Origin of the sequence: Rhodococcus sp. OAS809 (genome assembly GCF_040546695.1) — a bacterium.
Classification (GTDB): Bacteria; Actinomycetota; Actinomycetes; order Mycobacteriales; family Mycobacteriaceae; genus Rhodococcus_F; species Rhodococcus_F qingshengii.
On record NZ_JBEPOI010000002.1, the window covers coordinates 687,501 to 802,843 of the forward strand.

The window sequence follows — 115,343 nt, forward strand, 5'->3', positions numbered from 1 at the left end:
CAGAGCCTTCGAGCAGTTTACTGCTGGGGGTGATGGCGTGCCTTTTGAAGAATGAGCCTGCGAGTTAGTGGCATGTCGCGAGGTTAACCCGTGTGGGGTAGCCGTAGCGAAAGCGAGTCCGAATAGGGCGATCGTAGTGGCATGCTCTAGACCCGAAGCGGAGTGATCTACCCATGGCCAGGTTGAAGCGACGGTAAGACGTCGTGGAGGACCGAACCCACTTAGGTTGAAAACTGAGGGGATGAGTTGTGGGTAGGGGTGAAAGGCCAATCAAACTCCGTGATAGCTGGTTCTCCCCGAAATGCATTTAGGTGCAGCGTCGCGTGTTTCTCACCGGAGGTAGAGCTACTGGATGGTCTAGGGGGCCCACAAGCTTACCGAAATCAGCCAAACTCCGAATGCCGGTGAGTGAGAGCGCGGCAGTGAGACTGCGGGCGATAAGGTTCGTAGTCGAGAGGGAAACAGCCCAGATCGCCAGCTAAGGTCCCTAAGCGTGTACTAAGTGGAAAAGGATGTGGGGTCGCGAAGACAACCAGGAGGTTGGCTTAGAAGCAGCCACCCTTGAAAGAGTGCGTAATAGCTCACTGGTCAAGTGATCCTGCGCCGACAATGTAGCGGGGCTCAAGTACACCACCGAAGCTGCGGCATTCACGCAATAGCCCCCCTTCACTCTGCGGAGTGTTGGGCAGGTGTGTGGATGGGTAGGGGAGCGTCGTGTGGCCATGGAAGCGGCAGGGTGACCTAGCCGTGGAGGCCACACGAGTGAGAATGCAGGCATGAGTAGCGAAAGACGAGTGAGAAACTCGTCCGCCGAATGACCAAGGGTTCCTGGGCCAGGTTAATCCGCCCAGGGTGAGTCGGGACCTAAGACGAGGCCGACAGGCGTAGCCGATGGACAACGGGTTGATATTCCCGTACCCGTGTGAACGCGCCCATGGTGAATCAGTGATACTAACCATCCTGAAGCCACGAGAAGACCTTCGGGTCTCGAGTTGGTGGATGCATGGGACCTGATCTGGTAGTAGCCAAGCGATGGGGTGACGCAGGAAGGTAGCTGAGCCAGTCAGTGGTAATACTGGTGTAAGCGTGTAGGGCGTGACCTAGGCAAATCCGGGTCGCACATAGCCTGAGACGTGATGCGTAGCCGATTGAGGCGAATTCAGTGATCCTATGCTGCCGAGAAAAGCCTCTAGCGAGCTTTCACACGGCCCGTACCCCAAACCGACACAGGTGGTCAGGTAGAGAATACTAAGGCGATCGAGATAACTATGGTTAAGGAACTCGGCAAAATGCCCCCGTAACTTCGGGAGAAGGGGGGCCCTGTCTGGTGACGACATTTACTGTCTGAGCTGGGTGGGGCCGCAGAGACCAGTGAGAAGCGACTGTTTACTAAAAACACAGGTCCGTGCGAAGTCGTAAGACGATGTATACGGACTGACGCCTGCCCGGTGCTGGAAGGTTAAGAGGACCGGTTAGTTCCTTCGGGAGCGAAGCTGAGAATTTAAGCCCCAGTAAACGGCGGTGGTAACTATAACCATCCTAAGGTAGCGAAATTCCTTGTCGGGTAAGTTCCGACCTGCACGAATGGCGTAACGACTTCTCAGCTGTCTCAACCGTAGACTCGGCGAAATTGCATTACGAGTAAAGATGCTCGTTACGCGCGGCAGGACGAAAAGACCCCGGGACCTTCACTACAGCTTGGTATTGGTGTTCGGTTCGGTTTGTGTAGGATAGGTGGGAGACTGTGAAACGGTGACGCCAGTTATCGTGGAGTCGTTGTTGAAATACCACTCTGATCGAATTGGACCTCTAACCTCGGACCATGATCTGGTTCAGGGACAGTGCCTGGTGGGTAGTTTAACTGGGGCGGTTGCCTCCCAAAATGTAACGGAGGCGCCCAAAGGTTCCCTCAGCCTGGTTGGCAATCAGGTGTCGAGTGCAAGTGCACAAGGGAGCTTGACTGTGAGACTGACAGGTCGAGCAGGGACGAAAGTCGGGACTAGTGATCCGGCACCGGCAAGTGGAAGCGGTGTCGCTCAACGGATAAAAGGTACCCCGGGGATAACAGGCTGATCTTCCCCAAGAGTCCATATCGACGGGATGGTTTGGCACCTCGATGTCGGCTCGTCGCATCCTGGGGCTGGAGTAGGTCCCAAGGGTTGGGCTGTTCGCCCATTAAAGCGGCACGCGAGCTGGGTTTAGAACGTCGTGAGACAGTTCGGTCTCTATCCGCCGCGCGCGTTAGAAACTTGAGGAAGGCTGTCCCTAGTACGAGAGGACCGGGACGGACGAACCTCTGGTGTGCCAGTTGTTCCGCCAGGAGCACCGCTGGTTAGCTACGTTCGGAAGGGATAACCGCTGAAAGCATCTAAGCGGGAAGCCTGTTCCAAGATGAGGTTTCTCACCCCCTCGAGGGGGTAAGGCCCCCGGCAGACCACCGGGTTGATAGGCCAGAACTGGAAGTGCAGTAATGCATGCAGGTGACTGGTACTAATAGGCCGAGGACTTACCACAAAGAAGCTACGCGTCCACTGTGCGGTATCTGAAACAACACACAGATACTGATGAGAAACCCTGTTTTCTCCATCCCCCAACACCAGAAACTGGTGTTGACGGGTGGTGAAACCAGGTGATCAGAAGAAGGTTACTGTGACAGTTTCATAGAGTTACGGCGGTCATAGCGAAGGGGAAACGCCCGGTCCCATTCCGAACCCGGAAGCTAAGCCCTTCAGCGCCGATGGTACTGCACTCGACAGGGTGTGGGAGAGTAGGACACCGCCGAACACCCGTTAACCGAAAGGGGACCCAACATATTGGGTCCCCTTTCGTGCGTTGTATGAGAGGAATGACTGTGTCGGAGAATGGCGACGAGCGTCGGTCCTTCCGTGGGGGAGGAGCGCCTCGATCAGGTGGCCCCCGTCGTGACAACGACGGGCGTGGATCACGCGGCGCTGCAGGCGGAGACCGCCGCGGTGGTGCCGGAGACAACAACCGTGGCGGTGCTGGAAACAGTAACCGCGGCGGCGGATTCAACGGCGGACAGCGTCGCGGCGGCGAGGGTGGGTTCACCCCTCGTGGACGCGATGGCGACCGCAACCGTCAGCAAGCACGACCTGACGAACCGGATTTGCCCGACAACGTAGAGCCCACGGAGTTGGACCCAGCCGTTCGTCGGGATCTGCTCAGCCTCGACAAGGACAACGCCAACACAGTTGCGCGTCACCTCGTCATGGCGGGCAAGCTCGTCGACGAAGATCCGGAACTCGCACTGCTCCACGCTCGCGCTGCCCGTCAGCGCGCCGGCCGAATTGCGGTCGTTCGTGAAGCTGCCGGAATCACCGCGTACCACGCCGGTGAATGGGCTGAAGCTCTCTCCGAGCTTCGTGCTGCCCGTCGAATGGCTGGCGGACCGGGTCTGATCGCTGTCATGGCCGACTGCGAACGCGGTTTGGGTCGACCAGAACGCGCGATCGAGCTCGGCCGTAGCGACGAGGCTGCCCTGCTTTCGGGCGACGAGGCGTCTGAGTTGAGGATCGTCGTCGCAGGCGCCCGCATGGATCTCGGTCAGTTCGATCAGGCAGTTGTCACACTGCAGACCAAGGATCTGGACGCAGCGCGTACCGGTGAAGCTGCGGCTCGGCTGTTCTACGCCTACGCCGATGCCCTCGTTGCAGCTGGTCGTGTCGAAGACGGACTGAAGTGGTTCCTCAACGCTGCAGCTGCTGACCTCGAGGGTGACACGGATGCTGAAGAACGGGTGGCCGAGTTGACCGGAGAAGATCAGTGACCGTGCTTCGTACTCAGTACGACGTACTTTTGCTCGATCTCGACGGCACGCTGTACGCCGGAGCTCATGCGATTCCCGGCACCCAGGCTGCTCTCGGTCAGGGCACGCAGGCTTTGTACTACGTGACCAACAATGCGAGTCGCTCACCTTCGGCAGTGTCGGCGCATCTGACCGAACTCGGTTTCGATTCCGAAGACGATCGTGTCGTCACCAGTTCTCAGACGGCGGTGCGTCTGTTGGCGGAGCGTCTCGAACCCGGTGCCGCTGTGCTCGTCGTCGGTACCGACGCATTGGCCGACGAGGTGACGCGCGTCGGGTTGCTTCCGGTGCGCGAATTCGCGGATTCTCCGGTTGCTGTCGTTCAAGGACATTCGACGGAGACCAACTGGTCGATCCTTGCCGAGGCGTGCTTGGCGATCCGGGCCGGTGCGCTGTGGGTAGCGGCAAACCTGGACACAACGCTGCCGTCGGAGCGGGGTTTGGTGCTGGGCAACGGCTCGATGGTGGCAGCTCTACGCGCTGCGACCAAGCGGGAACCGTTGGTGGCAGGTAAGCCTGCTGCACCGCTGATGGAGGACGCGCTCGCTCGCAGTGGGTGCTCACGTCCGCTGGTGGTCGGTGATCGTTTGGACACCGATATCGAAGGCGCACACGCTGTTTCGATCGACTCATTGTTGGTTCTCACCGGTGTGAGCACGCCGGGCGACGTACTACGGGCTCCGATTGAGCAGCGCCCCACCTACATTGCAGCAACTCTGGATTCGCTCAATCAGCCGGCCGTCGAATCGCTGGTCGGTGCGGACTCCAAGTGGTCTGTTTCAGTGAACGGGTCGGCGCTGGTTGTCGACGGCCCGGTTGTCGGGGACGAGATGTCGCTTCTACGCGCGGTTGCGCCTGTCGCATGGGCTAATCCGTCGTTCCGGACCCTGGAAGCGTCGGATGCCGGCGTGGCGGATCTGTTTGCATCCTGGCTCGTCTGATCTCTCGCAAATGTGTTCGACTCGCGGGGGTGTGGGTGTATGCGTAACCGAGAGTCATGCACTAACGTTGTGCCCGATGAGCACGCCGACACCGCACCCCGGAAACACGAGTAACGGATCTCCGTTGCCCGGGCCACGCCCTTCCGTCGATCCGGAACGCATACGTTCTGACGTCGACGGTTTGCTGGCGCGCCTCGGCGGCATCGAACAGGATCCGAACGATCAGCACGGAGCAGGTGTGATTCCGCAGAAGGCACATATTTTGGAACAGGCACACGAGGTGCTCGTCCAGGCACTCGCCTCTGTGGACAGGGCTTGACGTGGCACGTAGAGCACGGGTGGACGCCGAACTTGTCCGTCGCGGACTCGCACGGTCACGAGATCATGCGCAAGAACTGATTTCCGCCGGGCGAGTTCTCATCTCGGGAGCCGTTGCGACCAAGCCTGCGACGGCGATCGAAGCCGGTACTCCGCTTCGGGTCGTCGAGGTGGAACAGGAAGTCTCATGGGCCTCGCGAGGGGCGCATAAATTGATCGGCGCCCTAGACGCTTTCGGGTCCGAAGGATTGACGGTCGAAGGCCGACGCTGCCTCGACGCCGGCGCATCCACCGGTGGGTTCACCGATGTTCTGCTGACGCGTGGTGCGAAAGAAGTTGTCGCAGTCGACGTCGGTTACGGACAACTGGTGTGGCGGCTGCAGTCCGACGACCGGGTGCACGTCATCGACCGAACCAATGTTCGTGCGATTGATGCGGAGGCCATCGGCGGAACCGTCGATCTGGTTGTGGCGGATCTGTCGTTCATATCTCTCAAGCTCGTACTCGGTGCGTTTGTCGCCTGTACTGCTGACGGCGCGGACCTGGTTCCGATGGTGAAGCCTCAGTTCGAGGTGGGCAAGGACCGCGTCGGTGCTGGTGGCGTCGTACGAGATCCGGAATTGCGAATCTCGGCGGTGCTCGACGTGTCGGAGGCTGCTGCAAAGGTAGGTCTGCGGACGTTAGGTGTCGTGGCCAGCCCATTGCCCGGTCCGTCGGGAAATGTCGAGTATTTCCTGTGGCTTCGAAAGACAGGTTCGCCCGTTGATCACGAGCCGGACACCGAGGGAATTCCTTCGGTGGAGGACATGATTCGCAAGGCTGTAGAGGAAGGGCCCCAGTGAACGCGGTCACGAACGGCGAGTCGCGCGAGATCCTTCTTGTCGCACACCCTGGTCGACGTGACATCACGGAAACCGCCAAGCGAGTCGGGAAGATTTTCGAACGGGCGGGAATCGGGCTGCGAGTCCTCGTCGACGAAGCAGACAGCTCGCGCATCGAAGCAATGACGGAACCCGCGGGCTTCTCTGCGCCGGGTCTCGACGTCACGGTTGTTCATCCCGGCCCTGATGCTGCCGTCGGATGCGAGTTAGTTCTGGTTCTCGGTGGTGACGGCACATTTCTGCGCGCCGCCGAACTCGCTCAAGAAGCGTCCATTCCGGTACTGGGCATCAACCTCGGACGGATCGGATTTCTGGCAGAGACCGAGGCCGAGCATCTCGACGAGGCGCTCGCACAGGTAGTTCGCAAGGAATATCGCGTCGAGTCCCGTATGACACTCGACGTTGTGATTCGGGTGGACGACGAGATCATCGATCGCGGGTGGGCGCTCAACGAGGCCAGCATCGAGAACCGTTCGCGTTTGGGAGTTCTCGAAGTTGTCCTCGAGGTCGACGGCAGACCGGTATCTGCCTTCGGTTGCGATGGTGTTCTCGTGTCCACTCCCACCGGCTCGACCGCTTATGCATTTTCCGCAGGCGGCCCCGTCGTGTGGCCCGAACTCGAAGCATTGCTCGTCGTACCCAGCAACGCGCATGCGCTGTTCGCGCGGCCGTTGGTCACCAGCCCGAATTCGATCATCGCGGTGGAGACCGTCGCCGGTAGCCACGACGGCCTGGTCTTCTGCGACGGTCGTCGTACGTTGGAACTGCCTGCCGGCGCTCGCGTCGAGATCGTTCGCGGCGCCACTCCCGTCAAGTGGGTCCGGTTGGACTCTGCGCCCTTCGCTGATCGGATGGTTCGCAAGTTCGAGCTTCCGGTTACCGGATGGCGAGGAAGGAAGCCTTAATCGTGCTCGCAGAGATCCGTATCGACAGTCTTGGTGTGATCTCCGAGGCCAGCGCCCAGTTCCACGAGGGCCTGACCGTCCTGACCGGTGAAACCGGCGCAGGTAAAACGATGGTCGTCACCAGCTTGCACCTCCTCAGCGGAGCGCGAGCCGATGCCGGGCGGGTGCGGTTGGGCGCGTCGCGAGCCGTCGTCGAAGGACGATTCATCGCCGACGACGTCTCACCGGCCACCGAGCGTGAGATCGTCCGAATCCTGGAATCGTCCGGCGCCGAGCGCGACGAGGACGGGACCATCATCGCCGTCCGGACAGTCGGCAGCGACGGCCGCTCACGGGCTCATCTCGGCGGACGAAGCGTGCCGGCGGGAGTTCTCTCCGAATTCACGGATCCACTTCTGACTGTCCACGGACAGAACGATCAGCTGCGATTGCTTCGTCCGGACCAGCAACGCAATGCGCTGGACCGCTTCGGGGACAAGGCAATCGGAACGCTGCTGACGAGGTACCGCAAACACCGTCGTGAATGGCTAGATGCTCGTTCGGAGTTGATCGAACGCACGTCGAAGGCTCGTGAACTGGCGCAAGAAGCAGATCAGTTGACCTTCGCGCTCAACGAAATCGACGGCGTGGCACCCGAGCCAGGCGAGGACACGGCAATCGTTGCCGAAGTTCGTCGACTCAGTGAACTCGATTCGCTCCGCTCGGCTGCGGAAGAGGCGCACGCTGCGCTCGCCGGTAGTGACGACATGGCCAACGGCGACGTCGGGGTCATGCCGGCGCTAGACCTGATGTCCGAAGCGCGGGCGCGTATCGAGTCGGTCACCGACGCAGATCTGGACGGCCTCGGTTCCCGGTTGGCCGACGCTATTGCCGTCGTCACCGATGTTGCCGGTGACCTGAACACCTATCTGTCCGGGCTGCCCGCAGACCCGGGTGCTCTGGACTCGCTGCTGTCGCGGCAATCGGAACTGAAGACTCTGACTCGCAAGTACGCCGCCGATGTCGACGGTGTTCTCGAATGGGCAGATACCGCTCGCGCTCGTCTGTCCAAACTCGACGTGTCGTCGGATGCGTTGTCGCTGTTGGCCAAGCAGGTCGAGGAGACGGCTGGCCTCACCGCGGAAGCCGCCACAAAGCTGAGCGCCGCGCGAGTCAAGGCAGCGGCAAAGCTCGCCAAAGCCGTCAGCGCGGAACTCGCCGGTCTGGCGATGGGACGTGCGGGTCTCGAGGTGACCGTCCGTTCTCAGCCTGCCGGCCCGCAGGACTCGGCGCCGCTCAGCGTCGGGGGAGTAGACCTTCATGCCGGGTCTGCCGGCGTCGACGAGGTGGAATTTCGTCTGTCTGCGCACAGCGGGGCACCGTCACTTCCGATCAGCAAGAGCGCTTCCGGTGGCGAGTTGTCACGCGTCATGCTGGCGCTCGAGGTTGTTCTCGCTGGTAGCGACACCGGCGCGACGATGGTTTTCGACGAAGTGGACGCGGGGGTCGGTGGCCGCGCTGCTGTCGAGATCGGCCGCCGATTGGCGAAACTTGCTCGTACGCATCAGGTTATCGTCGTCACCCACCTTCCGCAGGTTGCTGCGTTTGCCGACACCCACCTCGTGGTGGACAAGGTCGACGACAAAGGCGGAGTGGTGAGCAGTGGCGTGCGGACCTTGTCGGATTCGGATCGGGTGGTCGAATTGGCCCGTATGTTGGCAGGGCTGGACGACACCGAGACCGGTCGTGCGCACGCCGAAGAACTGCTCGAGATCGCGAATGCGGCCCGCGTCACAGATTGAAGGTTCTGTGGTGTTGGTGTGACTGATGTGGTAGTTGTCGGCGCGCCTCCACCGGTCAACACGGTTTCAGGTTCATCATCGAAGCCATGAAGATGCCCGGATTGCTCTCACGTAACACCGAATCCTTGCCTGGGATCAGTGGCATCGCCAGGGCCGATCGGAACACGGCGAAGCTTCTACGCCGCGTCGGTCCTGGAGACATCGTGATCCTCGACGAAGTCGACATCGATCGCCGGACCGCCGATGCTCTGGTGAAAGCCGGAGTCATGGCCGTGGTCAACGCGTCGCCGTCGATTTCGGGGCGGTACCCCAACCTCGGACCGGAAGTGATCGTCGCCAACGACATCGTTCTGATCGATGCCGTAGACGGTGACGTCTTCAAGAATGTCAAGGACGGCAGCAAGATCCGCCTGCACGAGGGCGAGATCTTCAACGGCGAGAAGAGCCTCGTCAAGGGCGAAGAGCAGACCGAGGCCGAGATCTCCGATCGGATGATCGAGGCCAAGACCGGCCTGGTCGATCACCTGGAAGCGTTCTCGGGTAACACCATCGAGTTCATCCGCACCGAAAGTCCTTTGCTGATCGACGGAATCGGTGTTCCGGACATCGACATCGACTTGAAGGATCGCCACGTCGTGGTCGTCTCCGACGGACCCGAACACGAGGCCGATCTGAAGAACCTCAAGCCCTTCATCAAGGAGTATTCGCCGATCCTGATCGGTGTCGGCGCAGGTGCGGACGTGTTGAGCAAGGCCGGATACCGCCCCGATCTGATCGTGGGCGACCCGGAAGAGATCACCAGTTCCACCCTCAAGTCCGGCGCGGAAGTTGTTCTGCCGGCAGACCAGGACGGTCATGCGGCGGGGCTTTCCCGAATCCAGGATCTCGGTATCGGGGCGATGACGTTCCCGGCGACCTGCTCACCGACCGACCTTGCGTTGCTGCTCGCCGATCACCACGGAGCTTCACTGATCGTGACGGTCGGCAACGTGGTGTCATTGGACGAGTTCTTCGACCGTGGGCGTCGTGAAAGCAATCCGTCGGCGTTCATGACACGGCTCAAGGTGGGACCGAAACTGGTCGACGCCAAGGCTGTGGCAACGCTGTATCGAAGTCGAGTGTCCGGCGGCGCGATCGCGCTCCTGGTGCTCGCCGCCCTGGTGGCAGTGATCGTCGCCCTGGTCGTGTCCAATGCCGGTAGTGAAGTTCTCGACTGGGCAATCGCAACGTGGAACAGCTTCGCGCTGTGGGTTCAGGGGCTCTTCAAGTGATTTCGATGCGTCAACATGCAATTTCCATAGCGGCAATCTTCCTGGCACTCGCGATCGGCGTGGTGCTCGGTTCCGGAATGCTGTCCAGTGGATTGCTTTCGGGTCTGCGCGACGACAAGGCGGACCTGCAGAACGAGATCGAAGACCTCAATCAACAGTCCAATCAGCTTCAGCAGCAACTCAATTCCGCGGACGGCTTCGATGCCGCTGTCGGCGGTCGCGTCGTGCGTGACAGTCTCGCTGGTCGCACCGTCGTCGTCATCACGGCACCGGACGCCGATCCCGGTGATCTCGACGGTGTCAACCGACTCGTCACTGCCGCCGGCGGTGCCGTGACCGGACGCGTCTCGCTCACCGATTCGTTTGTCGACGCCACCGGTGGTGACCGCTTGCGGACCGTCGTCACCAATGTCATCCCTGCGGGGATCACCCTCAAGACCGGTGCGGTCGATCAGGGCAGTCTCGCGGGTGATCTGCTCGGTTCGGTTCTGCTTCTCAACGGGCAGAACAGCGAGCCGCAGAGCACTCCGGACGAGATGAATCTCGCGCTCGACTCGCTGCGTAGCGCCGGTTTCATCAGCTACGACGACGGAGCGGTCAAGCCGGCTCAACTCGCCGTGGTTCTCACCGGCGACAACAAGAGTGAATCCGACGCAGCCACGGGTAACCGCGGCGCCGTCATCGCCCGGTTCGCCGGTGCTCTCGACGGACGCGGCGCAGGAACGATTCTCGCGGGCCGGCCTGGCTCGGCCGAGGGCAGTGGTCCGGTTGCCGTCGCTCGTGCGGACGCGGCGCTCTCAGCGGGCTTGACGACCATCGACAACATCGATCGGGAGTCGGGCAAGATCACCACGCCGTTGGCGCTGCAGGAACAGTTGAACGGCGGCGCCGGCCGCTACGGCACGGGACCGGGAGCGGCGGCGGTCACCGTCGGCGCACCCACCAACTGAACACCCCGGTATTGATACGCCGGTCACATCGGGGGCGGAAAGTCGGCGCGTTGTAGGCACCGACCCCCGATAGGTGTTACCGTGAAATCCCGTGGGTCGGCAGGCCCCAGCATGCTTCATCAGACCAAGCCCTGCACAGTCGTCACGGGAGCCCCTTTGCCACAGTCACGCACTAACACGCGTACCGCCACCAAGCACATCTTCGTCAGCGGAGGTGTAGCTTCCTCGCTCGGCAAAGGTTTGACCGCCTCGAGCCTGGGACAGTTGTTGACCGCGCGGGGAATGCGCGTGACCATGCAGAAGCTCGATCCCTATCTCAATGTGGATCCGGGCACCATGAACCCCTTCCAGCACGGCGAGGTCTTCGTCACCGAAGACGGTGCCGAGACCGACCTCGACGTCGGACACTACGAGCGGTTCCTCGACCGTGACCTCTCCGGCCAGGCGAACGTCACCACCGGCCAGGTCTACTCGACGGTCATCGCCAAGGAACGCCGCGGCGAGTACCTCGGCGACACCGTTCAGGTCATCCCGCACATCACCGACGAGATCAAGCGTCGCATCCTCGAGATGAGCGGTCCGGATCTGCAGGGACACCGCCCGGACGTCGTGATCACCGAAATCGGTGGCACCGTCGGCGACATCGAATCGCAGCCCTTCCTCGAAGCCGCTCGCCAGGTCCGCCACGACGTCGGCCGCGACAACGTCTTCTTCCTGCACGTCTCCCTCGTGCCGTACCTCGGCCCCTCCGGAGAACTCAAGACCAAGCCCACGCAGCACTCGGTTGCGTCGTTGCGCAGCATCGGCATTCAGCCCGACGCGCTGATCCTTCGTTGCGATCGTGACGTTCCGCAGGGCCTCAAGAACAAGATCGCCCTGATGTGCGACGTGGACGTCGACGCCTGCATCTCGACGCCCGACGCTCCCTCGATCTACGACATCCCGAAGGTTCTGCACCGTGAGGGCCTCGACGCTTACGTCGTTCGCCAGCTCGGTCTCCCGTTCCGCGACGTCGACTGGACCGTGTGGGGCAACCTCCTCGATCGTGTTCACCAGCCGCGTGAGACCGTGCGGGTCGCGTTGGTCGGCAAGTACGTCGACCTGCCCGACGCATACCTATCCGTCACCGAGGCACTGCGCGCCGGTGGATTCGCGAACCGGTCCAAGGTCGAGATCTCCTGGGTCCCGTCGGATGCCTGTGAGACCGAAGCCGGAGCGCAGGCCGCTCTCGGTGACGTCGACGGTGTTCTGATCCCCGGCGGCTTCGGCATCCGCGGCATCGAAGGCAAGCTCGGCGCGATCCGTTTCGCACGTTCGCGCAAGCTGCCGCTGCTGGGTCTGTGCCTGGGTCTGCAGTGTGTCGTCATCGAAGCTGCTCGTAGCGTCGGCCTCGACGATGCCAACTCGGCCGAGTTCGAGCCGGACACCAAGCATCCGGTCATCTCGACGATGGCTGATCAGGAAGACGTCATCGCCGGTGACGCCGACCTCGGTGGCACCATGCGTCTGGGTGCTTACCCGGCCGTGCTGACCAAGGGTTCCGTCGTCGCTCAGGCCTACGGAACCGAGGACGTCTCCGAGCGTCACCGTCACCGCTACGAGGTCAACAACACCTACCGCGATCGGATTGCCAAGTCCGGCTTGCAGTTCAGCGGAACCTCGCCGGACGGCCACCTGGTCGAGTTCGTCGAGTACCCGCGTGAGCAGCATCCGTTCTTCGTTGCCACCCAGGCACACCCGGAGCTCAAGAGCCGTCCGACGCGCCCGCACCCGCTGTTCGCGGCCTTAGTCGAAGCAGCGTTGACGTACAAGCTCGAAGAGCGCCTGCCCGTCGACGTCCACGGTGACGAGAAGATCGACACCGCTGCCACCGAGACAGCGCTCGACGCTGCAGTCGAGAACGTGGAAAAGGTCTAGCCACACATGAGCGATCCCGGTCGGCACGAATTCGACACCCTCGGCTCCAAGACGGTCTACACCGGCGCGATCATCGCGTTGCGCGTCGACACCGTTGCGATGCCTGGTGGTCAGCGTGCCGATCGGGAAGTCGTCGAGCATCACGGCGCCGTTGCCGTCGTGGCACTGGACGAGCACGACAACCTGGTGCTGATTCACCAGTACCGTCACCCGCTCGGGCACCGGTTGTGGGAAATTCCTGCCGGTCTGCTCGACGCTCCGGGGGAGAGCCCGGTCGAGGCTGCAGCGCGCGAGCTGGGCGAAGAAACCGGACTCGGCGCCGATCGATGGTCGGTGCTGGTCGATGTCGCTCTCTCACCCGGGTTCACGGACGAGGCGGTTCGCGTCTTCCTCGCCGAGGGGTTGCACGAGGTGGAGCGCGACGATCCCGAACACGAAGAAGCCGATCTCGAGATTTCGCGGGTTCCGCTCGCCGACGCCGTCGACATGGCGCTACGCGGCGACATCGTCAATGCCACAGCGGTATCAGGCATTCTCGCGATCGCCACCGCACGCGCGACGGGAAAGCCGCTACGCCCCGCCGACGCACCGTGGCCCGATCGTCCTCGCGCATTCGGAGAACGCAAGTCGCGAGCCTGAAGTGCTTGCCCGACAGGTGGACTCGTATCTCGACCATCTAGCGGTCGAGCGAGGATCTGCGCGCAATACTCTACTTTCCTATCGCCGCGACCTGAATCGGTACGCGGAGTACCTGCACGGACGCGGCATCGACGACGTCGCGGGCGTGACGGAGAACGACGTCACCGAATTCGTGACACATCTGCGCCTGGGTGACAAAGATTCCGGCGTCGTACCATTGGCGGCCAGTTCGGCAGCACGCACCCTGATCGCGGTTCGCGGATTCCACAAGTTTTCCGCCGCCGAAGGTCTGGTCAGCGTCGACGTGGCCCGAACGGTCAAGCCGCCGACGCCCGGACGCAAGCTGCCCAAGGCCCTGCCTCTCGACGACGTGATCGCCCTGCTCGACGCTTCGGGTGGCGGTGCGGCCGGTGACGGGCCCCGCGACCTGCGGGATCGCGCTCTGCTCGAGCTCCTGTACTCGACCGGAGCGCGAATCACCGAGGCGATCGATCTGGACGTCGACGACATCGATACCGAAACTCGTTCCGTGCTGCTCAAGGGCAAGGGCGGCAAGCAGCGGATCGTCCCCGTCGGCAGGCCGGCGATCGCCGCCGTCGACGCGTATCTCGTCCGCGGGCGCCCCAGCCTGGCGACGCGCGGTGTTCCTGCCCTCTTTCTCAACGCGCGCGGTGGACGCCTCTCGCGTCAGAGTGCATGGCAGATTCTTCAGGACGCGGCCGCGTCGGCCGGGATCAAGGCGGACGTCTCACCCCATACGCTCAGGCACTCGTTTGCCACACACCTGCTCGACGGCGGCGCGGACGTACGCGTCGTGCAGGAACTTCTCGGTCACGCTTCGGTAACCACGACGCAGATCTACACGCTGGTCACCGTCACCGCGCTGCGCGAAGTGTGGGCTCAGGCACACCCGCGTGCCCGTTAGGGGTTGGTTGGCTCATGCGTGTCTGCGAGACCATTCGGTGATGTAAGCGGTAGCGTTCAAGGAGCGCGAGCGGCCTCCACCGCAGTTTCGGGGGTTTGCCGGCGCCGAGAGCAACCGCCGAAAGAGTAGGGGAGCATCGGACCGTGTCGACATCGCAGCCACCAGCGGCGGAGTCCGCGCCGCCGCATGTCAATGCCCAACTCTTCGAGCGCGTGAACGAATCAGCACCAGCTGTACCCTCCGAACCAGAGGCGATGTTCGAAATAGATACGACGCCAGTAGCCTCTCCACCTGCGGAAACCCTCACCGTTTCCGCGGAAGAACTCGGCCCGACAGGTCGACCGGTCCGCGAGGTACCCCAACCGACACCGTTGGCGCACCACGGACCCGCGATGATCATCGCGATGTGCAACCAGAAGGGCGGCGTCGGCAAGACGACGTCGACCATCAACCTGGGTGCGTCGTTGGCCGAATACGGTCGCCGAGTGCTCCTGGTGGATCTCGATCCCCAAGGCGCGTTGTCTGCTGGACTGGGCGTCCAGCATCACGACCTGGAACTGACCGTCCATAACCTTCTGGTCGAACCGCGTGTGTCCATCGACGATGTGTTGATGCGAACTCGGGTCGACGGCCTCGACCTGCTGCCCAGCAACATCGACCTTTCGGCCGCCGAGATCCAATTGGTCACCGAGGTCGGACGTGAGCAGACCTTGGGACGCGTGTTGCACCCTGTTCTCGATCGGTACGACTACGTGCTCATCGACTGCCAGCCGTCGCTTGGCCTCCTCACGGTGAATGCACTGGCCTGCGCCGATTCGGTCATCATTCCGATGGAATGCGAGTACTTCAGCCTGCGCGGCCTGGCACTCCTCAACGACACCGTCGAAAAGGTGCACGATCGTCTCAATCCCAAGCTCGAGTTGGCCGGTATCGTCGTCACGATGTTCGACGCCCGGACTCTGCACGCTCGTGAGGTGATGGCGCGAGTCGTCGAGGTGTTCGGCGACGTCGTCTACGACACGGTGATCAACCGCACCGTCCGATTCCCCGAAACCAGCGTCGCCGGTGAGCCGATCACGACGTGGGCGCCGAAATCGGCTGGGGCCGAGGCATATCGAGCATTGGCCCGCGAGGTCATTCACCGGTCTGGTCGTTAGTGGAACTGATTGCATCGCAAGAAGATTCGGTCGAAGTCGAGCCGGATTCGATCGACCCGAACGTGCCGACCGACGCTCAGACCGCAGCCAAGGCTGCCGGTTTCCGAGTCACTCTCCGGAACTTCGAAGGCCCGTTCGATCTGCTGTTGAACCTGATCAATCAACGACAGCTCGATGTCACCGAAGTCGCCCTGCACACCGTCACTGACGATTTCATCGCATACACCAAGGAACTCGGCAGTGCGATGGGCCTCGATCAGACAACAGAGTTTCTGGTCGTCGCAGCTACGCTTCTGGACCTGAAAGCGGCCAGGCTGTTGCCCGCCGGGCAGGTCGAGGACGCCGAGGATCTAGCGCTACTCGAAGCCCGCGACCTTCTCTTCGCGCGACTGCTGCAGTACCGGGCGTACAAACAAGTTGCGGCGCTGTTCGGTGAGTTGGAGGAAGCAGCGCTGCGGCGCTATCCGCGCTCGGTCGCCGTCGAGGATCAGTTCACCGAACTCCTGCCCGAGGTGTTGTTGGGCGTCGATCCTCAGCGTTTTGCGGAGATCGCGGCGACGGTGTTCACACCGCGTCCGGTGCCGACAGTGGGCCTCGATCACCTCCATGTGTCCAATATCTCGATACCCGAACAAGCCGAGCGAATTCTCGAGTTGCTGCGCGAGCGAGGCATAGGGGAGTGGACACCCTTCGGGGACCTCGTTGCCGAGTGTGAGATCACCGTCGAGATAGTCGCAAGATTTCTCGCGTTGCTCGAGTTGTATCGCCGGCAGGTCATTGTGTTCGAGCAACCCGAAGCACTCGGACCGCTGATGGTGAGTTGGACCGGAGACGACCCGGCCGCGCCGGTCACAGAGGAGGACTACGGATGAATGCCGAGCCGACGGAATCAGAGTCTTCGCAGCTAGACGAGATGATCGAGCCTACCGAACACGCCTCGGAGTCCGAAGATTCCGCCCCCGATTTCGAACTCGACGACGATCAACTCGACGCAGTGCTGGAGTCGCTTCTGCTTGTCGTGGATTCGCCGGCCGAAGTGAACCAACTCGCATCTGTCACCGGAACCGCGCCGGAACGAGTCGAAGAACGCCTGACGTCGATGTCGGCCGCATTGACCGCTCGCGGCAGCGGAATGGACCTTCGCTACGCGGGCGACGGATGGCGTCTGTACACGCGACAAGAGTTTGCCCCGTACGTGGAAAAGCTGCTATTGGACGGCGCACGCACCAAATTGACCAGGGCGGCATTGGAAACTTTGGCCGTAGTCGCATACCGTCAACCGTTGACTCGTGCGCGGATCAGTGCGGTACGAGGCGTCAACGTGGACGGGGTGGTACGCACCCTCCTTGCCCGCGGACTGATCGCGGAAGCCGGGCCTGACCCGGACACCAACGCGACACGGTACTCCACGACCGAACTGTTCCTCGAACGGCTCGGCCTGGCCTCGCTCAGCGAGCTCCCGGAGTTGGCCCCGCTCTTGCCTGATGTCGATCTCATCGACGACATCAGCGAAAGCCTGGAATCCGATCCGCGATTTGCGAGAATGAACAAGGCAGACGTGCCCGCTGACGTAGTGGACACCGAAGTCGACGACTGACCGGAATTCCGGCGCTCGTCAGCACCGAGAAAGACCCGACCACGCTCGGGAAACAGTAGAAAACTGACAGGAAAAAAGTGAACAATCCCGCTCGCCGAGATGGCACACCGGACCGTAACAACTCCCGCGACAGCCGCGGCGCACGCAGCGATGCCCCCCGTGGTGGTCGCAGCGACGCCCCCCGCGGCGCACGTAGCGAAGCGCCCCGTGGTGGACGCAGCAACACTTCCCGCAGTACCTCGGGATACGACCGCAACGCCGGATCCGACCGTCCCCGCACGGACGACCGCCGCGGTGGATTCAATGATGACCGTCGCCCGCCGCGCAGTGATGACCGTCGCCCGCCGCGCAGCGACGACCGTCGCCCCGCACGCACCGACGACCGCCGTGGCGGTTACAACGACGATCGGCGCGGCCCGCGCACGGACGATCGCCGCGGACCCCGCAGCGATGACCGCCGTACCCCCCACGTCGACGCCCGTCGCGCACCGCGTGGCGGCGCTGACCGTCGTAGTGACGATCAGCGCGGCGCACGCCCCGACGCTCCTCGCGGCGGCGCATGGTCGAACGCACCTCGTGGGTCCAAGTTCGACGGACCTCCGCGCAAGCGCCCGGCAGCTCCGACACCGCCGGCGACCAACAAGCGTGGCAAGCCGAAGACCGAGAAGCCGCAGCGCGTCGTCTCTCAGAACCCGTTGGTCTCCAACGCCAAGCCGGCGCGTCATCAGCATGCCGAGATCACCAAGCACGACGGCCCGCCGAAGGGCGACGGCGTCCGCTTGCAGAAGGTGCTGGCTCAGGCCGGCGTCGCATCACGCCGCGCTGCTGAAGAGCTGATCGATCAGGGTCGCGTCGAGGTCGACGGCCGCATCGTGGTCGAACAGGGTCTGCGTGTCGACCCCGAGAACGCAGTGGTTCGTGTCGACGGCGTCCGCGTCGTCGTGCAGAAGGACCTCGTCTACCTCGCGATGAACAAGCCGCGTGGCTGGCAGTGCACCATGTCCGACGATCTCGGTCGTCCGTGCGTCGGTGACATCGTCTCCGAGCGCGTTCAGTCGGGTCAGCGGCTCTTCCACGTCGGCCGTCTCGACGCCGACACCGAAGGCTTGCTTCTCTTCACCAACGACGGCGACCTGGCTCACCGCCTGATGCACCCGTCGTTCGAGGTTCCGAAGACGTACCTCGCCACGGTTCACGGCGTTGTCGAGCGCAGCACCGGCAAGCAGTTGCGTGACGGCGTCACCCTCGACGACGGTCCGGCCAAGGTGGACGCGTTCACCGTGCTCGAGATCAACGAGGGCAAGACGCTCGTCAAGCTGGTTCTGCACGAGGGCCGTAAGCACATCGTGCGTCGCCTCCTCGATGCCGTCGGTCACCCCGTTGTCCGCCTGGTACGCACCAACGTCGGAGTTGTCGCTCTCGGCGATCAGCGTCCGGGAACGCAGCGCGTCCTCGGACGTAGCGAGGTCGGTGGACTGTACGAGGCGGTCGGCCTGTGACCGATTCGTCCATGCCGCTGGTAGTCGCTATGGACGGACCGTCCGGAACCGGCAAGTCCAGCGTCTCTCGCGCGTTGGCGCAGCGTTTGGGCGCTCGCTACCTCGACACCGGAGCCATCTACCGGATCGCGACCCTGCACGTGCTGCGTCAGGGAATCGATCTGGCGGATTCCGCCGCGATCACGGCCGCCGTTGCGGCGTTGCCATGGTCCATCGGTACCGATCCGAGCAGCGAGCAGGTGCATCTCGACGGCGCGGACGTCAGCGAGGAGATCCGCGGCGACGCGGTAACCAAGGCTGTCTCCGCGGTGTCGGCTGTACCCGAGGTTCGTGACCTGCTGGTCGCCACTCAGCGTGAGTTGGCGGCCGGTGCGGAGCGGATCGTCGTGGAAGGTCGCGACATCGGAACCGTCGTACTCCCCGATGCAGACGTCAAGATCTTCTTGACCGCATCGGCGGAAACCCGTGCGGCACGGCGCAATACGCAGAATATCGGCCAAGGCCGTGAAGACAATTATGAAGCGGTGCTGGCTGATGTGCAGCGCCGTGACCATCTCGATTCGACTCGGGCAGTGTCGCCGTTGCGCCCTGCCGAGGATTCCATTCTGGTGGATACGAGCGAATTGGGAATTGAAGATGTGATCGCCAAGTTGCTGTTGGTGGTCAGCGACAGAACTGGAGCAGTGCAGTGAGCGACGATCTGGTAACCGAATATGCCGGTGACGGAACTTGGTCCGAGGAATCGGAGTGGGATTACGCCGATCTCGAAGCGGACGGCGAAGGCGAAGCGCACATTGCCGTCCCGACCTTGGCTGTTGTCGGTCGACCGAACGTCGGCAAGTCGACACTCGTCAACCGCATCATCGGCCGTCGTGAAGCGGTAGTCGAGGACATCCCCGGCGTTACCCGTGACCGTGTCTCGTACGAGGCGAACTGGGCCGGACGACGCTTCCTCGTCCAGGACACCGGCGGATGGGAGCCCGACGCAAAGGGTCTTCAGCAGGCCGTTGCCCGGCAGGCCGAGTTGGCCATGGGAACGGCTGACGCCATTCTCCTGGTCGTCGACGCCGTTGTCGGCGCTACCGCGACGGACGAAGCTGTGGCTCGCGTGCTTCGCCGCTCGAAGACTCCGGTCATCCTCGTTGCCAACAAGGTGGACGACGGACGCACCGAGTCCGAGGTTGCAGCACTGTGGTCCTTGGGCCTCGGTCAGCCGTACTCCGTGAGTGCGACGCACGGACGCGGTACCGGCGACCTGCTCGACGAGGTTCTCGAGAAGCTGCCGGAAACCCCGCGTGAAGGTATCCCCGGCGGCGGTCCGCGTCGTGTTGCTCTCGTCGGAAAGCCGAACGTCGGAAAGTCCAGCTTGCTCAACAAGCTGTCCGGTGACGAGCGGTCCGTCGTGCACAATGTTGCCGGCACCACCGTCGACCCGGTCGACTCCATCGTCGAACTCGGCGGGCGCCCTTGGCGTTTCGTCGACACGGCTGGTCTGCGCAAGCGCGTCAGCCATGCCAGCGGCGCGGAGTTCTATGCGTCGCTGCGTACGAAGAGCGCGATCGAGGCCGCTGAGGTTGCGATCCTGCTGATCGACGCGCACGAGCCGATCACCGAGCAGGATCTGCGTGTTCTGAGCATGGTGGCCGACACGGGTCGTGCATTGGTGATCGCATTCAACAAGTGGGACCTCGTGGACGAGGACCGTCGACTCATGCTGGACAAGGAAGTGGACCGCGATCTGGTCCGCGTTCCGTGGGCTCAGCGAGTCAACATCTCCGCCCACACCGGTCGCGCCGTGGCGAAGCTCGTGCCGGCTCTCGACACGGCTCTGGAGTCCTGGGACAAGCGCATCCCCACGGGTCGCCTGAACACCTGGCTCAAGGAAGTTGTGGCAGCAACGCCGCCTCCGATGCGTGGTGGTCGCCTTCCTCGCATCATGTTCGCGACGCAGGCAAGCACACGCCCGCCGACATTCGTTCTCTTCACCACGGGCTTCCTCGAGGCCGGCTACCGCCGCTTCATCGAGCGGCGTCTGCGTGAAGAGTTCAACTTCGACGGCAGCCCGATCCGCGTATCCGTCCGAGTGCGCGAGAAGCGTGACCGTAAGGGCCGCTGATTCTGCGTCCAATGCGGTACTGAAATGGCTCTGACCAGCCGATTGGTACTTCGGCCCGTGCCTGATGTAATCTTTCCAAGCGCCCGAAACAAGGGCGTGGGACGGGCTGTGGCGCAGCTTGGTAGCGCACTTGACTGGGGGTCAAGTGGTCGCAGGTTCAAATCCTGTCAGCCCGACAGCAGAAAACCCTCTCTGACCTTGGTTGGAGAGGGTTTTCCTGTAGGCCCACCACGCGAAGGGCGGGACCAGGACGGGACCGAAGGTGGTGGGAGAGCTTGTCGCCCGCCTCGGTGACCTCCCGCCGGTCCGGGTGTAGGTACCGCTCATTTGTTCGACTGTCGGTGTGGCCTGCGATCTTCTGGAGTAGGTGAAGGCTCACGCCGGCGTCGGTCATCCAGGTGAGTCCGGTGTGGCGGAGGTCGTGGCGTCGCAGGTGTGCGTATCCGAGTTTGGTGACCACCTCGTCCCAATGCGTGGCATCGCGAAGAACGCCGGTAGCGATCCGTCCACCATGCGGGCTGACAAACAGGCGGGCGTCGGCGTTGTCTTCGCCGTCTACGGCAGCGCGATCGAGGACGAGTTGGCGGACTTCGTTGATCAACGGGACGTACCGGCGGCGGCGGCCCTTGGTTCCCTTGTCGTCGAGTCCGCCGGGTCCGGGTGTGGTTTGTCGGCGGACTGTCCATGTCCACGTCGCGGTGTCGATATCACCGACTCGGCACCCTGAGATTTCACCGATCCGTGAAGCCGTGCACGCGGCGAAGGTGGCCACATCACCCCAGCTTTGGTACTCGTCGGCGGATCGAGCTACCAACGCATTTGACGAGGTGACCAGAGTCGGCCAGTCCGGAAGTGCCACCGACCGCGGGTCATGAGCTCGTCTTCGATTTGGGCGTAGAGCTTCTGCCATCCGCGAACCTGTGCGGGGTTGTCGATCCGCAGCCCGTCGCGCTTTGCCTGTTCTATGACCCGAACTAGAACCGCCAGAGTGTTTTTGACGCTCGACTTGCCCGCGCCATCATTGATCCAGTCGACCACCGCACGGTCGATCGCGCCATTGGTGATCATCCCGATCGGGATGTGTCCCAACGACGGCACAACGCGCATTCGCAATCCACTGCCGTGGGTCGGTGGTCTTCTTCTCCAAGCCGCGAAGCACCAGCTCCATGTTGGCCTTGCCGTAGTCGGCCAGAGACATTGTCGTGGTCTTCGGATCGATGCCCTGCATAGCCAGACGCCGCATCCGGTCGATCCACGCCTGGGTTTCGAATGGCTCGGTGAGGTTCGGCCGCTTCTTCTTCGCCAGTTCAGTCCACCTCACGCGAGCGCGGAACGGTCTCTTCCCATAGTCGCTTTGTTCGTCGATATTCTCTGAAAGCTTTACGCCTACAGCGATATTTACGCGTTGCGCCACTGCGCTGCCGCCTGGGTCGGATCCGTGCGCAGGCTCAGGAGCCACGATCCACGTCCGCGTCGCTGTACTTCACCACGCGGGGTGATGCCCGGATGTATGCCGGTCCGCAGGGTGGATTCGCGGTACGCCAGCGCCGCAGGCTCGAACTGTCGATCCCGAGAACGGCAGCGAGTTGGGCGGTGTGTACCACCGGCCGTCTACTCGTCGACGGCACCTAACCCGCCCGAAGGGGGCTTCGGCCCTTCTCGCCCTTCCGGGCACCGACAGCGACGTCGGGGAGCGGATCGCCAACGAAGCCGATCCCAGCCCGGACCCCCTGCCGCCCGCGTGGCGACGCCTTCCCCCGCGCGGGACGGCAGGGCACCAATCCGCCGGCTTCTGTTCCTCGGCGGTTTGGACCTCGCCCACGGCGGCTAGATACCGTTGCCATACAGTCGAGGGAGCCCCCGTCGGCCTTGACTCCAGCGCCGGTTCGTACTGCGGCACTGGCCGAACTACTACGTGCCGAGTCTTTGTCATGCCTGGTTAGACGTTGCCGAACAGTAAACGGTTTCATTGAGTTTCATAGCGACCTGTCGGTCGCTCGGCCCTGGTTTGGATCGGCCTGCATTGTGGTCCCGGCCCCCTCACACCTCAAGGGCGCCGATGGCGTCAGCTGCGCTGATGGATACTCGTCCACCGTTGACCTGTGAGCCTCTGCACGTGACCGGCAGGCCCTATGGGGCAGGCGGTTAGCCCGCCCACCTCATGCGCAACCCGACCCAAGCCAAGGTCGATCCGTGGCGGACTTACGGCTGAGGCATCGAAGTCATAGTGGTCTTGTAGTCGAACTGCACGCCCATTTCACTGCGCCAGGCATCTACGAACGCGGTGCTGGTGTCGCAAGCCCATTTGGCACAACCCGAAGCGAGACAAACCTGGGGGAACCATGGAGCGCCCGTGTACAGCCGACTGTCTGGGAAGAGATTCTTGAGGCTTTTCTCGACCTCGTGCGGGACGTCATTCCGCTGCCACTCAGACTTGAAGTGCGCCAAGGTATTACGAAGCTTGATTAGCCGTTTCATGTTCTGGTATGGGTTCGCTCCTGTATTCATCCTCGGCTTACCTGCCACAGCCAAAGCGAACTGATACTTGTCCAGGATCGTCCAATTCACTGCCGCTACGTCTGTGCCCTTCCAGACCAGCCCCAGCAGGTCAACGGCTCGGCTGTCGATTCCGTCTAGTTGGGTTCGAAGCGTCCGGTTGTCGTCGGCAGCGATGGCATAGATGTCGTTGATGTAGGCCTCAACGAAGTACACGGCCGACATTGCTGCGGTCGTAGCCAACGACTGGTGTTCGATGTCCGGGGCTAGCTTCCCGAGCCGATGAAGGTCATTTTCGCGAGCGTTGCACAGGTTCGCCATATGTAACGCAGTCCATAAGTGCTGGACGGCGAAAGGCTGCCAGATGCTGACCGTCGCCGACACTGTGGCCGCCCCCCCGAAGTTGGCGGTCGTTACTGAAACTTGCTTGCTCTCCGACATGGAGTGGACGCTACAGCGACGTTTTCCTTGACGAACACTGAACGACTACATGTCTGGCCCCGGATTGCAGCCTCGGAGTAGGTGGGGTGATAATCGAAGGTATCTGCGAATTGATCCGGCCCTACGTGTGAAATGGGCGCTGGACAGATCCGGCTCCCCGCTACTGTCCGAACGGTCACAGGCTGGGGCCGGTTCAGGTGCTCGTGGGGGCGATACCTTGCTTTCGGATATGTGGTCACCGTCGCACGAATACCTGCCGAGCCTGCACTGCAACGAGCGGCACACCGACTGTGATCACTACACATAGATCGGCATGGTAGGGATGCTCCAGGCCGTCGGACGTCGAAATGTGCCCAGAACGACGAGAACCCCCGAGATGCAAACCAGCAGCTCGGGGGCATTTTTTGGACTGTTCGCCACGGTGGGCCAGTTCCGGCTGAGAGATCACCCAGGTCTACGACAGGAAGGACGGCCGTGGTGCCGTCAACGGCCGCCAGAGCCCATGCTCACGGCTTCCGGTGTTCACTCCAGTGCATCTCGAACCACTTTCGCTGTTCGGGGGTGACGTCGATGGTGAGCGCCTTGCCATGAAGTTTCTGGTACACCGGGAACCCATGGTAGGGCTCCCACACATCGATGGCGTCGTTGTTGGTGACGGCGATGATTCCGCGGTCGAAGAGGGTGTGGAGGTCGCGGCGTAGCAAGATCCCACCGTGCTCGTGGTGCTTGCCCACCTTCGCGTAGCTGTAGAGGTGGCAGGCATCGAGCACCTCGCCGGGAAGGCTTCCAGTGAAGGCGCATCGAGCGTCGTACTTCGCGAGGAGCTTCTGCCGAAACTCTCTTTGCCCCAGACGCACTCGGGTAGGTCGTGTGGTGTGACCGTCTTGCATCTGACGTGTCGTCGCGTCCAGGGGGTCGAAGACCTGAGCGCTGATCGCGTCTGATGCCGCGGCACGTACGGAATCCCAGCGTAGTCGCCGGAAGCTGTTCTGGGAGCGAGCCTTAACGCACAAAGCACGGAGTTCCGCGGCGCTGAACGAGCCGTGCAGGTCGACCCAAGCCTGTGCATGTGTGGATCGGTAGGTGATGACGTCCACGTCCTCGAACACGGGGTCGTCGAACTCTTCACCGCATGCGTAGCAGCGAAACGTCGGCCGCATCGTCTTCCGCGGCTCGTAGTTCGTTGTCCGGCACTTGGTATTGACACACCGTCCGCGCCGTTTGACCGCGTTGCCCTTGGTGATTCGTTCGATGACCGACGCACCGAGAGATTCGACTTCGTTCCACAGGAGGATGACGTCGCCGGCGCGGACCTTCAGGTGGTTCGGGACGGTGCTGTCCCAGCTGTAGTGGCTCGCTGGGTCGTCGTCGTACTTGCTCCCTCCACCGAGTCGGCGGTAGTCCGACTTGGTCATCACCAGCCAGGCTTGACGGTCTGTAATGTCGGGCAATGACGACAGCTTGCTCTTGGCCAATGGTCCTCACCAGTTTGTCGGTCGCACTGCTCATGTGCGCGGTTCATGATCGCTTCCAGTATGCAGAGATAGGGTGACATACCTGGTGCGTCCGCACTCAGCGTTAGGTCACGTGGGGTCGCGCGTAGGTTCGATTGCGGCGTGATCTTCGACATTGATCGCGGAGGTCGCGATGCTGGTTCTTGTCACGCCGTTGTCGCATCTCGCGTACAACCCAGGACGCGACGGAACCCCCACGAGAGCATTTCGGCACTGAGCGAAGGGGGTGCGGACGTCAGCAGATCACCAGCAGACACAAGCTTTTCGACTCGTAATGACCACGCCGGACGCCGAGCCGCCCGCGTCGCGACGCCTTCCCTACGCGGGACGGCAGGGCGTCAATTCGCCGGCTGCTGCTCCTAGACGTCTTCAACCTCATTGCGAGCGGCTAGGTGCTCCCGAATCGCAGCGACAGTTGGACACATGGCCCGGCCAGAACGCGCCGACCGGGTCGTTCGGCCTCGTGAATCCCTGGCTACGCCATCCAATTCCGCGTGTCCCACGATTCGAGATAGGGTTGAGCGCGCCGCATCACACAGGAGGGAGAGGCTGTGCCTAAGCCAGTACTCGATGGAGAAGATACGCAAAACGAAGATTTTGTGGAAGAACTGCCAGACGAGATCACGGAAGATCCTGAAGCTGACGCCAAGCTGACCGCAGAGGATGTTCAAGACGTACTGCTATACACACTTGATTGGAGTGTGCAGAGCCTCCTTGAGAAGATCGGACAATCGTTCGATATCAATCCGGCCTTTCAGCGACGTGACGCATGGTCGCGCGACCGTAAAAGTCGGTACATCGAATCTCTGATGCTCGGGCTTCCTGTTCCGCAGGTAGTCTTGGCGGAAGACAAGAATTCCAAGCGTTTCATCGTTCTGGACGGCAAACAACGCCTCATGACCATGAAGCAGTTCGGTGCGCCGGAAGGTCAATTTTCCGCTTTCAAGTTGACCAAACTCGAATTTTTGGAACAATTGAATGGCAAGGGTCTCGATCAGATCAAAAAATCTGGCGAAACTGCCGAATGGGTCGAGAGCTTCTTGAGTCAGCCGGTTCGAACCATTGTGGTCAGAAATTGGGGCAAAACTGAGGTTCTTTACGAGATTTTTAGGCGTCTGAACCAAGGAAGTCTACCCCTTTCTCCGCAGGAGCTTCGTCAGGCTCTCTACCCGGGAGAGTTTTCGACCTGGATTAATGAAACTTCCGCGAATAGCTCCGCGATCCGACGGGCACGTCGCCTCAAGCGTGAAGATTTCAGAATGCGCGACGCCGAACTTCTGCTCCGCAGCGTGTCCTTTCAAGACGATATCGAAAACTATGATGGCGACTTGCGCGAATTTCTCGACAATATGTGCAAGCGAGGCAATGCGGGTTGGAAGGACGAGCAGGAGCGGTACGAAGGTTATGCTGCTGCTATCGAGAAAGCCATCGAGCGGACCGAGCTGGTATTCCAGGATGGAAACACCTTCATGCGTTACGTAGGCGGTGACGAACCCGCCTATGTGCGCCGGTTCAACGTAGCGGTCTTCGACACGATGAGTATGGTCTTTTCGGCGGCCGAGTTATCTGACTCGTCAATCCGTGCAAACGCGGATGGGCTGAGAACTCGATTTGAGGACCTGTGCATCGAAGACTCTGAATTCGAGGCCGCACTGAAGTCGACTACGAAGACTGCCCGCGCGACGGCCAAGCGGGTTATCGCATACGGGGGAGCGGTAGAAGAGGAATTGGGCATCAAGCTAGGCGTCGTGGAGAGGGCAAAGCGTCTCATGGCAAGCGTGCACAAATAGTACGGGCCGCTGGAGCATGCCATCAACGCTTTTTGTATCGTTCGAGCAAGAAATCAAGGTGCTGAAGCAGAGTCTCATTGCTGATAGCCGGGAAGATTTTCGGTACACACCCGAAGAGCATAAGCGTGCATTGGGTTTCCGCGTGCTTGCCAGTGCTCATTTAGAGCATTTTCTGGAGGAGCGATGCCTACAGATTGCCTCCAAGGCTGCGGCTGATCACAAAAGTGGAACGCTGACGAGAGCTTCGAAATGCTTGGTTGTCTGGTACGCGGTGACTGCCGACTTGGTGATCCCGATTGACAACGGCGAGCTCGCTAATCGAGACCATATCGATAAAGCTTTTGAAAAGTACAGGAAGGTAGTCACAAAGAGTCATGGAATAAACGGCGCGAAGCTTAAGGGATTGTTAATACCCATTGGTTTCCGCGATGCCGAGATGTCTGCCCATTCTTCCTTGTTCAACCAGCTCGACTCTGTAGCGGATAACCGCAACCCGGCTGCACATACGGTGGTGAAACGCGCGATGTCTTTGGTCGCGCCCGAGCAGGAATGGACTACGATCGACAACCTAATGCGCCTTCTGGTTCCGTTTGACGCCGACGTCGGCAAGCTGATTTAGCCGTGAAGTGATTGAGAAGCCGCGTACAACGGCATTGGTTCTGCGACGAAAGATGCTGGTATCGGTAGGTTCTATGAGGACATCAGCGGACGGTCACGGACCGCAGAGCCGGCAGGTTTAGGTTCGAGTCATGAGGACAGGCGGGACCAGAACGGGACCACACGCTACGAACGATGCCGAACAACCTCCATGTCAGCGCCGATCGTTGCACCAGTGAAAGATGCTTCTGACCAGGTGATTTCGCCCACCGGCTGAACTGGGGGTCAAGTGGTCGCAGGTTCAAATCCTGTCAGCCCGACCGAATATAGATCAAAAAGGCAGTTTCTCAAAAATGAGAAACTGCCTTTTTGTATGTGCCTCAAAGGTTCGGCAACGGATCTCGCGGGAAGTCCTGCGGTGACGTTATCTCCGCGTCGGCAGCGTTCACGACTGCGACATATTCTTCGTCGATCTCGTACGTAATGCCCGCCGCTGCGAAGTGCGGCGCGGACGCAGTACCGACCGGGCCGAGAACGGCCATTCTCGGAAACTGGGTGAGGATCGACCTCGGCAGTTTTCTGGAACGAAAGCTCGTCGAAAACACCGTGATCGCCTTTCGGCTCACCACGACAAACACACTCGGTTTCGCGCTCATCAGAACGTCTGCTGGAAATACGTACCGGATCTCGTCATCTGGATCCAGGTAAGACCGAAGGCGCTCGCGAACATCCGCAGAAACCGGCATGCGCGGAAGGCTAGCTCAGTTTCGCTGACTGAGGCGAATATTGTGAACGGCAACGGTTACTTCGAAGAGCGCGATCAGAATGGCGGTAAAGATTGCTGCCAACCACCACGGCGCCGAACCTGCTGTATTCAGCCAGATGGTCAGTGCACCGAAAATTGTAGTCGGAATGCCGACAGCACGAGACAGGTCGACGTTCCTCGGATTGACCGGCGGTGTTCTCCACCAATGAAGGCGATGTCCTCGATTCTCACGCAGCATTCGCAGGATGGACCAGACAGTAAGCGGCAGACCAATCGCGAGGATGACCATCCCGCCAATGATCGCCAAAGTGCACCCGTCTCGGAAGTACGTCACGGCAGCGCCCACAACACCTGCAAAACCGATGGCCGTGAATACTTTCCACGCCGGGGTTATGGACTGGCCATGCGGTTGTGTTGCCATGCAAGCACCCTTCCACAAAACAGAATCGAAAACTTCAACCCTGTTGCGGCCGTCGATTGTGCATCAGGGTGACAATCAAACTCGGTAGGCCGTTAACTACTCCGAGTACAGCGACTGCGATACCCGCACTCAAGAGAGGTGCTGTCTCCCAATAGTTGTCGACGATGGCAGATGCTCCGATCAAGCTCGATACCCAGCCCGTGAGTTGAGCACGTCGGACATGTTGTGCCGCTCGCGAGGAGGTCGGTCCTACCGAGAGAGGTAATCTCCGCCCGTAGTCGCCGTGAGTTGCGAGGCGAGCGCCATAGATATGGGCACCAGTGGCAAGCGCCAGTGCTCCCCATGCGATCAACATAGTTTGATCCATTCTTTGATTAGCGTTGACGGTATCGACCTTCCACGCAGTTCGAGTCGTAATTGCTTTCTTCTCCGGAGCGCAATTTCGCCTACTGGCATGATCTCTTCGTATGATTGGGATTCGGATCGCGTGGGTTGTATTGGCGGTCGCCACCGGGATTCTGGGATCCGCGACGGCACAGTGGCCGCTGTACGAGATCACCGATTGCGAAATAGGCCTCGGCCCGCTCAGTTCTGCCGATTGTTACCGCTCGATTCACGACTATTTCGGGCGGGAGCTCTTCTTGGTGCTGGCGTTGCCGGTGGCTCTGTGCGTTATTCCAGCCGTGATCCCACGACCATTAGTTTCCTGGATCGTCTCGGCGACAATGCTTTGCGCTGCAGTACTGGGTTTCTTTACCGCTTTCAGCTCTGGTATGCCTTCTCTGCTGTCGATGGTGGGGTGCCTCCCTGCTGCAGTGCTGGCATTGGTACTTGCTGCGGTGCATCAGGGGATCGCATTGCGCAACAAGGGCGCCATTGCGCGTGCGCGCAGTGGGGTTCGCGATACGCAGCCGAGTGAGTGATCAGTCGGGGCTGAAGAACAGTTCCATCGAGATCCAGAACCACGCCACCATTGCTGCCACAGAAAGGAACGCGAGCACCAATGGCAACGCGAATTGCCTGCCGGTGCGGCTGGGAATAGTCATGAGTCCGAGAATGACGAACACGGCGGCAGGCGCCGCCCAACTTATCCAGTAGGTGAGCGGTGGCGGGTTGGGGCCGAACGACGTGAACGAACGGTTCGGATAAAGCTGCGGCTGCGCGACATCTGCGAAATGTTGCCACAGGAGTACCAACGGCAGATAGCCGAACAGCCCGAGCAGAAGGCCGACGACGAGTCCCGCGAAGATTCGCTCGCCCCTCATCTCGATGCGCCCGTCGGAATCAATCGTTCCACCGCCTATGCCACTTCTGGAAAGTCACGAGCCTGCATCCGTAGTGCCCACGCCCGGGCCGCAACGAACGTCACGGCCAATACGAGCACCACCAGCAGTACGACTGCAATCCAGGTGGGAGCGGCGGTGGAAAAGCCCAGCTTCCACGCAGTACCGACACCCGCAGCAGTCGCCGCCAACGCCCCTACCGGAAGCATCGCCGCGACCGCTCGCGTCGTGCGAACAGTAAGTCGATCCCCGGCAGCGCGAAGAACTCCGAACACGGCGGCGACCGAAAGGCCATAGGCCAGAAGACCGCTGACGGCATAAACCAGGAGCGGGGACCATCCGATGTCAACCGACCTGGTGAATGCCATGCTGATCAAGACCAACAGGGGCGTCAACCCAAGCGTGACTCCCACGAGGCCTGCCACCACAGTTCGAAGCATTCGATTGTCCTGACCTCCGGAGATTCGCACACCCGCGAGGTGGAGTACGAGCCCGGTCAGCACGCCCAGAACGGCGCCGATCACCGCAGCCTCGATGGGCCAGGCCCATTGCGATTTACCCGCGAAGCCCGAGATTGTCGTGCCACCAGAAAAGAGGGTGATCGTGGCGGACGCCTGTGCCGATCCCTGTGTCAGCGCCGCCGTGACGATGGCAACGGTCGCACCGAACAAAGCAAACCCGAGTGCCTGTTTCCACATCTGGCCATCTTGACCCATCCCGCGGGAGAATTCGGCACAACGGCAGTCTCATCCGGATGCCTTCTCCCTGTGCAGATTGGGGGCGCAGCCGACTTCGGCGATAATTGTGTGAAGGGGCTGGTGGTGACACCCTCGTCGTATCACCACCAGCCACATTCGACACTCACGACCTGCTGTCACGCACGCAATCGGCGACGTGCTGCCAGTGCTGCCGGAAATCCGAGATCTGCATCGATCACTTCACCGGAGAGACGTTCCGAGATTTCGATCAGTCGACCGCATCCGGTCTCTCCGATCGCTTCGTACGGGTACGACCCCAGCACATCGGTCTGATGCTCAACCCGCTTCCGGCGATCACGACCCACCTCGTTCAGGTGAAGCTCGGGGCCGTCTTCGAGCCATCCACGCGCCCGCACACTTTCGACGCCTTCCGCCCACTGATCGTTGTCCCATGCCCGGCTCATTTGCAGAGCAGCAGCAGGAACATCACCGGTTGCGGCGTGGACTACCAACGCTTCGACACCGTTGAGTCCCTCGGCGTGAAGAAGTGCGACATGAGAATCTCCGCGAAACTCCCGGAGCAAGGATTGGGCATGCCACAACACGAGATGAGGCTCCTCAGGCCACGGCAATGATGCGTGCCCACCGAACAGGGGTCGCCCTTGTGGTCTGTTGCAGGCGCGTTCCGCGGCTCGACGTGCGAGTTCGGCAGCTTCGCGAACTTCGGTGCCGTCGACATTTTCTCCCCAGGCCTTGCGCAGCGAACGGTCGACAGCGTCGAGTCGAGCGGTGAGGATCTGTTCGGGGGTGGCGATTGTCCAGGCTTCCGGCAGCACCGCGTGTACCAGTTCGGGGTTGAAGTTGAAGAACGTAGCGATGGTGACTTCAGCCGCTACTGCGCCCATGGGCGCAGACCGCGAAGCGAAGTAGCCCATTCGAGGGTGTGTAAAGCCCAGTGCGGCATATGCGTCCGCGCCGAAAGGGGTGAAGTAGATCATGCCGTGTATCGGTTCGGCTCCACGGAAGACGCGGCGCGCGGTTTCTGGTGCGATCGAGGTCATCGATAGTCCTTCATGCTGGTGGTGTGGTCTTCGAACAGTCGAGTCGGATGGTTGTTCTACGCCGGCTATCTCCCTCTGACATACATGCGGTCCCGGACGGCATCACCCACTCGGTAGACGGCCAGGACGACCAATGAAATCAGAATGCCGGAGGGGAGAATCTGTTGTGGTGCACTCAAGATGTGCAGGTACGCATCGGATAGGTCACCGCCCCAACTCGGAGTGGGGGGCTGTATTCCCAACCCCAGGAATGAGAGTGCCGCCTGCGCGAGAAAAGTCAGGCCGGTGAGCACGGTCACCTGAACGACAACCGGCCCGATTGCGTGCGGAAGAAGATGACGCAGGAGCACTACGTGCGGCGGGCATCCTGAGAGTCGCGCGCTCAGAACGAAGTCTCGGTTCCTCGTTTCGCTGACCCCGGCAGCCAGAATTCTTGCAATTGTGGGTGCATAGACGACTCCGAGCGCTGACATCGACGTGATCAGGCTCGGCCCCAGAACACCGGTAATAGCCACTGCGAGAACCAAACCTGGGAATGCCAGCAATGCGTCCGCCACCCGGAGGAGTGACGCGCCGATCCAGCGTGGCCAATATCCGGCGATCAACCCCCACGGAATTCCCAACAGCAGACTGACGGCGACAGCGATCGCGACGCCGAAGAAGGCGGAGCGTCCTCCCCAGATCAATCGACTGAGCACGTCACGACCGAAGCCGTCAGTGCCAAGCAGGTGCTGTGCACTCGGACCGGCGAACGTGTTGGTCAGGTTCTGATCGGTCGGACTGTGCGGAGCCACGAACGAGGCCAAGACGGACGCCGCTATCAGCGTTCCGAGAAAGCAGTAGCTGAGCCATAATCCGGGGTGCAGTCGAGGGAGAGCCCACTTGGAGCGGGTCTCGCCTGCGGTGGTCAGCGCGAGTTGGCTCACGAGATCGTTCCCTTCCTCAATTGTGGGCTGATCATGTTGTTGACGACGTCGACCAGGATGTTCACGAGAAGCACGATCACGACGAAAAGCAACACAATGCCTTGAAGCATCGGATAATCTCGCGTGTCGATCGCAATGACGAGAGCGCTCCCGAGGCCCGGCAGCACGAAGATCTGCTCGAGAATGACCGTCGCACCCAGCATCGCCACGGCGAGCAATCCATAGACAGTGACAATCGTGGGAACGATGTTTCGTAGCGCGTAGCGCCACACGATCTTCCGCTCGTCGATACCCATCGCACGCGCAGTTCGTACGTAGTCACTTGACAGTGTCTCGATCATCGCAGCCCTGGTCTGCCGAACCGCAATCGATGCTGCGCCGGCAGCGAGCGCCGTTGCTGGTAGGACCAAATGGCTCAGGTTGTCGATCACACTGTTCTCGAGAGGAACCCAGCCGAGCACCGGTAGAACTCCCAAACCGAGGGCGAAGACATCGACCAGCACGATAGCGAGGAAGAAGTCCGGTACCGCGAGTCCGATCCCCGAAACCGTGCGGGTCAGACCATCGCTGCGTCGTCCCTGCCGCGTCGCGGTCCACACACCGAGCGGTATGGCGACGACGGCGGACAGTAACAGTGCGAGTACAACGAGCTCGGCGCTCGCCGGCAGGCGCGCAAGGATCTGTGGGCCGACGGGGGCGCTGTTCTGTAGCGACGTTCCCAGATCTCCGTGCAGAGCCGACACCACCCAGTTCCAGTACTGGACCAGCAGAGGTTGATTCAATCCGAGGCGCTCGTTGAGTGCCGCGATGGCTTCATCGCTGCCGTTCGGACCGAGAAGTGCCTCGGCTGGTCCACCGGGGATTATCCGGATAAGGGCAAAGGTTATGAAACTAGCGATGATCGCGGTAGGAATTATCTGTGCGAACCGGACGCCGATCATCCGTATGTAAGGATTCACCGGCGATCGGTGAGGGTTTCGGGTCGGAACGCTCTCAGGCTCGGGGGCCAACGAATTCTCTTGCGATACAACGGTCGTCGTCATGACTTCGAGAGGTACGTCAGATTGGGGGAGCCGTTCAGTGCGGGAACGGCCCCGTGGACGTTCTTGGTGTAGGCGACCACGTCGGGAGTGAAGTACAACGGTACGTACTCAGCGGACTTGATCACGACTTGATTGATCTGTTTGACGATGTCGAGCTGAGCGGTTTCGTCATACGTGTTGTTCAGCAGTGCGATCAGCTTCTCCAACTCCTCGTTGGGGACGGAATTCTGCCGGAAGTACGATCGCGAACCCAGAGAGGCTTCGAAATTGAGCGGTGCGGATGCTCGCGTGGGCCATCCCACGCTGAAGACGTCCGCGCTGTTGTGTGCGACGAACTCCGTAATCGCCTGAGGTCCACTCATTTCGACGAAGTCGACCTTGATGCCGACTTTCTCCCATTGTTCTCCGACAAGGACCGCGTTGGTCGAGTACGGCGGTAGGTTGCCTGCTAGTCCGCGCACGGTGACCCCATTCGGATACCCCGCCTCCGCTAGCAGCGATTTGGCCTTCTCCGGGTCGTACGGCCATGCATCTTCGGTTTCCTCGTCGTAGAACTGCGAACCGGGAGGATATTGACCGAACGCCGCAGTTCCTTCCGAGCTGTCCAGCGCGGCTCGCGCAATTGCCTTGCGGTCGAGCGCATACTGCATCGCCAGACGAACCCGGACGTCGTTAACCACAGGGTTCTTGTTGTTGATCACGACGAGCGCAACTCCGAGTCTCGGGTCGTGACTGACGTTCAGGTTGGGATTCCGTTCGAGGATCGGAGCACTCGACGGTGTGAGCCCGTATGCAAAATCCGCAGCGTTCGATGTCAGGGCATTTGTCAGCGCTGTGGGATTGGAGATCACCTGGATCTGGATCTTGGCGAGCTGGGGGCTGGGTGGACCTGCCGGTTTGTAATCGTCGAATCGACTGAATGTGTATGAACTGTTCGGGACTGCGCTGGTGAATGTGTACGGCCCTGCGCCTACAGGCTTGTTGGCGAAGTCTGCCCCTGCTGCTGCCAGCGCAGTGGGGGAGACCACCATTCCCAATCTGCCGTTGAGCCAGCCTGGTAAACCGGAGGTAGGTGAACTCAACGAGATCGTGACGTGATCTGGGGACGTTGCTTCGATGCTCTTGATCGTCGGGACGGAAACGATTCCGAGACTCAAGCAGTGTTCCATGCTTGCCTTGACGGCTGCTGCATCGACAGCTGTACCGTCGTGGAAGGTCAAGCCGTTCTGCAACGTCATCTCGAACGTCAGGTTGTCCGGTCCGGAGAAGCCCCACTCGCTGGCGATTCCGGGCCGCAACTTCTGGGTGGCAGGTTCCGCATCGATCAGTGGTGCATACATCAACTGTAAGTAGTCGATGTCGTATCCGATGTTTCCCGCACACGGGTCGAGCGAGGCGGGCACGTGCGATGTCGCGACCTTGAGTTCGGCGTTCGGATCGGCAGGTCCGGTATCGCCGGCGGTACCGGTGGCGCTGCTCGAACAGCCGCTGAGCACAAGAGCAGAAAGTGCAAACGCAGCTACCAGCACACGTGGGCCACTTTTCCCATGATTCTGGAAGCGTGTGATCGGATATCGGGATCGCAAAGACAGACGCGGATTCATATGGTGGACTTTCGCTTTGGTCTTCTCGGAAGGGGGAGACTGACGCGGCACGCATTTACTGCGGCGGGTTGGAGATTCCGATCGATGTGGCCGGGGACGATAGATGGCAGGCGGAGCTGTGTGCGGAATTCGAGGCCGCGCGAAGTGACGGCGCTTCCGACGCACAGCGATCCATCGCAAACGGGCAGCGGTTGCGGAATCGACAGCCCGAGGGTGGATTCCGTGGGTCGGGTAACTCGCCCCGCACCAATGCTTTCCGACGACTGCGCCGCTCGAGTTCGATGTGCGGGGCCGCGGCGAGAAGCGCCTGCGTGTAGGGGTGCGATGGAGTCCTCAGGACCGTGGCAACCGGTCCGATCTCGACGATTCGGCCGAGGTACATCACCGCGACGCGATCGGCGATCCGTGCCACCGAACCCAAATCGTGCGAAATGAAGATGTACGTGAGGTCATGTTCTTCTCGGAGATCGGCAAGAAGTTGCAACACCTCTTCCTGAAGCGAAACATCCAGGGAGGCAACAGGTTCGTCGCAGAGAATCAGTGGCGCCTTGGAGGCAAGTGCACGAGCGATGGTCACGCGTTGGCGTTGGCCACCGGAGAGCTGGGTCGGGAGGCGGTCGGCAAGCTCAGCGCCGAGACCGACCCGACGCAACAGCTCGACGGCTTTCGGCCGCAAGGACTGTGGGATGCGCAGACGCCCTGGCGCCATCGGCTCGGCTACGCAAGCCCATGAGGCCATCCGATTGTTCAAGGCCGACGTAGGGTTTTGAAAAATGAGATGGGAAGATCCACCCTTGCCGAACGCCGGGTCGTCGAGATTCATAGTGATGGAGCCTGCGGCCGTAGCCACCAGACCCGCGAGAGCGTGAGCCGTCGAGGATTTTCCCGATCCTGATTCACCGATTATCGCAAGGGTTTCGCCCCTCTGTACGGAGAAGCTGACGTCGTCGACCGCGCGAAGAGCTTTGCGTCCGCGTCCGTACTCGACTGCCAGATTCCGAACGTCGACGATGACGTCGGTGTTGCTCATCAGCTCACCAGTCCGAGCAACTCGAGTTCGTCGCTGCGGTGACATCTTGTTGCCGATTCCGGTGATCCGATCAGAAGTGGATGATCGGATATGCAGAGCTCCTCGGAGTAGTTGCACCGGGCGACGTATCGGCAACCCACGCCGTCAGCAGGGGCTTTGCTGGTGAAATCGCCTCGCGCCTTGGGTGATTGGGAGGAGACTTCTTCGAATGTCGAGCGTGCCGCCTCGAGAAGGCTGAACGTGTAGGGATGCGCGGGCCGCCGAAGCAGCACGTCTCGTGGCGCGACGTCGACGATCTCGCCGCGAAACATGGTGATGACTCGATCCGCGACCTCGGCGACAACCGCGAGGTCGTGACTGATCAACAACACGGCAAGATCGCGCTGTTCGGCCAGTTCTCGAAGGAGATCGACAATCTGAGCTTGGATGGTGACGTCGAGCGCTGTTGTCGGTTCGTCCGCGATCAGCAACTTCGGACCGCATGCCAGGGCCATCGCGATCATCACCCGCTGACACATCCCGCCGGAAAGCTCGTACCCGTACGACTTCAAGGTTCTGCTCGGGTCGGCCAGACCGACCTGGTGGAGAAGATCTGTAGCCACGTCCTCCGCATCGACTTTCGTGATGTCGCGGTGGGCCTTCAACACATCGACGATCTGGCGACCGATGCTGACGGAGGGGTTGAGAGCCGAACTCGGGTCCTGGAAGACCATACTGACGTCGCGACCGCGTATTTTCCTCAACTCGGCGGCGGGCAGACCCACAAGTTCCTGTCCTTCCAAACGGATGCTTCCGCTGGTTGTTGCCGTACGGGGCAAGAGACCGAGCAGAGCGAGTCCGGTCAGTGTCTTTCCGCTCCCGCTCTCTCCTACGAGGCCGGTGATTTCGCCCGACCCCAACTCGAAGCTCACTCGGTCGAGGAGTCTGTTCGAAATCGATTCTGTCCCAATGTCAACCGTGAGGTCTCGTACTTGCAGAAGTGGGCTCATCGTCGGGTCGTCCACGTGTGATCGTTCATCGCATTCCTCCGTAAACAACTGAACTGTTGTGACTGGAATCACGTACCGGGGAACCATAAACACTCACCTGCAACAAAGTCAATGAATGTTGCAACGATTGCCGTCGATGGCGCCGTCTGATCGCCTCCGGCTACCGACCAGCACGTCGTCAGCGATACATTCACTCCATGGCCGAGACACGTGACATCCGCGCGGAAGCGTTGAGTGCCGCCCGACGACAGTTCGCAGCCGGAAAACCGCTCGATGTGAACGCTTTGGCCACCGAGTTGGGGGTGGATCGGACGACCTTGTTCCGGCGTGCAGGGAATCGCGACACAATTACCGGTGACGTGCTCGATTCGCTGGCGCGCCGGACGTGGCGAATGGGCCTCGAGGAGTGCGGTGGAAGCGGAGCGTCAAGGGTTGTCGACGTCCTCACTTACCATGCACGGGCGACAATCGAGACCGAATTCTTCCGGACGTATTTGACTCGGGAACCGCAAAAGGCGTTGTGCATACTCACAACTGGACTGGGGCCGATTCAGGGCACGATGGTCGAATCCGTGCGAAGGCTGATCGAAGCTGAAATACCGGAGCAGATTCGGCCAGACCTGCCCGTCGAGGACATGGCATATCTGCTGGTTCGCGTGGGTGAGTCGTTCATCTACAACGATTTGCTCACTGGTGGCACTCCGGATACGGAGAAGGCTCGCTTGGCGTTCCGGCTCATCCTCTCGCGTGACTAGTGTGCCGAGTTTCCGTTTTCTCAGTTTTCGTGAAAGCGCTTCGAATGCAAGCTATTTCATAGCTATGCCTGGTTGTATGACCCACTCAGGCTGGTGGAATCGGCGCGAAGTTCCGCATCTCGTCCCGTCCGGGCCGGATGACGCCTGCGGCGGATTCGGGAACCTCGTTCCAGGCGCCGGGAAGGTCACGTAGAGGCTCGGAGACGACGATTCGGGTCTCCTCACTCAGATGGTGCAGGGCATCCACCTCAGGATGGAGCTTGCGCAACATGGAAATCTCGGTGGAGAAGAACAACGACCTCGACTGGTGCTCGCTGGAATAGCGAAAGATCCAGGTGGAGATGCCATCCGACGTGGCGACGGTCATCTGAACCGGATTGTCGATTCCCTGCGAGCGGGCCGTGTGCTCGACGAATCCGACGGCCCTCGCGACACCTTCGAACGGATCGTCGGTCAGGCCGAACGTCAGCGCGAGGAAGAACAAGGTTTCCGAGTCCGTCGATCCTTCGAGATCCGGAAAGAGCGACGGATCAATGGCAGTCACCAATTCCCGTTTCATGTCGTGGAATCCGTGTAGTGAACCGTTGTGCATCCACAACCATTGCCGGTGCCGGAACGGGTGACAGTTGCTGCGCTGCACTGCAGTTCCCGTCGAGGCGCGGATGTGAGCGAACAGCAGAGGGGTGCGCAATTGGGAGGTGACTTCGCGCAGGTTCGAGTCGTTCCACGCGGGTTCGATGCTCTTGAAAACTGCCGGTTGGGGGCCTTCCCCGTACCAGCCGATTCCGAAGCCGTCGCCATTTGTCGTCGTGGCCCCGAGTTGAGAATGCAGGCTCTGGTCGATCAGCGAGTGCTGTGGCCTGAACAGCAAGTCATGGGCCAGTATCGGCTCTCCGGAATACGCCATCCACCTACACATACTTTCAACTCAAGCAGATCGAGTCGGCGTTGACGGTGCATGCGCAGCGGCGTGCGTCGTCTGGGTGGGCTTCCATGTCGACACAGCCCAGATCACGACGATGTTCAGCGCGATGATGAGAGTCGACCACCAGGGGTAGTACGGCAGCCACAAGAAGTTCGCGATGATCGAGATCGCGCAGATCACCACTGCCGACACCCGCGCCCAGGCCGCTCCGGTGAACAGTGCGAGCCCGACGAGAGCGACGAGCGCGCCCAGCACGAGATGGATCCAACCCCACGTCGTCAGGTCGAACTGATAGACGTAGTCGATCCCGACTACGAACACTTCGTTTTCGGCGACGGCAGCGAGTCCTTGGAAGAACTGCACGATGCCGACCGTCACCAAGATGACGGCTGCCCCGATCGATGTTCCTACCGCGAAACCCTGCTTGACTGATGTTGTATCCGACATGACGGTTTCCCTTGATTCGGTGGGGGGCGACCGGACACGTGCCCGGCACGCTCGTTGTAGTGATCGTTGTTCCACCGGCTGACCGCTATGAAACGGAAATACCTGTCCAATGCGGTGAGAAATCAGTGCGATCTGCTCCGATGTGCGGGCGAAATGTAACTTCTGACCCCTGTTGATCCGATGTACCCCTTGCCGGAACGCGTGTGCGGAGAAATTGCTCGTAACCGAAGTTCACAGAAAACAAGAGGAATTCGGCACGGAATTCGACCTATTTGTCCAGCTGTACTGGTATTTTGACTGAATTGACCGGAAGCTACGGTCCGCGGAAAAAGGTAGCGAGAGAATGACGATCTTCGGCAGGCGTACCGCGGGCATCACCGCGACGGCCTTCGTCTTGGCGACCGTTGTGTCGACAGCACTCCCCGCAGTGGGATCGGCTGCCCCCGTTTCGCTCACCCGCGCGTGCAACTCGGAAATCAACGAAAATTCGATGTCACTCGATCCGGCCGTGATCGACGGTTGGTACGACATCTCGACTGGATCGCCTGGAACGAAAATCAACTCGATCGAGGCGTGGCGGACAGTGCCGGGAGACATCCTCGAGTTTCGCGCATCGGTGACGATCAGAGCCCACGGAAGTCCCGTCCGAGGGACCCTTCGGATCGACGGCGCCGGCTTGACCGGAGATCAGGATTTGATCTCCAGAATGACGTTGACCCAAGATCTCGGCCGGTCAGGGTCAACGGTCACCGACGCTGACGACGGTTCGGTCATCCCCGTACGTGCCAAGCTCGCATTCGACGTCACAACTCCTGGACAAGTGGCACAGAACCAGACGGTCAACCTCTCGGCAGTCAAGATTGTCTTGGCAGGAGACACCACCGATCCGGGAGGTGAATGCCCCGGCCCCGGCCCGGGCCCCGGCGGCGGCGGGAATGGAAGCGGTGGCGGGAACGGCGGTGGTGACGGTTCCGGTGGGAACGGTGGGGATTCCGGTGACGCACTTCCCGGTCGAAACGTAGGAAACCGAGTACCAATTGCCCAGATTCCGTCCGGCCCGACTTCTCGTCCGTGACAGCGGCACCTGGATCCACGGCCAGCCGAACGTGGGCCGCTGCAGTAGTGGCGACAATGCTCTTGATCGGCGGATGTTCCGACGACGGTGACTCGCCGACCCGCGTCCTCGCGACCGGCCAACAAGATTTGCCGCCAGAGATTCGCGCGGTGGTCGACGGTCCGGATGTCCCGACCACGCTGCGCACAGGCAACAGCACCGCTGACATCCTGCCGATCAAGACGACGACGGACGGCTCGCTCATTCCGCCCGAGGATGTCAGTGAGATCGGATGGTGGGCAGATTCGGCATTTCCCGGCTCCGGCGCGGGCACCGTGGTGATCACCGGACACATCAACGACATCTATCAGGGTGACGGTTTCGGAAAGAAGTTCTCGACACTGGAAATCGGCTCGGTCGTGACCGTGGCGGGCGCCGGGGGACAGACCTGGAACTACCGTATCGATGCGGTCGATCACTACAGCAAGGACGGCGAGCTGCCGGTCGAGCGATTGAACAGCCTCGACGGACCCGAAACCCTCGCGCTGATCACCTGCGGCGGCGAGTTCGTCGGTCCGCCGTTCGGATACGAGGACAACGACGTCGCGTGGGGAAGTCCGGTGCCCGCATAGCCGAAAACCAGACGTCGGAACGGTTGATAAACTGGGTCCCGCGTTCGTGGCCATCCACGCACGTTTCGAAAGTCCGAAGAAGGAGATTGTGCTGTGGTTGACCTCGCCTATGTCATCGCTGGGTCCGAAGCGACTGGCGGTGCCGGCCTGCAGGTCGACCTGAAGACGTTCCAGGCATTGGACGTCTACGGCGTAGCGACCACCACATGTATCGTCTCGTTCGATCCCAAGAACAACTGGGGTCATCGCTTCGTACCGATCGCTCCTGACGTGATCGCTGATCAGATCGAGGCTGCGACTGCGGCTCACGATCTGGACGTCGTCAAGATCGGCATGTTGGGCACGCCCGCCACCATCGAGGTTGTGGCAGAGGGCCTGCGTCGGCAGTCCTGGCGCCACGTCGTCCTCGACCCGGTCCTGATCTGCAAGGGCCAGGAGCCCGGCGCGGCTCTCGATACCGATACAGCACTTCGTGATTCGATCCTCCCGCTCGCCACAGTCGTCACACCCAACCTGTTCGAGGCACGCACCCTCGCCGGAATGGACAGCATCGAAAGCGTCGACGACCTCATCGAGGCCGCACGTCGTATCCACGACCTCGGACCCAAGTACGTGCTCGCAAAGGGCGGTGTCGAACTCGCCGGTGGCGACGCCGTCGACGTGTTGTTCGACGGGACCGACGTGACTGTTCTCTCCGCCCCCAAGGTCGGCGAAGAGCGCGTCTCGGGTGCCGGTTGCACGCTGGCCGCCGCAGTGACCGCGGAGCTGGCAAAAGGCGCCGACGTGGGAGAAGCCGTCGCTCTGGCAAAGAAGTTCGTCACGGCGGGCATCGAAGGCCGCGTCTCGGCACACACGCCGTTCGACACCGTCTGGCAGGGCGCGTTCAAGGGATAGGCGCACGGCGGCTCACATCGCCGCGCGCGGCCTGGCAGGATCGAGTGCGTGAGTACTGCGAACCTGAATCGAAGCGAAGTCGCCGAACGATCTCGAGCCATCTCCGTCGCCGGTTACCGGGTGGAGTTGGATCTGCGATCGGCGGTCGACTCCGCCGTGAAGACCTTTTCGACGGTCACGACAATTGATCTGACGTCCTCGGTGGAGTCCACGTGGCTCGATTTCATCGGTGCTGCAGTCGATTCCGTGGACGTCGACGGTGCGTCGATTCCGGTGGAGTACGACGGATCCCGGATCGTGCTGCGCGGACTCGGCGGATCGAACGTCGTGCGAGTGGCAGCTCACGGCCACTACAGCCGTTCCGGCGAAGGGCTGCACCGATTTGTCGACGACGCTGACGATCAGACGTATCTGTACACGCAATACGAGCCTGCCGATGCCAGGCGTGTTTTCGCCTGCTTCGAGCAGCCGGACCTCAAGGCGCCCTTCACATTCGAGGTGACAGCACCTGACGGCTGGGAAGTCCTGTCGAATCAGCCCGCGACCCAGACTCTCTCCGTGGACGGTGCACAACGCGTCACTTTCGCCCCGACGCTGCCGATCTCGACCTACATCACCGCGATCGCGGCCGGGCCGTATCACCGCGTGGCGTCGTCGTGGAGTCGCGGCGAACTCACTGTCGAGTTGGGTGCGCTGTGCCGGGCGTCGTTGGCTCCGTACCTCGATGCGGAGAACGTTTTCGACATCACCCGTCAGGGGCTGGACTTCTACGCCGAGTACTTCGACTATCCGTATCCGTTCGGCAAGTACGACCAGATCTTTGTCCCCGAGTACAACCTCGGCGCCATGGAGAACCCGGGACTGGTGACCTTCACCGAGGCATACGTGTTCCGCGGCTCCGCAACCGACGAGCAGCATCAGCGCCGCGCCAACACGATCCTGCACGAAATGGCGCACATGTGGTTCGGCGATCTCGTGACCATGGTCTGGTGGGACGACCTGTGGCTCAAGGAATCTTTTGCCGATTTCATGGGATCGCTGGTCAGCGCCGAAGCCACTCGCTTCACCGATGCCTGGGTGGCATTCGCCATCAAGCGAAAAGCGTGGGCGTACCTCCAAGATCAGCTGCCGACGACTCATCCCATCGTCGCCGACATCGTCGATCTCGAAGCTGCGAAGCTTAACTTCGACGGAATCACCTACGCCAAGGGCGCCAGTGTCCTCAAACAACTTGTGGCGTTCGTCGGGCGTGACGCGTTCTTCGAAGCGGCACGCCGGTACTTCAAGGCTCACGCGTACGGAAACACCACGCTGGTCGATCTGCTCGACGTGCTCACGGAGACTTCCGGGCGCGACGTGCGCGAATGGGCCCGAATCTGGTTGCAGACCACCGGGGGTGTCCACGCTGTCGCTCGACGGAACCGATGTGGTCCAGACGGACCCGCGGCCGCATCGGCTCGCAGTCGGAATCTACGACTACAACGAGTCCGGAGATCTTGTTCGCACCGAACGCGTCGAACTCGACATCACCGAATCACGCACGTCGGTCGACCTTCCGCCCGGAGCACTCACACTGCTCAACGACGAAGACCTCACCTACGCCAAGGTGCGATTGGACGCGGAATCTCTGTCCACTGTCGAGGCATCCCTGGACCGCGTGAGCGATCCGCTTGCGCGCGGGGTGATCTGGTCGTCGCTGTGGAACTCGGTGCGTGATGCGCAGCTCTCGGTGTTCCGGTACCTCGACATGGTGGAACGATTCGCTCCCGCGGAGACAGATCTTGCGATTCTCAGCTCGATCCTGACCGATGCCCAATACGCGGTTCTTCACTACGTTCCGAAAAGCTTGCGGCCCAATGTAAGTGCAGGCTGGTTGGAAACGACCTGGAAGGCGGTGTTCGAAGCCGAACCGGAGTCCGGAAGACAGCTGGCATGGGCACGGGCTCTGTCGGCCGCTGCAGCGGTCAACGATGCTCGCGCCGACGAGGTGCGGTCGATACTCGACGGCACCTGCCCGGGGCCGGTCGGACTGGCTCTCGATCCTGATCTGCGGTGGGCATTGTGGATCGCCCTGTCGGCGACCGGCCATGCGAGTGTGAGCGACTTCGACGGTGAGCTGAGCAAGGACAGCACGTCAGCGGGTCGAACGGCGTACGTCCGCGCCGCGGCGTCGATTCCCGATGCCGAGACCAAGGCGGCTGCCTGGGCGTCGGCGACCACTGACGGCTCACTCTCGAACGACCGCCTGGATGCGACGATCGCCGGATTCCGTTCGGGCACGGACCCGTCGTTGATCGAGGGATATGCGGCAGAGTACTTCTCGTCCCTGGGGAAGTGGTGGTCCGAACGCAGCATCGAGATCGCCCGACGGTTGGTGAACGGACTCTTCCCGGCAGCTGAAGACACCTCTGCTGTCGATTCCTGGATCCAGGCCAATGCGGAGGCGCCCGCGTCGCTGCGGAGGCTTGTTCTCGAGCGTCGGGATCACCTGGCCCGAGACCTACGTGCCCAGGCGTCGAACGCGGTGATCTGACGCCATCAGCTCCGAAATGTCCTGTTCTTGGATATTGTCTAAACAGGGCTGCGACGGGAGACGACGTGCACACGATCACGGATCTGTCGCTGGTCACGGGCCCGGTTCCGCCCGTGGTGACGGTGCTCGGAATTCTGGCACTTCTGTGGCTGATCTTCTCGAGATCGAGGCGTCACGTGCTGATCTCGATTCCGGTCTGCATCGTCGCGGCAATCGCGATCACTCTCGTGCTGTACTGGCTGATCGAGAAGGTGTGGCACCCGTTCCCCGATCCGATTGCCCGTCCGGTCTACGTGTGGATCGGGTTGGGCATTCTCGGCGTGCTGCTGGGTGTTTCGCGGGTATTTGCGGCGACGCGGATCGACGGTCGCGTGCTCACCGTGGTCTCCGTGCTCCTGGTGGTCGTGTCGAGCGCGGCTCACGTGAATCTGCAGTTCCAGTCGTATCCGACGTTGGGAACAGCGCTGGGACTCTCGGATGCGGAGAAGGTTTCACTCGCAGACCTGGACGACGGCAAGGACGGGGCGGTACCGGTTTCGCAATGGAAGGCTCCCACGGACATGCCGTCGGCCGGTAAGGTCAGCACGGTCACGATTGCGGGGACGGTCTCCGGATTCAGCGCCCGCGACGCCGAGATCTACCTACCGCCCGCGTATTTCACCAACCCGCGACCGGAGTTGCCCGTGTTGGTCCTGCTTGCCGGCCAACCAGGCGCGCCCGAGGACTGGCTACAGGGCGGACGTCTCGTCCAGACCATGGACACCTACGCCGCTGCGCATTCGGGCTTGGCTCCCGTTGTCGTCGTTGCTGACGGGACCGGGTCGGAACTGGCGAATCCGCTCTGCGTCGATTCTCAACTCGGGAACGTCGCAACGTACCTTTCGCGCGATGTTCCCGACTGGGTGCGCGGGAACCTCCAGGTGGATCCCGACCCGAGGAAGTGGGCGATCGGGGGACTTTCCTACGGCGGTACCTGCGCGTTCCAGATGGCGACGAACTTCCCCGCGGTCTATCCGACGTTCCTGGATCTGTCCGGTCAGATCGAACCCACACTCGGCGATCGCAAGCAGACGGTCGATGCAGCGTTCGGCGGCAATGAAGCCGCGTTCGTGGCAGTGAATCCGCAGGATCTGCTCCGGGAGAAGAAGTTCCCCGACAGCGCCGGGGTGTTCGTGGTCGGCAAACAGGACAACGACTACCGCCCAGGTCTTCAAACGCTCTACGAAGCCGCAAAGGCCGCAGGGATGGACGTCCAGTACGCCGAGGTCGACGGAGGGCACAGCTTCCAGGTGTGGTCGGCTGGATTGGCGAGTCAATTAGGTTGGCTGGGAACGCGACTCGGCCTGCCCGGATGAACGATCGTCCCGGAAGTTCCGAAGACCCGATGATCAGCGGGTGAATTCTTCCGGTCGCCCCGGCTTCGGAGCCCAATCCCTGCGGATCCGCCACACTCGCGAGCCGAAGGTCGAGTGCGCCGGTCCATTCTCGGGTCAATTGCGCATCGAGTGCGTCGACGCGCTCGAGTAGCGGAGGGTGCTGGTCCGGCGGGCAGGCTTCGAGCAAGGTCGCGAATACCGCGCGTAGACGGCGCTGGACCTGCGCGGAATTGGTACTGAAGTGCCGGATCTCGTCGGTGGCGACGGACACGTAATCGGTCCAGGTGCGTTGCTGCCCTCTGATCAGCGTGAGATCCGAGGTTGATGTGTCGAAGCGGACCCGCGGGGCGAGAAGTACCAGAAGATCTTCGATGTGGTCGAGAGCCTGCACGGCTCGGCCCGGGTCGTTGATGGCGGGTGACAGCGCCTTTAGCGCGATGTCCACGATCGACTGAAGCGCTGCACCGGGGCTGACGACCGGGCTGTGCGTGTCACCGAAGATCAAGCACGACATCAAGGTGTCCGGGCGTACCTTCAGCGAGGGTCCGCGTACCTCGAAGAGGGGCGCGTTCTGGGCGACGAACTCGCCGATGCTGGGGACGACTTCGACCGAGACGTCCCAGCGGCCGGCCAACCGTTGCAGTCGTGCGAGATCGATCGCCAGCAGAATCCGGCCGTCGGGTGAGAGGTGGCGCAGGCGAATCACCAGTGCGTCGGCGCTCTCGGAGTTCTCGGACTCGCGCGGTTGGGGTAGGGGGAGCGGCTGACTGGGTTTCGGTGCGCCAGAGGGCAGGTCCTCGTACAGCGGATAGGCACGAATCGTCGCGCTCCGGCCCTGGGCCGCTATCCAACGCAGCAACCGACTGGAATTGAGAATCGACCCGACCTTCGCCACCAACGCGATGAACAGGATCGCACTGGCCAATGCCAGAAGCAGTGCGATCGCCGTGGAGATGGTCGGTGAGGAATTCTCCGAATCGAGCGCCAGATCGAGCGCAATGATCAAGGAGAAGACGAACGTGGCCAGAAACATGCCGATCGACCACCGCATCACCCGCTGCTGCGCAAGCATCGGGACCACCCGCACCGAAATCTGCGATGCGCCGAACTGCATTGCGAGGGTGATGGCGGTGAACACCAGACCGGTGAGAGTGATCATCCCGCCGGCGATGACGCTGAGCAGCGTCGCGGTGGCCCCGGCGTCCACGCCCTCGGAAATGGTACCGACGTCGCCGTCGCTGACGAGATCTCCGTCGATCCCGACGAGGATGTTCGCGGTGACGACGGACAGCACGACGAGGATCACGGGGAGGCGCCAGACCGGGACTGTTCGTAATCGTCGGCGAGTTCGGCGCCAGCGAATTCTGTCCGAAAGCCGCCGTGATAGTCCGACTTTCGTCGTGGGGGTTGTGGTGTCGACGACGGGGAGCGGTGGTGGGGGCGGGGGAGTGGAACCGAAACTTCCCGACACCGTTTCCTGAACGTAGATCTTCGCGTGGATCATCGGCTCGCGATAACGCTGTTCACGGGCCACTGCCCGGCTCATCTTCGCCGGCTTGTCGCGGTAACGCGAGCGCGCCCACGGCGCACCCGGGCGACTCAACCGAATTGCTCCGATCAACAGAAGTGGGGTGAAGAACAGCCCGATCAAGCCGGTCCAGAGTTTGCCCTTCATCAACGTGATCACGGCTAGTCCGAGTTGGATCACGATCGCGACGACAACGCCGATCAACGTCGCCAGGCTCCGGTCCTGCTCGTACGGGTCGAACTCTCCCGCGAACCCGATCGGGTGGACCCCGAGAAGGAAAAGGAACGAGATCGCGATGGCAACGAACACCGCGTCGATGGACGAGCGACCTTCCTCGGCCCAGTAGACATCGCGCAGATGCAACACGAGCGCGTACTCGTCGAGGACCAACGCGCTGCCGATACCGAACACCGACGCGAGAACACAATTGGCGATCGGGGTGTGATAGTCGGCCAGAGCGATGAAGGCGAAGCCGGACACGAGCATCATCATCAAACCGAAAACCATGTGGTGGATGTGCATTCCACCGGGCGTGACATTGCCTGGCCACCACGAGACCTCGGCCCGGATCATCCGGACGCTGAAGCGGATGAACAGGAACGTCAGGACAAAGGCGAGTAGGAGGAAGAACAGCGGGAGCCTGCCGGTGTCGACGACCGTGTGCTCGAACCAGGACCGCACGGCGTCAACTCTTGCTGGTGGCGAGCTTGATCAGCTGAGGAGCCGTTGCGTCGGGCAGGTAGGCACGCGTCAGTGCGATTCCGATCCGAGGGAGGTCGGCCTCGTCGCGGAAACACAGGAAAACGGGTTCGTACCTCGGCTTGAACTTCTTCTTGAACGCGTGAAGAGACCGGAAGCCGTAGAGCGGTTCCATCGCGGCACCGAGCATGTCCAGTAGGCGGTCCATCGATGCGGCGTCGGCGCCGTCGTCGCTGCGGGCGAGCGGTGCTCCGGACAGTGAGACGAATTGGGCACCTTGTTCTTTGAACTCGAGGGCCGACGATGCGATGAGGAACTCGACCACCGGACGGAACCCGTCAGGACGTCGACGCATGACGTCGAGTGTCCAACCCTGAACCACGCCGCCTTCGCCGTACACCGGCAACCACGAGGTGACGCCGTGAATGCTTCCGGTCGGGTCGACGGCCAAGCCGACACGGACGTCGCGATCGAGCGCCTCCTCGACGCTTCCGAGGGTGAACCCCATCTCGGGTAGCCCCTTGTCGCCCACCCATTCCTCGGAGATGGCGCGCACCTGAGCCAATACGGAGAACGGCTCGTCGGCCAATGTTGTCATCCGGAAGGTGATGTCGTCCTTCTTGGCCTTGTTGAGCGCCGAGCGGATGTCCTGCCAGGATTTACCGGTGAACTGCAGTTCTGGTAGGTCGACGATCGTGTCTTCGGCGACCTGAACGGTGCGCCAGCCACGCCGGGTGGCGGCGTCGGCTGTCTCCTTCCCCACGGAGAACAAGCAGGGAGTGAGGCCGTTGGCTTCGGACATCGTCGTGAATTCGTCCACCGCTGCGGCAAGTCGGTCGGGGCTCGCTATCGGATCGGCCAGGACCACGACGACACCGACATGCCGTTGGAATGCAACGACGCTCTCACCCGACTCGCCGAAGTAGTAACTGTTGCCGTCCCACGTCGTCATCCACGACATGGTTCCGCCGCCGTGCCGTTTGAGCAGTTCCCGAGCGGCGGCGCGCGGATCGTTCCCGGACAACGGCCCGCCTCGAATCTTGCGCCGCATCGGTACGTGAAAAGCGTGGCGGCCCTTGATCAACAAGATGAGTTCGAGAAGCCAGAGCAGCGCGGTACCGACCGTGACGGCGCCGGCGCTCTCGTAGTCGAAGAAGATGACCGAAACGAGGACGAGGGCGGTGGCCAAGACCGTCAGTGAACCGAACACCACGGCAACCCACCAGGCCCAGCGGCGACCTCGTCGCAACTGGTCCGCGATCAGGGCAACGATGACCACGTCGATCAATGCCGTCCAGCCCGAACCGGTTTCGGCTTCCGTCGGCCCGAACGGTCCGCTTCCGGGGAACAGCCAGACGGCGATCTCGACCACGCCGATCAGGAGCAGGCCGATGAATCCGAGCAGGCGGATCTCGCGTCGCGTTCGGGGGATGAACCCGCGCTCTCCGTCGCCGAAGAACTTCTCGCCCACCGGCAGGAATATCGCGACCGCGATGAGGTGCTGCACGTCGGCGAGGCGGCCTTCGAAGAGGAACGCGATCGCAATGTACGCACACAGAATGGCGCGCACTCGCATTCGCCAGGGCGAGCGGAGTGTTGCTGTGGTCGCGGCGAGTGCGGCGATGATTGCGGTAGTCACGCCGACGTCGCGGTGGGTGGCGAGGTTGCGAGCCCAATCCCAGTCGGTGTGGCTGCCCGCCCAGAGGAGGAGCGATGCACCGAGTTCGCCCGCCAACTGACCGCTGATCGTGACGATGGCCGCGTTCTTGGTTCCCAGGCGCCATTCGCACCAGCCGACCGCGAAGGCAAAAACGACGATGATCGAAACATACTGACCCGGCGTCAATCCGAAGAACCACCCCGTGACGAGAGTCCACCACTTGCCTTCCTGCAAGGCAGGAACTCCGTAGGCGATGTCGTCGAACCACGAGTAGGTACGGACGTGATTCCACAGGGCGCCCGTCGCGATCCCGACGACGGTGATGGTGAGCACTACGCTCGCGGTGAACGGCACACGCCGCAGGACGCTCAGCGTGTCGGAGGCGAAGCGGGAGGCCCGATTCGACGCGCCCGGCGCGCTCTGGTCGGTCTGCGGGGTGGGGGTCTGGGACTGCTCAGCCATCGAGGTTCTCTTCTCGCCATGCCGCACGGTGGATTCTGCCTGTTCAGCATGACAGGAATACAGACCGATAATCAGGCGAAGCGGCCAAAATGGATCAGACTGGCTGAGGGTCTCAGTCTCGTGGCGCTACTGTCGAGCCATGGTGAACGGAGATTTACTGAATCGGGACCACGTGGTCGCCTCACTTGCCGCTTTCGAACCTCGGTCGGTCGAATTGGACGGAAGGCGCTCGGCGTCGGTGGTCATCGTCGTCATGCGGACAGCGGACGGAACACCAGTGTTCCCGGTGACGAAGCGGCCGAGCAAGATGCGCGCCCACCCCGGTCAATTCGCGTTGCCGGGCGGAAGCGTCGACCCGGGCGAGTCGTCCGAACAGGCAGCGGTTCGAGAACTTTCCGAGGAGCTGGGTGTCGACGTTCCCGAGTCGAAGATCATCGGCCGGCTCGACGACTACGTCACTCGTTCGGGATTCGTGATCCGGCCGTTCGTCATGTGGTCGGGCGAGGACATCGGGGGACTGGTACCCAATCCCGACGAGGTGGCCCAGGTGTATGCCGTCACGTCGGAGGAGCTCGACGTGGACTCGCGCTTCGTCACCATCGAGGAGTCACCGAACCCGGTGATCCAATGGCCGTTCCGAACGAGCCTGATCCATGCGCCGACCGGAGCCGTCATCTATCAGTTCCGCGAAGTGCTGAACGGACGGCACACGCGCATCGACAAGCTCGAGCAGCCGGTGTTCGCCTGGAGATAAGGGCAGCTCGACACGCTCGGGACAGTTCAGGCTACGGCGCCTCGGCGAATAGTCCGTCGTGCTGTGGAAAGCTGGCCGCACGGCAATCGAACGACGCGAGGTGTGTGCAGTGAACTCTGGCGAACAAGAACCGATCCCCACGGATCGGATTCTCACTGTTCCCAACGTGCTCAGTATCGTGCGTCTACTCGCTCTGCCGCTGTTCGCCTACCTGCTGCTCGTCACGCACTCGGACGGCTGGGCATTGGCGCTGCTGATGCTCAGCGGGTTCACCGACTGGCTCGACGGCAAGCTGGCCAGAGTGCTCGGACAGACCTCGCGTCTGGGAGCGCTTCTCGACCCGCTGGTCGATCGTCTGTACGTCGTGACGACACTGGTCACCTTCGTCGCCCGCGATTTCATTCCCTGGTGGGTCGCAGCGATACTCATCGGCCGTGATCTTCTGCTTGCGTTGACGCTGCCGATCTACCGCAGGCGTGGCCTGCCACCGCCCGAGGTGGTTTATCTCGGCAAGGCTGCGACCTTCCTACTGATGTTCGCTCTGCCGTTGATTCTTGCCGGGCACGGAGACTGGGCCATCGGACCGTTCACCCATGCCTTCGGTTTCGCTTTCCTGATCTGGGGAACCGTCCTGTACGTGTGGACTGCCGCGATCTACGTGCTCAAGGCCGTTGACGTTGCGCGAACCCACGAGGTCGTGCCCCGATGAAGTCGACCGGGGAGGACGTCCGTCGTAACCCGGTACCGTCGCTGCTTCGGTCACTCATGACCGAACATCTCGACCCGGGCTACGAGGCAACTTCATTCGAACGCCAGCACGAGCACACCAAGAACAGATCCTCGAAGACGGGGCCGTGGCTGGCCCTCGGCGCACTGTTGATCGGGTTCATCGTCACGGTCTCGGCTGTTCAAGCGACGAAGCAGGTGACCGGCACCGAAGAGGTTCGAAGCGAGTTGGTGGCGAAGGTCCGTGATGCGGAGGATCGAATCGATTCACTGGCCGCGTCCCGCGATTCACTCGGCGGCGCCGTCGACGCCGCGCGCGGCGTGGCGCTCGAAGGCGATGCACGCGGCAGCGCCGTCCTCGACCAACTGCGAGCGGTCGAATCCGGCGCAGGAGCCGAAACTGTTCACGGGGAAGGACTGGTGGTGACGTTGACGGACCCGGCCGGACGCCCGAACCTCTCGGATGCGTCGCAACGGAGTGTCGGCGGCAAGACAGTTGTCCTCGATCGCGATCTGCAGACCGTCGTCAACGCATTATGGGCGGGCGGCGCCGAGGCGATCGCAGTCGGCGGCGTGCGAATCGGGCCGACGGTGACCATCCGTCAGGCGGGCGGCGCGATGCTCGTCGACAACCAACCTGTTTTCTCCCCGTACCTCGTCGAGGCGATCGGAGACACGCGAGCACTGCAGCGGAAATTCGTCGTCAGCGACGCCTACGTGAGAATGTCTAGCGTCTCGCAACTGTACGGAGTCGGTTTCGCGGTGGCCGAAGACGATTCGTTGACTCTGCCGCCTGCGGCGCCTCGCGCCGTCCGAGTGGCAACAGAACCCACAGAACCCAAGTGACAGAAGGAGTTCGATGAAGGCCGGTTCCGCCCTGTACGGACTCGCAGCACTGGTCGTCGGCATCGTGCTGGGCGTAGTTTTCAGCCCGCAGGTGCCCGACGTGATCCAGCCCTATCTTCCGATCGCTGTGGTTGCGGCGCTCGACGCCGTCTTCGGTGGACTACGCGCGTATCTGGACGAAATCTTCGACGCGAAGGTGTTCGTGGTTTCCTTCGTCTTCAACGTGCTTGTCGCGTCGTTGATCGTCTGGCTCGGTGATCAGTTGGGTGTGGGTACTCAACTCTCGACGGCGATCGTCGTCGTGTTGGGTATCCGGATCTTCGGCAACGCAGCGGCATTGCGACGCCGACTGTTCGGAGCGTGAGTCATGGCGGAACATTCCACGACCGAACCGGAAGAAGAACCTCCCGTCACCACTGCGGGTGAAGGTCGTCACGAGTTGCGTTCACCGTCCAAACACCGCACCAACGTCGTCTTCGCAATCCTCGCTGCTGTGCTGTTGAGCGTGCTCGGCGTTGCGATTGCCACACAGGTACGCAGCACAGTGGCCGGAGATTCACTCGACGCCGCGCGCCCTGCCGACCTCCTGGTGGTTCTCGACAATTTGAATCGGCGCGAAGCCGCGCTGAGGCAGGAAGTCGCGAATCTTCAGGAATCGCTTGCCACTTTGGAAGCCGGTGGCAACACGGGAGCAGCGCTGGACGAGGCGCGGGCGCGGCTGACCTCACTCTCCATTCAAGTGGGGACCGCTCCGGCCACTGGACCGGGTGTGACGATGACCCTGACAGATCCGGCGGGCGGGGTCGGATCGGAAGTGATTCTCGATCTCATCCAGGAACTGCGTGCTGCCGGTGCCGAAGCCATCTCGATCGCAGGTGCGAACGGCGAACCCATTCGTATCGGCGTGAACTCGTGGGTGAGTGGGCGCGGCGGCGAGATCGAATTGGACGGAACCCGGATCGAGCAGCCGTACACTGTGACCGCGATCGGAGATCCGCCGACATTGGCGGCAGCGTTGAACATTCCCGGAGGCGTCTTCGACAATGTCGCACGCAATGGCGGAACGTCGTCCGTCGAGCAATCGCAGCAGGTCACGATCTCCGTCTTGCGACAATTGAATCCGCGCCAATACGCTCAACCCGGAAATTGATCTTTTTGCGTCCGACTTTCGGACGGCCTGTGAAAGGAAGCCACTGTGAGTGAGCTCGATACACCTACCGATCTGCGCTACACCGCGGAGCACGAGTGGGTGAAGCGAACCGGCCCGACCTCAGTTCGAGTCGGTATCACCGACTTTGCTCAGTCGCAGCTCGGTGACGTCGTGTTCGTCCAGCTTCCCGCTGTCGACGAAGAAGTGACCGCCGGTGAATCGCTCGGTGAGGTCGAGTCGACCAAGAGCGTCTCCGACATCTTTGCTCCGTTCACTGCGAAAGTTCTTGCAGCGAACGGTGAATTGGACGGACAGCCCGACCTCGTCAACACCGACCCGTACGACACGGGTTGGTTGGTCGAACTCGAGGTTGCCGACGAGGCCACACTCGACGCCGCACTCGCGGCAACTCTGGACGCGGAGGCATACAAGGGACTCACGTCCGAGTAGAAAACCTGCGCGTGGACCGGCCAACTCGTGTTGTGTCGCGGCCTGTCTCGCTGCACACGGCGGTCTGCGCAGGGTACGGTCGTTAGGTACGCATGTGCCGAGTCGGGGCGCAGGGCCGTATCGAACGTGACTGTGAAAGATGCTCGTGAAGAAAGTGCACTGCGTAGTCCAGTGATTCATGATCTGGATGATTGACCCAGGAGGAGAAACAGTGAGCGAGAACGGTAACGACGCGGGCTATGGGGAGTCGCCGGCGGAGACCACTTCGGTTTTCCGCGCGGACTTCCTCAATGAGCTCGACAACACCTCCTCTGCAGCACCGGCCGCCGAGCAGCCGGTTTCGGGCGTGGAAGGCCTTCCCGCCGGAGCCGCACTTCTGGTGGTCAAGCGGGGACCGAATGCAGGATCCCGCTTCTTGCTCGATCAGCCGACGACGTCGGCAGGTCGGCACCCGGACAGCGACATCTTCCTGGACGACGTGACCGTCAGCCGTCGTCACGCCGAGTTCCGTCAGGAAGATGCAGATTTCCACGTCGTCGACGTCGGAAGCCTCAACGGCACCTACGTCAACCGTGAGCCTGTCGATTCGGCAGTTCTCGCGAATGGTGACGAGGTTCAGATCGGCAAGTTCCGTCTGGTGTTCCTCACCGGCCCTCGTGCCGGCGGTTCGCAGGTCGGCGAGTCGTCAGCAGGTGCGGGTAGCTAATGACGGCAGTGCGGCAGCAGAGCCAGCCCGGAATGTCGATTGGTTCCGTGCTGGATCGGTTGCGTCCAGATTTTCCCGACGTGACGATTTCGAAGATCCGTTTCCTCGAGTCCGAGGGCTTGATCAGCCCGCAACGGACACCGTCGGGATACCGCAGATTCTCTGTCGAGGACTGCGAGCGTCTTCGCTTCGTGCTGACCGCTCAACGCGATCAGTACCTGCCGCTCAAAGTGATCAAAGAACAACTCGAAGCGATCGACAGTGGCGCAGCGACGGTGAGTGCAGAAGTTCCTGCGCCTCGTCGTGCTCGCGTCCTGTCGATCGCTACGGGCGATGTCTCACCCGAGGCGTTCCGGGTCGATCGCGAAGTTCGAGTCGGTCGTCAGGATCTTCTCGCGCGCGCTGACATCGACGATCGGTTTCTGACCGATCTGATCCGCACCGGTTTGGTCGTTCCCGGCGCGGCGGGCTTCTTCGACGAGGATGCCGTGACGTTGGCGCGCACCGCTAAGGCGATGTCCGAGTACGGCTTGGAGGTTCGCCATCTGCGGGCGTTCAAGTTGGCTGCTGATCGCGAAGCGGGGCTGGTGACTCAGATCGCCGGACCGGTTGCCAAGGGTCGTGACGCCGGAGCACGTGATCGTGCCGAGGAAATGGTGCGGGAGCTGGCCGCTCTGTCACTGACTTTGCACACGTGTCTGGTCAAATCGGCAGTTCGGGGAAGTCTCGATCGCTGAGTTCCTCGATCAGCGGGGCACACTCGAATAGAATTTCAGTACGACCGCATCGGAGTCGGTCGGCTGGATCACGTCAGGTTGGAGGCAAGCTCGATGGGCGAAATGCGTGTGATCGGAGTTCGTGTCGAGCAGCCTCAGAATCAGCCGGTCCTGTTGCTGCGAGAGTCCGACGGCGATCGGTACCTGCCGATCTGGATCGGGCAAACCGAAGCTACCGCGATTGTTCTCGAACAACAGGGAGTCGAGCCGGCGCGGCCGCTGACTCACGACCTGATCAAGATCTTGATCGAATCTTTCGGTCGGAGCCTCAAGGAAGTTCGGATCGTGGACCTGCAAGAGGGCACTTTTTACGCGGATCTCGTCTTCGACGAGCAGACCACTGTCTCGGCACGTCCGTCGGACTCGATTGCATTGGCCCTGCGCATCGGCGTTCCGATCTTCGCGTCGGAGGCTGTTCTCGCCGAGGCCGGTCTGGTCATTCCCGACGAGCGCGAAGACGAGGTCGAGAAGTTCAAGGAATTCCTCGACACCATCTCGCCGGACGATTTCAAAGCCACTGATGGTTAGCCTGAATTGACTGGTTGCGGACTTTAGTCTTCAACTCTCAAGTAGAGGTTGAGTCTCGGTCGGCGTGTTGCGTTGACCATGCACCCTCCTGGACTTACCGTTGCGTGCGGTGGAGATCTTCTCGCCTTGTCGATCGAGGCGTACTCTGGGTAAGTCCACTCATGGAATTACCTGCCTTGGATTCACATCTGAAAGTTCGGTCGGCACGGGATTCTCGTGACTGCTGATAGCACAGGTTGGTTACATGATGGCGAAGCGAGAGGGAGACGGCAGTGGAAGAACAGTCGAATGAGCGCGGGACGGGCATAGCCGGTAGTGCCGCGACTGCAGAAATGTCTTCCGAAGAGCTGCAGCCGGGCTTGTTCCCGGACGATTCCATCCCCGACGACCTCGTCGGATATCGAGTACCCAGTGCGTGCCAGATCGCCGGGATCACGTACCGCCAACTCGACTACTGGGCACGGACGTCGTTGGTTGTTCCGTCGATCCGTGGCGCTGCCGGATCCGGAAGCCAACGTCTGTACTCCTTCAAGGACATTCTCGTTCTGAAGATCGTGAAGCGTCTGCTCGATACCGGCATCTCACTGCAGAACATCCGCGTTGCCGTCGATCACCTCCGTAAGCGTGGCGTCCGCGATCTTGCCAACATCACTCTGTTCTCCGACGGCACCACCGTGTACGAATGCACGTCCCCCGAAGAGGTCGTCGACCTCCTCCAGGGTGGGCAGGGCGTATTCGGCATCGCAGTCAGTGGCGCGATGCGTGAACTCACCGGAACGATCGCCGACTTCCCCGCCGAGCGGGCCGACGGCGGCGAAAGTGATCCCAACCCGGAAGACGAGTTGGCTTCGCGACGCAAGAATCGCGCCAGCCGCAAAACCGGATAACGTACGTCACATCTCTTTGGAGGATGCCACGGTGCAGGTAGGCGTTTCGGTCAACTAGACTGGGCCTGCGTCGCCGGCGTACGGGAGAGCCTCGGATACCGATTCACCGAACTTGTCTTTGTTTCAGTCTTTGTCTCAAAGGTCAGTCGTGAGCGGGATCAGGGCGCCGAAGGAGCAATACCTCCCCGTCAATCTCTCAGGCACCAAGGACCGTACGGGCTCCGACGCCTCTGGAAAGCGGTGGGACAACCCACCCGCCGACGGGGAAAGGCTGTGGCTTCCGCCTTCGGCGGATCACTACCGAATCTCTCAGGCGCTCGGGAATCGAGCATGCGACAGAGGGGGAGGAACACACCGCAGTTCGGTGTGTGTCCTGATCCTCCGATCTGTCTGGGAGTTGTCGTGATCGACGCTGCAAGCCGTATATTTGCCGACCGCCATGTCGGTCCGAACGCCGCGGAACTCGCGCGCATCCTCGAACTCGTCGGGGTCGATTCACTCGACGAACTGGCAACCAAGGCCGTTCCCTCCGTCATCCTCGACGCTGCCCCGAACGGCATCGCTGCCGGACTCGACGCTCTGCCGCTTCCGGTCGGAGAGCACGAGGCACTTGCCGAACTGACTGCACTCGCAGCCCAGAACACCGTCGCGACGTCGATGATCGGCCTCGGCTACTTCGACACGTTGACGCCGCCGGTGTTGTTGCGCAACATCATCGAGAACCCGGCCTGGTACACCGCGTACACCCCGTATCAGCCGGAGATCAGCCAGGGCCGTCTCGAAGCCCTCCTCAACTTCCAGACCATGGTCGCCGATCTCTCCGGCATGGAACTGGCAAACTCGTCGATGCTCGACGAGGCCACCGCCGCTGCCGAAGCCATGACGCTCCTGCGCCGCGCGAACCGCAGCAAGTCCCCACGATTTGTCGTCGACGCCGATCTCTACCCGCAGACCCTCGCCGTCATCGAGACTCGCGCCGAGCCGCTCGGCATCGAGATCGTCTCTGCGGACCTCACCGCTGGTCTTCCGGAAGGTGACTTCTTCGGCGTCATCGCCCAGATCCCGGGTGCCTCGGGACGAGTCGTCGATTACACCTCGATCATCGCGGAAGCTCACGAGCGCGGCGCACTGGTTGCCGTCGGCGCAGACCTCCTCGCGATGACGCTCATCACCTCACCCGGTGAGCTCGGCGCGGATGCGTGCTTCGGAACCACCCAGCGTTTCGGTGTCCCCATGGGATACGGCGGACCGCACGCCGGTTACCTGGCCGTGCACTCCAAGCATGCGCGTCAGCTGCCCGGCCGCTTGGTCGGCGTCTCCATCGACGCCGACGGAGACAAGGCATACCGCCTGGCGCTGCAGACACGTGAGCAGCACATTCGCCGCGAGAAGGCGACGTCCAACATCTGTACCGCTCAGGTGCTCCTCGCCATCCTCGCTGCGATGTACGCGAGCTACCACGGCGCCGAGGGACTCAAGACGATTGCGTTGCGCGTCGCTGCCCGCGCACACGCGTTGGCAAACGGCCTGCGCGAAGGCGGCGTGACCGTTGTCCACGATTCGTTCTTCGACACCGTGCTCGCTCAGGTTCCGGGCAAGGCGGCCGACGTCGTCGCTGCGGCCAAGGAATCCGGGATCAACCTGCGTCTGGTCGACGCCGATCATGTCGGTATCTCCTGCGACGAGGCCACGACCGCCGACCACGTCCTTGCCGTGCTCGACGCGTTCGGGATCGAGGATGCTGTTGTCGCCATCGAAGCCGAGGGCAATTCGGTTCCGGTTGCTCAGGAGCGCACCTCCGACTACCTGCAGCACGAAGCCTTCACCCGTTACCGTACGGAAACGGCAATGCTTCGCTACCTGCGCGCGCTGTCCGACAAGGACATCGCCCTCGATCGCAGCATGATCCCGCTGGGTTCGTGCACCATGAAGCTCAATGCGACCGCCGAGATGGAATCCATCACCTGGCCCGCGTTCAACGCGATCCATCCGTTCGCGCCGACATCGGATGCGCCCGGTCTGCTGAAGATCATCAAGGATCTCGAAGACTGGCTGGTCGCGGTCACCGGCTACGACAACGTCAGCCTGCAACCCAACGCCGGCAGCCAGGGGGAATACGCGGGCCTGCTCGCGATCCGCAACTACCACCTCAGCCGGGGCGACGACCACCGCGACACCTGCCTCATTCCGTCGAGTGCTCACGGCACCAATGCGGCTTCTGCCGTCATGGCCGGGATGCGCGTCGAGGTTGTCGCCTGCCGTCCCAACGGTGACGTCGACGTCGACGATCTGCGCGCGAAGATCGCCGATCACGCCGAGCGTCTCGCCGCGATCATGATCACCTACCCTTCAACACACGGTGTCTACGAGCACGAGATCTCCGACATCTGTGCAGCGGTACACGACGCCGGTGGCCAGGTGTACGTCGACGGCGCCAACCTCAATGCGCTTGTCGGCCTTGCCCGTCCGGGCCGATTCGGCGGCGACGTCAGCCACCTGAATCTGCACAAGACCTTCTGCATCCCGCACGGCGGCGGCGGACCCGGCGTCGGCCCGATCGGTGTGCGCTCACACTTGACGCCGTTTTTACCCGGACACCCGATGGCCCCCGAACTCGGTGGTGGAGGAACGATCTCGGCAGCGCCGTACGGCAGTGCGTCCATTCTGCCCATCACCTGGACCTACATCCGGATGATGGGTGCTGCGGGCCTGCGCCGCGCCAGCCTGACCGCCATCGCGTCGGCCAACTACATCGCGCGTCGACTCGACGAGTACTTCCCGGTTCTCTACACCGGCGAGAACGGCATGGTCGCGCACGAGTGCATCCTCGACCTCCGGGGGTTGACCAAGGACACCGGCGTCACCGTCGACGACGTCGCAAAGCGTCTGGCCGACTACGGTTTCCATGCTCCGACCATGAGCTTCCCCGTGGTCGGCACGCTGATGGTCGAGCCCACCGAGAGCGAGAACCTCGAAGAGATCGACGAGTTCTGCGAGGCGATGATCGCCATTCGCGGCGAAATCGATCGCGTCGGAGCGGGCGAGTGGACGGTGGAGGACAACCCGCTACGCGGTGCTCCCCACACTGCGGGAAGCATTGCAGCGCAGTGGGATCACCCGTACTCGCGTGAGATCGCCGTCTTCCCGCGTGGCAAGGCTCGCCCGAAGGTGTGGCCGTCCGTGCGTCGTATCGACGGTGCACATGGCGACCGCAACCTGGTCTGCTCCTGCCCGCCGATCGAAGCGTTCGCAGGCAACTAAGGCGTGTGCCCGCCGGAGATCATCACCTCTCGTGTACGAGTTCGAGAACAGTGATCTCCGGCGGGGCGCCGACGCGTACCGGCGGACCCCAAGCCCCGGCGCCACGCGTCGTGTACAGCACTGTGTTTCCGACCCTGTCCAAGCCTTGCACCGAAGGCTGCTGCAGCGGAACGAGATACCGCAGCGGCCACATCTGACCGCCGTGAGTGTGCCCGGACAGTTGCAGATCGATACCCATCTCGGATGCCTCGATCGCTTGACGCGGTTCGTGCGCGAGAAGCAAGGCGAAAGTATTCGGATCGCGACCTGCGAGCGCGGCAGTCAGGTTCGGCTCGTACGGGGCCGGCGACGTGTAGTCGTGGATGCCCACGATGTCGATGGTATCGCCGCCATGCTGGATCGAGGTGCGGCTGTTGCGAAGTGTGGTGATCCCCAATGTCTCCCACACGTCGAGCCATTTGCCGCCGTCGTCGGCGTAGAACTCGTGGTTTCCGCTGACTCCGAAGATTCCGTCGGGCGCCCGAAGATCGGCGAGCGGAGCAAGATCGGGAGCAACTTTCGCGACGGTTCCGTCCACGAGGTCGCCGCCGATCGCGATCAGATCGACATTCTGCGAGTTCACGATATCGACCACCTTGCGGGTGAAGTCGACCCCGCGGGCCGGTCCCACGTGCAGGTCGGTGATCAAGGCGATCCGGTATCCGTTGAAGCCCTCAGGTAGGCGAGCGAGCGGCACGCGGACGCGGGAAATCTTGGGGCCCGACGCCTCGTAGACGCCGTAGCCGGCGGTGCCGATCGCCGCGAGAGTGACTGCTGCCGTAGCCAACTGCAACGTACGACGCTTGGCTGGGTCGACTTCGGTCGTGGTATCCGTGTGGCGTGCACGTAGTCGACCGATCCCGGCGAACAGGCCGATCACGAGCAGTCCGGGAATCAGATACAGCCACGAAGCCAGCCAGACCCATCCGACAAATCCGATCGGTCGCGCCCACGATGTCGGAAAGACTTCGCCGCTGCCGACCCCGATGAGCGTCGAGACCGCCAAGACGACAAGCGCAGTGTCGGCGAGACGAGCCCATCGCCTCGGGATGCCGGTGGCGCGAACGAGTCGGCGATGCAGGAACCAGGTCAGAAGGGCGAGAAGGACTGCAAAAACCGCGACGCGCCCCATCAGGACAGCATCTTGGTCACTGCGGCCGCGAGAGCGGGGTCGGACGTCGAATCGACCCGAACCAATGTTCCGCCCGTCCGATCCGAGACGTCTTGGAGTGTGGAGACGTCGTCGCCCGCACCGACGACGATCACGTCGACCTGTACCGGACGCGACGGATTGCCCGTAGCGGCGATCGCGCTGAGCAGTTCGGCTCGCGTCGTGGCGGATTCGTCAGGCGTACTCGAGGTGATCAGCAGCACCGAGTTGACTCGCCCCGCGTCGAAACCGTCCACGGCGGCTTTGTAGGAGCTGGCAAGCGCCGGGTACTTGGAGGTCTTTCCGCCGGCCCGAAGCCCGTTGAGGAAATCGGTGATCGTGGCACGCCGATTCGGCTCGGACAGTGAACCGCCCGGAACCAGGATGCGCTCGGACGGTTTTCCGTCGGTGCCCGTGCTGAACTCGCGAAGGCCGATGTCCGAAGCGTCAGGGCTGCGACCCAATTGGGTATTCACCGCCGAGGCAACGTTCGCCAAGCGGGTAGTGCCACCGTCGTCGGTACCCATCGACGCCGACGTGTCCATCAGGATGGTGGCACTACGCGGCGAGACCGGGTTGGCGACTATGTCACCGAGCGCCGCTGCGGTCTCCGCCGAAGCCGGTTTCAACGTGGACGAGATCTTGGCCGGGGACACCGCCCCGAGATCGGGAAGGTCTTGGCCCTCGACCCGGAAACCGGCGCCGACGAACAACTGTGACTGATTCGGCTCACGCATGAAATCGGCAAACTGTGCCGCTGCGCGCGACGCGGTTTCGTCGATCCCGCTGCCCGAGACGATGACCGCCGGATAGTCCGCGACTGGCGTTGCGCCGGCGGGGGAGTACGTCGTCATCGCCGCGTTCGCGCTCTGCGCTATCGACTGTTCCGTGGCCGGAACGGCTTTCACCGAATCCGGTGTTCCGGCGCTCAGTGCTCCGAGGGCTTCGGCAGTGGACGAGGGGGGAGTCGGCAAGGATTGGAACTGCAACGCCCGTGCACTGAGCGCAGCGTTGACCTGAGCGGACTTCGCCTGATCCGTCGTGACCGGACCGGCACCCGCATCGGCGACGTCGGCAGCGATCGCCTGTGCAGCCATCGAGGTTTCGGTACTTCCGACCGGCAGGGCGACCGTCAGATCGGAAGGCAAAGACTTCCAACTCGATGCTGCGCCGGCCAATGCTGCCGCGGTCTCGGGACCGGCTGCCAGAACGATCGGGGAACTCGCGAGCGAGCGAGGATCACCGTTGATCACGGCCTTGCCCGACAGTGGCGCGAGTTCGAACGAACTCGTCGGGATCCACAGGGAGGGACGCGGTCCCAATGCTGCGTCGTCCCAGGGGGCCGCCGGACCGGCTTCGAGTGCCGTCGAGACCGACGCGGACGGCGCACCGTGCACCACGACGGCGATGCAGTGATCACGCACCACCGGCGAGGTCTGGGTGTACCGCTTCGCCAGTTCCTCGACCTGTGGGGCTATGGACGGATCCGCGGTGACGTCGAGTGTCTTGTTGCCCTCGACGCACGTACCGGCTGCCTGCTGTCCCTGATCGTCGATCCGGTTGCTGAGGGCCTCCCATCCGAAGAAGCCTGCCACGATCAAGACGATCAGCACGACGACGAGAATCGGCCCCTTACTGATACCTCTGGCGCCTGACCCGCCGCGATGTTCGCCCACGTACCTTGCCCTACCTTGGTCACTCGAAAAATGTCTGTTGAACGGACTGTGTCCTCGGCCAGTCTAGTGACGAAACTTCGGGGCCTACGCGAACAGCCTCGACACCGGGAGCGGTGCCGAGGCTGTTCGGGTTCAGCTTCGAGTTCGAAGAAGGTGAAATCAGGCGTTGGCAGCCTTGTACTCGCGGCGGCGGCGATGCAGGATCGGCTCCGTGTATCCGCTGGGCTGCTTCGCGCCTTCGAGGATGAGTTCCTTGGCAGCCTGGAACGCGATGTTGGAATCGAAATCAGGTGCCATGTTGCGGTACTCGGCGTCGCCCTCGTTCTGACGGTCGACAACCGGGGCCATGCGCTCGAGTGCACTGACAACGTCGCTCTCGCTGACGATGCCGTGACGCAGCCAGTTGGCGAGCAGCTGGCTCGAGATGCGCAGCGTGGCGCGATCCTCCATGAGCGCGACATCGTGGATGTCGGGAACCTTGGAGCAGCCGACGCCCGCGTCGATCCAACGGACCACGTAGCCGAGGATGGACTGGCAGTTGTTGTCGAGCTCTTCCTTCTTCTCCGCGTCCGTCCAGTCGGTGCTGGGAGCGAGCGGGATGGTCAGGATGTCGTCGACGCTCGCACGCGGCTTTCCCTTCAGGCTGTCCTGAACAGCGAACACGTCGACGCGGTGGTAGTGCGTCGCGTGCAGCGTTGCGCCGGTCGGCGAAGGTACCCACGCGGTGTTGGCGCCGGCCTTGGGGTGACCGATCTTCTGCTCGAGCATGTCCGCCATCAACTCGGTCATGGCCCACATGCCCTTGCCGATCTGAGCCTTGCCCTGCAGACCGCAGGCCAGACCGGTGTCGACGTTCCAGTCCTCGTAGGCGCCGATCCACTTCTGCTTCTTCATCTCGGCCTTGCGCACCATCGCGCCGGCTTCCATGGAGGTGTGGATCTCGTCGCCGGTGCGGTCGAGGAAGCCGGTGTTGATGAACACCACGCGGTCGACGGCTTCCTTGATGCAGGCGGCGAGGTTGACCGTCGTACGACGCTCCTCGTCCATGATGCCGACCTTGAGCGTGTTCACCGGAAGCCCGAGGACCTGCTCGACACGGCCGAACAGTTCGGTGGTGAAGGCAACTTCCTCGGGACCGTGCTGCTTGGGCTTGACGATGTAGATCGAGCCGGTGCGGCTGTTGTCGAGCGGTCCGTTGGCGTCACTGATCGAGAGGCCGTGCACTGCACAGGCACTGGTGATCAAGGCGTCGAGGATGCCCTCGGGGACCTCGTTGCCGTCGGCGTCGAGGATCGCGGGGTTGGTCATGAGGTGACCGACGTTGCGGACGAACAGGAGCGAACGACCGTGCAGGCTGAGTTCGCTGCCGTCCACTGCGGTGTACTTACGGTCGCCGTTGAGCGTGCGGGTGAAGGACTTGGCGCCCTTCTTGATCTCCTCGGACAAGTCACCACGGTTGAGACCCAACCAGTTTCGGTAGCCGACAACCTTGTCGTCGGCGTCGACAGCGGCGACCGAGTCCTCGAAGTCCATGATCGTGGTGACGGCGGATTCGAGAACGACGTCCTTGACGCCGGCGGCGTCGGTGCTGCCGATCGGGGACGAGGCGTCGATCTGGATCTCGGCGTGCAATCCGTTGTTGAGCAGCAGGATGCTCGTCGGTGCGTCCTTCTCGCCGAGGTAGCCGACGAACTTCTCCGGCTGGGCGATCGTGGTGACCGTACCGTCTGCCAACGTGATCTTCAGTTCACTGCCGTCGACAACGTACTTGGTTGAATCTGCATGCGATCCCGACACGAGAGGTGCTGCCGCATCGAGGAATTCACGCGCCCAGGCGATGACCTTGTCGCCGCGGACCTTGTTGTAGCCGGAACCCTTCTCGGCGCCGTTCTCCTCGGAGATGGCGTTGGTGCCGTACAGCGCGTCGTACAACGAACCCCAGCGGGCGTTGGACGCGTTGAGTGCGAAGCGCGCGTTGAGGATCGGCACGACCAACTGCGGGCCGGCCGTCGAGGTGATCTCGGTGTCGACGTTCGCGGTGGTGACCGAGAATTCGGCAGGCGTCGGCAGGAGGTAGCCGATTTCCTGCAGGAACGCCTTGTATGCAGCGGCGTCGATGGGAGCGCCGGCGTGATCGCGATGCCACTGATCGATCTGAGCCTGCAGATCGTCACGCTTGGCAAGCAAGTCGCGGTTCTTCGGTGCGAGCTCGGTGATGACCTTGTCGGCGCCGGCCCAGAACGTTTCGGCGTCTACACCGGTGCCGGGAAGAGCCTCCTCGACCACGAAGTCGTAGAGAACCTTGGCAACCTGAAGACTGCCGACCTGAACGCGCTCAGTCATGAATAGCCTCACTTTTCCGAAAGCGGAGCATCACATATGGATGCCATGAACCAACATCAATGTTACCTGGGAGTATTCCCACCGCTGTCCGCGCCCTGAGCTGCGATAATCGGGCGCGAAGAGCTGAAACGATCAAGTGAAATTCGTTCTGTCTAGAGTTTGCGCGCGGAAATCTCGAAACCAGCCGCGCGTAGACGCTCGACCAGGACGTCGCCGAGCGCTGTCGCTGGAGTCAAAACGCCGGTGGCCGGGGGAAGAGCCTTTTGGTCCTTCGCCAACGACAACGCAGATTCGCCGAGCATTACCGCCGTCGCGCTGTATCCCGGGTCGCCCTTCGCCTTCACTCGTGATGTGTATCGGGCGCCGGTCGTGGTCGTGGTGAACACGTCGAGCGTGAAGTGGCCCTTCTTCTGGGTGCTCTCGCTCGGACCTTCACCGGGAGCCGGCAATACCTTGTCGAGAAGGAAACGTGTCGGAGGTAGAGCGAGTCCGGCGACCAGCGCGCCGAGGCCGACCGCCACGCCGCCCGCAATCACCGGTGACACCACCGATGAGCCGACGCTCATCACCTCGCTGTACTTGAACTTCTTGCCGTACGCCCACTCTCGGAGCGCATTGCTGCGACGGACGACTCGTGTGTTGTACGACGCCATCACGAACGGCGCTTTCCACCCCTTCAACGACGGATCGATCTTCTTGCCGTCGACCACGCTCACGTCGCTCTGGCGTCCGAGTTCGGGCTCCCGATCACGATCGGGGCTCAGCGAGTACGGCGAGGCAGCAAGTTTCCGCAGGCGCGCATCGTCTTTCGACACGTCGATCTGGTTGCGAAGCGAATCGATGGTGCCACCGCTCACGCCGCCGCGCAGGGCCGTGACCACCAGGGTGGTGTCGGTGAGCTCGCCGGCGCCGTCGGCGGCGACCTTCTCGTGCAGGACGTGAACTCCGAGATCGGAAGGGATGGAATCGAATCCGCAGGAATGGACGATCTTGGCACCGGTCGACACGGCCAGGGCGTGGTTAGCGTCGATGCTCTCGCGGTGGAACAGCACCTCGCCGGTGAGGTCGACGTAATGAGTTCCGGCGGAGGCGCATTCGTGAACAAGGGCGTGGCCGTACTTGGCATACGGGCCGACCGTGGTGGCGACGACCCGGGTTCGCTGGGCGAGTGCCTTCAGTGCGGTGGCGTCGTCGGCGTCGGCGATGATCAGGGGGAGATCGGCAGCGGCGGTACCCAGATCGGCGCGAGTGGCTGCCAACTTCTCGAGGGAACGGCCACCGAGGCCGATCTTCGTGCCTTCGGGAGCATGTTTGACGAGGTAGTCGGCGAGTAGCTTACCGACGAAGCCGCTCGCTCCGTAGACGATGATGTCGAGTTCTCGGGCGGGCGAGGTTCCAGTCATGGAGCCAGCCTACAAACGAGCACCCGAAAGTGATGTGACCGAGGTCACTCGGCGGGGAGGGGTTCCTTGACGACGAGGATCGGAGCCTCCACTTCGAGTAGGAGACGCTGCAGCGGGCGTTCGAGGAGGAACTTGCCGATGGGGGACATCCGGCGTGTTCCAACGATCAGGAGATCGACACCCGCGTCGTGGACCAGGTCGACGAGCGCGGTAACCGGATCGCCGTCGTGCTCGGTGGTGCGCAGATCCCACTTCGTCTCCGAGAATCCACCGGCGTCGAGCGCTGACTGGATCTCGCCGCGAAGAGCGGCCCGATCGTCCTCGGTGTCTCCGAGGTTGACCGTGCCTCCGATGTTGACGTCGTCCAGGACGTGCAGAACCAGCAGTTCCTCGCTTCGACCCACGGATTCCCGTGCGGCGGCCACGATTGCGGCGCGGCCTTCCGGGCTGTCCTTGTGTACGACGGCGATCGTCATGGTTCCTCCGAGTCGGTGAGCAGGTACGCACTCCATTATCGCCTGCAATGCTGTGCTCTACCTGAAATGAGCTACTCGACACGGGGGTTTGGGGGTGACGAGATCGCCACATCGGGGCGCCTAGGTGCCGCCCATCACGAATGCGGCGTGCTGCCGATCACCACGGCGAAGGTTTGTAATCCTTGAGGAAGCAGCCGTGCAGGTCGACGCCCAGCTCGCCCTGAACGATGGGGTCGTAGACGCGGGCGGCACCGTCGACGAGGTCGAGTGGCGCGTGGAAACCTTCGTCGGCCAGACGCATCTTGGTGAAGTGTGGGCGTTCGTCGGTGATCCAACCGGTGTCGACGGCGGTCATGAGGATGCCGTCGTCGAGCATTTCCTTGGAGCTGGTGCGGGTCAGCATGTTCAGTGCTGCCTTGGCCATGTTGGTGTGCGGGTGGCCAGGGCCCTTGTACGCGCGGCTGAACTGGCCTTCCATGGCGGAAACGTTCACGACGTACTTGCGTCGTGCAGCGGCCGCGGCCATCGACGGGCGCAAGCGCGAAACGAGGATGAAGGGCGCGACCGAGTTGCAGAGCTGGACTTCGAGAAGCTCGATCGGATCGACCTCTTCGACGGTCTGAACCCAGCTGTTGGTGTGCGCGAGGTCGGGCAGCAGCCCGCCCGCGTCGATGGCGATGCCCTGCTCGATGCGATCGGGTGAAGCCGATTTGGCGACGAGGGCGAGTGAACTGACCGCGTCGGCGGAGAGATTTCCGGAGGTGATGCTTGCGACGTCCGACAGCGATCCGGCCAGAGCCGCGGGGTGAGCGTCGCTCGTCTTGCCGAAGGTCAGGACATCAGGCAGTTCACCGGCGGGAAGCGCACCGGACTCGGCGTCGACCAAGGCGCCGTAAGCACCGGGGGACCGTCGAACAGTTTGTGCGGCGTTGTTGATCAGGATGTCGAGCGGACCCTGTGCGGCAACGGAATCCGCGAGTGCAACAACCTGGGCGGGGTCGCGGAGGTCGATGCCGACGATGCGCAGACGGTGAATCCAGTCTTTGCTGTCTTCCATCGCTTTGAATCGGCGGATCGCGTCGTTGGGGAATCGTGTCGTGATGGTCAGATGTGCGCCGTCACGCAGCAGGCGCAACGCGATGTACATGCCGATCTTCGCGCGGCCGCCGGTCAGAAGTGCGCGTCGGCCGGTGAGATCAGTGCTGGCATCACGTTTGCTGCGGCTGGTGGCAGCGCAATCGGGGCACAGTTGGTGGTAGAAGGCGTCGACTGCGGTGTAGCGCTGCTTGCAGATGTAGCACGGCCGCGCCTTGATGAGCGTGCCGGCGGAGGCGCCGGCGGTGTTCGACTTGATCGGAATGCCTGCGGTCTCGTCGTCGATGCGATCGGGTGAACCGGTGGCAGTCGCAGCGACCACTCGGCGGTCGGCTTCGTTGACGGCTGCGCGCGAGGCGAGGCGACGCTTCTTCTTGAGTCGCTTGAACAGATGGCCGACAGCGCGCTGCATGGTGATCGAATCGGGATGCTCGTCGTCGAGTTCGGCGGCTTCGGAAAGGACCTTCAGGCAGATTTCGAGTTCCGCGGGGTCGAGTCCGGTGAGTTCGGCTCGAGCAGATTCTGAATCGGCTGTTTCCAGCGCATCTGCCTGCAGTGCATCCGACTTCTTGGTGTCTGTATCCACTTCGAACTTCTGTTCCATCTCGATCGCCGCTCGCGCGGACTGTTCCCTGGTGCGGGAACTTCGCCAATTACGAGAAAAGCTCCGGTTCGATGAACCGGAGCTTTTCCTGTCTGTCTCAACACAGAGTGTCCGAGGGGGGACTTGAACCCCCACGTCCGTTAATAGGACACTAGCACCTCAAGCTAGCGCGTCTGCCATTCCGCCACTCGGACTCGGCCCCGATTTCTCGGTGCTGGGAAAGAGTATCCGATGCCATCCCCAGGTCCCAAATCGCCCCACTGCTGTGCGCCTTTATTAACCGCCGGGGGTTAATAAAGGCGCACAGCAAAAAGACCCCAACCTGATCAGGCTGGGGTCTTTTTGCTGTATTCGAGTGTCCGAGGGGGGACTTGAACCCCCACGTCCGTTAATAGGACACTAGCACCTCAAGCTAGCGCGTCTGCCATTCCGCCACTCGGACTCGGCCCCGATTTCTCGGTGCTGGGAAAGAGTATCCGATTAGGTGAGCTGCCCCAAATCGCCAGGTTGCGGGGCATTCCGGTCGCCCGCGTCGTTTGATTCGATGGTAGGAAAGTGGAATGACCACAACCCCGAATAATCCGAATCCGAGCAGAGCCGAAGCAGAAGTAGTCGAACTGGTCAGTTCCCTCATCCGCTTCGACACCTCGAACACGGGAGAACTCGAAACCACCAAAGGCGAGCGTGCGTGCGCGGAGTGGGTTGCCGCGCAGCTTCAAGAAGTCGGTTACGAGACGGAATACGTCGAGTCCGGAGCACCCGGCCGAGGAAATGTCTTTGCTCGCTTGAAGGGAGCCGAGTCGGGTCGTGGTGCGTTGATGCTTCACGGTCACCTCGACGTAGTTCCGGCCGAGCCCGCCGACTGGAGCGTCCATCCCTTTGCCGGCACCGTCCAGGACGGTTACGTCTGGGGGCGCGGCGCCGTGGACATGAAGGACATGGTCGGGATGATCCTGGCCCTCGCCAGACAGTTCAAGGCGGAAGGCGTCGTACCGCCGCGTGATCTGGTGTTCGCTTTCGTGGCGGACGAGGAAGCGGGCGGAAAGTACGGATGCCAGTGGCTGGTCGAGCACCGCCCGGATCTGTTCGAGGGAGTGACCGAGGCCGTGGGTGAGGTCGGCGGTTTCTCGCTGACGGTTCCGCGGCCTGACGGAACCGACCGCCGGCTCTACCTCGTGGAGACTGCGGAAAAGGGCCTCGGTTGGATGCGTCTGACTGCCAAGGGACGCGCCGGACACGGCTCCTTCCTCCACGACGACAACGCGGTCGCGACACTCGCCGGCGCGGTCTCGAGGCTTGCTGCCCACCAGTTCCCGATCGTGATCTCGGATTCGGTCGCGGAGTTCCTGACCGCCGTCGGCGAAGAGACCGGATTGGACTTCGATCCGGGATCACCCGACATCGACGGGACTCTCGCGAAGTTGGGGACGATCGCCAACATCATCGGGGCGACGTTCCGTGACACGGCGAACCCGACGATGCTCAAGGCCGGATACAAGGCGAACGTCATTCCGCAGACTGCCGAGGCGGTCTTCGACTGCCGCGTGCTGCCGGGACGGCAGGCCGAATTCGAGCGCACGGTGGACCAACTGATCGGTCCCGACGTGACCCGCGAGTGGATCACCAGGCTGGATTCGTACGAAACAACGTTCGACGGCCACCTCGTAGACGCCATGAACGAGGCGATCCTCGCCCACGATCCGGAGGCTCGCACAGTTCCGTACATGCTCTCCGGTGGAACCGACGCGAAGGCATTCGCGAAACTGGGCATTCGCTGCTTCGGCTTCGCGCCGTTGCAGTTGCCGCCCGAGCTGGATTTCAGCGCGCTGTTCCACGGCGTCGACGAGCGAGTTCCGGTGGACGCACTACTGTTCGGGACACGTGTTCTGGAACATTTCCTGCTCAATTCCTGACGAGCACGTAGATAGATCCGTGAGCTCGACGCACATCGAGCTCTCTTGTCACAGAAAGGATTCGCATGGCGCACGATCCGTACGAACCATTGCCGAAGTTGCCGAGTTTCGAGCTGACCAGTGACGACATCACTGCGGGCCAGCCGCTGAAGCTTGCTCAGGCCAGTGGAGCCTTCGGTGTCCCCGGTGGCGAAGACATCTCACCGCAGCTCTCGTGGTCCGGCTTTCCGGCCGAGACGAAGAGCTTCGTCGTGACGGTGTTCGATCCGGACGCACCGACTGCGTCGGGGTTCTGGCACTGGGCCGTGGCGAACATCCCCGCTTCCGTCACCGTGCTCCCCGCCGGTGCCGGCGCGGCGGACAGCGATGTCCTGCCCGCCGGAACCGTCACACTCCGCCACGACGGTGGCGGGTTCGGTTTCATCGGTGCAGGCCCGCCTCCCGGGCACGGTCCGCATCGCTACATCGTCGCGGTGCATGCCCTCGACGTGGAGACGCTCGACGGAGTCACCCCTGACTCGTCGCCGGCGTTCCTCGGTTTCAACGTGTTCCATCACGCGATTGCGCGTGCAACCTTGACCGGGACGTTCGAGGTCGAATAGTCACTTTGCTGTGCGCCTTTATTAACCGCGGGCGGTTAATAAAGGCGCACAGCACTTTCTAGCGAGGGTTCTCAGCTCCCACAGCCTGGGCGATCGACGAGAAACCCGCTGCGCGGACCCGCTTGGCTATCCCCTTGTGGATGCTGCGAGCCCAGAACGGTCCGCCGTAGATGAAGCCGGTGTATCCCTGCACCAGCGTCGCGCCGGCTAGGATGCGTTCCCACGCCTGGTCGGCTGTCTCGATACCGCCGACCGAGATGATGGTCATCTTGTCGCCCACTCGGGCGTACAGGCGCCGAAGTACTTCGAGCGACCGGTCGGCAACCGGTGCACCGGACAGCCCGCCAGCGCCGAGTGCAGCTACCTCGGCATCCGGGGTCTTCAAACCGTCGCGGCGGATCGTGGTGTTGGTCGCGACGATTCCGGCAAGTCCGAGTTCGATTGCCAGATCGGCGACCGCGTCGACGTCCTCGTCCGAGAGGTCGGGCGCGATCTTCACCAGTACCGGCACGCTGACGGTGTCGAGCACGGCCTGCAGGATCGGGCGCAGTGATTCGACGGCCTGCAGATCACGGAGTCCGGGCGTGTTCGGCGAGCTGACATTCACGACCATGAAGTCGGCCAGCGGACCCAGAAGCTGCGCGCTGGCGGTGTAGTCGGCAGCGGCGTCGGCGGCTTCGACGATCTTGGTCTTGCCGATGTTGGCACCGATCGGGACCGTGACGCGGCGCTGTCGCAGGAAATTCGCCGCGTGACCAGCGCCGTGATTGTTGAAGCCCATCCGGTTGATCAAAGCGCGGTCGGCCGGAAGACGGAAGAGACGCGGCGCGGGGTTACCGGGCTGAGCCTGGGCCGTCACTGTTCCGACCTCGGCGAAACCGAATCCCAACGGGCCCCAGGCGTCGACGCCGGTGGCGTCCTTGTCGAATCCTGCGGCGAGGCCGAGAGGTGCCGGGAACGTCAGACCGAACGCCTGACTCCGCAGAACCGGGTCGTCGACGACAAGGACTTTTGCGACCAGCCAGCGAAGGGGAGCGAACCGTGTCACCAGTTTCATCGCGGTGAAGGCAATGTGGTGGATGCGTTCCGGTGGGACCCGGAACATCAGGCTCAGCAGCAGTTGGTACACGATTCTCCAGCTCTTCGATGGTGTGATTTTGTCAGCGGCGGGCTCTGGTCGTCTGTTGGACGATCAGTGCTGAATGCCGTCCGGATCGGTCACGTGCAGCGGCGTCTTCTTTCGCTTGAGGAGCACGCGACGACTGCCGTCGGGGTAGAGACGGACTCGGGAGAGTTCCCATCCGCCGAACTCGGCGGAGATCGCCAGACGCATCGACGCCGTGACCCGCGAAACGTTCGGCGGTAGTCGAAGTGGCACATAGTCGAACTTGTCGTCCGACGTCTCCCACTGCGCGGGGATCCCGCGCGTACGCTTTTCCATCAGTTCTCCCGTGACGGGATGACCTGCAGCCCGTCACCGGTTGCCGATCCGACGATCAGATTGCCGTTGGAAGAGTCTACGGCCAACGAATTCGGCTGTCGCACCGTCTTGAACCGTCCGGTCTCCACGGGGATGCCGGACGACAGATCGAAGCCGACCACTTCGTTGGTCGCGGTCAGCGTGACCCACACCCGATCCGCGGCCTCGTCGTAGGCAACGGCGTACGGCGACTCGCCGACGGGGTAGCGCTGGTGCATCAGGAGCGGATCGGCAGTGAAGACGAGTAGTTCGTTGCCGGTGGTGTCGGTGACCAGAATGCGTCCGAAGCGATCGGTGGCCAGATGAGTTGCGCCCTCACCGGCGCGGAGAGCGACGCCGAGTTTGCCGTCTTCGAGGTTGATCGCCGTCAGCGAGGTCTGACGGTGATCGAGGGCGCTCAGGTTGTCGCCGGTGACCGCGAGTTCGTCGACGGATGCGAATCCCGAAACCGTCTGTGACTGATCGGTCTTCGGGTCGACGATGTGAACTGAACCATTGTCCGTGCCGATCGCGATGCGGCCGTCGTTGAGTTCGACCGCTGAATTCGCCTGCCCGTCTACCGGGATGGACGTCTGTTCGCCCGAAGTCAGATTCAGCTTCACGACCTGGCGATCCATCGACAGAAGAGCGCTACCGTCAGAGCCGATCGAAACGTCGCGTACGTCGGAATCCAGGGCTGTCGGACGACCTGCAGAGGCGGGGTCGGCGCCGGCCAAACTGTCCGAAGAAACGACCAGCACCGATCGGGGGTCGTTGGCAACCAGAACGGCGCTGCGCGTGATCGGGTCGAATGTGATGGAATCGATCAGACCTGAATACGGGTGAACCACGCCGTCCGGGGTGCTGGTGGTGGCCGGTGAGACCGCTGCCGTTGCGGGATCGATCGTGATGAGGTCGTCTCCGCCATCTCCGGAAGAACATCCTGTGACCAGCAGAACCGCCGCCCCCATTGCTGCTGCAGTGGTGCGGATCCCTAGGCGAGCCATGTGTAGTTCCTCTTTTTCTTGTCATCTGTTCTTCACGCAGTGCGACTGTCATCGATCATCCCTGATCGCAGTCGGGCGCCGTTCATCGCGTCGAGGAACTACCGACCATTCCGCTCACACCCTTGACGCGATACCGTACGAACAGCGATTGCGGTTGACGCTGCAATCACCGAGGAGATCATTGTGATTCCCACAGAACCCACCGATTCCGGCGCGCAGTCGCCCGAACCGGCGCGGCCGGGCTTCGAGATCGAGGACCTCACCGTCGGCGCTCACGCACACGGTTTCGGCAGGTCCGACGGTCGAACTTTCGCGTTCCGCGTACGAAAGAGCATGCTGTTCGTCGAGGTATACGGCGAATACTGCGAGCACAGTGTGCCGACCCCTGCAGACGTTGTCGCCACCGCGGAGCGATCGGTGACCGACATCGATCTGACCGACGAGCGAAGCATCGCCGGTGTGGTCCGCGACGCAGTTCTGTCCACGGAGGCTGATTGGTCACAGCCCGGTCCCGGTGACGGAGTTCGTGACGGCGACGGCCGCAGCCTGCCGACGGTGAGAGCCGTCCTGAACAGGCTGGGATCGATCATCGATTCTGTTCGGTGAATTCTCGGCGCGGGATGACCAGCGTTGCTCCGGTTGTCGGATGCGGGAACACCTCGACCGGATAACCGTAGACGCGGGTCAGAAGCTCTTCGTGCAACACCGATTCCGGGGGACCGTCAGCGGCGATGCGGCCGTTTTCGAGCACGACGATCCGATCCGCGTACGCCGCTGCCAACGCGAGGTCGTGCAAAACGACGACGACGGCATCGCCGTCCGCAGCGCGAGCGCGCGCCACGGACATCACCGCTTCCTGGTGTCCGAGGTCGAGAGCTGCAGTCGGCTCGTCCAGCAGGATGGTCGACGTTTCCTGTGCCAGTACCCGGGCCAGCGCGACCCGCGCTTGCTCGCCGCCGGACAGCACGGCGAACGGCCGATTGGCGAACCCCTCGACATCGCAGGTCTTCATCGCCGCGGTGATAGCAGCGCCGTCGCGGTCTTCTCGGCGAGTTCCGGTCCATGGCGCACGTCCCATACGAACCACCTGGCGAGCGCTGAACGAAAATCCGATGGTGTGTTTCTGGGGGAGCACCGCGCGTCGGCGCGCCATGTCGATCGGCGACCACTGAGTGAGGTCGGTGCCGTCAACGTCCACCCGCCCAGCGATGACGGGCTGATCACCGGCCAACGCCGCAAGAAGAGTCGACTTACCGGCGCCGTTCGGTCCGACGAGAACGACTAGCTCGCCTGCCCGGACTTCGATGGACACGCCTTCCAGAATCTGCCGACCACCGCGTTCGACTGTGATGTCGCGCGCCTCGAGGGTGACATCACCGACGGCTGGGCTCTTCGGTTCGGGGGTGACGCGGCCGAACAGTTCGCGCCAGTTTCTTACGAGGCTGCTCATGCCCACCCGCCCTGTTGCGCGCGCGTGCGTCGGAGAAGCCAGAAGAAGAAGGGGCCGCCCACCAGAGCGGTCAGCATTCCGAGGGGCAGGTCTGCGTTGTCGATCAGCGACCGCGAGCCCAGATCTGCGACAAGCAGAACCAGTGCGCCGGCGAGGGCGCTCGCCGGAATCAGCGCGCGGTGGCCAGGTCCGACGAGAATGCGCATCAGGTGCGGAACGACCAGACCGACGAAGAGGATGATGCCGGTGAAGGCAACACTCGCCGAGACCAGGAGAGCGACGATCAGTACCGCGAACTGGCGAAGCCGTTCGACGTTGACGCCCAGATGACGGGCCGCGTGTTCACCGAGCGCCAGCAGGTCGAGACGTGGGGCGATCATCATGGTCGCGGCGATCCCGACGACGGTCATCGGCGCCACGATCAGGACCGCGTTCCAGGAAGCGCCGTTGAGTGAGCCGAGTTGCCAGAACACGATCTGATCGCGAGCGGACGGGCTGGCGACGAAGGTGAAGAACGCGATGAGCCCGCCGGCGAACGCGTTGATCGCGACGCCCGTCAGCACCAACGTCACTACTTCCGTTCGGCCTTCGTGCCGAGCCAGCAGGTAGACCGCCGCGGTGGTGACCAGCCCGGCGACGAACGCAGCCGCAGCAACGGCCCAGCCGGCCACGAACGTTCCCCCGACGACGATGACAGCACTCGCGCCAACTGCCGCGCCCGCAGACACTCCGATCACTCCGGGTTCTGCGAGCGGATTGGAGAACACACCCTGCAGGAGCGCACCGGAACATCCCAGCGCCGCGCCGACACAGATGGCGAGCACGACGCGGGGGAATCGAACCTCCCACAAAGTCACTTCACCGCTGGGATGGGCGGGCATCGGACCGAGGTCGAGCCCGATGCGATGCAGGATGCTGCCCAAAACCTCGAGTGGCGACGTCGGAACTTGACCGATGCACGCCGACAGCACCGCGACGATCACCAGGGCGAGAGTCAAGCTGACCAGAACCGCACTCACCCGCGACCGCGACGCGGGGGCAGACGCCGACTTGTCGGCGCCCCCGACGTCGTGTGAATCCTCGGCCGACACAGTCTTACCTGCTTCGGAACTACCTGTCTCTGTACTCACGAATCAGCACTCACGAATCTTTGCTCACGATCCACCGGGCTCGTAGATCGCTTCGGCGAGTGCCGCCATGACGCGTCCGGTGTTGGGCCCGAAGCTGAGCAGTACACCGTCCGCCATGTCGACTACTCGTTTGTTCTTTCCAGCCGGCGTCTGCGCGATGCCAGGGACCTTTTCGAGGCCGCCGATTCCGCCGATCGATGCCAATCCGTCCGTCATCATCAGCAGGGCGTCAGGCGCTGCGGCGATGAGCGCTTCGCTGGTGATGGGCACGAACTGTTGTGTGATGCCCGAGGCGGTTCCTGCATCGGTGGCGCCGAGTGCCTCGATCAAAGAATCTGCTCCGGACCCTTCACCGCCGATCATGGTGATGGCCGATCCGCGCATGTAGAGGAACGCGATTTTCAGTGGATCGCCCTCGGTGGGGACCAGATCGCGAGCTCCAGCGATTTCCGATTCGGTCCGATCGACCAGCGCTGCGCCCTGGGCGGGGACGCCGAGCGCGTCGGCGACGGCCTGGAGTTGTCCCGGCACACCCTCGAGTGTTCGGGTCGGATCGAAGAAGACGACGGGAACACCGGCGGCGCGCAACTGATCCTGGACGCTCTTGGGCCCGATACTGGTGTCGGTGAGAACAACGGTGGGATTGAGGTCGAGAATTGCCTCGGTATTGAGCGATTGGCCGCCGACCGTGACAACCGGCACGTCCGCGACTGCGGGGAACTTGGCGGCGGTGTCGCGGCCGACGAGATTGTCACCGAGGCCGAGCGCCACCGTCGTCGTCGCGAGCGTCCCGTAGCGGTCGGCCGCAACGATCCGGCTGTTGTCGGTGATGGTCACGTCGACGCCGTCGAAGCTCTTCACCGTCACGGGCAGTGTCGCGGTCGGGTTGTCGGACACGGGAACCGGGCTGGAATCTTCGAGTACCGCGGTCCTGGCACCCTGAGATGTCGTCGAAGTGTCGCTGGACCCGCAAGCCACCAGACCGAAACCGGCTGCTGCGACCAGAGCCGCCGCGGCCAAGCGCTTCATCATTTGACGAGGTAGCTCTCGATGTCGACTTCGAGGTCGGCGAACAAGTCGCCGTTGAGGCGGTACGCCAGATTCACCTCGTCGATGAAACGCTGCTGTTCCTCGGCAGGAATCTGCAGTGCATCCAGATTCGAGCGGTAGTCGTCCTTGAAAGGCTTCGGCTTGGGGATGCCTTCGAAGATGTAGAAGCGAAGTCCGTCGGTCTCGAATCCGTAGGCGCGTTCGAGCATCCGGCGGATGATCTGTCCGCCCGAGAGATCGCCCATGTACCGAAGGTAGTGATGTGCGACGAAGCCGGCAGGCCAGTCGAACGCCACCTCCTTCAGGCGGGCGATGTAGCGCTCGGTTGCCGGCAGTGCCACGAGTTCGTCGCGCCAGTTCGGTCCGCCGAGGAACTCGAGATCGGCTTCGAGTGAAGCCACGCGCAACAGATCCTCGGACAGGAACGGGGCGACCAACTCGTTGTCGGCGTGTGTGCGGCCGGCCTCTTCGAGGCTCGTGTAGACGAGGTACGTCTGTCCCAGAAGTGCGGCGTAGCCAGCCGTGGTCAGCTCACCGCCGAGTAGTGCGCCTACGAATCGCGACTGCTCCGTCTCGCGGTGTGCTGCGTCCGTCTCGGTCTTGATTCGTTCGGAGAAGGCTGGGCCTGCGTCTGCGGAAAGGCTGTCTACGTCGAGCGTGGTCATTGATTCTCCTGAGGCTGTAGTCAAGCGTTGCCTACTAGGTTAGCCTGCCCTCGCCAACTCGATACCTCCGGTATTTCGATCAGCGGGACAGATCAAGCGCTCACATCGTCGAGAGCTGCGGCAATCGCTTTCGGAAGTTCCAATTCTTCGGTTGCCAGTACTCCTGTCAACTGGGCGAGATCACGCGTGCCGACGACGGCGCTGGCCACCCCGGCGCGATCGCGCGCCCAGGCCAGTGCCACCGCCAGTGGGGAAGTACCCAGACCGTCGGCAGCGGTAACGACTGCGTCGACCACCCGGATCGAGGAATCGGTCAGATAGCTCTGCACATCCTGCGAATGTGCTTCGTCGGCGCCGCGGGAATCGACGGGAATGCCGTCGCGGTACTTGCCGGTCAGCACACCACCCGCGAGGGGTACTGCGGCGAACACTCCGACGCCGTGATGGGCCGCCGCTGCGAACAATTCTTCCTCGACGCCGCGTGCGAGCAACGAGTACTCGGCCTGCGTCGCGGCGAGTGTTGTTGCGCCACCGGCTCCTACGGCCGTCGCGAGCTGCCAGCCGAGGTAGCCGCGAACTCCGACGTACCGCACCTTGCCGCTCGAGACGGCGTAGTCGAGGGTTGCTGCAACCTCGTCGACAGGCGTGAGCGGATCCCAGGTTGCGACCTGCCACATGTCGAGGAAGTCGGTTCCGAGTTCACGAAGAGTCGCGTCGAGCTGGCGGAGCAATCCGCGCCGCGAGCAGTCGACGCGGTCGGTGCCGATCGGTGTGGGGTCGATGCCGGCGCTCGAGCTGATGATGAGTTCGTCACGTGGAACGACGTCGTCGAGCAACTCGGCGAGGATCCGTTGCGCCGCACCGGCGCCGTAGGCGGGCGAGGTGTCGACCAGGGTTCCGCCGGCCTCGGCGAACGCGAGTAGCTGCGCAGCAGCCTCGTCGCCGTCCGTGTCGCGTCCCCATGTCAGTGTGCCGAGCCCAAGTCGCGAGACCCGAAGTCCGCTCGTTCCGACAGATCTGTGCTTCATAACCGCCTGCATCTCGCGCCCGACTCGTGTGCGCAAGTGCGGCACCCGAGAGATCTCACCACGTGCAGACTAGTAGGCGCTCGCCTCGAGTCGGGGTATTCGGACACGGACGTGCCGGGCGCGGCGCGGCGCCGTGGGCCCCGGTAGCGTGGCGCCGGTGAAACGTGAACCCGACACACGAAACCTGTGTGCAGTAACCCCATTCGAATCAGCCGGGATCGGTGAGTGATGGGCGAAGCGATGACCTGGCTCCAGGCCGTGATCCTGGGCCTCGTGCAGGGCTTGACCGAGTTCCTGCCCATCTCGTCTTCCGGACATTTGCGAATCGTGTCGGAGATATTCTTCGGCAGTGACGCCGGCGCGTCGTTCACCGCGGTGACGCAGCTCGGCACCGAGTTGGCGGTCCTGATCTACTTCGCACGCGACATCGTGAGGATCATCACTGCCTGGTTCCGAGGTGTGTTCAATGCCGAGCACCGGGGCGATCTCGATTACCGGATGGGCTGGTACGTCATCATCGGCACCATCCCGGTCGGCATCCTCGGGTTCTTCTTCAAAGACCAGATCCGTACCGGCGCACGCAATCTGTGGCTGATTGCCACGATGCTGATCGTGTTCGCGCTCGTCATCGCTGCTGCCGAGTACTACGGACGCAAGACGCGCCCGATCGAATCGCTCACAGCGCGCGACGGCGTCATCATGGGTTCGGCTCAGGCGCTCGCGCTCATCCCGGGTGTCTCACGTTCGGGTGGCACGATCAGTGCCGGCCTTTTCCTCGGACTCACCCGTGAGGCCGCAGCCCGTTACTCGTTCCTGTTGGCGATTCCGGCAGTTCTCGCCTCCGGTTTGTTCAGCCTCCCGGATGCCTTCGAGCCGGCCGGTGAGGGTCTGAACGCGAGCGGTCCGCAGTTGCTGGTGGCAACCGTCATCGCCTTCGCGGTCGGTTACGCAGCGATCGCCTGGCTGCTTCGATTTGTTGTCGATCACTCCATGTACTGGTTCGTCGGATACAGAATCGCTCTCGGCGTAGTCGTCCTTGCGTTGCTGGCCACAGGGGTCGTGTCCGCGACATAGGGCCCGTTTCGACGTCGACCACCCGTCCGTGCGGCCACCGCCCCATTAGGGTTGTGGAATGACAGTTGTCCTACTGCGGCACGGGCGGTCGACGTCCAACACTGCCCATACCCTGGCCGGTCGAACGCCGGGTGTGGAACTCGACGACCACGGCCGGAAACAGGCCGAAGGCGTCGTCGATCGGCTGGTCGGTCTGGACATCGCGGAGATCGTCCGCTCGCCGCTGTTGCGGTGTGAGCAGACGGTCGGCCCCATTGCCGTCGACCGTGGTCTGACGCCGGTGGTCGAGGATCGCCTCATCGAGGTCGATTACGGCGACTGGACGGGTCGCCCGCTCAAGGAACTCTTGGAAGAACCGCTCTGGAAAGTGGTGCAGCGCCACGCTTCCGGTGCAGTGTTTCCCGGCGGTGAAGGGCTGGCCCAGGTACAGGCGCGAGCCGTTGCCGCGATCCGAGAGCACGACGCACGGCTGGCCGAAGAACACGGCAAGGACGTCGTCTGGATCGCGTGCACGCACGGTGACGTCATCAAATCGGTTCTCGCCGACGCGTTTGCGATGCATCTCGATTCGTTCCAGCGCATCGTCGCCGAGCCCGCCTCGGTCAGTGTGATTCGCTACACGGCGACACTGCCGTTCGTTCTTCGCGTCAACGACACCGGAGACGTGCTCGCCGCGATCGGTGCAGCGAAGGCCGCGACCAACGGTTCGGCTCCCGCGCAGGAGTCCGTCCCCGGCGGAGAGGTCGGTGCGTGAGCTGTGACGGATAATGGGTATTCAGTGATGTTCTGCTCGAACTCGAGGAGGTGCAATGTCGCGCGCGATTCACGTATTTCGCACTCCTGACCGATTTGTCGCAGGAACGGTGGGCGAACCCGGTGACAGGTCTTTCTATCTCCAGGCCGTGCACGAATCACGGGTGGTGAGTGTGCTGCTCGAGAAGCAGCAGGTTCAGGTTCTCGCCGATCGCATGGGCTTACTCCTCGAAGAGGTGCATCGACGCTTCGGAACCGAGGTTCCGCCACAAGCCGACGACGTCTCCGACCTCAGCCCGCTGGTCACACCACTCGACGCGGAGTTCCGGGTCGGCACGATGGGGCTCGGTTGGGACGCCGATGCCGGGGCGGTCGTCGTGGAGCTGCTTGCCGTCAGCGAGACGGAGTTCGACGAATCGGTTGTCCTCGACGACGCCGACGACGGTCCGGACGCGGTCCGTGTGTTCCTGACTCCGGAGCAAGCGCGCGAGTTTTCGCTGCGGTCCGAACGCGTCATCGCGGCGGGACGCGCGCCGTGCCCGCTGTGTGGTGAACCGTTGGCGCCCGAGGGGCACGTCTGCATCCGCACCAATGGGTACCGACGCGGCGAGTCCTTCGGTTTTGCGATCGACGACGCAGACGACGACGAGGTCTGACGTCGTGTCCGAACCTGGTGTGCCGGACGTTCTGCTCGAGGGTGATCTGACTCTGATCGGTCAGATCACCACGGCGAGCAACGCCACGCTGGTATGTGAGTCGACTCTGGGGGAGAAGTCCACCCGCGTGGTCTACAAGCCGGTCCGGGGTGAACGCCCACTGTGGGATTTCCCGGACGGCACTCTGGCGGGGCGTGAGGTCGCGTCGTACCGCGTGTCCGAGGCGCTGGGTTGGGGAGTGATTCCGCGAACAGTGTTGCGGGACGGCCCCTTCGGTCCAGGCATGGTGCAGCGATGGATCGACACCGTCGATCGCCGCGCGGATGGATCTGGCGGACTCGAGATGGTGGACCTGTGCAGTCCCGGCAACGTTCCGCCGGGGTGGTTCGAGGTCCTGCAGGCCTTCGACTCGGAGGGTGAACCAGTCTCCCTGATCCATGCGGACGATCCACGGCTGCAGCGAATGGCCGTTCTGGACGTCCTCATCAACAACGCCGACCGCAAAGGTGGTCACGCCCTCGAAGGCGTCGACGGCTCGGTGTACGGCGTTGATCACGGAATCTGTCTTCACTCGGAGAACAAGCTGCGGACCGTGTTGTGGGGGTGGGCCGGGCAGCCCGTACCCGGTGCTTTGATCGCCGACGTCGCCGAATTCGCGACAACTCTCGACGGGGATCTCGGCGACGAGTTGTCCGAACTGATCACCGAAGAGGAAATCGTGGCCTTGGCGGTGCGGGCGATGCAGTTCGCCGAGTCCGCTGTGATGCCTGAGCCGAACGGCCATCGAACGATTCCCTGGCCGGCCTTCTAGTCGCGAGACGTTTCCTGCTGTTCGCGAGTTGCCGTCAATCCGGGTGAGCGAACCAATCGCAGTAGTTGTTCGCGCAGCGCGGCGACATCCCCGACGCCGACGGTCAACGCCGCATCTTCCTTCTCGAGCGTCAGTAGTCGCTCGTACGTCAGTCTTCCGGCGTCGGTTATCGCGATCACGCGCCGACGCTCGTCCCTCGGATCGGTGTCACGAGTGACGTAACCCGCTCGTTCGAGACGGTCGATCGTGCGGCTCATCGTCTGATCGGTGACGCGGGCGTTCTTCGCGATGTCGCGTTGAGACGCCGCCCCACCGGCGATCGAGTGGAGCACGATCAGGCCCGCGTGCGTCATGTCCTGAGACCGCAAGACCTTCTCCCACGAGTGCTCCACCAGGCGTGCAGCGGTGGACAACAGCCGGCCGGTGGGCCAGTCGTCCAGGCCGTCGCTGCTCATTTTTCTGCCTTCCGTTTGCAATTACTCAGCATGCTGAACAAAATAGTCGGCAAGTCCTCTGCTGCCGATCCCTGGAGACCCAGTGAGCACACCAGTACAAAATCGTCCTGTTCGTCGCCTTCGATGGATTGTGCCAGCTCTCCTCGTGATCGGCTGGCTGGCAATCGGAGGATTCGGCGGTCCGTTCGCCGGAAAGCTCAGCACGGTGCAGCAGAACGACAACACGTCGTTCCTGCCCGCGTCGGCCGAAGCGACCGAGGTGGCAAAGCTTCAAGAGAGCTTCACGGACACGCGCTTCGTGCCGGCCATCATCGTGGCGGAACGACCGGGTGGCCTCGAGCCCGCCGACTCCACCTTCCTTTCCCAGACCGTCGATTCGTTTGTCGGTACCGAAGGATTCGGCGACGCCTCATCGCCGCCGATCCCGTCGGCCGACGGCCAGGCACTCCAGATGTTCCTGCCGGTCGACAGCACCCTCGAAGTCAAGGACAGCGTGAAAGCGCTGCGCGCGGCGCTGGAGTCGAGCCCTGACGGACTGACAGTCAAGGTCACGGGCCCCGCTGGGCAGGTTGCGGATCTGTCGGCAGCATTCGCCGGTATCGACGGATTGCTGTTGTTGGTAGCCGGATCCGTCGTGATCGTGATCCTGATCATCGTTTACCGAAGCCCGATCCTGCCGTTCGTGGTGATCTTCTCGGCGATCTTCGCACTCGGATTGTCGAGCTTGCTCGTGTATCTGCTCGCGGACGCGGACGTCATCGCACTGAACGGTCAGAGCCAGGGCATCCTGTTCATCCTCGTGTTCGGTGCCGCCACCGACTACGCGCTACTGCTGGTCTCTCGTTACCGGGAAGAATTGCGGATCGAGAAGGACAAGTACGCAGCAATGCGCACTGCGTGGCGCGCGACGCTCGAACCTGTCGCAGCGTCTGCAGGAACGGTCATCGCGGGCGTTCTGTGCCTGTTGCTCTCCGACCTGAACTCGAACCGCGGACTCGGTCCGGTGGCCGCCATCGGTATCGCCGCGTCCTTCCTCGCATCGATGACCTTCCTACCTGCTGTCCTGGTTCTGTTCGGGAGGACGGCGTACTGGCCGACCAAGCCGAAGTTCGATGCAGACCGCGAGCACCACGACGAGGCGAACGATCACCGGTTCTGGGCCGGGCTCGCTGCTCGAATCGGTAGGCATCCGCGCCGCTTCTGGGTGGCGTCGACTCTGGTGCTGGTGATCTTCGCGATGATGATGCCGCAGTTCAAAGCCAGCGGTGTCTCGTCGTCCGACATCTTCTTGCTCGATGTCGATTCGGTTGCAGGCCAGGAGATTCTCGGCGAGCACTTCGACGCGGGTTCGGGTTCACCGGCCGTGGTCATCGCGAATGCAGACCAAGTGGATGCCGTTGCGGCAGCCAGTCGCGTCGAGGGTGTCAGCGACGTGAGCGTCGTGCAGAACGGGGGAGCCCCACTGGTCGTCGACGGGCGAGTCTCCCTGCAGGCGACGTTGACTGACGCTGCCGACTCGCTCGAGGCCGAAGACACCATCGTGCGACTGCGTGATGCAGTTCACTCAGTGGAGGGCGCCGACGCATTGGTCGGTGGCGTCACTGCGACCGACCTCGACACGAAGACCACCTCGACACGGGACCGGACACTCATCATTCCCGTGGTGATCATCGTGGTGTTCGTGATTCTCTCGCTCTTGCTGCGTTCGCTTCTCGCACCGCTGCTTCTCATGGGCACCGTTGTGCTCTCGTTTGCTGCGACACTGGGCATTTCGTCGCTGGTGTTCGACCACATCTTCGGTTTCCCCGGCGCGGATCCGGTGGTCCCGCTCTTTGCGTTCGTGTTCCTCGTGGCTCTGGGAATCGACTACAACATCTTCCTCATGACGAGGGTGCGTGAGGAAGCGCTGAAGATCGGCACCAGGGCGGGCGCTCTGCGGGGACTCACGGTGACCGGCGGGGTGATCACATCTGCCGGAGTTGTTCTGGCAGCAACCTTCTCGGCGTTGGCGGTGATCCCTCTGTTGTTCCTCGCCCAGATCGCGTTCATCGTGGCGTTCGGTGTCCTGCTCGACGCTCTGATCGTCCGATCCTTGCTGGTCCCGGCCTTGACCTACGACATCGGTCAGAAGATCTGGTGGCCGAGCAAGCTCGCGTCGACGCCCGAACCAGAGCAGGATCAGCCAGCACCTTCCCAGCCTCAGAGCAGTCTCCACTAGGCTCGGCAGCATGCAGTCTTGGTCCGATACCGCACTCCCGTCCGTTCCCGGTCAGGGGCCGCCGTTGCGGCTGTACGACACAGCCGACCGTCAGGTTCGCCCCGTCACCCCGGGCGAGAAGGCGACGATGTACGTCTGCGGCATCACCCCGTACGACGCCACCCACCTCGGCCACGCGGCCACGTACCTCACGTTCGACCTCGTGAACCGCATCTGGCGCGACGCCGGACACGATGTCCACTACGTCCAGAACGTGACCGACGTGGACGACCCGCTGTTCGAGCGAGCCAATCGCGACGGCGAGGACTGGATCGTCCTCGGCATGCGTGAGACGGCACTCTTCCGCGAGGACATGGAAGCGCTGCGTGTGCTTCCGCCGAAGGACTACATCGGCGCCGTCGAATCGGTGAGCGAAGTAGTCGAGTTGGTGGAGAAGTTCGTGGCGTCCGGCGCCGCGTACATCGTCGACGACGCGGAGTTCCCCGACGTCTACTTCCGTGCCGACGCGACCGAGCAGTTCGGCTACGAGTCGGGCTACGACCGCGCGACGATGGAGAAGTTCTTTGCCGAACGCGGCGGAGATCCCGATCGCGTCGGAAAGCGCAATCCGCTCGACGCACTTGTCTGGCGTGCGGAGCGTCCGGGCGAGCCCTCGTGGCCCTCACCCTTCGGACCGGGTCGCCCCGGCTGGCACATCGAATGCGCGGCCATTGCACTCAACCGCATCGGCTCCGGCTTCGACGTCCAGGGCGGTGGCAGCGATCTGATCTTCCCGCACCACGAGTTCTCGGCTGCGCATGCCGAATCGGCAACGGGTGATCGCCGATTCGCGCGGCACTACGTGCACACCGGCATGATCGGTCTCGACGGCGAGAAGATGTCGAAGAGTCGCGGAAACCTCGTCTTCGTCTCCAAGCTGCGCGGCGAGGGGGTGGACCCAGCGGCAATCCGTCTCGGACTTCTGTCCGGCCACTACCGCCAGGATCGCGCGTGGACCGATCAGGTCCTCGCGGATGCTCAGTCGCGCCTGAAGGTGTGGCGCGAGGCAGCAGCTCTCGGTTCTGCGCCGTCTGCCACTGACACTGTTGCGCGTTTGCGTCAGCACCTGGCCGACGATCTCGACACCCCGAAGGCGCTCGACGCGCTCGACGGTTGGGCCCGCCGCGCCATCGAGGGCGGCGGATCCGACACGCAGGCACCCGGCGAGTTCGCCGATGCCGTCGACGCCCTACTGGGTATTTCGCTTCGCTGAACCCCTGCTGTGCGCCTTTATTAACCGCGGGCGGTTAATAAAGGCGCACAGCAGTTTCTAGGCGTAGTCCAACGCACCTTCGGCGGGTGTCGGCACCCGGCGCCGTAGCGGCGAGCCCAATGCCCTCGCCAGATCCGTTCCGTCGTGCTCGGCGAGCAGCTCACCGTTCGACCAGACCAGCAGCGTGGCGCTGACAGCCTGTTCGGCCGTGGAGTGCGCGAGGTCGTAGTGCGCACAGCCGGGGACGTCTGCGTACGTGATCCACAGGTCGTAGCCGGTCATGAAGAGGTCCAGGTCGAACTGAACGCTCAAGCCGAGAAGCTCGCTGCGACCGTTGTCGTCGACACCGGCGAAGGCCTCGTCGAGTGCCAGCAGACGCGGGGCGTGCGGGTCGGCCGAGTCCAACATGACGTGCGCCGCGGCGAACAAAGGAAGGTGCAGCGAGACGGACTGCTCGCCACCGGACAGCGCGCTGTGCCGCGCGACGGTAAGACGGTCTTCCTTGCCCTCACCGCTGATGAGGGTGAACGAGAACACGCGCCATTGACGGTAGTCGAGCGCCGAGGACAGAATCTCCGGGTACGAGCGTTCGGGGTGCGCCGCGCGGGCGGTACGGATCTGCGTCGCGAAATGTGCTCGCAGAGTTGCCAGTTCATCGACGCCGAGGGCCGACGCGTCTCGATCCAGCAGCTTGGAGATCGCCCGCGAGCTGTCGTCGAGGTTGTCGGCGAGCACCCAGTGAACGCCGATGGTATTACCTGAGGACATCCGACGCTCACGCATCTCGGTGCCCATCTGTGCGATCAACTCGCGTGCGTCGACCGTGCGCTCGTGGATCTGCTGAGCCAATCCCGTCAACAGGGCATCTTCGAGAATGCGACGCTCGGATTCGGTGAGCAACTGCTCCTGATCGCCGCGAGCGTCGTGGATCCGCGTTGCGAACTCGCCGATCGACGAATAGCCCTGATCGTCCTGGACTCGTACGACGGTCAGCCCATCCGGTGCATCCCACTGCAGACGGTAGTCCTGTCCGGCTGCTGCGAGTTGCGCGTCGAAGTCCTGCAGCGCCGAGGTCAGTGCCGTGCGGGTTGCCTTTCGGGCGCCGTCGGTGACTCGGACTGCCGAGGTCGCAGCCTCGAGCGCTCGGTACAACTTGTCGACGTCTTCGGGGAGGACAGGCGGGTGGGCCGCGTCCTCGCTGCGATCTTCGTTCTGGATGCGGTAGACCAACTGATCGGGGCTCATCCACGCCGCTGAACTGGCCGGCCAGCTCAGGTGATCCTTGACGCCCAACAATTCCAGCAAGTCGGGGCGAGCATAGGGTGCGAGTCGCTCTGCATCACTGCGGGTTTCGGTCAGGGTGTGCCGAAGAGTCTCGACAGCGGTGTTGTACGCACCCTCCGCCGTGCCGATCTGGAGGACGGCAGCGTCGTACGCCTTTCGCGCCGCACGCTGTTCGACCTTGCATTCTTCGATCTTCGCGCGGGCTTTTGCCAGGTCCAGGTCGATCTGCTCGGCGCTGGCACCGAGGGTGTCGCGCAGCGTCTCGAGACGCTGCACCTGCTGGAGCAGACTCTCCTCGGCGATGGCGGCTTCCTCGGCGAATTCCTCCGCATTGGCGCGTGATTCGTCGAGACGGTCGCGAGACTCGCGTTCGAGTTCGACTTCCTTGGCATGCTCCCGTCGGCAGCGCAGCGCCAGTTCCCCCTGCTTCTCGAAATGACGGATCGCCGCCGCGAGGGAGTCGAGTTCACGGCCGATATGCGGGGTCCGGTGCTGCGACGCCGTCGCTCGGAGTTGCTTTTCCTTCGCCGCGAGATCAGCGATCGCCGCATCGAGTTCGCGTTGTGCCGTTTCCGTGGCCTCCGAGCGAGTACGGAGTGCGCCGGCAGATTCGGTGACCGTCTTGAGTGCGCGCAGGATCGAACCTGTCTTCGGCAATTCCTTTGCCGCAGAGTTGATCCGGCTCAGTTGCTCGTTGGTCTGCGCCACCAGTGCCTTGGCCGTATCGACTGCCGCGGCAAGTTCTTCCAGAGCCGCGTCGATCTCGGTGATCCGAGCCTCGCGTCGACGCGCCCGTGCTGTGGTGCCGATGTACTCGGCATCGGCCTTGACGTGCCGGCCACGCGCGACGCCCTGCCAGAAGCGGCCGTCGACGCCGATCGCGACGCTTGCATCGGAGTCGCCTGGCGCCTCGACGAGACTGATCGACGCGAGAATGTCCTGTACCCGAGCGTCGGGTACGTCGGCATTGCCTTCGACCTCGAGGACGTCGGCCAGCGTTCGTCCCTTCGGACGCTGCTTGACGGGCAGAGCCGTCAGGAACTGCTCGCTGACGTGCTCGGGAATCTTCTCGTCCGGGCAGACCCAGCCGTCGAGCAGATTTGCCGCCTGGAGTGCGGATTCGATTCCCGTGGCCACGTCTGGTTCGACGGAATCGGCGAAGCGCACCAACTGCCACAGCGGTGCACCACCCAGTTCACTGCGGTTGTCGGAGCGTGCGTGGAAGGCAGGCGGAGCGTCGTCGTGTTCCGCGGAGACGGCCTTGCGCTCGGATTTGAGAGCCGCGATGGAGGCGTGTGATGCAGATATTTCAGCTTCGGCCTCACGTCGACGCTCGCGCAGCGTCTCGGTGCCGGCCTCGGTGTGCTCGGCGAGAACTGCGGACAGCGCCGGAGCGTCTTCGTCGCCGACCTCGGCGAGCGCCGCGTCGAGAGCTTCGAACAGCGACGTGTCGGCGCCGACAGCCGAAAACAGGGAGGAGTGATCGGTCCACCACGCGCGCAGCCCGCTGGCGCACTGACTGCGTGCGAGTTCCACGGCAGCTTCGCCCTCGAGTACCGCGGCCTTGGACGCTTCGAGCAGCTCTTGTCCACGGCGAGAGCTGTTTTCGGCCCGGGTTCGTTCGGTCGCCGCCTTCTCGACGGTCGCCAGTGCGGTGCGGACGACGCGTACGTCACCGTCACGCTCCTCGGCATGGCCACGGACGGCTGCCGTGATCTGGTCACTGCGTGAGCCGTCGGGCAGGGGAGTCCAGACGATGCCGGCGTCCTCGGCTGCTGCCTGAAGTTCGTCCTCGGCGCGCGAGAGTGCTTCGGCCGCACGCTTGACCGACGATGCAGCCTTGTCGGCTTCGTCGCCGCGTTGAGCAAGTGCGGCCTGCGCTTTCCGGGACTTGTCTGCCTGCTGCTCGGTCGAGAGCTTGAGCGTCGCGACGGCCTGGGCGAGGTCGTCGAGTTGCTGTTTGCCTTCGTACGCGCTCGAGCGTTGCAGTGCTTCGACATTGGCGCGCGCGTTCTCGAGTGCCTGCTCGGCCTGGTTGAAGCGCTCCTCGGCTGCTGCCCGCGCCTCACGGCTGCGGGTCTGGGCGAGCGACGACTCGTCCATGGCGGCAACACCTCTGGTGACCGCTGCGAGGCGGGTGCTGACCTGTTCGATCTCTCCGCGAGACTGCTGACGCAGGTACTTGGTGTAGACCCCGATGAAACTCTGGGCTGCCTGATCGGCGGCCGCGAGCCCCTCGAGCGCGCGGCCGACTTCCTCCATGTCGCTGAACGAACGCGCAGCTTCGAGGACCAACTGATCGTCGAGTGGACGGAGACCGTCGGTGAGTGCCTGCGAAAGGCCCTTCGGGTCGAGGTTCTTCGCGAGCTGGGGGCGGCGAAGCGTGAGAATGAGATTGATCAGCTGGTCGTAGCGCTGCACACCGAGACCGAACATTCGCGCGTCGATGGCTGTGCGGTAGTCGAGGGGACGGTCGGTGATGGAATCGCTGCCGAGTTGTTCGGCCAACTGCTTCTTGGTGAGAGGACGATCGTCGTTGCCGATCAGCGAGAAGTCGACTCCGACGCGGCCGTCGGCGACGAAGTACCAGCGGGTGACCTTGTCGTTGGTGCGTGTTGCGCGCATGCCGATTCCCACGGTCACCGACTCGGGATCTTCGAGGGAGCCGCGGCAGAACTCCATCCACACGTAGGAGTGCGCGCTGTCCTGGCCCCGGTAGAGCAGGTTGGACTTCATCGTGCGCTCTTCACCGGCGAACGGGTTGAGGCGCCGCGGTTCGATGCGGCCGTCGAAGACGAACGGGAACAGGACCTCGAGGGCCTTGGTCTTGCCGGATCCGTTGGGTCCCCGCAGAACCAGTCGACCGTCGGCGAACGAGAACTCTTGGTCTCGGTAATCCCAGAGGTTGATGATTCCAGCCCGAGTAGGTCGGAAGCGGGCGTTGCTCATACGTTCTCTACCTCTGATAGTTCGCCGTTGGGGGAAGGTTCGGGGCCGAATTCGTCGACCGGATCCGGTGCGGAGTTGTCCACCGCGAAGTCGATCTGAGGATCGCGTTCGCGCACGGAGACCACGACGTCGCGGTACCGGGCAAGGACGGGCAACACCAGTACGCCGCCGTCGACCGCATGCGTCAGGCGCAGACGTTGCAGCAACCCGAGCGCCTGCTTGCGCAGCCCGTTGTGATCGGCCTGCCACTGCGCCGCGAAAGTTCGCCCGAACTGGTCCACCAACTCGGTGACCTTGTCAGCGAGCCAGTCGTCGTCGATTTTCGGGTACGTGACGGGTGGCGGTGGCTCGGCCGGTTCGCCGGCGGGCAGCACGAAGTCGTCGTCCTCGTCGGCGAGGTCCTCGAAGATCCCGGCCTCGGGGATGGCGGCATCGAGTTGTTCGATCAGGTGATCGTCCGACACGTGCGGGATCGGAAGTTTCGGCAGTTCAGGAGCGTCGACGTCGAGTACGCGGTCGGCAATCTCGCCGGCCAGGAGAAGTGCCACCTGAGCGATCGTTCCGGTGCTCGGGAAGCGGACGTCGGAGAGTCGGCCGGTGGGATCGATCATCGCGATTCCCTCGGTGCGGCGCTCGGCCACCAACCCCGTCAGTAGTTCGACTTCCGACGCGGTCTTGGGCTGCGCCAACGCGATCAATTCGTGCTGATCGAGTTCACCGGCCAGTACGACCGGGCGCTCGACGAGTGCCCGACGTACTCGGCGTCCGATCTCTTTCGCGTCCACGGGAATTCCGTCGTCCTCGGAGGCGCTCGAGGTCTCGACGGCCAGGAGTCCGCGGATGGAGTGTAGGTGCTGCAGGGCGCGCGGTGGACGGAACAGCGCTACGACGACGGAACGGTCGATGTCGTAGAGCGCTTCTCCCGCTTCGGGATTGGACGCCCAGCCGTTTGCGTCACCGTCGGCGAGTGCGATGGCACCTCTGACGCCGAGCCAGCCCACTGCGTCGACGAAGGCGTCGCGGTCCGACGCACGATCGGTGGAGAGTTCGACGCCGTCGACTTGTGCAGCGTCGGCCGCGACGTGATCGGCCAACTCCGACAACGTGATCTGGTTCCCGGCGCGGCCCAACGCGGCCAGGCACAGTGCCAGATAGGCGTAACGCGTGCGATCGAAGGTTCGCTCGGAGGCAGTTCGGGCCGGTGCCGACGGGTTGAGTCGATCCGACACCGTGAACAGGCGCGCGGTGGTCTCCGTCACCTCGAGGCGGTAGCCGAACAGTTCGAGTAGGTCGTCACGCAGCTCGGTGGCCCACCGGCGCAAGAGCGGCAACGCAATTCGATCCGGGTACGTCGAGGTGATCAGGTGGTTGGACAGGATCACTCGCGCCGCGCGTTGATACGAGTCGAGGGCAATGGGCGTGATCTCGCGAGCTCTCATCGAACACTGACCTCGATGCCGTCGAGGTGCATACGCCCGCGGGCGGTCTTGATGGTGGTCGAACCGTCCGAGGGACTGAGCGTCAGCTTCACCCCGTTCTCACTACCGGTGGAGCTCTTGACGCGTCCCACTACCGGAACGCGCGCGGTCAGTGCTGCATTGAGCAGACTCAGCAAAACTTCGGTCTCCTGCTCGTTGAGTTCACGCTGATAGACGCCGTTGGACGCGAGTGATTGCGCCGCGGCGCTGCGCGTACGTTGCGCTGCCAACTGCTCTTCGCGTAGGCGGCGGATGCTGCCGTCGTTGCGGGCGACCTTGCTCGGCAATCCTGGTGAGGGCGGGCGGCCGGTTTCGGCGAGTGTTCGCGCGATCTCGACCGGCGGTGCCTCCCACCACGAACGTGAGTGAGAAATGATGTCTGCGTCCGGATGCACCATCGAGAGGTGGCGTGGACGGCCGAGGTCGAACACTGCCTGGAACAGAGCATGAGCTGCGTCTTCGGACGGCGTGGCGGCGAACCAGCCGGCGAGGTGCCGGAGCTGGCTCTCGCGGCTGACGCCGCCGCGACGGGTTTCCGTGACGCGGCGAAGGAGCGCCAGAACCGCGGCGATCGCGCTCATCGTGCCCTCACGTAGACGCTCGGACTCGCTGATCCCCGATTCCGCGGAGACGAACCAGGCGGTCAATCCTCGCCAGCGCGCAGCCCAGTCGTCTTCGCGTTCGGTGATCGGGACGAACACCCGTTCGTCACTGGCGGCGGCGAGGCGGATCATGCGATCGACCCCGGTGGATTCGACGTGCTCGATCGCTTCCTTGAGCTTGGGGGCGTAGCGCGCCAGATCGGAGCTGAACTCCCGCATGTGCGTGAGCAGAGCGTCCTTGTGCGTGAGGAAAGCCTGCGGAGTGATCTCCGTGGTCCGTACGAGGTCCCCGAGGGTCAGATAGAAGTGCGCGGCTCGATCGGCCATGTCGGAGAGTGTCGAGTCGAGGCGCTTGAGCTTGCGGAAGATCAGATCGCCGTCGGAGCGTCGGTTGGCCTCGGCGAGTTCGGACATGTCTGCGAGCAGGTCCGGCAGAGCGAGACGCGAGAGCGACGCCGAGTCCAGGCGTGCGGCGAGAACGTCTTCGACTGATCGATAGACCTGGTATCCGGCCTGACCGAACTGGTAGACGAAGTGGCGATTGCGGTACTCGGCCAGCGTGGCCGCGCGGGTGCCGTCGTAGCTGCGCTCGAGGATCTCCCACACGTGGAGCTGATCCAACAGGGGAGTGACCTCTGCTGCCGACAGATCGGCCGCCGGATCCGATCCACCGATCTTCTCGAGGATGTGCGCGACGGCTCCGGCATGCAGCAGGACGGTGTAGTTGGCGCGAGCATGGTCGAAGGCACGAAGTACCCAGAGGTACTCGGCCCGTTTTTCCGCGATCGTGAACGAAAACAGCTTCAGTCGATTGGTGTCGGCGTACGCGGCGTAATCGGGCGCACTCGTTTCTTCCACCATGACAGGGTAGGCGAGAGACGCCCCCTCTTTTTCCTACGGGCGATCCGTAGCAGGGGATGCGGCGCGTCGCCACTGCGATTCGTTCTCGATCATCCATGTGAGCAGGTGCTCGGCCGCCGCCTCGTCGGAGTCCGGGCCGACCAGCAGATCGGCGAACGCTTGGCTGGGGGCGACGATGCGGATGCCGTCGCGGGTGAGCAATCGGTCGAAGGCAGACGGTGAGAGGGGAGCGGTGATCCACACGTCACCGCCGGATTCCACCCGCCGTAGTCCGAGAGCGTCGGCGAACTGATCGACGTTGTCGGCATGGAAGTGGGCACGTCGAGTGGGCGCGTACCGAGCAAAGGGTGCGGCGGCCACCGAGGCGGTACCGGCGTAGATGTGACCGCTGAGCTGACGCAGTTGATCGAAGAGTGCTTCCAACCCGTCCGGCGCGTGAAAGCCGTGAGGCGTCGGCGCTTTGGCCCCGGCCTCAGCCGCCCATTCACGAAGCATCTTCGGCCAGCGGACGTCACCGATCCCACCGCGGGGGAGCCTGGTCACCAGTTCACGATCCGACAGTGTCTGAACCACCCGATAGGTTGCTCCCGTCGACGCACCGGCCAGGCGCACCAAGGCAGTGATCGCCAGTGGCGCCGCGAAATCGGCAAGCGCACGCACGACGCGAGCTGACGGATCGCCCGTCAACTGTCCGGAAGGACGTCCGGGCCCCCGCCACGGATCGGCGTCGGCTCCGCGTCCACGCACCCAGACGGCGGGTCGATCAGCGGTCAACGACACGTTGCCCGTGGCGTCTGCGTACGAGATCGCGTGGGAATCGAGCTGCCGGCGAACCGGCTCGGACAGATATTTTGCGCACACGAAGCCCGATTGACCGGTGGGGAAGCGATCGGCGATACCGGGAACGTCGCTGCTCAGGACACCGTGAGCGGCGTACACGCCGAATTTGGCCACCGAGCCGTCAGGGGAGCGGAGGTCGAGTCGGAGTGGCGCCTCGGACAGGTCGGGGGAGCGCTGCGTCGACAAAGACCAGGTAGGAGGCAAATTTTCTTCGATGACGGCAACCGATCGCCGAAAAATGTCGATCGGCCGTTCCGGTTCCGACTCAGATTCGCTCATGTTCCAATGGTATCAATATCTGTCGACGACGGAAACACAAGATTTTCCGAATAATGTTCGCCCTGACAGCCTCGCGACAACGGTGGTCGCTTTCGCCGAGAAACTCACTACCTACACAACTTCAAATTCGAAATTGCGGAGATCGATCAGCGTTGCTTCGGCATGATCAGGGGAGCGACGACGGCGAGCAGTAGTGCGGGGATCAGGAAGCTCGCGGCAGGCGAAGAGTCGTAAATCGGTGTCAGGGCCAGGGGAGCAAGAGCGGCGCCGCCGAAGCGCATCGCTTGGACGACGGACACGGCGCCGCCACGGTTCGGCCCCGCGGATCCGAGGACCGCCGCGTTGACGCCGACCAGCACGAACTGGCTCGCGACGCCTGCGACAAACCATGCGATCGCGATCACCGGCACCAAGCCGGCAAGGCCGACTACGGAGACCAGAACTGCTCCGCCCAGGGCGCCGATCATCACGGAGGAGCGTGCGCCGATGCGATCGATGAGGATTCCGATGCGCCGGGCCGAGAGGATGCCGGCCACGCCGAAGACGGTGAGCAGTAGGCCGCGGACGGTGGGGGACAGCCCGAACTCGTCTTCGAAGCGGAAAGCGAGCAGGAAGCTCAGTCCACCGAGGGCGCCCCAGCCGAGCAATGCAGCGATACCGATGCGGAGCACTTCGGGGCGTAATGCATCGCGGAGACGGGCGGGAGTGGTCGCTGCCGGTGCTTCGGACTTCGGAAGTCCGACGGCTCCCAGAATGCCCGCGACCACTGCGATTACGAGAAAGGCCAGACGCCAGTCGAATTCGGCCGCCAGTCCGCCGATCAACGGAGCCGACGACTGCCCTGCGGCCTGGAAAGCGCCGAAGGCTCCGAGGGCTCGACCCAGCCGTGCCTGCGGTGTTGCGGCCGCCAACGAGGCAAGCAGTAGCGGCGTGGTGAATGCGTTCGCGGAGCCCTGCAGTACCCGGGCGGCAAGGAAGATCTCGAGTGTCGGGGCGAGGAAGCATGCCAACGACGCGAGGACGTAGACGCCGTAAGCGATGCGCACCGTCCGAACCTTGCCCCACCGCGTCCCGAGTGTCCCCGACACCAACATCAGAGCGGCGAAGGGGAGCAGGTACGCGGTGAGGGAAGAGGCGGCCGCCGACGGACCGACCCCTAGATCGTCACCGATCTCTGGAAGGATCGAAGCAACCACGCCGCCGCCGAACGGGCCGAGGAACCCGCCGGCGTACAGCGCGATCAGCTGAAGCCGGAGGCGCAGTGGGCGCTGTGTACTTCCGCCTTCTTCTGGAGTGTTCTTGCTCACAGTCCGAAGCTGCCGGGGCCTCGCCGTCTGAGGTAGCGCTCGAATTCCGCGGCGATGGCATCGCCGTCGATCTTGGAGATTGCTTCGCTGATGTCGGTTTCGGCGTCTCCCCGTTCTTCCAGGGTGCGCACGTATTCGCCGATTTCCTCATCGTCCGCGGTCATTTCGTTGACCGCTTCCTCCCAATCCTCCGACTGAGCCGGGAGCTCCCCGAGTGGGACCTCGATGTCGAGAACATCCTCGACTCGTTGAAGGAGGGCCACTGTGGCCTTCGGGTTGGGTGGCTGCGAGACGTAGTGCGGAACCGCCGCCCAGAACGAAATAGCGGGTACACCAGCACGAACGCACTCGTCCTGAAGAACCCCGGTGATGCCCGTCGGGCCTTCGTACCGCGTCTGTTCCAGGTTGAATCGGGCGGCGGATTCACTGCTGTAGGCCGTGCCCGTCACCGGGACCGGTCGGGTGTGCGGAGTATCGGCGAGCAGGGCGCCGAGGATGACGACCGTCTTGACGTTCAGTTGGTCGATCAGCTCGAGCAGATCCTCGCAGAAACTGCGCCACCGCATGTTGGGCTCGATCCCGCGAAGCAGGACGATGTCGCTCTCGCTGCCAGGAGGCGAACAGACCGACAAACGTGTTGCCGGCCAAACGATTTCGCGAGTGACACCGTCGACCTGCCGGACTGTGGGGCGGTTGACCTGATAGTCGTAGTAGTCCTCTGAATCGAGTTCGGCGAGCGGCTGGGCATCCCAGATCAGCTCGAGATGTTCGACCGCACCGCTGGCTGCGTCACCGGCGTCGTTCCAGCCCTCGAAAGCTGCAACGAGGATGGGATCACGTAGGACAGGGATGTCGCCCTCGAGGCGGTCGCTGCTGTCGACGGCAAAGCCGTCAGGGCTCTCGAAGGCCGCGGAATCATCGAAATCGACCGGGCCGTCGGGAGTGACGGGGAACTCACTTGGACTCACCCACCCAGCCTACGGCCAGAGCTTGTCGGTGCGCCCACTACTCTGGACGGCATGTCTGCCCCATTTAACTCTGCCCTGCTTGATGCGCTGAAACAGCGCGTTGTCATCGGCGACGGAGCGATGGGCACCATGTTGCAGGCCGCGGACCTCACCCTGGACGACTTCCTCGGCCTCGAGGGGTGCAATGAGATCCTCAACGACACCCGTCCCGACGTGCTCAAAGACATCCACCGTGCGTACTTCGCCGCTGGTGCCGATGCCGTCGAGACCAACACCTTCGGTTGCAACCTGCCCAACCTCGCCGACTACGACATCTCTCACCGGATCCGCGAACTCGCGGAAAAAGGCACTGCTCTCGCCCGTGAAGTAGCGGACGAGATGGGACCAGGCCGCGACGGCATGGCCCGATTCGTACTCGGCTCGATGGGACCGGGAACCAAGCTCCCCAGCCTGGGACACGCACCGTACGCAGTCCTGCGTGACGCGTACACCGAAGCTGCGCTCGGCATGATCGACGGTGGCGCCGACGCCATCCTCGTCGAAACCTGCCAGGACCTGCTTCAGGTGAAAGCTGCAATCCTCGGCAGCCAGCGTGCGATGGAGCAACTCGGACTGCGGTTGCCGATCATCACGCACGTGACGGTCGAGACAACCGGAACGATGCTCCTGGGCAGTGAGATCGGTGCGGCGCTGACGGCACTCGAGCCACTCGGTATCGACATGATCGGTCTGAACTGTGCCACCGGGCCGGCCGAGATGAGTGAACATCTCCGTCATCTGTCCAAGTACTCCACGCTGCCGGTGTCGGTCATGCCCAATGCCGGCCTGCCGCAGCTCGGCCCCAAGGGTGCCGAGTATCCGCTGACTGCCGACGAATTGGCCGAAGCCCTCAGTGGTTTCGTCTCCGAGTTCGGACTCGGCCTCGTCGGTGGCTGCTGCGGTACGACGCCCGAGCACATCAGCGCGGTCGCCGACGCGGTTCGTCAGGTCGAGAAGGCCCAGCGCACGCCGATCCACGAGCCGAGCACCTCTTCGCTGTACTCGGCGGTGCCGTTCGAGCAGGACGCCAGCATCCTGATGATCGGCGAACGCACGAACTCCAACGGCTCCAAGGCTTTCCGCGAGGCGATGCTCTCCGCGGACTACCAGAAGTGCCTGGACATCGCCAAGGACCAGACCCGCGACGGCGCACACATGCTCGACCTCAACGTCGACTACGTGGGCCGCGACGGTGCCGCCGACATGTCGGAACTTGCCAGCCGCCTGGCGACGTCCTCGACGCTGCCGATCATGCTCGACTCCACCGAGCCTGCCGTGCTGCAAGCCGGCCTCGAGCACCTCGGTGGCCGCTGCGCCGTCAACTCCGTCAACTACGAAGACGGCGCCGGCCCCGAATCGCGTTTCCACAAGATCATGACTCTGGTCAAGGAGCACGGCGCGGCGGTCGTCGCCCTGACCATCGACGAAGAGGGCCAGGCTCGCACCGCCGAGACGAAGGTCGCCATCGCCAAGCGTCTGATCGAGGACATCAAGGGAAACTGGGGACTCGCCGAGTCCGACATCATCGTCGACGCCTTGACCTTCCCCATCTCCACCGGTCAGGAAGAGGTGCGACGCGACGGCATCGAGACCATCGAAGCCATCCGTCAGCTCAAGGCTGCGTACCCGGAACTCCACTTCACCCTGGGTATCTCGAACATCTCGTTCGGTTTGAACCCGGCCGCACGGCAGGTCCTCAACTCGGTGTTCCTGCACGAGTGCACCGAGGCAGGTCTGGACACGGCGATCGTACATGCGTCCAAGATTCTGCCGATGGCCCGAATTCCTGACGAGCAGCGTGAAACCGCACTCGACCTCGTCTACGACCGTCGTAGCGAGGGGTACGACCCGCTGCAGAAGCTGATGGCTCTGTTCGAGGGTGTCTCGGCTGCGTCGGCGCGCGAGTCCCGTGCGCAGGAACTGGCGGGACTTCCGTTGTTCGACCGGCTCGAACGCCGCATCGTCGACGGCGAGCGCAACGGCCTTGACGACGACCTCACCGAGGCGATGACGATCAAGCCTCCGCTGGCCATCATCAACGAGACCTTGCTCTCGGGCATGAAGACCGTCGGCGAGCTGTTCGGCTCCGGACAGATGCAGTTGCCGTTCGTGTTGCAGTCGGCCGAGGTCATGAAGGCTGCCGTGGCATTCCTCGAACCGCACATGGAAGCGAGCGACGAGGACGGCAAGGGTCGCATCGTGATCGCGACCGTCAAGGGCGACGTTCACGACATCGGCAAGAACCTGGTCGACATCATCTTGAGCAACAACGGCTACGAGGTCGTCAACATCGGTATCAAGCAGCCGATCGCGACCATCCTTGACGTCGCGTTGGACAAGAAAGCCGACGTGATCGGCATGTCCGGACTGCTCGTGAAGTCCACTGTCGTGATGAAGGAAAACCTCCAGGAACTCAACGCACGCGGAGTCGCCGAGAAGTTCCCGGTTCTGCTCGGTGGTGCGGCGCTCACGCGCTCCTACGTCGAGAACGACCTGCAGGAGGTGTACGAGGGCGACGTCAGCTATGCCCGCGACGCCTTCGAGGGTCTGAACTTGATGGACCAGATCATGACGACCAAGCGTGGTGGCGGCCCGGCGCCGGACAGCCCGGAGGCCATCGCTGCTCGCGAGAAGGCTGCCGAGCGTAAGGCACGTCACGAGCGTTCCAAGCGCATCGCCGAAAAGCGTAAGGCTGCAGCGGTTCCCGTGGTCCTGCCGGAGCGTTCCGATGTCGCAACCGACATCGCGGTGCCGACACCTCCCTTCTGGGGCTCGCGCATCGTCAAGGGAATCTCGCTGTCCGAGTACTCGGGGCTGCTCGACGAGCGCGCTCTTTTCCTCGGCCAGTGGGGCCTTCGCGGTCAGCGCAAGGGCGACGGTCCGACGTACGAGGAACTGGTCGAGTCGGAAGGCCGTCCGCGACTTCGGTACTGGCTCGATCGGTTGACGTCCGAGGGCATCCTCGCGCATGCCGGGGTCGTGTACGGGTACTTCCCGGCGATCTCGGAGGGCGACGACGTCATCGTGCTCACCGAGCCGAAACCGGATGCACCCGAAAGGTTCCGGTTCACCTACCCGCGCCAGCACCGCGACCGCTTCCTGTGCATCGCGGACTTCGTTCGCTCGCGCAAGGACGCCGAGGCCACCGGGCAGGTCGACGTTCTTCCGTTCCAGTTGGTGACGATGGGTCAGCCGATCGCGGACTTCGCCAACGAGTTGTTCGCATCGAACTCGTACCGCGATTACCTCGAGGTTCACGGAATCGGTGTCCAGCTCACGGAGTCTCTGGCCGAGTACTGGCATCGACGCGTCCGTGAAGAGCTAGTGCTTCCCGAGGGTCACACCGTCGCGGAGCAGGATCCCACCGAGGTTGCCGGTTACTTCGATCTCGAGTACCGCGGCGCTCGTTATTCGTTCGGATACGGCGCGTGCCCGGATCTCGAGGATCGAGCCAAGTTGGTTGCGTTGCTCGAACCCGAACGAATCGGCGTCGAATTGTCCGAGGAGCTGCAGCTGCATCCCGAGCAGTCCACGGACGCTTTTGTCCTGCACCACCCGGAAGCAAAGTATTTCAATGTCTGAGTTGTTGACCGAAGTATCCGAATCAACGCTCGGTGGTGTCCTGTGGGACATGGACGGCACCCTGCTCGATTCGGAGAAGCTGTGGGACATCGCGCTTCGTGAGCTGTCCCTACGCCTGGGCGGACCGATGACGGAAGCGACACGCGTTGCCGTCATCGGTGCGTCGAGCCCCTTCGCCCTTGCGACGGTGTTCGACGCTCTCGGCCTGGAGAAGCATCCCGATGCCATCGCCGAGGCGAAGGACTGGATGTACACCCGCGTCGGCGATCTTTTCGAGGACGGCGTGACCTGGCGGCCGGGTGCTCGCGACGCACTGTCGACCGTGCGTGACGGTGGTCTGCGTTCTGCACTGGTCACCAACACCGAGCGAGTTCTGGTCGATCGGGCACTCGGCATGCTCGGCCGTGAGTTCTTCGACCATTCGGTGTGTGGCGACGAGGTCCCCAACGGGAAACCGGCAGCGGATCCGTACCTGCGCGGCGCGCATCTGCTCGGACTCGAGCCGGCGCAGTGCCTCGCGATCGAGGACTCGCCGACCGGCACGGCGTCGGCCAGCGCTGCGGGTTGCGCGGTGCTCGTCGTTCCGTGTGAGGTCGACGTCCCCGCCGGCCCTGGACGCGTGTTTCGAGAGTCCCTGTTGGACTTGTCCATTCACGATCTTCACGACGTTCACTCGAGCGCGGCACGTTAGGCTGGATTTGCTGTGGCTATTCCGAAAATTGTTCTCTTCTACCAGTTCACGCCGTTGGCGGACCCGGAAGCGATCAAGCTGTGGCAGCACAGCCTGGCCGAGTCCAACAACCTGACGGGCCGGATCATCGTCTCGCCGCACGGGATCAACGCGACGGTCGGCGGAGACATCGAGGATGTCAAGCGATATGTCCGTGGTACGCGTGGTTACGAACCCTTCCGTACCGCTGACATCAAGTGGTCGGACGGCCTCGGGAACGATTTCCCTCGTCTGAGTGTCAAGGCACGCTCGGAGATCGTGACGTTCGGTGCCCCCGACGAGCTGAAAGTCGACGAGAACGGTGTGGTCGGCGGAGGAGTTCACCTGGTGCCCAAGGAACTACACGAACTCGTCGACACTCGCGGTGACGACGTCGTGTTCTTCGACGGGCGCAATGCCTTCGAAGCCGAGATCGGCCGTTTCCGAGATGCGATAGTTCCGGACGTCGCCACCACTCGGGATTTCGTCAACGAACTCGACAGTGGCAAATACGACCATCTCAAGGGCAAAGCCGTGGTCACGTACTGCACCGGCGGAGTGCGCTGTGAGGTGTTGTCTTCGCTGATGCGCTCACGTGGCTTCGACGAGGTCTATCAGTTGGACGGCGGAATCGTCCGTTACGGCGAGACTTTCGGCGACCGCGGCCTCTGGGACGGTTCCCTGTACGTGTTCGACAAGCGGATGAACATCGAGTTCTCATCCGAAGCCAAGACACTCGGCGTGTGTGTCGATTGTGGTACTCCGACCCCGCGGTACCGCAACCGGATCGACGGCGACGGCCGAACCCTCGAATTGCTCTGCGAGAGTTGTTCACCAGACCTCGAGCAGGACTGAGCTGTGCCCAAGGCTCCGTTGCCGATCCGAAACGGTCTCGGACCTGACCGGCTGCGGATGCCGGCGGAGTCGTCGGCGCGGACCGTCCTCGAGCACCTGGTCGGCGAGCATCCCGGGGAGCGGGACCTGTGGGCGGACCTCGTCAGCGCCGGGGACGTCGTTGACGAGCACGGGCGGAAGATCACGAGCCGAACGCCCTATCAGCCGACCCGGTTCGTGTACTTCTACCGCGAGCCGGCCCCCGAGATTCCGGTTCCGCACGAGATCGAGATCTTGTACCGCGACGACTCGATTCTCGTGATCGACAAACCGCACTTCCTGGCGACCATTCCACGGGGAGCGCACATCGTCGAAAGCGCAGTCGTGCGCCTGCGTCGTGACCTGGACCTTCCAGATCTTGCGCCAGTTCACCGCCTCGACCGGATGACGGCGGGTGTCATCGTGTTCACCGTGACACCGGACCTACGACGGCCGTACCAGGAACTTTTTGCCGAGCAGCGGATCGTCAAGGAGTACGAGGCGATTGCGGGCTTCGATCCGGAACTGACTTTCCCTCGCACGGTGCGCAGCCGCATCAACAAAGTTCACGGCGAGATGACGGCTACCGAAATCGCGGGCGAGCCGAACAGTGAGACCTCGATCGAACTGATCGAGGTGATCACCGACTCGGCCGGCCGGACGCTCGGGCGATACAGGTTGCTCCCACGGACCGGCCGGACCCATCAGCTTCGGCTGCACCTCAACTCGCTGGGCGTCCCGATCGTCGGTGACAACTACTATCCGGAGTATCTGCCCGCAGTGCCCGGTGACTTCTCGACTCCGTTGCGATTGTTGGCGCGAGCGTTGGAGTACCCGGATCCGATCACCGGGCAGACCCGCAGGTTCGTGAGTTCGCGCAGCCTCGACGCAGGCCTGTGAACACCGCTGTTCGTGGGCGTGTGAAAACCGCTTCCGTCCTCGTGAAAGAATAGCTACCCGTGAAGACCTTCGAATCCTTGTTCGCCGAATTGACCGAGCGCGCTGCTACTCGCCCCGAGGGGTCCGGCACTGTCGCCGCCCTCGACGCCGGTGTGCATGCTCAGGGCAAAAAGGTCATCGAGGAAGCCGGTGAAGTGTGGATCGCTGCGGAATACCAGAGCGATGAGCAGCTAGCCGAGGAAATTTCCCAGCTGCTGTACTGGACGCAGGTGTTGATGGTCGGTCGCGGACTGACCCTCGAGGACGTGTACCGACATCTGTGATCGGAGCTGACCAGCGAGATGTACTCCGTCTCGCTCGTCCAGGGCTTCCGATTCATGTCGTCTCACGTCACCCACACCTTCCGAAAGGACATCCACCATGCTGCGCGTAGCAGTTCCCAACAAAGGCTCACTGTCCGAGTCCGCCGCCGAGATTCTCAGCGAGGCCGGCTACCGTCGACGCACCGATTCCCGTGATCTGACAGTCCTCGATCCGGCCAATCAGGTCGAGTTCTTCTTCTTGCGCCCCAAGGACATTGCGATCTACGTCGGCTCCGGTGAGCTGGATCTCGGCATCACCGGTCGTGATCTCGCCGGCGACTCGGGTGCTCCCGTATCCGAGCGTCTGTCACTGGGCTTCGGCCGTTCGTCGTTCCGTTACGCAGCACCGGCCGGCAAGGACTGGGCCGTCGAGGATCTGTCCGGCCTGCGCATTGCAACGTCGTACCCGAACCTGGTCCGTAAGGACCTCACAGATCGCGGACTCGACGCCACCGTCATCCGTCTCGACGGAGCAGTGGAAATCTCGATTCAGCTCGGCGTCGCCGACGCGATCGCCGACGTGGTCGGATCGGGTCGTACTCTCCGCCAACACAACCTCGTGGCTTTCGGTGAATCGCTCTGCGATTCCGAAGGTGTCCTGATCGAGCGCACCGGCGCTCCGCAGGACGATCCCGCCCGCAACCAGCTCATCGAACGCGTACGCGGAATTGTCTTCGCGCAGCAGAATCTGATGATCGACTACGACTGCCCGCGCACCATCCTCGACGACGCCATCAAGATGACTCCCGGTATGGAATCGCCGACCCTCTCACCGTTGGCCGATCCCGACTGGGTCGCGGTTCGCGCGATGGTCCCGATCAAGGGACACAACCAGGTGATGGATGCCTTGGCCGAACTCGGTGCCAAGGCCATCCTCGCGTCGAACATCCGCTCGGTACGCGCTTTCTGATCACTGCCTGAATAGATTTACGCGCATTCGCGCCCGTTCCTGGAAATCAGGAACGGGCGCGAATCTGCAAAGTCTGGGCGATACGGCCCACGGCACCCTGCTCGTCGTAGAGCACGCCCGCACACATGCCGACGCCGTCCGGACCCGTTGTGGTTTCGGCGGCGACACCGACCCACTCTCCCTCGGGCACACGGAAGATATGCACCGTGAGATCTGTGTTGAGAAACGTCCAGTGCTCCGGGTCGAGCTTGGCGCCGACCCCGTTTGAGATGTCGGCCACCGCGAACAAACGCTCGAGAGCAGACATCTTCTCACCCTCGACCAGCTCTGGCTTGGGGCGCGCCCATACCTTCCCGGTTCCCACGCACCCGATCGGAGCAATCCAGGACCAGTCGAGGGTCTTGAGATAGCCGACGCTCCACAGACCCTCGAGAACGCCCGGGGTGCCGCTGTCGCGGGGTTCGAGCGGGGGATCGACTACGTGGACGACGTCGCCGGTATCCACCGTCTCCATCCGCCACGCCGTACCGCGCGCAACCGCGCGTGCAGATCCGTCGGCGGTGGTTGCCCACAGTTCGGCGACGATCAATTCGATTCGGCGACCGGGTCGTTCGATCCAGGACCGGACTTCGAGGTCGGCAATCGGAATCGGTCCGAGAATCTCGACGACGACGCGCGTCAGACGGGTTTCGTCGCGCGCACCGCACCGCTCGAGGGCTCGTACCAACAGCGCCGACGGGGGAGCGCCGTGCTGCAGTGTCGGGCCCCAGATGCTGACAGTTGCCTGCGTGCTCGCGAACCGCTCGTGCCCTTCCTCCGTCGTTCCGAGGTAGCGGTAGTACGAACTGTCCGTCATGTTATGAATTCTCCTTTGCGGCAACAGGTTCGGTGCTCAGCAGGTCCGGCCAACCTGGATACGGCGGAGGTGTTCCGCCGAACGAGGGGCACAGTGACTTGTGATCGCACCAGTCGCACAGTTTGCCAGGCTTGGGTCTGAAGTCTCCGGTCGCACCTGCTGCGAGGATCGCTTTCCAGATGGCGGAGAGGGTTCGCTCGAATCGGATGAGCTCGTCGTGATCCGGGGCGTACGTGAGAATCGAGCCGGAGGCCAGATAGATCAGGCGCAGTTGTGCGGGAACGATTCCGCGAGTGCGCAGCAGTACGAGCGCGTAGAACTTCATCTGGAAGAGCGCCTTGGATTCGGTGAACTCGCGAGGCGCTTTTCCGGTCTTGTAGTCGACCACCCGCACCTCACCCGTCGGTGCAACGTCTATCCGGTCGACGAAGCCGCGGAGTCGAACGCCGTTCTCCAATTCGGTCTCGACGTAGACCTCGCACGCCTCGGCATCGAATCGAGTGGGATCTTCGAGCGTGTAGTACGTCGCGACGAGCTTGCCGACTTCGTCGAGGAACGAATCCAGCTCGCCCTCCGGAACAAGGTCAGCGGCCTCGGGAGACTCGGCACTGACACGTTCCCACGCGGGACGGACGAGTTCGGCTGCGCGATCGGGAACCCGGTGACCGGTCGGGAGTGCAAACAGTGCTTCCAGTGCCGCGTGTACGACGGTGCCTCTGACCTGGGCTCTGGTTGGCGTTTCCGGAATTCTGTCGACTGCTCGGAAGCGATAGAGCAGGGGGCATTGTTTGTAGTCACCCGCCCGAGACGGAGAGAGCGCCGGCCGACTACGCGGGCGCTCGTGTGATGTTGCACCCGTTGGAGTGGGGGTTGGCAATTCGACAGAGCTCACACCTGGCAGGCTATGCGGTTGGTCCGACAACTCCGTCGGAGCCGGTGGCGAGGACACCGGAAACAAGCGAACAGGGATCATCTGCGCATGGCGAACGAGCTGCAACCAGAAGAAGGCACGACCGAAGTGGATGAGGTTGTGCAGTCCGCTGTCGCCGAGATTCCCGAACAAGAGCTTCCAGAAGCTGATCTCACTGCACCGGGCAAGCGGCCGTCAGGTCCGTTCCGCGTCGGCGACCGAGTACAGCTGACCGACGGCAAGGGACGCCACTACACGATCGTTCTCGAGGCGAACCGCGAATACCACACCCACAAGGGCGGAATCGTTCACAACGATCTGATCGGTGCCGACGAGGGCAGCGTCGTCAAGTCGGTCAACGGCACGCCCTATCTCGCATTGCGCCCCCTGCTGGTGGACTACGTGCTGTCCATGCCGCGCGGTGCCCAGGTCATCTACCCGAAGGACGCAGCTCAGATCGTCCACGAAGGCGACGTGTTCCCAGGGGCACGCGTGCTCGAGGCCGGAGCCGGCTCCGGCGCACTGACATGTTCGCTGCTGCGTGCCGTCGGACCCGAGGGCAAGGTCATCTCCTACGAGGTCCGCGACGATCATGCCGAACATGCGGTTCGCAACGTCGAGACCTTCTTCGGGGAACGTCCGCCGAACTGGGAACTGACCATCGCCGATCTCGCCGAGTTCGATCCGGAAGCGCACGGAGGCAAGGTCGATCGCGTCGTACTCGACATGCTGGCCCCGTGGGACGTCCTGCCCGCCGTCTCGCAGGCACTCGTGCCGGGCGGCGTGTTGATCGTCTACGTCGCGACCGTTACTCAGCTCTCGAAGGTCGTCGAGGCGATGCGGGAGCAGGAATGCTGGACCGAGCCCCGCTCGTGGGAATCGATCGTGCGCGGTTGGCACGTCGTCGGATTGGCGGTGCGCCCCGAACATCGGATGCAAGGCCACACCGCGTTCCTCGTGAGCGCTCGTCGTCTCGCCGAAGGAACTGTCACCCCGAAGCCGCAGCGGCGTGCGGGCAAGGGCTCGAACACCGCGGCCAAGTAGTCACACGAAAACAACAAGAGCGGCGATCCGGTATCCGGATCGCCGCTCTTGTCGTAGCTGGAAGTTATGCGGTGCAGGAAGCGCGGCCCATTTCCAGGAGCACGCATGCCGAGGTGTCGGACAGCTTCCAGGAGCCGTCTTCGAGCTCCCAGGTCCACGGGGTGGCCGGGGCGGCGCCGTGCGGGCTGACGACGGCGACGTCTGCGGTTGCGGTCTGACCGTCGACCTTGACGTTGTCCACGTTGAACGTGATCGCGTAGGCCGGGTTACCGCCCAGCGCAGCACTCATCGTCTCGATGTTGGCCTGACGCTTGGTTCCGTCGACCACCAGAGCGGTCTTCTCCTCGATCGGCTTGGCCGGATCGATGAGAGCGACGAGCGAAGCGTTGAGCTCCTCGGCCGTCGGAGCCGCTGCGGCAGCGGCAGCTGACGTCGTGGCGGAAGCCGAGGCCTTGGCTGTGGTGCTCGAGGCGGCGGCGGAAGTCGAACTTGCAGCCGTCGAATCCTTGTTGTCGTCCGAGCTGCATGCACCCATGGTCAGGACGGCAGCGACAGCACAAGCGCTGATGAGAGTCTTGCGGATGATCACAGCGTTACCTTTCGTTGTAAAGAGAGACAGGCGCTGTCTCCATCTTGTAGGCAAGGCTAACATGACCAAATTCTGGCTCGAGACCAGTCGGCACGGTCCGCGCGCAGGTGTGAATTCGCACTCGCGCACCGTGTCTGGCGACAGTTGGGGCCTTATGCCGGTAGCGTTGATGGATCGCACTGGGAGGAGACGCACATGAGCTCGACAGAGAACCCGGATTCGGTTGCGGCAGCAGAAGAACTCCACGCGCTACGAGTGGAAGCACAAGTACTGCGCCGACAACTTGCACAATCGCCGGAGCAGGTGCGTGAGCTGGAGTCGAAGGTGGACTCGTTGTCCATCCGAAACAGCAAGTTGATGGACACCCTCAAAGAGGCCCGTCAGCAGCTCATCGCGCTTCGTGAAGAAGTCGACAGACTCGGTCAACCGCCGAGCGGTTACGGAGTCCTTCTCTCGGTACACGAGGACAAGACCGTCGACGTGTTCACGTCGGGTCGCAAGATGCGGTTGACGTGCTCACCGAACATCGACACGGACACCCTCGCCCTCGGGCAGACGGTTCGCCTCAACGAGGCACTCACCATCGTCGAGGCCGGCACCTACGAGCAGGTCGGTGAGATCAGCACGCTCCGTGAGGTACTCGACGACGGCTTGCGCGCACTGGTGGTCGGTCATGCCGACGAAGAGCGCATCGTCTGGCTCGCAGCGCCGTTGGCAGCCGTCTTCGCCGACCCCGAAGCCGATATCATCGCGTACGACGCCGATTCTCCGACCAGGAAACTGCGTCCGGGCGACTCGTTGCTCGTCGACACCAAGGCCGGGTACGCCTTCGAGCGCATCCCGAAGGCCGAGGTCGAAGATCTGGTTCTCGAGGAAGTTCCGGACGTTCACTACGACGACATCGGTGGTCTCGGGCGTCAGATCGAGCAGATCCGTGATGCCGTCGAACTCCCGTTCCTCCACAAGGATCTGTTCCACGAGTACTCGCTGAGGCCGCCGAAGGGTGTACTGCTCTACGGTCCGCCTGGTTGCGGCAAGACGCTCATCGCCAAGGCCGTCGCCAACTCGTTGGCCAAGAAGATCGCAGAAGCCCGCGGTCAGGACAGCAAGGACGCCAAGTCCTACTTCCTGAACATCAAGGGCCCGGAACTTCTGAACAAGTTCGTCGGCGAAACCGAGCGTCACATTCGGATGATCTTCCAGCGTGCTCGTGAGAAGGCGTCCGAGGGCACTCCGGTGATCGTCTTCTTCGACGAGATGGACTCGATCTTCCGTACCCGTGGTTCGGGAGTCTCCTCCGACGTCGAGACAACGGTTGTTCCGCAGCTGCTCAGCGAGATCGACGGCGTGGAAGGGCTCGAGAACGTCATCGTCATCGGCGCGTCCAACCGTGAGGACATGATCGACCCGGCCATCCTGCGTCCCGGCCGACTGGATGTGAAGATCAAGATCGAGCGCCCCGACGCGGAATCCGCTCAGGACATCTTCTCGAAGTACCTGGTGGACGGTCTGCCGATCAATGCGGACGACCTCGCCGAGTTCGGTGGCGATCGCACTGCATGCTTGAAGGCGATGATCGTTCGCGTCGTCGATCGCATGTACGCGGAGAGCGAAGAGAATCGTTTTCTCGAGGTCACCTACGCCAACGGCGACAAGGAAGTTCTGTTCTTCAAGGACTTCAACTCGGGTGCGATGATCCAGAACATCGTCGACCGCGCCAAGAAGTACGCGATCAAGTCGGTACTCGACACCGGTGCTCCGGGCTTGCGTGTGCAGCACCTCTTCGATTCCATCGTCGACGAGTTCGCCGAGAACGAGGATCTGCCCAACACCACCAATCCTGATGACTGGGCACGTATTTCGGGCAAGAAGGGTGAGCGGATCGTCTACATCCGCACTCTCGTCACGGGCAAGAACGCCAGTGCGAGCCGCGCGATCGACACGGAGTCGAACACGGGCCAGTACCTGTAACGAAACGAACATCGATCGGGCCGGCCACTCCGCGAGAGTTGTCGGCCCGATCTCTGCGTCGCTGCCGTTGACTTCGTTGCGATTGGACCGGTCGGTCGCGCTGGTTTAGAGTCCCGCCGTGCAGATACATCTTCGACACAATCCGTCGTCCACAGTCGCTCGCTGCTACCTCGCGCCCGGCGAACCGCTGCGCGTGGAGAGCGGGGCGATGCTCGCGCATTCTGCCGGCGTAGTACTCGAAGCGAAGGCGCAGGGCGGCGTCCTGCAGGGACTCAAGCGGTCGATGCTGAGCGGCGAATCATTTTTCGTCACGACGTATACCGCTCCGCAGCAAGGTGGTTGGGTCGACGTGACTGGTGTGCTTCCCGGAGATCTGATCCCGCTGACCATCACCTCTGATCGCCCGTTCTTCCTCAACCGTGGAACCTGGTTGGCCAACTCCTACGGTGTGACGGTCGAGTCCAAGTGGGGCGGCATGTCCAACCTCTTCGGCGGTGAGGGCGGCTTCGGCCTGCGGGCAAGTGGCGACGGTGAAGTAGTGCTGGCCGTCTACGGCGCGATCGACGTCATCGACTTGCAGCCAGGCGAGACGGTCACGATCGATACCGGTCACGTGGTCGCCTACGACCTCGGCATGAATTTCAACATGCGGCGCGCCGTTCAGGGGCGCACCATTCAGTCGATGAAGTCCGGTGAAGGATTTGTCTTCGACTTCACCGGCCCAGGACGCGTTCTCGCGCAGACCCGCAACCCCAGCGCGTTCGCTGCTTGGCTCTCGGCGATCACCCCGGGCTGATCACAGGTCCCACCAGTGTTCAGTCCCAGCGGTGTTCAGTCCCAGCGGTGTTCAGCTCCAGCAATAGTCGGCCAGCAGCGCGCGTGAGTCCGGAACGAACGGCCACGACGGGTCCTGCAGGTGGGCGCCGAGTTCTTTCGGCGTCCACCACCAACCTTCGGCGATCTCGCTGGGCTGATGTGCCATCGGCCCGTCGTATCTGAGTTCGAACGCAAACAGGTGACAGCGCAACGGAGAGTTGTTCCACTCGCCGTCCCAGGATTTTCGAGCGATCTCCGTCAGTCGGAGTGGCTGGTCTGCCGTTCCGAAGATTCCGAGTTCTTCACCGACTTCACGGATCGCAGTTTCCTGCGGCGTCTCACCTGGATCGACGACACCTCCGGCAAGACAGTCGTGATAGCCCCCGAACACCGCTTTCGTGTCGGTTCGGCGATGGACGTAGATGCGGGAGCCGTCCCCGGTACGAACCAGGACGCCCGCACTCGCGTGCCAGAGCCCACCCGAGTAGACGACCGAACGTGGTGCTCGGCCGATCGGATTACCCGTCCGGTCGTACACGGCGACTACCTCGTCCGCGGGATTCAGGTCTGCGGTGAGAGGTTGGTGCATTCCTCCAACTGTGCCACGCCTGTGGGTGCCGCGCCGCAATCACATAGGCTCTTGTGTCATGCAGCGGATCATCGGTGTCGAGGTCGAATACGGAATATCTTCACCCAGTGAGCCGTCGGCGAATCCGATTCTCACTTCAACCCAGGCGGTGCTTGCCTACGCCGCCGCAGCGGGCGTGCCACGGGCCAAGCGCACACGCTGGGATTACGAGGTCGAATCTCCGCTGCGAGATGCCCGAGGCTTCGATCTGGGGCGAATGAGCGGTCCCGCGCCGGTGATCGACGCGGACGAGATCGGCGCCGCGAACATGATTCTCACCAACGGGGCACGGTTGTACGTCGACCACGCACATCCGGAGTATTCGGCGCCCGAGGTCGCTGACCCGCTCGACGCCGTGATCTGGGACAAGGCCGGCGAACGCGTCATGGAAGCGGCTGCGCGGCACGCATCCAGCGTGCCGGGTGCGCCTCGGCTCCAGCTGTACAAGAACAACGTCGACGGCAAGGGTGCCTCGTACGGCACGCACGAGAACTACCTCTGCTCACGTGAGACCCCGTTCGCCTCGATAGTGACCGGATTGACGCCGTTTTTCGCGTCCCGGCAGGTGATCTGCGGTTCCGGTCGTGTGGGTCTCGGTCAGTCCGGCGACGAGGCCGGATTCCAGCTTTCGCAGCGATCCGACTACATCGAGGTCGAAGTAGGCCTCGAGACCACTCTCAAGCGCGGAATCATCAACACCCGCGACGAACCGCACGCGGATGCGGACAAGTATCGCCGCCTGCACGTCATCATCGGTGACGCGAACCTCGCGGAGATGTCGACGTACCTCAAGGTTGGAACAACGGCGCTGGTACTCGACCTGATCGAGGCAGGTGTCGACCTCACCGATCTGCAACTGGCGCGTCCGGTCACGGCCGTCCACCACATCAGTCACGACCCCACTCTGCGCAAGACCGTTGCGCTGGCCGACGGACGTGAACTGACAGGGCTTGCGCTGCAACGCATTTACCTCGAACGTGTCTCGAAGTTCCTCGACCGTGAGGCCGATCGTGATCCGCGAGCGGACGATATCGTCGCCAAGTGGGCGATGGTTCTCGATCTCCTCGAGCGCGATCCCATGGAGTGCGCGAACATCCTCGACTGGCCGGCCAAACTGCGTCTGCTCGAAGGGTTCCGCAATCGTGAGGGACTCACGTGGTCGGCGCCGCGATTGCATCTGGTGGATCTGCAGTACTCCGACGTGCGACTCGACAAGGGCCTGTACAACCGCCTGGTTGCTCGCGGCTCCATGGAGCGGCTTGTCACCGAACAGCAGGTTCTCGACGCGGTCACGAACCCTCCCACCGACACTCGCGCATACTTCCGGGGCGAGTGCCTACGCCGATTCGGGGCCGATATCGCGGCCGCGAGCTGGGATTCGGTCATCTTCGATCTCGGCGGTGAATCGTTGATCCGTATCCCCACCCTCGAGCCGCTTCGAGGTACCAAAGCGCACGTCGGAGCGTTGCTCGACTCCGTGGACAGCGCCGCGGAACTGGTTGATCAGCTCACTCACTGAAATCAGCCGATGCGGCTCGCCGTCGCGTCTCTCCACACCTGACGGTGCCGCTCGGTAGGGTGAAGGTCCGAGCGGGATCAGTTACCGACTCTGCTGGGCCGAACAGGATGCTCGCGAGAGCTCCCTTCACACAAGGAGGTCGACGGCGATGGCTCAAGAACAGACGCAGCGTGCCGGTGGCGGCGAAGACGACGAAACCACTGGTGGCGACGGCAGTGCCGGCCAGGAACGTCGCGAGAAGCTCGCTGCAGAAACCGACGACCTGCTCGACGAGATCGACGACGTGTTGGAAGAGAACGCCGAGGACTTCGTCCGTGCCTACGTCCAGAAGGGCGGCCAGTGACGGTGGATCGCGCGCCCCGGATCACAGACGGGGACACACGGTTGAGCTTCGGCTCGAATCTGTCGTCATTCTCGGAATACCTTCGGGTGCATGCACCGGAGCATCTTCCGCAGAACCGCTTCGCCGACACAGGAGGTGTTGTCATGGGCGGGGGAGACGTAGCTCCGCACGGCACCACCATCGTCGCGATCAGCTATGCGGGTGGTGTTCTGCTCGCGGGTGATCGCCGAGCGACGATGGGCAATCTCATCGCCAGCCGTGACGTGCAGAAGGTGTACGTCACGGACGACTACTCGGCTGCGGGTATTGCCGGTACGGCCGGGATCGCAATCGAACTGGTCCGGCTCTTCGCGGTCGAGCTCGAACATTACGAGAAGATCGAAGGCGTCCCACTCACGTTCGACGGCAAGGCCAATCGACTTTCGTCGATGGTTCGAGGAAATCTCGGAGCAGCGATGCAAGGTTTGGCGGTTGTGCCACTGCTCGTGGGTTACGACCTGGACGCGGTCGATCCGTCCACCGCCGGTCGCATCGTCTCCTATGACGTCGTCGGTGGGCGATACGAGGAGCGCGCGGGCTATCACGCAGTCGGATCCGGCTCCCTGTTCGCGAAATCGGCGCTCAAGAAGCTGTATTCACCGGGAATCGACGAGGACACCGCGCTTCGGTTCGCCGTCGAGGCGCTCTACGACGCGGCAGATGACGATTCGGCTACCGGTGGTCCTGATCTGACACGAGGGATCTATCCGACGGCGGTCACCATCACCTCGGCCGGCGCTGTGGAGTTGTCGCCCAGCAGGGCTGCCGAGATCGCCCGGGAGATCGTCGCGGCTCGCACGGCGACCGCGAGTCCGGAAGGGGAGTCTGCGCTATGACGATGCCGTACTACGCATCAGCCGAACAGATCATGCGCGATCGTTCGGAATTGGCGCGCAAGGGAATTGCCCGCGGGCGCAGCGTCGTCGTTCTCACCTACCGCGACGGAGTGCTCTTTGTCGCCGAGAACCCGTCGCGTGCTCTGCACAAGGTCAGCGAACTGTACGACCGTCTCGGATTCGCGGCAGTGGGCAAGTACAACGAGTTCGAGAATCTGCGCCGCGCGGGCATCGTCCACGCAGACATGCGTGGGTACTCGTACGACCGTCGGGACGTAACCGGGCGTTCTCTCGCCAATGCGTACGCACAAACCCTGGGAACGATCTTCACCGAGCAGCCCAAGCCGTACGAGGTCGAGATCTGTGTTGCCGAGATCGGTCGCTTCGGAAGCAGTACGCCGGCTCAGCTCTACCGGATCACGTACGACGGATCCATCGCGGACGAGCAGGAATTCGTGGTCATGGGCGGCACGACCGAACCGATCGTGACGGCGATGCGCGAGTCGTACCAGCGAGACCTCGACCTCGAATCCGCAGTGCGGATTGCAGTCGGGGCGCTCCAAAAGGGCGGCCCGGCACCGGCCGGAACCACTGAGGCGGAACCACGAACTCTCGATGTGAGTGCACTCGAGGTTGCCGTACTCGACAGCAATCGTCCACGCCGTGCGTTCAAACGGATCGCTGGAACGGTTTTGGAAGAGATGCTTCCAGCTCCGGCAGCAGTCGAGGATGCGCCGCCGGCAAACGGCGACGCACCCTCGTAGATACTCCGTAGGTCTGGGAGTTACTGCAGGTCTGGAGTTACTGAGTGACTCGGTAGACGGCCACCGCGCCCGGTTCGGTGTCGAAATCGAACCGGCGCGCGTCTGCCACCACTTCACCGTCGGTGGCGATGGCTACCGGTGAATCGGCGACTCGAACCGACATCGACGAGACGAGTTCGCGAACGTAGACCCGCGAGCTGCCCAATGTTCCTGTGGCAGCCGCAAACAGCAGACGTGAGCGCGAGAATTTCTTGTCCGCGCGCAGATAGCGGACGTCGAGTAGTCCACGGTTCATCTCCGGACGCGACATCGGCACCTGATCGGCGGGGGAGTATCGCCCGTTTC

General features: G+C 62.7%; 103 protein-coding genes, 3 tRNA genes, 2 rRNA genes, 2 pseudogenes and 1 riboswitch (2 of these 111 cut by a window edge). Of the genes and pseudogenes, 64 read left to right on the top strand and 46 right to left on the bottom strand.

Translation table 11 applies throughout. From position 1 onward, the window contains the following. From ABIE52_RS06235 to ABIE52_RS06330, 20 genes are all read left to right on the top strand, one after another. Nucleotides 1-2,514, top strand: a 23S ribosomal RNA gene (locus ABIE52_RS06235); it begins 621 nt to the left of the window's first position. 153 nt (nucleotides 2,515-2,667) lie between these two features. After that, a 5S ribosomal RNA gene (gene rrf, locus ABIE52_RS06240) occupies nucleotides 2,668-2,784 on the top strand. Nucleotides 2,785-2,845: 61 nt separating this feature from the next. Continuing rightward, complete coding sequence (locus tag ABIE52_RS06245) at nucleotides 2,846-3,787, top strand: tetratricopeptide repeat protein (RefSeq protein WP_073513327.1); 942 nt, start codon at nucleotides 2,846-2,848, stop codon at nucleotides 3,785-3,787. Beyond that, the gene (locus ABIE52_RS06250; RefSeq protein ID WP_192712365.1) at nucleotides 3,784-4,767 is read left to right on the top strand and encodes an HAD-IIA family hydrolase; all 984 of its coding nucleotides are present in this window, start codon (nucleotides 3,784-3,786) and stop codon (nucleotides 4,765-4,767) included. The genes ABIE52_RS06245 and ABIE52_RS06250 overlap by 4 nt, the downstream gene beginning before the upstream one ends. Nucleotides 4,768-4,843: 76 nt before the next feature. After that, nucleotides 4,844-5,086: a hypothetical protein gene (locus ABIE52_RS06255; protein WP_003946140.1), complete on the top strand. Its 243-nt coding sequence runs from the start codon at nucleotides 4,844-4,846 to the stop codon at nucleotides 5,084-5,086. A gap of 1 nt (nucleotide 5,087) precedes the next feature. Continuing rightward, nucleotides 5,088-5,927, top strand: a complete 840-nt coding sequence (locus ABIE52_RS06260; RefSeq protein ID WP_192712366.1) for a TlyA family RNA methyltransferase — start codon at nucleotides 5,088-5,090, stop codon at nucleotides 5,925-5,927. Then, nucleotides 5,924-6,871, top strand: a complete 948-nt coding sequence (locus ABIE52_RS06265) for an NAD kinase (RefSeq protein WP_003946132.1) — start codon at nucleotides 5,924-5,926, stop codon at nucleotides 6,869-6,871. Before ABIE52_RS06260 ends, ABIE52_RS06265 begins: the two co-directional genes overlap by 4 nt. A 2-nt stretch (nucleotides 6,872-6,873) precedes the next feature. Continuing rightward, on the top strand, nucleotides 6,874-8,652 hold the full coding sequence (recN, locus tag ABIE52_RS06270; RefSeq protein WP_042446202.1) for a DNA repair protein RecN: 1,779 nt from the start codon (nucleotides 6,874-6,876) through the stop codon (nucleotides 8,650-8,652). 86 nt (nucleotides 8,653-8,738) lie between these two features. Next, on the top strand, nucleotides 8,739-9,923 hold the full coding sequence (gene steA / locus ABIE52_RS06275; protein WP_007731902.1) for a putative cytokinetic ring protein SteA: 1,185 nt from the start codon (nucleotides 8,739-8,741) through the stop codon (nucleotides 9,921-9,923). Then, on the top strand, nucleotides 9,920-10,873 hold the full coding sequence (locus tag ABIE52_RS06280; RefSeq protein ID WP_007731900.1) for a copper transporter: 954 nt from the start codon (nucleotides 9,920-9,922) through the stop codon (nucleotides 10,871-10,873). The genes steA and ABIE52_RS06280 overlap by 4 nt, the downstream gene beginning before the upstream one ends. 156 nt (nucleotides 10,874-11,029) lie before the next feature. Continuing rightward, a complete protein-coding gene (pyrG, locus tag ABIE52_RS06285) occupies nucleotides 11,030-12,790 on the top strand; it encodes a CTP synthase (RefSeq protein WP_192712588.1) in 1,761 nt (586 codons plus the stop codon). A 6-nt stretch (nucleotides 12,791-12,796) separates the two neighbouring features. Then, complete coding sequence (locus tag ABIE52_RS06290; RefSeq protein WP_047270484.1) at nucleotides 12,797-13,429, top strand: NUDIX domain-containing protein; 633 nt, start codon at nucleotides 12,797-12,799, stop codon at nucleotides 13,427-13,429. Between the two features lies 1 nt (nucleotide 13,430). Next, on the top strand, nucleotides 13,431-14,354 hold the full coding sequence (gene xerD / locus ABIE52_RS06295; protein ID WP_007731892.1) for a site-specific tyrosine recombinase XerD: 924 nt from the start codon (nucleotides 13,431-13,433) through the stop codon (nucleotides 14,352-14,354). 143 nt (nucleotides 14,355-14,497) lie between these two features. Further along, nucleotides 14,498-15,511 carry a ParA family protein gene (locus ABIE52_RS06300; RefSeq protein WP_003946138.1) on the top strand — a complete coding sequence of 338 codons (1,014 nt, stop codon included), beginning with the start codon at nucleotides 14,498-14,500 and terminating at the stop codon, nucleotides 15,509-15,511. Nucleotides 15,512-15,561: 50 nt separating this feature from the next. Continuing rightward, on the top strand, nucleotides 15,562-16,383 hold the full coding sequence (locus tag ABIE52_RS06305; protein ID WP_046379919.1) for a segregation and condensation protein A: 822 nt from the start codon (nucleotides 15,562-15,564) through the stop codon (nucleotides 16,381-16,383). A 41-nt stretch (nucleotides 16,384-16,424) separates the two neighbouring features. Further along, nucleotides 16,425-17,108, top strand: coding sequence for an SMC-Scp complex subunit ScpB (gene scpB, locus ABIE52_RS06310; protein WP_037127047.1), 684 nt, complete (start codon nucleotides 16,425-16,427; stop codon nucleotides 17,106-17,108). Nucleotides 17,109-17,185: 77 nt separating this feature from the next. Then, nucleotides 17,186-18,607, top strand: coding sequence for a pseudouridine synthase (locus ABIE52_RS06315; protein WP_136471139.1), 1,422 nt, complete (start codon nucleotides 17,186-17,188; stop codon nucleotides 18,605-18,607). An 11-nt stretch (nucleotides 18,608-18,618) separates the two neighbouring features. Further along, the gene (gene cmk / locus ABIE52_RS06320) at nucleotides 18,619-19,299 is read left to right on the top strand and encodes a (d)CMP kinase (protein ID WP_172827088.1); all 681 of its coding nucleotides are present in this window, start codon (nucleotides 18,619-18,621) and stop codon (nucleotides 19,297-19,299) included. Beyond that, on the top strand, nucleotides 19,296-20,723 hold the full coding sequence (gene der, locus ABIE52_RS06325) for a ribosome biogenesis GTPase Der (protein ID WP_003946199.1): 1,428 nt from the start codon (nucleotides 19,296-19,298) through the stop codon (nucleotides 20,721-20,723). Before cmk ends, der begins: the two co-directional genes overlap by 4 nt. A 102-nt stretch (nucleotides 20,724-20,825) precedes the next feature. Then, nucleotides 20,826-20,899: transfer RNA gene (locus ABIE52_RS06330), tRNA-Pro, on the top strand. Here ABIE52_RS06330 and ABIE52_RS06335 read toward each other — a convergent pair. From ABIE52_RS06335 to ABIE52_RS06350, 4 genes are all read right to left on the bottom strand, one after another. Further along, nucleotides 20,881-21,582 carry a site-specific integrase gene (locus tag ABIE52_RS06335; RefSeq protein WP_354541468.1) on the bottom strand — a complete coding sequence of 234 codons (702 nt, stop codon included), beginning with the start codon at nucleotides 21,580-21,582 and terminating at the stop codon, nucleotides 20,881-20,883. The genes ABIE52_RS06330 and ABIE52_RS06335 overlap by 19 nt on opposite strands. 159 nt (nucleotides 21,583-21,741) lie before the next feature. Further along, the gene (locus tag ABIE52_RS06340) at nucleotides 21,742-22,137 is read right to left on the bottom strand and encodes a hypothetical protein (RefSeq protein ID WP_354541469.1); all 396 of its coding nucleotides are present in this window, start codon (nucleotides 22,135-22,137) and stop codon (nucleotides 21,742-21,744) included. Between the two features lie 788 nt (nucleotides 22,138-22,925). Continuing rightward, nucleotides 22,926-23,660 carry a hypothetical protein gene (locus tag ABIE52_RS06345; RefSeq protein WP_192712367.1) on the bottom strand — a complete coding sequence of 245 codons (735 nt, stop codon included), beginning with the start codon at nucleotides 23,658-23,660 and terminating at the stop codon, nucleotides 22,926-22,928. A 506-nt stretch (nucleotides 23,661-24,166) separates the two neighbouring features. Then, the gene (locus ABIE52_RS06350) at nucleotides 24,167-25,075 is read right to left on the bottom strand and encodes an HNH endonuclease (RefSeq protein ID WP_192712368.1); all 909 of its coding nucleotides are present in this window, start codon (nucleotides 25,073-25,075) and stop codon (nucleotides 24,167-24,169) included. Nucleotides 25,076-25,725: 650 nt separating this feature from the next. Here ABIE52_RS06350 and ABIE52_RS06355 point away from each other — a divergent pair. Further along, nucleotides 25,726-26,964, top strand: coding sequence for a GmrSD restriction endonuclease domain-containing protein (locus ABIE52_RS06355; RefSeq protein WP_192712369.1), 1,239 nt, complete (start codon nucleotides 25,726-25,728; stop codon nucleotides 26,962-26,964). Between the two features lie 16 nt (nucleotides 26,965-26,980). After that, nucleotides 26,981-27,583, top strand: coding sequence for a hypothetical protein (locus ABIE52_RS06360; protein ID WP_192712370.1), 603 nt, complete (start codon nucleotides 26,981-26,983; stop codon nucleotides 27,581-27,583). A gap of 358 nt (nucleotides 27,584-27,941) precedes the next feature. Here the strand turns inward: ABIE52_RS06360 and ABIE52_RS06365 are convergent, their stop codons facing one another. Then, on the bottom strand, nucleotides 27,942-28,307 hold the full coding sequence (locus tag ABIE52_RS06365) for a hypothetical protein (protein ID WP_192712371.1): 366 nt from the start codon (nucleotides 28,305-28,307) through the stop codon (nucleotides 27,942-27,944). Between the two features lie 15 nt (nucleotides 28,308-28,322). Then, nucleotides 28,323-28,748 (bottom strand): hypothetical protein, encoded by a 426-nt coding sequence (locus ABIE52_RS06370; protein ID WP_192712372.1) that lies wholly within the window; start codon nucleotides 28,746-28,748, stop codon nucleotides 28,323-28,325. A 467-nt stretch (nucleotides 28,749-29,215) separates the two neighbouring features. On the opposite strand from ABIE52_RS06370, the gene ABIE52_RS06375 reads away from it, so the two are divergent. After that, nucleotides 29,216-29,671 carry a hypothetical protein gene (locus tag ABIE52_RS06375; RefSeq protein ID WP_192712373.1) on the top strand — a complete coding sequence of 152 codons (456 nt, stop codon included), beginning with the start codon at nucleotides 29,216-29,218 and terminating at the stop codon, nucleotides 29,669-29,671. Here the strand turns inward: ABIE52_RS06375 and ABIE52_RS06380 are convergent, their stop codons facing one another. The 8 genes from ABIE52_RS06380 to ABIE52_RS06415 form a co-directional block, all read right to left on the bottom strand. Continuing rightward, nucleotides 29,672-30,013 (bottom strand): hypothetical protein, encoded by a 342-nt coding sequence (locus ABIE52_RS06380; RefSeq protein ID WP_192712374.1) that lies wholly within the window; start codon nucleotides 30,011-30,013, stop codon nucleotides 29,672-29,674. 35 nt (nucleotides 30,014-30,048) lie between these two features. Next, complete coding sequence (locus tag ABIE52_RS06385; protein WP_083057608.1) at nucleotides 30,049-30,729, bottom strand: hypothetical protein; 681 nt, start codon at nucleotides 30,727-30,729, stop codon at nucleotides 30,049-30,051. 176 nt (nucleotides 30,730-30,905) lie between these two features. Further along, nucleotides 30,906-31,790, bottom strand: coding sequence for an SCO6745 family protein (locus tag ABIE52_RS06390; protein WP_192712375.1), 885 nt, complete (start codon nucleotides 31,788-31,790; stop codon nucleotides 30,906-30,908). Nucleotides 31,791-31,855: 65 nt separating this feature from the next. Beyond that, a complete protein-coding gene (locus ABIE52_RS06395) occupies nucleotides 31,856-32,716 on the bottom strand; it encodes an ABC transporter permease (protein WP_020969703.1) in 861 nt (286 codons plus the stop codon). Next, a complete protein-coding gene (locus ABIE52_RS06400; protein WP_158510646.1) occupies nucleotides 32,713-33,675 on the bottom strand; it encodes an ABC transporter permease in 963 nt (320 codons plus the stop codon). Before ABIE52_RS06400 ends, ABIE52_RS06395 begins: the two co-directional genes overlap by 4 nt. 80 nt (nucleotides 33,676-33,755) lie before the next feature. Next, nucleotides 33,756-35,288, bottom strand: a complete 1,533-nt coding sequence (locus tag ABIE52_RS06405; protein WP_064074346.1) for an ABC transporter substrate-binding protein — start codon at nucleotides 35,286-35,288, stop codon at nucleotides 33,756-33,758. A gap of 130 nt (nucleotides 35,289-35,418) precedes the next feature. Then, nucleotides 35,419-36,393 carry an oligopeptide/dipeptide ABC transporter ATP-binding protein gene (locus ABIE52_RS06410; protein ID WP_164490579.1) on the bottom strand — a complete coding sequence of 325 codons (975 nt, stop codon included), beginning with the start codon at nucleotides 36,391-36,393 and terminating at the stop codon, nucleotides 35,419-35,421. Beyond that, nucleotides 36,393-37,304: an ABC transporter ATP-binding protein gene (locus tag ABIE52_RS06415; RefSeq protein WP_161120793.1), complete on the bottom strand. Its 912-nt coding sequence runs from the start codon at nucleotides 37,302-37,304 to the stop codon at nucleotides 36,393-36,395. The genes ABIE52_RS06410 and ABIE52_RS06415 overlap by 1 nt, the downstream gene beginning before the upstream one ends. Before the next feature lie 275 nt (nucleotides 37,305-37,579). Here ABIE52_RS06415 and ABIE52_RS06420 point away from each other — a divergent pair, with 275 nt between their 5' ends. After that, the gene (locus ABIE52_RS06420) at nucleotides 37,580-38,137 is read left to right on the top strand and encodes a QsdR family transcriptional regulator (protein WP_021333511.1); all 558 of its coding nucleotides are present in this window, start codon (nucleotides 37,580-37,582) and stop codon (nucleotides 38,135-38,137) included. Nucleotides 38,138-38,222: 85 nt separating this feature from the next. Here ABIE52_RS06420 and ABIE52_RS06425 read toward each other — a convergent pair whose 3' ends face one another. Together ABIE52_RS06425 and ABIE52_RS06430 are read right to left on the bottom strand one after the other, a co-directional pair. Beyond that, a complete protein-coding gene (locus tag ABIE52_RS06425) occupies nucleotides 38,223-39,044 on the bottom strand; it encodes a class II glutamine amidotransferase (protein WP_192712376.1) in 822 nt (273 codons plus the stop codon). Between the two features lie 21 nt (nucleotides 39,045-39,065). Further along, nucleotides 39,066-39,509: a DUF7144 family membrane protein gene (locus ABIE52_RS06430; protein ID WP_030537512.1), complete on the bottom strand. Its 444-nt coding sequence runs from the start codon at nucleotides 39,507-39,509 to the stop codon at nucleotides 39,066-39,068. 343 nt (nucleotides 39,510-39,852) lie between these two features. On the opposite strand from ABIE52_RS06430, the gene ABIE52_RS06435 reads away from it, so the two are divergent. The 6 genes and pseudogenes from ABIE52_RS06435 (at nucleotide 39,853) to ABIE52_RS06460 (ending at nucleotide 45,977) form a co-directional block, all read left to right on the top strand. Continuing rightward, on the top strand, nucleotides 39,853-40,584 hold the full coding sequence (locus ABIE52_RS06435) for a hypothetical protein (RefSeq protein WP_070161072.1): 732 nt from the start codon (nucleotides 39,853-39,855) through the stop codon (nucleotides 40,582-40,584). Continuing rightward, nucleotides 40,581-41,195 (top strand): class F sortase, encoded by a 615-nt coding sequence (locus ABIE52_RS06440; RefSeq protein ID WP_275231636.1) that lies wholly within the window; start codon nucleotides 40,581-40,583, stop codon nucleotides 41,193-41,195. The genes ABIE52_RS06435 and ABIE52_RS06440 overlap by 4 nt, the downstream gene beginning before the upstream one ends. Nucleotides 41,196-41,288: 93 nt before the next feature. Next, entirely contained in the window at nucleotides 41,289-42,089 is an 801-nt protein-coding gene (gene thiD, locus ABIE52_RS06445; protein WP_003946192.1) for a bifunctional hydroxymethylpyrimidine kinase/phosphomethylpyrimidine kinase, read from the top strand. Nucleotides 42,090-42,209: 120 nt separating this feature from the next. Then, complete coding sequence (gene pepN / locus ABIE52_RS06450; protein ID WP_502944851.1) at nucleotides 42,210-43,805, top strand: aminopeptidase N; 1,596 nt, start codon at nucleotides 42,210-42,212, stop codon at nucleotides 43,803-43,805. After that, nucleotides 43,723-44,622: pseudogene (locus tag ABIE52_RS06455) on the top strand (ERAP1-like C-terminal domain-containing protein); the annotation flags it as partial. The gene pepN and the pseudogene ABIE52_RS06455, both read left to right, overlap by 83 nt. Nucleotides 44,623-44,687: 65 nt before the next feature. Beyond that, nucleotides 44,688-45,977, top strand: a complete 1,290-nt coding sequence (locus ABIE52_RS06460) for an alpha/beta hydrolase (protein WP_042451019.1) — start codon at nucleotides 44,688-44,690, stop codon at nucleotides 45,975-45,977. A 271-nt stretch (nucleotides 45,978-46,248) separates the two neighbouring features. Here ABIE52_RS06460 and ABIE52_RS34010 read toward each other — a convergent pair. After that, nucleotides 46,249-47,673 (bottom strand): annotated as a pseudogene (locus ABIE52_RS34010) (DUF2254 family protein); the annotation flags it as partial. 114 nt (nucleotides 47,674-47,787) lie between these two features. Here ABIE52_RS34010 and ABIE52_RS34015 point away from each other — a divergent pair. Further along, nucleotides 47,788-48,147 carry a hypothetical protein gene (locus ABIE52_RS34015; protein WP_502944848.1) on the top strand — a complete coding sequence of 120 codons (360 nt, stop codon included), beginning with the start codon at nucleotides 47,788-47,790 and terminating at the stop codon, nucleotides 48,145-48,147. A 64-nt stretch (nucleotides 48,148-48,211) separates the two neighbouring features. Here the strand turns inward: ABIE52_RS34015 and ABIE52_RS06470 are convergent, their stop codons facing one another. Next, the gene (locus ABIE52_RS06470) at nucleotides 48,212-50,347 is read right to left on the bottom strand and encodes a bifunctional lysylphosphatidylglycerol flippase/synthetase MprF (protein ID WP_192712379.1); all 2,136 of its coding nucleotides are present in this window, start codon (nucleotides 50,345-50,347) and stop codon (nucleotides 48,212-48,214) included. A gap of 139 nt (nucleotides 50,348-50,486) precedes the next feature. Between ABIE52_RS06470 and ABIE52_RS06475 the strand changes: the two genes are divergently transcribed. The 11 genes from ABIE52_RS06475 to gcvP all read left to right on the top strand — a co-directional run bounded on the left by ABIE52_RS06475 (nucleotide 50,487) and on the right by gcvP (nucleotide 60,431). Beyond that, the gene (locus ABIE52_RS06475) at nucleotides 50,487-51,101 is read left to right on the top strand and encodes an NUDIX hydrolase (protein WP_003946186.1); all 615 of its coding nucleotides are present in this window, start codon (nucleotides 50,487-50,489) and stop codon (nucleotides 51,099-51,101) included. Nucleotides 51,102-51,210: 109 nt separating this feature from the next. Next, nucleotides 51,211-51,810: a CDP-alcohol phosphatidyltransferase family protein gene (locus ABIE52_RS06480; RefSeq protein WP_030537518.1), complete on the top strand. Its 600-nt coding sequence runs from the start codon at nucleotides 51,211-51,213 to the stop codon at nucleotides 51,808-51,810. Continuing rightward, nucleotides 51,807-52,673, top strand: a complete 867-nt coding sequence (locus ABIE52_RS06485) for a DUF881 domain-containing protein (RefSeq protein WP_192712380.1) — start codon at nucleotides 51,807-51,809, stop codon at nucleotides 52,671-52,673. Before ABIE52_RS06480 ends, ABIE52_RS06485 begins: the two co-directional genes overlap by 4 nt. Nucleotides 52,674-52,686: 13 nt before the next feature. Next, entirely contained in the window at nucleotides 52,687-53,037 is a 351-nt protein-coding gene (locus tag ABIE52_RS06490; protein WP_003946178.1) for a small basic family protein, read from the top strand. Nucleotides 53,038-53,040: 3 nt separating this feature from the next. After that, nucleotides 53,041-53,823: a DUF881 domain-containing protein gene (locus ABIE52_RS06495; RefSeq protein WP_047270499.1), complete on the top strand. Its 783-nt coding sequence runs from the start codon at nucleotides 53,041-53,043 to the stop codon at nucleotides 53,821-53,823. 45 nt (nucleotides 53,824-53,868) lie between these two features. After that, nucleotides 53,869-54,273, top strand: a complete 405-nt coding sequence (gene gcvH / locus ABIE52_RS06500; RefSeq protein ID WP_192712381.1) for a glycine cleavage system protein GcvH — start codon at nucleotides 53,869-53,871, stop codon at nucleotides 54,271-54,273. A 211-nt stretch (nucleotides 54,274-54,484) separates the two neighbouring features. Next, nucleotides 54,485-54,979, top strand: a complete 495-nt coding sequence (garA, locus tag ABIE52_RS06505) for a glycogen accumulation regulator GarA (RefSeq protein ID WP_003946166.1) — start codon at nucleotides 54,485-54,487, stop codon at nucleotides 54,977-54,979. Next, nucleotides 54,979-55,716 carry a transcriptional regulator FtsR gene (gene ftsR, locus ABIE52_RS06510; protein ID WP_003946161.1) on the top strand — a complete coding sequence of 246 codons (738 nt, stop codon included), beginning with the start codon at nucleotides 54,979-54,981 and terminating at the stop codon, nucleotides 55,714-55,716. Before garA ends, ftsR begins: the two co-directional genes overlap by 1 nt. A 93-nt stretch (nucleotides 55,717-55,809) precedes the next feature. Continuing rightward, nucleotides 55,810-56,283 carry a bifunctional nuclease family protein gene (locus ABIE52_RS06515; protein WP_003946194.1) on the top strand — a complete coding sequence of 158 codons (474 nt, stop codon included), beginning with the start codon at nucleotides 55,810-55,812 and terminating at the stop codon, nucleotides 56,281-56,283. 332 nt (nucleotides 56,284-56,615) lie between these two features. Beyond that, nucleotides 56,616-57,170 carry a MerR family transcriptional regulator gene (locus tag ABIE52_RS06520; protein WP_021344354.1) on the top strand — a complete coding sequence of 185 codons (555 nt, stop codon included), beginning with the start codon at nucleotides 56,616-56,618 and terminating at the stop codon, nucleotides 57,168-57,170. Between the two features lie 220 nt (nucleotides 57,171-57,390). Next, nucleotides 57,391-57,519: riboswitch (glycine riboswitch) on the top strand. A gap of 53 nt (nucleotides 57,520-57,572) precedes the next feature. Further along, nucleotides 57,573-60,431 carry an aminomethyl-transferring glycine dehydrogenase gene (gene gcvP / locus ABIE52_RS06525; RefSeq protein ID WP_192712382.1) on the top strand — a complete coding sequence of 953 codons (2,859 nt, stop codon included), beginning with the start codon at nucleotides 57,573-57,575 and terminating at the stop codon, nucleotides 60,429-60,431. Between the two features lie 22 nt (nucleotides 60,432-60,453). Here gcvP and ABIE52_RS06530 read toward each other — a convergent pair whose 3' ends face one another. From ABIE52_RS06530 to ABIE52_RS06565, 8 genes are all read right to left on the bottom strand, one after another. Next, the gene (locus ABIE52_RS06530; RefSeq protein WP_054187381.1) at nucleotides 60,454-61,602 is read right to left on the bottom strand and encodes a metallophosphoesterase; all 1,149 of its coding nucleotides are present in this window, start codon (nucleotides 61,600-61,602) and stop codon (nucleotides 60,454-60,456) included. Then, entirely contained in the window at nucleotides 61,602-63,296 is a 1,695-nt protein-coding gene (locus tag ABIE52_RS06535) for a VWA domain-containing protein (protein WP_192712383.1), read from the bottom strand. Before ABIE52_RS06535 ends, ABIE52_RS06530 begins: the two co-directional genes overlap by 1 nt. A gap of 159 nt (nucleotides 63,297-63,455) precedes the next feature. Further along, nucleotides 63,456-65,639, bottom strand: coding sequence for a malate synthase G (locus tag ABIE52_RS06540; protein WP_192712384.1), 2,184 nt, complete (start codon nucleotides 65,637-65,639; stop codon nucleotides 63,456-63,458). A 152-nt stretch (nucleotides 65,640-65,791) separates the two neighbouring features. After that, nucleotides 65,792-67,042 (bottom strand): saccharopine dehydrogenase family protein, encoded by a 1,251-nt coding sequence (locus ABIE52_RS06545; RefSeq protein ID WP_054781805.1) that lies wholly within the window; start codon nucleotides 67,040-67,042, stop codon nucleotides 65,792-65,794. Between the two features lie 44 nt (nucleotides 67,043-67,086). Continuing rightward, entirely contained in the window at nucleotides 67,087-67,518 is a 432-nt protein-coding gene (locus ABIE52_RS06550) for a universal stress protein (RefSeq protein WP_003946198.1), read from the bottom strand. A gap of 157 nt (nucleotides 67,519-67,675) precedes the next feature. Next, complete coding sequence (locus tag ABIE52_RS06555) at nucleotides 67,676-69,217, bottom strand: SDR family NAD(P)-dependent oxidoreductase (RefSeq protein WP_354541472.1); 1,542 nt, start codon at nucleotides 69,215-69,217, stop codon at nucleotides 67,676-67,678. Nucleotides 69,218-69,325: 108 nt separating this feature from the next. Continuing rightward, a tRNA-Leu gene (locus tag ABIE52_RS06560) sits at nucleotides 69,326-69,411 on the bottom strand. A 162-nt stretch (nucleotides 69,412-69,573) separates the two neighbouring features. Continuing rightward, nucleotides 69,574-69,659: transfer RNA gene (locus tag ABIE52_RS06565), tRNA-Leu, on the bottom strand. 118 nt (nucleotides 69,660-69,777) lie between these two features. Between ABIE52_RS06565 and ABIE52_RS06570 the strand changes: the two genes are divergently transcribed. Both ABIE52_RS06570 and ABIE52_RS06575 read left to right on the top strand, forming a co-directional pair. Beyond that, nucleotides 69,778-71,130: a M20/M25/M40 family metallo-hydrolase gene (locus ABIE52_RS06570; protein ID WP_064444624.1), complete on the top strand. Its 1,353-nt coding sequence runs from the start codon at nucleotides 69,778-69,780 to the stop codon at nucleotides 71,128-71,130. A gap of 65 nt (nucleotides 71,131-71,195) precedes the next feature. Then, complete coding sequence (locus ABIE52_RS06575; RefSeq protein ID WP_064444623.1) at nucleotides 71,196-71,732, top strand: YbhB/YbcL family Raf kinase inhibitor-like protein; 537 nt, start codon at nucleotides 71,196-71,198, stop codon at nucleotides 71,730-71,732. Between the two features lie 58 nt (nucleotides 71,733-71,790). On the opposite strand, the gene ABIE52_RS06580 is transcribed toward ABIE52_RS06575, so the two are convergent. From ABIE52_RS06580 to ABIE52_RS06590, 3 genes are all read right to left on the bottom strand, one after another. Beyond that, nucleotides 71,791-72,861, bottom strand: a complete 1,071-nt coding sequence (locus tag ABIE52_RS06580; RefSeq protein ID WP_007733393.1) for a quinone-dependent dihydroorotate dehydrogenase — start codon at nucleotides 72,859-72,861, stop codon at nucleotides 71,791-71,793. Nucleotides 72,862-72,924: 63 nt separating this feature from the next. After that, nucleotides 72,925-73,173: a DUF5703 family protein gene (locus ABIE52_RS06585; protein WP_003946171.1), complete on the bottom strand. Its 249-nt coding sequence runs from the start codon at nucleotides 73,171-73,173 to the stop codon at nucleotides 72,925-72,927. Beyond that, on the bottom strand, nucleotides 73,173-74,198 hold the full coding sequence (locus ABIE52_RS06590) for an NHL repeat-containing protein (protein ID WP_030537526.1): 1,026 nt from the start codon (nucleotides 74,196-74,198) through the stop codon (nucleotides 73,173-73,175). Before ABIE52_RS06590 ends, ABIE52_RS06585 begins: the two co-directional genes overlap by 1 nt. Before the next feature lie 183 nt (nucleotides 74,199-74,381). Here ABIE52_RS06590 and ABIE52_RS06595 point away from each other — a divergent pair, with 183 nt between their 5' ends. Then, on the top strand, nucleotides 74,382-74,804 hold the full coding sequence (locus ABIE52_RS06595; protein ID WP_030537527.1) for a hypothetical protein: 423 nt from the start codon (nucleotides 74,382-74,384) through the stop codon (nucleotides 74,802-74,804). On the opposite strand, the gene ABIE52_RS06600 is transcribed toward ABIE52_RS06595, so the two are convergent. From ABIE52_RS06600 to ABIE52_RS06620, 5 genes are all read right to left on the bottom strand, one after another. Next, nucleotides 74,785-75,648 (bottom strand): heme ABC transporter ATP-binding protein, encoded by an 864-nt coding sequence (locus ABIE52_RS06600; protein WP_007733386.1) that lies wholly within the window; start codon nucleotides 75,646-75,648, stop codon nucleotides 74,785-74,787. The genes ABIE52_RS06595 and ABIE52_RS06600 overlap by 20 nt on opposite strands. Further along, nucleotides 75,645-76,739 carry a FecCD family ABC transporter permease gene (locus ABIE52_RS06605; RefSeq protein ID WP_050655282.1) on the bottom strand — a complete coding sequence of 365 codons (1,095 nt, stop codon included), beginning with the start codon at nucleotides 76,737-76,739 and terminating at the stop codon, nucleotides 75,645-75,647. Before ABIE52_RS06605 ends, ABIE52_RS06600 begins: the two co-directional genes overlap by 4 nt. 63 nt (nucleotides 76,740-76,802) lie before the next feature. Then, a complete protein-coding gene (locus ABIE52_RS06610) occupies nucleotides 76,803-77,810 on the bottom strand; it encodes a heme/hemin ABC transporter substrate-binding protein (protein ID WP_192712385.1) in 1,008 nt (335 codons plus the stop codon). Next, nucleotides 77,807-78,493 carry a biliverdin-producing heme oxygenase gene (locus tag ABIE52_RS06615; RefSeq protein ID WP_192712386.1) on the bottom strand — a complete coding sequence of 229 codons (687 nt, stop codon included), beginning with the start codon at nucleotides 78,491-78,493 and terminating at the stop codon, nucleotides 77,807-77,809. Before ABIE52_RS06615 ends, ABIE52_RS06610 begins: the two co-directional genes overlap by 4 nt. A gap of 92 nt (nucleotides 78,494-78,585) precedes the next feature. Further along, nucleotides 78,586-79,521, bottom strand: a complete 936-nt coding sequence (locus ABIE52_RS06620) for an aldo/keto reductase (protein ID WP_003946175.1) — start codon at nucleotides 79,519-79,521, stop codon at nucleotides 78,586-78,588. 228 nt (nucleotides 79,522-79,749) lie between these two features. Here ABIE52_RS06620 and ABIE52_RS06625 point away from each other — a divergent pair, with 228 nt between their 5' ends. From ABIE52_RS06625 to ABIE52_RS06640, 4 genes are read left to right on the top strand one after another with little or no spacing between them, the layout of a single operon-like run. Next, nucleotides 79,750-80,595: an undecaprenyl-diphosphate phosphatase gene (locus tag ABIE52_RS06625; protein ID WP_081305396.1), complete on the top strand. Its 846-nt coding sequence runs from the start codon at nucleotides 79,750-79,752 to the stop codon at nucleotides 80,593-80,595. A gap of 58 nt (nucleotides 80,596-80,653) precedes the next feature. Continuing rightward, nucleotides 80,654-81,349 (top strand): histidine phosphatase family protein, encoded by a 696-nt coding sequence (locus tag ABIE52_RS06630; RefSeq protein ID WP_003946173.1) that lies wholly within the window; start codon nucleotides 80,654-80,656, stop codon nucleotides 81,347-81,349. Between the two features lie 55 nt (nucleotides 81,350-81,404). Further along, on the top strand, nucleotides 81,405-82,004 hold the full coding sequence (locus ABIE52_RS06635; protein WP_003946200.1) for a DUF3090 domain-containing protein: 600 nt from the start codon (nucleotides 81,405-81,407) through the stop codon (nucleotides 82,002-82,004). Nucleotides 82,005-82,008: 4 nt separating this feature from the next. After that, complete coding sequence (locus ABIE52_RS06640; protein ID WP_030537533.1) at nucleotides 82,009-82,815, top strand: SCO1664 family protein; 807 nt, start codon at nucleotides 82,009-82,011, stop codon at nucleotides 82,813-82,815. On the opposite strand, the gene ABIE52_RS06645 is transcribed toward ABIE52_RS06640, so the two are convergent. Further along, nucleotides 82,812-83,270 carry a MarR family winged helix-turn-helix transcriptional regulator gene (locus tag ABIE52_RS06645; protein ID WP_042450996.1) on the bottom strand — a complete coding sequence of 153 codons (459 nt, stop codon included), beginning with the start codon at nucleotides 83,268-83,270 and terminating at the stop codon, nucleotides 82,812-82,814. The two genes, ABIE52_RS06640 and ABIE52_RS06645, sit on opposite strands and share 4 nt — an antisense overlap. A 127-nt stretch (nucleotides 83,271-83,397) precedes the next feature. Between ABIE52_RS06645 and ABIE52_RS06650 the strand changes: the two genes are divergently transcribed. Both ABIE52_RS06650 and mshC read left to right on the top strand, forming a co-directional pair. Then, nucleotides 83,398-85,488 carry an MMPL family transporter gene (locus ABIE52_RS06650; protein ID WP_225320402.1) on the top strand — a complete coding sequence of 697 codons (2,091 nt, stop codon included), beginning with the start codon at nucleotides 83,398-83,400 and terminating at the stop codon, nucleotides 85,486-85,488. Nucleotides 85,489-85,498: 10 nt separating this feature from the next. After that, the gene (gene mshC, locus ABIE52_RS06655) at nucleotides 85,499-86,740 is read left to right on the top strand and encodes a cysteine--1-D-myo-inosityl 2-amino-2-deoxy-alpha-D-glucopyranoside ligase (protein ID WP_192712387.1); all 1,242 of its coding nucleotides are present in this window, start codon (nucleotides 85,499-85,501) and stop codon (nucleotides 86,738-86,740) included. 57 nt (nucleotides 86,741-86,797) lie between these two features. Here mshC and ABIE52_RS06660 read toward each other — a convergent pair whose 3' ends face one another. From ABIE52_RS06660 to ABIE52_RS06685, 6 genes are all read right to left on the bottom strand, one after another. Next, entirely contained in the window at nucleotides 86,798-90,973 is a 4,176-nt protein-coding gene (locus ABIE52_RS06660; protein WP_192712388.1) for a TIGR02680 family protein, read from the bottom strand. After that, entirely contained in the window at nucleotides 90,970-92,412 is a 1,443-nt protein-coding gene (locus ABIE52_RS06665) for a TIGR02678 family protein (RefSeq protein WP_192712389.1), read from the bottom strand. The genes ABIE52_RS06660 and ABIE52_RS06665 overlap by 4 nt, the downstream gene beginning before the upstream one ends. Further along, a complete protein-coding gene (locus ABIE52_RS06670) occupies nucleotides 92,409-93,914 on the bottom strand; it encodes a TIGR02677 family protein (protein ID WP_064074328.1) in 1,506 nt (501 codons plus the stop codon). Before ABIE52_RS06670 ends, ABIE52_RS06665 begins: the two co-directional genes overlap by 4 nt. Before the next feature lie 33 nt (nucleotides 93,915-93,947). Further along, nucleotides 93,948-95,033: a helix-turn-helix domain-containing protein gene (locus ABIE52_RS06675; RefSeq protein ID WP_007733759.1), complete on the bottom strand. Its 1,086-nt coding sequence runs from the start codon at nucleotides 95,031-95,033 to the stop codon at nucleotides 93,948-93,950. 146 nt (nucleotides 95,034-95,179) lie between these two features. Further along, on the bottom strand, nucleotides 95,180-96,340 hold the full coding sequence (locus tag ABIE52_RS06680) for an MFS transporter (protein WP_050655280.1): 1,161 nt from the start codon (nucleotides 96,338-96,340) through the stop codon (nucleotides 95,180-95,182). Beyond that, nucleotides 96,337-97,191 carry a PAC2 family protein gene (locus ABIE52_RS06685; RefSeq protein WP_223257810.1) on the bottom strand — a complete coding sequence of 285 codons (855 nt, stop codon included), beginning with the start codon at nucleotides 97,189-97,191 and terminating at the stop codon, nucleotides 96,337-96,339. The genes ABIE52_RS06680 and ABIE52_RS06685 overlap by 4 nt, the downstream gene beginning before the upstream one ends. A gap of 168 nt (nucleotides 97,192-97,359) precedes the next feature. On the opposite strand from ABIE52_RS06685, the gene metH reads away from it, so the two are divergent. The 6 genes from metH (at nucleotide 97,360) to hisG (ending at nucleotide 104,683) form a co-directional block, all read left to right on the top strand. Then, a complete protein-coding gene (gene metH / locus ABIE52_RS06690; RefSeq protein WP_192712390.1) occupies nucleotides 97,360-100,929 on the top strand; it encodes a methionine synthase in 3,570 nt (1,189 codons plus the stop codon). Beyond that, nucleotides 100,922-101,620, top strand: a complete 699-nt coding sequence (locus ABIE52_RS06695) for an HAD family hydrolase (RefSeq protein WP_007729900.1) — start codon at nucleotides 100,922-100,924, stop codon at nucleotides 101,618-101,620. The genes metH and ABIE52_RS06695 overlap by 8 nt, the downstream gene beginning before the upstream one ends. A gap of 12 nt (nucleotides 101,621-101,632) precedes the next feature. Next, nucleotides 101,633-102,493: an oxygen-dependent tRNA uridine(34) hydroxylase TrhO gene (trhO, locus tag ABIE52_RS06700; RefSeq protein ID WP_042450983.1), complete on the top strand. Its 861-nt coding sequence runs from the start codon at nucleotides 101,633-101,635 to the stop codon at nucleotides 102,491-102,493. 57 nt (nucleotides 102,494-102,550) lie between these two features. Further along, on the top strand, nucleotides 102,551-103,411 hold the full coding sequence (locus tag ABIE52_RS06705) for a pseudouridine synthase (protein ID WP_047270562.1): 861 nt from the start codon (nucleotides 102,551-102,553) through the stop codon (nucleotides 103,409-103,411). A gap of 59 nt (nucleotides 103,412-103,470) precedes the next feature. Then, nucleotides 103,471-103,734: a phosphoribosyl-ATP diphosphatase gene (locus ABIE52_RS06710; protein WP_003944933.1), complete on the top strand. Its 264-nt coding sequence runs from the start codon at nucleotides 103,471-103,473 to the stop codon at nucleotides 103,732-103,734. Nucleotides 103,735-103,831: 97 nt separating this feature from the next. After that, nucleotides 103,832-104,683 (top strand): ATP phosphoribosyltransferase, encoded by an 852-nt coding sequence (gene hisG / locus ABIE52_RS06715; RefSeq protein ID WP_003944905.1) that lies wholly within the window; start codon nucleotides 103,832-103,834, stop codon nucleotides 104,681-104,683. Nucleotides 104,684-104,729: 46 nt separating this feature from the next. Here the strand turns inward: hisG and ABIE52_RS06720 are convergent, their stop codons facing one another. Beyond that, the gene (locus ABIE52_RS06720) at nucleotides 104,730-105,539 is read right to left on the bottom strand and encodes a thioesterase family protein (RefSeq protein WP_003944950.1); all 810 of its coding nucleotides are present in this window, start codon (nucleotides 105,537-105,539) and stop codon (nucleotides 104,730-104,732) included. Between the two features lies 1 nt (nucleotide 105,540). Further along, the gene (locus tag ABIE52_RS06725) at nucleotides 105,541-106,431 is read right to left on the bottom strand and encodes a RecB family exonuclease (RefSeq protein ID WP_370852750.1); all 891 of its coding nucleotides are present in this window, start codon (nucleotides 106,429-106,431) and stop codon (nucleotides 105,541-105,543) included. A gap of 138 nt (nucleotides 106,432-106,569) precedes the next feature. Between ABIE52_RS06725 and ABIE52_RS06730 the strand changes: the two genes are divergently transcribed. Then, a complete protein-coding gene (locus ABIE52_RS06730) occupies nucleotides 106,570-107,493 on the top strand; it encodes a tRNA (adenine-N1)-methyltransferase (RefSeq protein WP_042919726.1) in 924 nt (307 codons plus the stop codon). 64 nt (nucleotides 107,494-107,557) lie between these two features. On the opposite strand, the gene ABIE52_RS06735 is transcribed toward ABIE52_RS06730, so the two are convergent. Next, a complete protein-coding gene (locus ABIE52_RS06735) occupies nucleotides 107,558-108,082 on the bottom strand; it encodes a WKL family lipoprotein (RefSeq protein ID WP_003944789.1) in 525 nt (174 codons plus the stop codon). A gap of 195 nt (nucleotides 108,083-108,277) precedes the next feature. Between ABIE52_RS06735 and arc the strand changes: the two genes are divergently transcribed. Together arc and ABIE52_RS06745 are read left to right on the top strand one after the other, a co-directional pair. Beyond that, nucleotides 108,278-110,053 (top strand): proteasome ATPase, encoded by a 1,776-nt coding sequence (gene arc, locus ABIE52_RS06740; RefSeq protein WP_003944870.1) that lies wholly within the window; start codon nucleotides 108,278-108,280, stop codon nucleotides 110,051-110,053. Between the two features lie 118 nt (nucleotides 110,054-110,171). Next, on the top strand, nucleotides 110,172-110,849 hold the full coding sequence (locus ABIE52_RS06745; protein ID WP_064444616.1) for a TIGR00266 family protein: 678 nt from the start codon (nucleotides 110,172-110,174) through the stop codon (nucleotides 110,847-110,849). A 51-nt stretch (nucleotides 110,850-110,900) separates the two neighbouring features. Here ABIE52_RS06745 and ABIE52_RS06750 read toward each other — a convergent pair whose 3' ends face one another. Then, nucleotides 110,901-111,458, bottom strand: coding sequence for an NUDIX hydrolase (locus tag ABIE52_RS06750; protein ID WP_007729886.1), 558 nt, complete (start codon nucleotides 111,456-111,458; stop codon nucleotides 110,901-110,903). Between the two features lie 58 nt (nucleotides 111,459-111,516). Here ABIE52_RS06750 and dop point away from each other — a divergent pair, with 58 nt between their 5' ends. From dop to prcA, 4 genes are all read left to right on the top strand, one after another. Further along, complete coding sequence (gene dop, locus ABIE52_RS06755) at nucleotides 111,517-113,016, top strand: depupylase/deamidase Dop (protein ID WP_192712391.1); 1,500 nt, start codon at nucleotides 111,517-111,519, stop codon at nucleotides 113,014-113,016. 148 nt (nucleotides 113,017-113,164) lie between these two features. Beyond that, nucleotides 113,165-113,359, top strand: a complete 195-nt coding sequence (locus ABIE52_RS06760) for a ubiquitin-like protein Pup (protein ID WP_003944925.1) — start codon at nucleotides 113,165-113,167, stop codon at nucleotides 113,357-113,359. Beyond that, the gene (prcB, locus tag ABIE52_RS06765) at nucleotides 113,356-114,234 is read left to right on the top strand and encodes a proteasome subunit beta (protein WP_030536341.1); all 879 of its coding nucleotides are present in this window, start codon (nucleotides 113,356-113,358) and stop codon (nucleotides 114,232-114,234) included. The genes ABIE52_RS06760 and prcB overlap by 4 nt, the downstream gene beginning before the upstream one ends. Beyond that, nucleotides 114,231-114,998, top strand: coding sequence for a proteasome subunit alpha (gene prcA, locus ABIE52_RS06770; protein ID WP_003945006.1), 768 nt, complete (start codon nucleotides 114,231-114,233; stop codon nucleotides 114,996-114,998). Before prcB ends, prcA begins: the two co-directional genes overlap by 4 nt. A gap of 37 nt (nucleotides 114,999-115,035) precedes the next feature. Here prcA and ABIE52_RS06775 read toward each other — a convergent pair whose 3' ends face one another. Next, nucleotides 115,036-115,343, bottom strand: the final stretch of a protein-coding gene (locus ABIE52_RS06775) for a bifunctional phosphatase PAP2/diacylglycerol kinase family protein (RefSeq protein WP_172827081.1). Its footprint extends 1,111 nt past the window's final position; the window shows 308 of its 1,419 coding nt (coding positions 1,112-1,419); its start codon lies beyond the right edge, outside the window; its stop codon occupies nucleotides 115,036-115,038.

Excerpts from the sequence above, each read along its gene's own strand:
- metH (WP_192712390.1), top strand. The coding sequence starts at position 97,360 with ATGTCTGCCCCATTTAACTCTGCCCTGCTTGATGCGCTGAAACAGCGC.
- ABIE52_RS06720 (WP_003944950.1), bottom strand. The coding sequence starts at position 105,539 with ATGACGGACAGTTCGTACTACCGCTACCTCGGAACGACGGAGGAAGGG.
- scpB (WP_037127047.1), top strand. The coding sequence starts at position 16,425 with ATGATCGAGCCTACCGAACACGCCTCGGAGTCCGAAGATTCCGCCCCC.
- ABIE52_RS06495 (WP_047270499.1), top strand. The coding sequence starts at position 53,041 with ATGGCGGAACATTCCACGACCGAACCGGAAGAAGAACCTCCCGTCACC.
- ABIE52_RS06350 (WP_192712368.1), bottom strand. The coding sequence starts at position 25,075 with ATGACCAAGTCGGACTACCGCCGACTCGGTGGAGGGAGCAAGTACGAC.
- ABIE52_RS06670 (WP_064074328.1), bottom strand. The coding sequence starts at position 93,914 with ATGGTGGAAGAAACGAGTGCGCCCGATTACGCCGCGTACGCCGACACC.
- ABIE52_RS06375 (WP_192712373.1), top strand. The coding sequence starts at position 29,216 with ATGATTGGGATTCGGATCGCGTGGGTTGTATTGGCGGTCGCCACCGGG.
- ABIE52_RS06625 (WP_081305396.1), top strand. The coding sequence starts at position 79,750 with ATGGGCGAAGCGATGACCTGGCTCCAGGCCGTGATCCTGGGCCTCGTG.
- cmk (WP_172827088.1), top strand. The coding sequence starts at position 18,619 with ATGCCGCTGGTAGTCGCTATGGACGGACCGTCCGGAACCGGCAAGTCC.
- ABIE52_RS06475 (WP_003946186.1), top strand. The coding sequence starts at position 50,487 with ATGGTGAACGGAGATTTACTGAATCGGGACCACGTGGTCGCCTCACTT.
- ABIE52_RS06750 (WP_007729886.1), bottom strand. The coding sequence starts at position 111,458 with ATGCACCAACCTCTCACCGCAGACCTGAATCCCGCGGACGAGGTAGTC.
- ABIE52_RS06360 (WP_192712370.1), top strand. The coding sequence starts at position 26,981 with ATGCCATCAACGCTTTTTGTATCGTTCGAGCAAGAAATCAAGGTGCTG.
- ABIE52_RS06665 (WP_192712389.1), bottom strand. The coding sequence starts at position 92,412 with ATGAGAGCTCGCGAGATCACGCCCATTGCCCTCGACTCGTATCAACGC.
- ABIE52_RS06620 (WP_003946175.1), bottom strand. The coding sequence starts at position 79,521 with ATGAAGCACAGATCTGTCGGAACGAGCGGACTTCGGGTCTCGCGACTT.
- steA (WP_007731902.1), top strand. The coding sequence starts at position 8,739 with ATGAAGATGCCCGGATTGCTCTCACGTAACACCGAATCCTTGCCTGGG.
- ABIE52_RS06520 (WP_021344354.1), top strand. The coding sequence starts at position 56,616 with ATGTCTTCCGAAGAGCTGCAGCCGGGCTTGTTCCCGGACGATTCCATC.
- ABIE52_RS06365 (WP_192712371.1), bottom strand. The coding sequence starts at position 28,307 with ATGCCGGTTTCTGCGGATGTTCGCGAGCGCCTTCGGTCTTACCTGGAT.
- ABIE52_RS06385 (WP_083057608.1), bottom strand. The coding sequence starts at position 30,729 with ATGTGGAAACAGGCACTCGGGTTTGCTTTGTTCGGTGCGACCGTTGCC.
- ABIE52_RS06245 (WP_073513327.1), top strand. The coding sequence starts at position 2,846 with ATGACTGTGTCGGAGAATGGCGACGAGCGTCGGTCCTTCCGTGGGGGA.
- ABIE52_RS06695 (WP_007729900.1), top strand. The coding sequence starts at position 100,922 with ATGTCTGAGTTGTTGACCGAAGTATCCGAATCAACGCTCGGTGGTGTC.
- ABIE52_RS06635 (WP_003946200.1), top strand. The coding sequence starts at position 81,405 with ATGTCGCGCGCGATTCACGTATTTCGCACTCCTGACCGATTTGTCGCA.
- ABIE52_RS06570 (WP_064444624.1), top strand. The coding sequence starts at position 69,778 with ATGACCACAACCCCGAATAATCCGAATCCGAGCAGAGCCGAAGCAGAA.
- ABIE52_RS06645 (WP_042450996.1), bottom strand. The coding sequence starts at position 83,270 with ATGAGCAGCGACGGCCTGGACGACTGGCCCACCGGCCGGCTGTTGTCC.
- ABIE52_RS06555 (WP_354541472.1), bottom strand. The coding sequence starts at position 69,217 with ATGGAACAGAAGTTCGAAGTGGATACAGACACCAAGAAGTCGGATGCA.
- hisG (WP_003944905.1), top strand. The coding sequence starts at position 103,832 with ATGCTGCGCGTAGCAGTTCCCAACAAAGGCTCACTGTCCGAGTCCGCC.
- ABIE52_RS06550 (WP_003946198.1), bottom strand. The coding sequence starts at position 67,518 with ATGACGATCGCCGTCGTACACAAGGACAGCCCGGAAGGCCGCGCCGCA.
- ABIE52_RS06545 (WP_054781805.1), bottom strand. The coding sequence starts at position 67,042 with ATGACTGGAACCTCGCCCGCCCGAGAACTCGACATCATCGTCTACGGA.
- ABIE52_RS06490 (WP_003946178.1), top strand. The coding sequence starts at position 52,687 with ATGAAGGCCGGTTCCGCCCTGTACGGACTCGCAGCACTGGTCGTCGGC.
- ABIE52_RS06430 (WP_030537512.1), bottom strand. The coding sequence starts at position 39,509 with ATGTCGGATACAACATCAGTCAAGCAGGGTTTCGCGGTAGGAACATCG.
- ABIE52_RS06470 (WP_192712379.1), bottom strand. The coding sequence starts at position 50,347 with ATGGCTGAGCAGTCCCAGACCCCCACCCCGCAGACCGACCAGAGCGCG.
- ABIE52_RS06585 (WP_003946171.1), bottom strand. The coding sequence starts at position 73,173 with ATGGAAAAGCGTACGCGCGGGATCCCCGCGCAGTGGGAGACGTCGGAC.
- ABIE52_RS06600 (WP_007733386.1), bottom strand. The coding sequence starts at position 75,648 with ATGAGCAGCCTCGTAAGAAACTGGCGCGAACTGTTCGGCCGCGTCACC.
- ABIE52_RS06660 (WP_192712388.1), bottom strand. The coding sequence starts at position 90,973 with ATGAGCAACGCCCGCTTCCGACCTACTCGGGCTGGAATCATCAACCTC.
- ABIE52_RS06290 (WP_047270484.1), top strand. The coding sequence starts at position 12,797 with ATGAGCGATCCCGGTCGGCACGAATTCGACACCCTCGGCTCCAAGACG.
- ABIE52_RS06610 (WP_192712385.1), bottom strand. The coding sequence starts at position 77,810 with ATGATGAAGCGCTTGGCCGCGGCGGCTCTGGTCGCAGCAGCCGGTTTC.
- ABIE52_RS06675 (WP_007733759.1), bottom strand. The coding sequence starts at position 95,033 with ATGAGCGAATCTGAGTCGGAACCGGAACGGCCGATCGACATTTTTCGG.
- ABIE52_RS06515 (WP_003946194.1), top strand. The coding sequence starts at position 55,810 with ATGGGCGAAATGCGTGTGATCGGAGTTCGTGTCGAGCAGCCTCAGAAT.
- mshC (WP_192712387.1), top strand. The coding sequence starts at position 85,499 with ATGCAGTCTTGGTCCGATACCGCACTCCCGTCCGTTCCCGGTCAGGGG.
- ABIE52_RS06345 (WP_192712367.1), bottom strand. The coding sequence starts at position 23,660 with ATGTCGGAGAGCAAGCAAGTTTCAGTAACGACCGCCAACTTCGGGGGG.
- ABIE52_RS06530 (WP_054187381.1), bottom strand. The coding sequence starts at position 61,602 with ATGGGGCGCGTCGCGGTTTTTGCAGTCCTTCTCGCCCTTCTGACCTGG.
- arc (WP_003944870.1), top strand. The coding sequence starts at position 108,278 with ATGAGCTCGACAGAGAACCCGGATTCGGTTGCGGCAGCAGAAGAACTC.
- ABIE52_RS06420 (WP_021333511.1), top strand. The coding sequence starts at position 37,580 with ATGGCCGAGACACGTGACATCCGCGCGGAAGCGTTGAGTGCCGCCCGA.
- ABIE52_RS06760 (WP_003944925.1), top strand. The coding sequence starts at position 113,165 with ATGGCTCAAGAACAGACGCAGCGTGCCGGTGGCGGCGAAGACGACGAA.
- ABIE52_RS06705 (WP_047270562.1), top strand. The coding sequence starts at position 102,551 with ATGCCGGCGGAGTCGTCGGCGCGGACCGTCCTCGAGCACCTGGTCGGC.
- ABIE52_RS06575 (WP_064444623.1), top strand. The coding sequence starts at position 71,196 with ATGGCGCACGATCCGTACGAACCATTGCCGAAGTTGCCGAGTTTCGAG.
- prcA (WP_003945006.1), top strand. The coding sequence starts at position 114,231 with ATGACGATGCCGTACTACGCATCAGCCGAACAGATCATGCGCGATCGT.
- ABIE52_RS06390 (WP_192712375.1), bottom strand. The coding sequence starts at position 31,790 with ATGACCTCGATCGCACCAGAAACCGCGCGCCGCGTCTTCCGTGGAGCC.
- ABIE52_RS06485 (WP_192712380.1), top strand. The coding sequence starts at position 51,807 with ATGAAGTCGACCGGGGAGGACGTCCGTCGTAACCCGGTACCGTCGCTG.
- ABIE52_RS06255 (WP_003946140.1), top strand. The coding sequence starts at position 4,844 with ATGAGCACGCCGACACCGCACCCCGGAAACACGAGTAACGGATCTCCG.
- ABIE52_RS06380 (WP_192712374.1), bottom strand. The coding sequence starts at position 30,013 with ATGAGGGGCGAGCGAATCTTCGCGGGACTCGTCGTCGGCCTTCTGCTC.
- ABIE52_RS06630 (WP_003946173.1), top strand. The coding sequence starts at position 80,654 with ATGACAGTTGTCCTACTGCGGCACGGGCGGTCGACGTCCAACACTGCC.
- dop (WP_192712391.1), top strand. The coding sequence starts at position 111,517 with ATGCAGCGGATCATCGGTGTCGAGGTCGAATACGGAATATCTTCACCC.
- ABIE52_RS06590 (WP_030537526.1), bottom strand. The coding sequence starts at position 74,198 with ATGGCTCGCCTAGGGATCCGCACCACTGCAGCAGCAATGGGGGCGGCG.
- ABIE52_RS06370 (WP_192712372.1), bottom strand. The coding sequence starts at position 28,748 with ATGGCAACACAACCGCATGGCCAGTCCATAACCCCGGCGTGGAAAGTA.
- ABIE52_RS06425 (WP_192712376.1), bottom strand. The coding sequence starts at position 39,044 with ATGGCGTATTCCGGAGAGCCGATACTGGCCCATGACTTGCTGTTCAGG.
- ABIE52_RS06540 (WP_192712384.1), bottom strand. The coding sequence starts at position 65,639 with ATGACTGAGCGCGTTCAGGTCGGCAGTCTTCAGGTTGCCAAGGTTCTC.
- ABIE52_RS06435 (WP_070161072.1), top strand. The coding sequence starts at position 39,853 with ATGACGATCTTCGGCAGGCGTACCGCGGGCATCACCGCGACGGCCTTC.
- ftsR (WP_003946161.1), top strand. The coding sequence starts at position 54,979 with ATGACGGCAGTGCGGCAGCAGAGCCAGCCCGGAATGTCGATTGGTTCC.
- ABIE52_RS06615 (WP_192712386.1), bottom strand. The coding sequence starts at position 78,493 with ATGACCACGCTCGACGTAGACAGCCTTTCCGCAGACGCAGGCCCAGCC.
- ABIE52_RS06410 (WP_164490579.1), bottom strand. The coding sequence starts at position 36,393 with ATGAGCAACACCGACGTCATCGTCGACGTTCGGAATCTGGCAGTCGAG.